The organism is Escherichia albertii NBRC 107761 = DSM 17582, assembly GCF_000759775.1.
Lineage (GTDB): Bacteria > Pseudomonadota > Gammaproteobacteria > Enterobacterales > Enterobacteriaceae > Escherichia > Escherichia albertii.
Genome location: NZ_BBMY01000002.1, coordinates 1 through 112,746, shown reverse-complemented (window position 1 = coordinate 112,746; position 112,746 = coordinate 1). Strand labels below are relative to the sequence as shown.

Here is a 112,746-nt window from a genome sequence, read left to right as displayed (position 1 = left end):
ATGCTGGCCCATCTTATCCGGCCTACGGGGTATCCGGCGGTGTTATCGTTTTGGCGCAACATCCGTCGTCCCCTGCAAACGGGGACGATTTTCCTCCATTTGTGTCAATGGCTGTGTTTCTCGTAACGCTGCATGGCAGCGTCCAACCAAATCCTGGTACTCTTTGGTATTCAACCGTTTCCAGTGCAACTCGTCATCACGAACACTGCGTACCGCGCGGGCTGGCGTGCCCATCAATAACTGGCGTTTCTCGCCACTAAAACCCGCTTTGACAAAGCTCATGGCGGCAACAATGCTTTCTTCGCCAATGACTGCGCCATCCATAATTACGCTGTTCATCCCGACCAATGCATCACGACCAATCACACAGCCATGCAGAATAGCACCATGACCGATATGGCCGTTCTCCCCCACAATGGTGTCGGTATCGCAGTAGCCGTGCATGATGCAACCATCCTGAATATTGGCCCCCGCTTGCACGATCAACCGCCCGTAATCACCGCGCAGTGAGGCGAGGGGACCGATGTAAACACCGGCTCCCACAATCACATCACCAATCAATACCGCGCTGGGATGGACAAACGCCGTAGGATGAACCACAGGAATTAATCCTTCAAAGGCGTAGTAGCTCATCTATTGTTAACGCCCTTTCCATACCGGATCGCGCTTCTCGGCAAACGCCAGCGGCCCTTCAATGGCATCTTCCGAATGCAGAACCGATGGATAGTGTTTCAGTACGCCGCTGCGAATATAACGATATGCTTCTTCCACGGGCATTTCGCTGGTGGCGCGGTAGATCTCTTTCAGCGCCGCAATCGCCAGCGGGGCGCTGTTAACCAGTTGTTGTGCCAGTTCGCGGGCGTTATCCATCAGCTCCGCCTGGCTAACCACGCGGTTGACTACCCCCCAACGCAGCGCCTCTTCTGCGCCCATTCTTCTGCCGGTCATTATCATTTCATTAACGATGGCAGGCGGTAGGATCTTCGGAAGACGCAGCACGCCGCCGCTGTCTGGAACGATGCCCAGTTTGGCTTCCGGCAGGGCGAAGCTGGCGTTATCCGCGCAGACAATAAAATCTGCGGCCAGCGCCAGTTCAAAGCCGCCGCCAAAGGCATATCCGTTCACGGCGGCGATGACCGGTTTGTCGAGATTAAAAATTTCGGTTAAACCCGCAAAACCCCCCGGACCGAAATCAGCATCCGGCGCTTCGCCTTCCGCTACTGCTTTTAAATCCCAGCCTGCGGAAAAGAATTTCTCTCCGGCACCGGTAATGATGGCGACGCGCAATTGCGGATCGTCACGGAAATTAAGAAATACTTCGCCCATTTCAAAGCTGGTTTTTGCATCAATGGCATTCGCTTTTGGACGATCAAGGGTAATTTCCAGAATTGATCCATTGCGGGTCAGATGTAATGATTCACTCATTCCTTTTCTCCATTTTGGCTTTTTCAGGGACGATAACGTCCCTGCAAAGAATGCATATTATTTTTAGAACGTGATTATTAGTTGGCAGGGTAGTTCCCTGCCGTTTCATTTATTTCAGATTCTTTCTGATTATTTTCCCCGAGCAATTACGCGGCAGATCGGTTCTGATCTCCAGATAAGACGGCACCTTAAATTTCGCCATATTTTGCTCGCAGAAACAGAAGAATTCTTCTTCATTTAATGTTTCACCCTCATTCAGCACGACAAATGCTTTGATGGCTTCATCGCGAATAGCGTCTTTAATACCTACAACCACAATGTCCTGAATTTTCGGATGCGTGGAGATAATATTTTCCAGCTCCACACAGGAGACGTTCTCTCCGCCGCGCTTAATCATATTGCAGCGGCGATCGACGAAGTAAAAAAAGCCCTCTTCGTCGCGGTATCCCGTATCGCCGGTATGCAACCAGCCATCGGCTTCCAGGACTCTGGCGGTGGCCTGCGGATTGAGAAAATATTCTTTGAAGATGGTTTTCCTTGGTTCGCCTTTTATGCAGATTTCTCCGATTTCACCTGCCGGGAGCGGGCGATTGTGATCGTCGCGGATCTCCGCTTCGTAGCAAAATCCCGCCCGACCAATCGACGGCCAGCGACGTTTATCGCCGGGGCGATCGCCGATAATGCCCACAATGGTTTCCGTCATCCCGTAAGACGTCAGCAAGCGGACGCCGAAGCGTTCACAAAAAGCGTCTTTTTCCTGCTCTGACAGGTTGAGATAAAACATCACTTCCCGCAGACAGTGTTGCCTGTCATTCGCAGAAGGTGGTTGTACCATCAGGGTACGGATCATCATCGGAATACATTCGGTAACGGTGGCACGGTACTTCTGTACCTGTCCCCAGAAGGCGCGGACGCTGTATTTCTCGACCAGCACAAAGGTGGCCCCGGCAGAAAATGCCGCCATTGCCGCAGTACACTGGCAATCGATATGAAATGCAGGCATTACCGTCAGATAGATGTCATCATCACGCAGTGCGCACTGCCAGGCGGAGTAATATCCGGCAAAGCGCAGATTGTAATGGGTAATTACCACCCCTTTCGGGCGAGAGGTTGTACCGGAGGTAAAGAGAATTTCCGCCGTATCGTCGGTCGATAGCGGCGGTGCATAGCACAAGGTGGCTGGTTGTTGATTTTTTAGTTGAGTAAACGAACTTATGCCGTCATCAGCGGGAATCTCCACATCTGTCAGACAGATATGCCGTAGCTGTGTTTCGTCTTCCTGCTGAATCTGCTGATACATAGGATAAAATTGTGCGCTGGTTACCAGCAGACACGCCTGGCTGTTTTGCAGGATCCACGCGCTCTCTTCGCGCAGCAGGCGAGCGTTAATCGGCACCATAATCGCGCCGATTTTGGCCAGTCCGAACCAGCAAAAGATAAATTCCGGGCAGTTGTCGAGATGTAGTGCAACCTTGTCGCCTTTGCGAATTCCCAGCGTATAAAACAGGTTTGCCGTGCGGTTAATTTCCTGATTTAACTCAAGATAACTATACCGGTTGACGTTCCCACTACTGGATTCACAAATTAGCGCCGTTTTATGACCGTAAACGTCCGCCAGATCGTCCCACATTTGACGTAGATGTTGTCCGCCAATGATATCCATTGCACCTCTATCCATTTTGTTCGTTTGTGATTGGTCGGGCGCGCGTCGGGCAAATCGACGCGCGCCGCGCGTTTAATCCTCAACTTTGGCCAGACCTTTGTTGACCAACTCCTGGATGTCGTTTTCGCTGTAGCCGATATTTTTCAAAATGGCGGCGGTGTCCATGCCGTGTGATGGCATACCGCGCCAGATTTGGCCTGGGTTATTTTTGAATTTCGGCATCACGTTCGGCCCTTTGCAGGTGCGTCCGTCCATCGTTTGCCACTGGGTGATCGACTCGCGAGCGATGTACTGTGGATTGCTTTCCAGCTCCGGTACGGTCAGCACTTTGGCACAGGCGATATTCAGTTCCGCAAAGCGTTCTTTCACTTCAGCGATAGTGTGCGCTGCCAGCCAGGCATCGAGTTTCTCTTCTACCAGCGGACCGTAAGGACATTCGATACGGTGGATAAGCTGGGTGCCTTCCGGGATTTCTGGCGTGCCGAGCAGGTGCGCGAGACCAATATCTTTAAAGCATTCTTCAATTTGGGTAATGCCTACCAGTTCCATCACGATGTAACCGTCGGCGCATTTGTACAGACCGCAACCGGCGTAGTAGGGATCTTTCCCTTTGGTCATGCGAGGGCACATTTCACCGCCGTTGAAGTAATCCATCATGAAGTACTGGCCCATACGCAGCATCACTTCATACATGGCGATGTCGATACTTTCTCCTTTGCCGGTTTCGCGCACTTTATGCTGTGCTGCCAGCGCCGCCGTGGTGGCGGTCAGGCCAGAAAAGTAGTCGGCGGTATAGGGGAAAGCAGGCATTGGCTGGTCAACGTCGCCGTTCTGAATCAGGTAGCCACTGAAGGCCTGGGCGATGGTGTTATAGGCAGGGAGATTGGTGTACTCCTCGGTGCCGTACTGACCGAAACCGGACAAGTGAGCGATAACCAGTTTCGGGTTGTGCTGCCACAGCACTTCATCGGTAATGCCGCGGCGGGCAAAGGCTGGGCCTTTACTGGCTTCGATGAAGATATCGGTGGTTTCCATTAATTTCAGAAACGCTTCGCGGCCTTCATCTTTGAAGATATTTAACGACAGCGCGTGCAGGTTGCGGCGAGAAAGCTGTGGGTAGTTCGGTTGAACGCGAATGGTGTCGGCCCAGGCAACGTTTTCGATCCAGATAACTTCCGCCCCCCATTCCGCGAACATTTACCCGGCGAACGGCCCGGCGATTTCGATACCGGAGAAGACAACGCGTAATCCGGCCAGCGGCCCGAATTTCGGCATCGGTAGATGATCCATTATTAGCTCCTGAAAAATGTGTGTAGCGCATGATTGCCGGATGCGGCGTAAACGCCTTATCCGGCCCTCCGTAGGCCTGATAAGCGAAGCGCATCAGGCAACGGCGCATGATTGCCGGATGCGGCATAAATGCCTTATCCGGCCTACCGTAGGCCTGATAAGCAAAGCGCATCAGGCAACGGCGCATGATTGCTGGATGCGGCATAAATGCCTTATCCGGCCTACCGTAGGCCTGATAAGACGCGTTAGCGTCGCATCAGGCAGCGCACTGAATTAGCGGTATTGCTTCAGCACCGCACGACCCAGCGTCAGGATCTGCATTTCGTCAGATCCACCGGAGACGCGGTCTACACGCAGGTCACGCCAGAAGCGGCTGATGCGGTGGTTGCCCGCAATCCCGACGCCGCCCAGCACCTGCATTGCGCTATCCACCACTTCAAATGCCGCATTGGCGCAGAAGTATTTGCACATCGCCGCATCACCAGAGGTGATGGTGCCGTTGTCCGCTTTCCACGCTGCTTCATAGAGCATGTTTTTCATGGAGTTTAATTTGATCGCCATATGGGCGAATTTTTCCTGGATTAACTGGAAGCGGCCAATCGTTTCACCAAACTGTACGCGTTGGTTGGCGTAACGCGCCGCATCTTCAAAGGCGCACATCGCTGTACCGTAGTTGGTGAGGGCCACCAGGAAACGTTCGTGATCGAACTCTTCTTTCACACGGTTAAAGCCGTTACCTTCCCGACCGAACATGTCTTTCTCGTCCAGTTCCACATCGTCAAAGGTGATTTCACAGCAGCTATCCATACGCAGGCCGAGCTTCTCAAGTTTGGTTACTTTGATGCCCGGTTTGCTCATATCAACAAACCATTCGGTGTAGACAGGTTTGTCTGGAGAAGCGCCGTCGCGCGCCATCACCACGATGTACGGGGTGTAGACGCTGCTGGTAATAAAACACTTACTACCATTAAGATAAATCTTACCATTTCTACGGGTATAAGTCGTTTTCAGGCTACCTACGTCGGAGCCAGCGCCCGGTTCGGTAATTGCTGAGTTCCACATCTGCTTACCGGTGCCGCGGAAAGCCATGATCTTGTCGATCTGCTCTTGCGTACCTTCACGCAGGAAGGTGTTAAACCCGCCCGGTAACTGATACAGCACGTAAGTTGGCGCCCCCAGACGACCCAGTTCCATCCACACGGCGGCGAGGGTAACAAACCCCGCGTCCAGACCACCGTGTTCTTCCGGGATCAGCAGGCTGTCGATACCCATATCCGCCAGGGCTTTGACAAAACGCTCCGGGTAAACGCTGTCACGGTCACACTCGGCAAAATAAGCTTCCCAGTTTTCGCTGGCCATCAGTTCGCGGATACCGGCGACAAACAGTTCCTGCTCATCATTTAAATTAAAATCCATCTTTCAACCTCTTGATATTTTGGGGGTTAATTAATCTTTCCAGTTCTGTTTCGCGTCTTTAATAAAGGAGAGCGTCACCATGATGTTGACGAAGAACAGCGGGCATCCTCCGGCGATAATGGCGGTTTGAATCGGTTTCAGGCCGCCGAGCGCCAGCAGAACAATGCCGATAATGCCAACCAGAATTGACCAACCAATGCGCACCAGCAGCGGGGGGTCTTCGCCGTCGCGCACTTCGCGGCAGGTGGACATCGCCAGGGTATAAGAGCAGGCGTTAACCAGCGTAACGGTGGCAATAAAGCAGAGAATGAAGAAGCCCCACATAGTGGCGGTGCTAAGCGGCAGTGCGGCCCAAGTTTCGATAATGGCGCGCGCCACGCCGTACTGTTCGATCAGATTTGGAATGTTGATGATGTTTTTATCTATCAACAGCAGAGTGTTACTACCGAGTACAGTCCACAGGATCCAGGTTGACGCTGTCAGTCCCAGCACCATGCCGAAGCACAGTTCACGCACGGTGCGACCACGGGAGATGCGGGCGAGGAAGATACTCATCTGGATAGCGTAAATCACCCACCATGCCCAGTAGAACACGGTCCAGCCCTGCGGGAAGCCGCCTTTAGCGATGGGATCGGTATAGAACAACATGCGCGGCAGATACATCAGCAACATCCCCACCGAGTCGGTGAAGTAGTTCATGATGAAGCTGGCGCCGCTGACGATGAACACCCAACCCAGCATCAGGAAGCTCAGGTAGCTACGTACGTCGCTGGCGATACGCACCCCTTTTTGCAGACCGCAGGCGACGCAAATGGCGTTGAGGATGATCCAGCAGGTAATGATGATGGCATCCAGTTGCAGGGTATGCGGAATGCCAAACAACCACTGCATACACTCAGTCACCAGTGGTGTGGCAAGGCCGAGACTGGTACCCATTGCGAAGATCAAGGCGACGAGATAGAAGTTGTCGACGATAGTGCCGAACAACCCTTTGGCGTGTTTTTCACCTACCAGCGGCACCAGGGTGGAACTGGGGCGAATGACTTCCATTTTGCGGACAAAGAAGAAGTAAGCGAAGGCGACAGAAAGGAAGCTGTAAGTGGCCCACGGTAGCGGCCCCCAGTGGAACAAGCTGTAAGCCAGTCCCAACTCTTTCGCGCCTGTTGAGTTCGGTTCTAAGCCAAACGGCGGGGTAGAAATGTAGTAGTAGATCTCAATTGATCCCCAGAACAGTACGGCAGCCGACGTACAGGAGGCGAACATCATAAAGATCCAACTGGCGGTGCTAAATTCCGGTGGTTCGTTACCTAAACGCTTTTTGGCATACGGGCCAAACACCAGCCAGAACCAGCCGAAAAGCATCACCACCATATACCATTCAAACGCCCATCCCCATACATTGGTGACGTAGCTGAATACGGCATTAATAACGACATTCGCCGCATCCAGATCTCTGACTGTAAGCCAACAAAGTATGCCAACGATTATTAACGGCGGAAAGAACACTTTCGGTTCTATTCCCGTTTTTCTCTTTTCATCTTTCATGAGTTAATTCCACTGTAAAAATAAATATTTATTTTTCGGTCCAGTTTGTTTTCTTTTTGTTTATTTTTGTTAACATTTAACTTGATTGTTTTTAACCTCGTGGACGCGTTAATTGCTAACCCATAATGGGTATTCAATTGGCTGTGTTCTGTGATGTGAATCACATTTTATTATTGGGTGAATGTCTGGTGTTTTTAGTGATTTATTCTTTGTAAATCAATGTGATGATGTTTGTTTTGATGAAAAGACTAACACCTGACTTTCAATATTGGTGATCCATAAAACAATATTGAAAATTTCTCTTTGCCACGGTCTGGTTTCAATATTGGTGAAGTACTTAACAATATTGAAAGTTGGATTTATCTGCGTGTGACATTTTCAATATTGGTGATTAAAGTTTTATTCCCGAATTAAAGGACGTGATATCTGTAATTAACACCACCGATATGAACGACGTTTCCTTCATGATTTCTGGAGATGCAATGAAGATTATTACTTGCTATAAGTGCGTGCCTGATGAACAGGATATTGCGGTCAATAATGCTGATGGTTCATTAGACTTCAGCAAAGCCGATGCGAAAATAAGCCAATATGATCTGAACGCTATTGAAGCGGCTTGCCAGTTAAAACAGCAGGCACCAGAGGCGCAGGTGACGGCCTTAAGTGTGGGCGGTAAAGCTCTGACCAACGCCAAAGGGCGCAAAGATGTGTTGTCGCGCGGCCCGGATGAATTGATTGTGGTGATTGATGACCAGTTCGAGCAGGCACTGCCGCAACAAACGGCGAGCGCACTGGCTGCCGCCGCCCAGAAAGCAGGCTTTGATCTGATCCTCTGCGGCGATGGTTCTTCCGACCTTTATGCTCAACAGGTTGGCCTGCTGGTCGGCGAAATCCTTAATATTCCGGCAGTTAACGGCGTCAGCAAAATCCTCTCCCTGACAGCAGATACTCTGACCGTTGAACGCGAACTGGAAGATGAAACAGAAACGTTAAGCATTCCACTGCCTGCGGTCGTTGCTGTTTCTACGGATATCAACTCCCCACAAATTCCTTCGATGAAAGCCATTCTCGGCGCGGCGAAAAAGCCAGTCCAGGTGTGGTCGGCGGCGGATATCGGCTTTAACGCGGAGGCGGCCTGGTCTGAACAACAGGTTGCTGCGCCGAAACAGCGCGAACGTCAGCGCATCGTGATTGAAGGCGACGGCGAAGAACAGATCGCCGCATTTGCTGAAAATCTTCGCAAAGTCATTTAATTACAGGGGATGCTATGAACACGTTTTCTCAAGTCTGGGTATTCAGCGATACCCCTTCTCGTCTGCCGGAACTGATGAACTGTGCGCAGGCTTTAGCGAGTCAAATCAACACATTTGTCCTCAATGATGCCGACGGTGTACTGGCAATCCAGCTCGGCGCTAATCATGTCTGGAAATTAAGTGGCAAGCCGGACGATCGGATGATCGAAGATTACGCTGGAGTGATGGTGGACACCATTCGCCAGCACGGTGCAGACGGTCTGGTGTTGCTGCCTAACACTCGTCGCGGAAAATTACTGGCGGCGAAACTGGGTTATCGCCTTAAAGCGGCGGTGTCTAACGATGCCAGCACCGTCAGTGTGCAGGACGGCAAAGCGACGGTGAAACACATGGTTTACGGTGGCTTGGCGATTGGCGAAGAACGTATTGCCACGCCATATGCGGTACTGACCATCAGCAGCGGCACGTTCGATGCGGTTCAGCCAGACGCGTCACGCACTGGCGAAACGCACACCGTGGAGTGGCAGGCCCCGGCTGTGGCGATTACCCGCACGGCAACACAGGCGCGCCAGAGCAACAGCGTCGATCTCGATAAAGCCCGTCTGGTGGTCAGTGTCGGCCGCGGCATTGGCAGTAAAGAGAACATTGCGCTGGCAGAACAACTTTGTCAGGCGATTGGTGCGGAGCTGGCCTGTTCTCGTCCGGTGGCGGAAAACGAGAAATGGATGGAGCACGAACGCTATGTCGGTATCTCCAACCTGATGCTGAAACCCGATCTGTACCTGGCGGTGGGGATCTCCGGGCAGATCCAGCACATGGTTGGCGCTAATGCATCGCAAACTATTTTTGCCATCAATAAAGATAAAAATGCGCCGATTTTCCAGTACGCGGATTACGGCATTGTTGGCGACGCCGTGAAGATCCTTCCGGCGCTGACCGCAGCGTTAGCGCGTTGATCTATTCAGGCAGGGCTGCATTTTGGCCCTGCCGCTGACAGGGAGCTCTTATGTCCGAAGATATCTTTGATGCCATCATCGTCGGGGCAGGGCTTGCCGGTTCGGTTGCCGCACTGGTGCTCGCTCGCGAAGGGGCACAAGTGTTAGTTATCGAGCGTGGCAATTCCGCAGGTGCCAAGAATGTCACCGGCGGGCGTCTCTATGCCCACAGTCTGGAACACATTATTCCTGATTTCGCCGATTCCGCCCCCGTAGAACGCCTGATCACCCATGAAAAACTCGCTTTTATGACGGAAAGGTCAGCGATGACTATGGACTACTGCAATGGCGACGAAACCTCGCCATCCCAGCGTTCTTACTCCGTTTTGCGCAGTAAATTTGATGCCTGGCTGATGGAGCAGGCCGAAGAAGCGGGCGCGCTGTTAATTACCGGTATTCGCGTCGATAACCTCGTACAGCGCGATGGCAAAGTCGTCGGCGTAGAAGCCGATGGCGATGTGATTGAAGCGAAAACTGTGATCCTGGCTGACGGGGTGAACTCCATTCTTGCCGAAAAGCTCGGGATGGCGAAACGCGTTAAACCGACGGATGTGGCGGTTGGCGTGAAGGAATTGATCGAGTTACCGAAGTCGGTTATCGAAGATCGTTTTCAGTTGCAGGGTAATCAGGGCGCGGCCTGTCTGTTTGCGGGTTCGCCCACCGATGGCCTGATGGGCGGCGGCTTCCTTTATACCAATGAAAACACCCTGTCGTTGGGGCTGGTTTGTGGTCTGCATCATCTGCATGACGCGAAAAAATCGGTGCCGCAAATGCTGGAAGATTTCAAACAGCATCCGGCAGTCGCACCGCTGATCGCAGGCGGAAAGCTGGTGGAATATTCCGCTCACGTGGTGCCGGAAGCGGGTATCAACATGCTGCCGGAGCTGGTCGGTGACGGCGTGCTGATTGCCGGTGACGCCGCCGGAATGTGTATGAACCTCGGTTTTACCATTCGCGGTATGGATCTGGCGATTGCCGCCGGGGAAGCGGCAGCGAAAACCGTGCTTTCAGCGATGAAAAACGACGATTTCAGTAAGCAGAAACTGGCGGAATATCGTCAGCATCTGGAGAGCGGCCCACTGCGCGATATGCGCATGTACCAGAAGCTACCGGCGTTTCTTGATAATCCGCGCATGTTTAGCGGCTACCCGGAACTGGCGGTAGGCGTGGCGCGTGACCTGTTCACCATTGACGGCAGCGCGCCGGAACTGATGCGTAAGAAAATCCTCCGCCACGCGAAGAAAGTAGGCTTCATCAATCTGATCAAGGATGGCATGAAAGGAGTGACTGTTTTATGACTTCTCCCGTCAATGTGGACGTCAAACTGGGCGTCAATAAATTCAATGTCGATGAAGAGCATCCGCACATCGTTGTGAAGTCTGATGCCGATAAACAGGCGCTGGAGCTGCTGGTGAAAGCGTGCCCGGCGGGTCTGTATAAAAAGCAGGATGATGGCAGCGTGTGTTTTGATTACGCCGGATGTCTGGAGTGCGGCACCTGCCGCATTCTGGGGCTGGGGTCGGCGCTGGAACAGTGGGAATACCCGCGCGGCACCTTTGGTGTGGAGTTTCGTTACGGCTGATGTTGGTTTTTATGATGCGTAACGTCAGGCCGGATAAGGCGTTTATGCCGCATCCGGCGATTGTTGTCGGATGCGATGCTAACGCACCTTATCCAGCCAGGAAGGAGGCATGCAACCGTTGCCTGAAATAACGCCGTACTGACTCTCATTGCAAAAAAAAACAGGAATAACCCATGCAACCGTCCAGAAACTTTGACGATCTTAAATTCTCCTCAATTCACCGTCGCATTTTACTGTGGGGAAGCGGTGGCCCGTTTCTGGATGGTTATGTACTGGTAATGATTGGCGTGGCGCTGGAGCAACTGACTCCGGCGCTGAAGCTGGACGCTGACTGGATTGGCTTGCTGGGCGCGGGAACGCTCGCCGGGCTATTCGTCGGCACATCGCTGTTTGGCTATATTTCCGATAAAGTCGGACGGCGCAAAATGTTTCTGATCGATATTATCGCCATCGGCGTAATATCGGTGGCGACGATGTTTGTCTCATCCCCCGTCGAACTGCTGGTGATGCGGGTCCTCATCGGCATTGTCATCGGCGCGGATTATCCCATCGCCACCTCGATGATTACCGAGTTCTCCAGCACCCGTCAGCGAGCGTTTTCCATCAGCTTTATTGCCGCCATGTGGTATGTCGGCGCGACCTGTGCCGATCTGGTTGGCTACTGGCTTTATGATATGGAAGGCGGCTGGCGCTGGATGCTGGGCAGCGCGGCGATCCCCTGTTTGTTGATTTTGATTGGTCGATTCGAGCTGCCTGAATCTCCCCGTTGGTTACTACGCAAAGGGCGAGTGAAAGAGTGTGAAGAGATGATGATCAAACTGTTTGGCGAACCGGTGGCTTTCGACGAAGAGCAACCGCAGCAAACCCGTTTTCGCGATCTGTTTAATCGCCGCCATTTTCCTTTTGTTCTGTTTGTTGCCGCCATCTGGACCTGCCAGGTGATCCCGATGTTCGCCATTTACACCTTTGGCCCACAAATCGTTGGTTTGCTGGGGTTGGGGGTCGGAAAAAATGCGGCGCTGGGGAACGTGGTGATTAGCCTGTTCTTTATGCTCGGCTGTATTCCGCCGATGTTATGGCTTAATACTGCCGGACGGCGTCCATTGTTGATTGGCAGCTTTGCCATGATGACATTGGCGCTGGCTGTTTTGGGACTGATCCCGGATATGGGGATTTGGCTGGTGGTGATGGCGTTCGCGGTGTATGCCTTTTTCTCTGGTGGGCCGGGTAATTTGCAATGGCTCTATCCTAATGAGCTCTTCCCGACGGATATCCGCGCCTCTGCTGTGGGCGTTATTATGTCCCTAAGCCGTATTGGCACCATTGTTTCGACCTGGGCGCTGCCGATCTTTATTAATAATTATGGCATCAGCAATACGATGCTGATGGGCGCGGGGATTTCGCTGTTTGGTTTACTGATTTCTGTGGCGTTTGCCCCGGAAACGCGCGGAATGTCACTGGCGCAGACCAGTAATATGACGATTCGCAGGCAGCGAGCGGGGTAACTTATTCAGATTTCTCCCTTTTTTGAATCAATATTATTGACTATAAGCCGCGTAAATATATGACTACACTTTGTGAGAAAACAAAGGTGTAATTGCGCAGGCTAACTATGATTCTAATCATTTATGCGCATCCGTATCCGCATCATTCCCATGCGAATAAACGGATGCTTGAACAGGCAAGGACGCTGGAAGGCGTTGAAATTCGCTCTCTTTATCAACTTTATCCTGACTTCAATATCGACATTGCCGCCGAACAGGAGGCGCTGTCTCGCGCCGATCTGATCGTCTGGCAGCACCCAATGCAGTGGTACAGCATTCCACCGCTCCTTAAACTTTGGATCGATAAAGTTTTCTCGCACGGCTGGGCTTATGGTCACGGCGGCACGGCGCTGCATGGCAAGCATTTGCTGTGGGCGGTGACGACCGGCGGCGGGGAAAGCCATTTTGAGATCGGTGCGCATCCGGGCTTTGATGTGCTGTCGCAGCCGCTACAGGCGACGGCAATCTACTGTGGGCTGAACTGGCTACCGCCGTTTGCCATGCACTGCACCTTTATTTGTGACGACGAAACCCTCGAAGGGCAGGCGCGTCACTATAAGCAACGTCTGCTGGAATGGCAGGAGGCACATCATGGATAGTCATACGCTGGTCCAGGCGCTGATCTATCTCGGTTCGGCGGCGCTGATTGTACCCATTGCGGTACGCCTCGGTCTGGGCTCGGTCCTTGGTTACCTGATTGCAGGCTGCATTATTGGCCCGTGGGGACTGCGGTTGGTGACCGATGCCGAATCTATCCTGCACTTTGCCGAAATTGGCGTGGTGCTGATGTTATTTATTATCGGTCTGGAGCTTGATCCACAGCGATTATGGAAACTGCGCGCGGCAGTATTCGGCGGTGGCGTATTGCAGATGGTGATCTGTAGCGGCCTGCTGGGGCTGTTCTGTATGCTCCTCGGTATGCGCTGGCAAGTCGCGGGATTAATTGGCATGACGCTGGCGCTCTCCTCAACAGCGATTGCCATGCAGGCAATGAATGAACGTAATCTGACGGTAACGCAGATGGGGCGCAGTGCCTTTGCCGTACTATTATTTCAGGATATCGCGGCGATCCCATTAGTGGCGATGATCCCGCTACTGGCAGCGAGCAGTGCCTCAACGACGATGGGCGCATTTGCTCTCTCGGCGTTAAAAGTGGCGGGCGCGCTGGCGCTGGTGGTATTGCTGGGGCGCTATGTTACGCGTCCGGCGCTGCGCTTTGTTGCCCGTTCTGGCTTGCGGGAAGTGTTCAGTGCCGTAGCTTTATTCCTCGTGTTTGGCTTTGGTTTGCTGCTCGAAGAGGTCGGCTTGTCGATGGCGATGGGCGCGTTTCTGGCAGGCGTGTTGCTGGCAAGCTCGGAATACCGTCATGCGCTGGAAAGCGATATCGAACCATTTAAAGGTTTGCTGCTGGGGCTGTTTTTCATCGGTGTTGGCATGTCGATAGACTTTGGTACGCTGCTTGAAAATCCGTTGCGTATAGTCATCCTGCTGACTGGTTTCCTCATCATCAAAATTGCCATGCTGTGGCTGATTGCCCGACCATTACAGGTGCCGAATAAACAACGTCGCTGGTTTGCGGTGTTGTTAGGGCAGGGTAGTGAGTTTGCCTTTGTGGTGTTTGGCGCAGCGCAAATGGCAAATGTACTGGAACCAGAGTGGGCGAAGTCGCTGACGTTGGCGGTGGCATTGTCGATGGCGGCAACGCCGATTCTGTTGGTGATCCTCAATCGCCTTGAACAATCTTCCACTGAAGAGGCGCGCGAAGCTGATGAGATCGACGAAGAACAACCGCGGGTAATTGTTGCCGGATTCGGTCGTTTTGGTCAGATCACCGGGCGTTTACTGCTCTCCAGCGGGGTGAGAATGGTGGTACTCGATCACGATCCTGACCATATAGAAACTTTGCGCAAATTCGGCATGAAAGTGTTTTACGGCGATGCCACGCGGATGGATTTACTGGAATCTGCCGGAGCGGCGAAAGCGGAAGTGCTGATTAACGCTATTGACGATCCACAAACCAACCTGCAACTGACGGAGATGGTGAAAGAACATTTCCCGCATTTGCAGATCATTGCTCGCGCGCGTGATGTTGATCACTACATTCGTTTGCGTCAGGCAGGTGTGGAAAAGCCGGAGCGTGAAACCTTTGAAGGGGCGCTCAAAACCGGACGCCTGGCACTGGAAAGTTTAGGTCTGGGGGCGTATGAAGCGCGGGAACGAGCCGATTTGTTCCGTCGCTTTAATATTCAGATGCTGGAAGAGATGGCGATGAGTGAGAACGATACCAAAGCCCGGGCTGCGGTTTATAAACGTACCAACGCGATGTTAAGTGAGATAATCAGCGAAGATCGCGAACATCTGTCATTAATTCAACGGCACGGCTGGCAAGGTACTGAAGAAGGGAAACATACTGGCAATATGACCGATGAGCCAGAAACCAAACCCTCGTAATCATAAAGAGTGATATCACGCACGCTTTACAACTAACTGTTTGTTTTTATGTAATTGTAATAGGGCGAGTCCAGCGGCATAGCGTGGGCTCGCCAGCAGAATATAAAATTTTCCTCAACATCATCCTCTCGCCAGTCGACGAAGGTTTACGCTTTACGTATAGTGGCGACAATTTTTTTTATCGGGAAATCTCAATGATCAGTCTGATTGCGGCGTTAGCGGTAGATCGCGTTATCGGCATGGAAAATGCTATGCCGTGGAACCTGCCTGCCGATCTCGCCTGGTTTAAACGCAACACCTTAAATAAACCTGTGATTATGGGACGCCATACCTGGGAATCCATTGGTCGCCCGCTGCCAGGGCGTAAGAATATCGTCATCAGCAGCCAGTCGGGTACGGACGATCGCGTAACGTGGGTGAAGTCGGTGGATGAAGCCATTGCGGCGTGCGGTGACGTACCAGAAATCATGGTGATTGGCGGTGGGCGCGTATACGAGCAGTTCCTGCCAAAAGCGCAAAAATTGTATCTGACGCATATTGACGCAGATGTGGAAGGCGACACTCATTTCCCGGATTACGATCCAGATGACTGGGAATCGGTATTCAGCGAATTCCACGACGCCGATGCGCAGAACTCTCACAGCTATTGCTTTGAGATTCTGGAACGGCGGTAAGTTTGTCTATTAGAATCCCGGCATCGCTGATACGTGCAGATATCCGTGTATACCAGACGTATAAATTGTACAGGAGCACGATATCATGACTGCAAAACGTACCACACAAAGTGTGGCCGTCACCGTCGACCGTGAGTTAGTCAATCGCGCTCGCGATGCTGGCTTAAATATGAGCGCTACCCTTACGGTTGCGCTCAATGCTGAACTTAAAAAACATGCAGCAACACGTTGGCGTGAAGAGAACGCAGAAGCTATCGCTACGTTAAATCAATTGGCTGATGAAACCGGTTGTTTTCTGATGAATACCGAAGCTTCTGGCGATACCATTTACGGTATACCGCAGTCGCGGCAGGAACGCCGCATTTCCCTTTGTTATCAATGTTACCAGCGACATTATTGGTGAGATTAATCGCCGTATCGTTATTCCATTAACACCTATTGAACGATTTAGCCGTAATTACCCACCAGAACGACTTAACTCAATCCTTTTACTGGTAGATGGAAGAGAATATGTGCTCATGACGCATGAGACTGCAACTGTTCCAGTTAACGCGCTGGGAACGAAATTTTGTGATGCCAGCGCGCACCGAACGTTGATTAAAGGGGGATTAGATTTTATGCTCGACGGGATTTAAGACGTGACCGCCTCTCCCTCACCCAAATCCTTATGCCGGTTCGACGGCTGGACAAAATACTGTTTATCTTCCCAGCGCAGGCAGGTTAATGTACCACCCCAGCAGCAGCCGGTATCCAGCGCGTAAATCCCTTCCGGCGTGCCTTTGCCTTCCAGTGATGCCCAGTGACCAAAGGCGATGCTGTACTCTTCACTGACGGGGCCAGGAATCGCAAACCACGGTTTCAGTGGCGCTGGCGCTTCTTCCGGCGACTCTTTGCTATACATATCCAGTTGACCGTTCGGAAAACAGAAACGCATACGAGTAAAGGCGTTGGTGATAAAACGCAGTCTTCCTAACCCACGTAATTCCGGCGACCAGTTGTTTGGCATATCGCCGTACATAGCGTCGAGGAAGAAGGGGTAGGAATCGCTCGACAGTACCGCTTCTACGTCGCGTGCGCACTCTTTGGCTGTCTGGAGATCCCACTGTGGCGTGATCCCCGCGTGGGTCATCACCAGCTTTTTCTCTTCGTCGATTTGCATCAGAGGCTGGCGGCGCAACCAGTTAAGCAGTTCGTCGGCGTCAGGCGCTTCCAACAACGGCGTAAGGTGATCTTTCGGTTTATTACGGCTGATCCCGGCAAAGACCGCCAGCAGATGCAGATCGTGATTCCCCAGCACCAGACGTACGTTATCGCCTAAAGACTTTACATAACGCAGGACATCCAGCGAACCCGGACCGCGCGCGACCAGGTCGCCCGTCAGCCAGAGGATATCTTTACCGGGAGTAAATTCCACTTTATGCAGCAATGCGATCAGTTCATCGTAACAACCGTGAACATCGCCAATAAGGTATGTCGCCATATTTATTAATGAATGAGTATTGGAACGGCGAGTCGAAATACGGGAATGTCGATGCTAAAGGGAACGCCATTCTCATCGATCATTTCGTAGTGACCCTGCATGGTGCCCAGCGGCGTTTCAATGATTGCGCCGCTGGTATATTGGTATTCTTCACCAGGGGCGATATGCGGTTGGACGCCCACCACACCCTCACCCTGGACTTCAGTTTCACGGCCATTGCCGTTAGTGATCAGCCAGTAACGTCCCAACAACTGCACTGGCGCTCGCCCCAGATTGCGTATGGTTACGGTATAAGCAAAAACGTAACGTTCATTATCAGGTGAAGATTGGGCCTCAATGTAGACGCTTTGAACCTGAATACACACTCGGGGCGAATTGATCATCGTTAACTCTCCTGCAAAGGCGCGTTCTCCGCCAGATAGTTCGCCATCTGGCAATATTGCGCGACAGAGATATTTTCCGCTCGCATCGCCGGGTCGATCCCCATTTCCGTTAGCACTTCGGCGCTAAACAGGTTGCCGAGGCTGTTCCGAATGGTTTTACGACGCTGGTTAAAGGCTTCGGTAGTGATGCGACTCAACACGCGAATATCTTTAACCGGATAAGGCATCGTCGTGTGAGGAACCAGACGTACGACGGCGGAATCCACTTTTGGTGGTGGCGTAAAGGCGGATGGTGGTACTTCCAGCACCGGGATCACGTTGCAATAATATTGCGCCATGACGCTTAATCGACCATACGCCTTGCTGTTCGGTCCTGCAACCAGACGATTCACCACCTCTTTTTGCAACATGAAATGCATGTCGGCAATGGCATCAGTATAGCTAAACAGATGGAACATCAACGGCGTGGAGATGTTATACGGCAGGTTGCCGAAAACACGCAGCGGCTGGCCCATTTTTTCTGCCAGCTCACCAAAGTTAAAGGTCATCGCATCCTGCTGATAAATTGTCAGTTTTGGGCCTAAAAATGGATGCGTTTGCAGACGTGCAGCCAGATCGCGGTCAAGTTCGATGACGGTGAGCTGATCCAGACGTTCACCGACCGGTTCGGTCAATGCCGCCAGACCGGGGCCGATTTCGACCATCGCCTGGCCTTTTTGCGGGTTAATGGCAGAAACAATGCTGTCGATCACGAACTGATCGTTGAGAAAGTTTTGCCCGAAGCGTTTACGGGCTAAATGGCCCTGGTGGACTCGATTATTCATTGGGTGTTAACAATCATTTTGATGGCGAGATTAAGCGCCGTAATAAAACTGCCGACATCGGCTTTGCCACGTCCCGCCAGTTCAAGCGCGGTGCCGTGGTCCACTGATGTGCGAATAAAGGGCAGGCCCAGCGTAATGTTCACACCGCGCCCGAAGCCCTGGTATTTTAGCACGGGAAGACCCTGATCGTGGTACATCGCCAGTACGGCGTCGGCGTTGTCGAGATATTTAGGCTGAAACAGGGTATCGGCAGGCAGCGGCCCGTTGAGTTTCATCCCCTGCGCCCGCAGCTCGTTGAGCACCGGAATAATGGTGTCTATCTCTTCCGTACCCATATGACCGCCTTCGCCCGCGTGCGGATTCAGCCCGCAGACCAGAATGCGCGGTTCAGCGATGCCAAATTTGGTCCGCAAATCGTGATGCAAAATACCGATCACTTCATGCAGTAGTGGTTGGGTGATGGCATCTGCAATTTCACGCAGCGGTAAATGCGTCGTTGCCAGCGCCACGCGAAGTTCTTCGGTCGCCAGCATCATCACCACTTTTTTCGCCTGCGAACGCTCTTCGAAAAACTCGGTATGACCGGTAAATGGAATGCCTGCGTCGTTAATGACGCCTTTATGCACGGGGCCGGTAATTAGCGCGGCAAATTCACCGCTCAGGCAGCCATCGCACGCTCGCGCCAGCGTCTCCACCACATAATGCCCATTTTCAACCGTCAGTTTCCCCGCCGTGACAGGCGCGCGTAGTGCGACAGGAAGTAGCGTTAATGTGCCCGCAGTTTGCGGTTGGGCAGGAGAATTAGGGGAATAAGGGCGGAGGGTAAGCGGCAAACCGAGCATCGCTGCCCGGTTGGTAAGGAGAGTGGCATCGGCACAAACAACCAGTTCGACCGGCCACTCACGCTGTGCGAGTTGGACAACTAAGTCCGGGCCAATCCCGGCGGGTTCGCCGGGAGTGATCACAACACGTTGGGTTTTAACCATTAGTTGCTCAAAATTTTCACATAAGCGCTGGCACGTTGTTCCTGCATCCAGCTTGCTGCTTCTTCCGAGAACTTACGGTTCATCAGCATGCGGTACGCACGATCTTTTTGCGCCGCATCGGTTTTATCAACATTACGGGTATCCAGCAGTTCGATCAGATGCCAGCCGAATGAAGAGTGAACCGGAGCGCTCATTTGGCCTTTGTTCAGGCGGGTCAGCGCGTCACGGAAGGCCGGATCGAAAATGTCTGGCGTAGCCCAGCCAAGATCGCCGCCCTGGTTAGCAGAGCCTGGATCCTGAGAGAACTCTTTCGCTGCCGCAGCAAACGTGGTTTTACCGCTCTTGATATCCGCAGCAATCTGTTCCAGTTTCACGCGAGCTTGCTCGTCAGTCATGATCGGCGACGGTTTTAGCAGAATATGTCGAGCATGAACCTCGGTCACCGAGATATTTTTGCTTTCACCGCGCAGGTCGTTAACTTTCAGAATATGGAAGCCGACGCCGGAACGGATCGGGCCAACAATATCGCCTTTTTTCGCGGTGCTTAATGCCTGGGCGAAGATCCCCGGCAGTTCCTGAATTCGGCCCCAGCCCATCTGGCCGCCATTCAGTGCCTGCTGATCGGCAGAGTGAGCGATAGCCAGTTTACCAAAATCAGCGCCATTACGCGCTTGATCGACAATGGCGCGCGCCTGGCTTTCCGCTTCGTTTACTTGATCTGAAGTCGGGTTTTCTGGCAGCGGGATCAGGATGTGGCTTAAATTCAGTTCAGTGCTGGCATCGTTTTGGTTACCGACCTGCTGCGCCAGAGCTTCGACTTCCTGCGGCAGGATGGTAATGCGACGACGCACTTCGTTGTTACGCACTTCAGAGATAATCATCTCTTTGCGGATCTGGTTACGATAGGTGTTGTAGTTCAGACCATCGTAAGCCAGACGACTGCGCATTTGATCCAGCGTCATGTTGTTCTGTTTGGCAATGTTGGCAATCGCCTGATCGAGCTGCTCATCGGAGATTTTCACTCCCATTTTCTGCCCCATCTGCAGGATGATTTGATCCATGATCAAACGCTCCATGATTTGGTGGCGCAGCGTAGCGTCATCAGGAAGCTGTTGCCTTGCCTGGGCGGCGTTCAGTTTTACCGACTGCATTAATCCATCAACGTCGCTTTCCAGCACGACGCCGTTATTGACGACGGCTGCGACTTTATCAACTACCTGGGGGGCAGCGAAACTGGTATTCGCGATCATCGCGATACCGAGAAGCAGCGTTTTCCAGTTCTTCATACTTTTTCCATTTCAATTAACCGCACTGCGGATTACGTGGTAAATCAACAAATCACAAAGAGTTTTGATACGGCAGAATGTTCGAACGCAGCATCTCTTGCGTACCCAGACCGTAGTTAGAGCTCAGGCCGCGAAGTTCGATGTTAAAGCCGATTGCGTTGTCATATATCGCATGTTGTTTATTGCTATCCCAACCGTTCAGCTTACGCTCGTAACCGACGCGAATCGCATAGCAGCAGGAGCTGTATTGCACTCCTAACATTGAGTCTGCCTGCTTGTTCGCATTGGTATCGTAGTAGTAGGCCCCGACAATTGACCAACGATCGGCAATTGGCCAACTGGCAACCGTACCTACCTGCGAAATTCCGTTTTTATACTGCTCGGCAGTGGAATAGTACTTAGGCAATGTCGCCTGAATGTATTCCGGGCTGGCGTAACGGTAGTTCAGTTGTATCAGACGGTCTTCATCCCGACGGTATTCAATGCTGGAGTTACTGGTGGCTACGTTATCCAGACGGGTATCGTACTGAATCCCGCCACGCAGTCCCCAACGTTCAGAGATACGCCAGTAAGTATCGCCTGCCCATACCAGTGAGCCCGTTTTGTCGTTATTCTCCCATGTTATGTTGTCATCGCCAGTGCGAGACTCCGTGAAATAGTAGATTTGACCAACGGAAATATTAAAACGTTCAACGGCAGCATCATCATATACGCGAGATGTGACACCGGTCGTTACTTGGTTCGCGGAAGCAATACGGTCAAGACCGCCGTAAGTCCGGTCCCGGAACAGGCCAGAGTAGTCAGATTGCAGCAGTGAAGAGTCGTAGTTATAGATTTTGCTCTGATCGCGATACGGTACATACAGATACTGTGCGCGTGGTTCCAGCGTCTGGGTATAGCCTGGCGCCAGCATTTCCATATCGCGCTCGAAGACCATTCTGCCGTCTATTTTGAACTGCGGCATCACGCGGTTAGCGGAGTCTGCCAGTTTGGTGTTTTTGGGGTTGCTGTTATACCAGTCAAGATTGGTTTGCTGATAATGCGTCGCCAGCAACTTTGCTTCAGTATTGATACTGCCCCAGTTATTAGAGAGCGGCAGATTGATGGTCGGCTCCAGGTGAACACGAGTCGCCTCTGGCATGTCATCTCTGGTGTTAACAAAGTGCACAGCCTGACCGTAAATTCGCGTATCAAAAGGACCAACATCGTTTTGATAGTAATTAACGTCTAACTGCGGTTCTGCCGAGTAGCTACTGGTGTTCTGTTCGTTGAAGACCTGGAACTGCTTGGTTGAAACGGTGGCATTGAAGTTTTGTACTGCATAGCCAACGCTGAATTTTTGCGTTGCATAACCGTCGGTACTGGAGCCGTATTTGTTATCGAAGTCATTGAAGTAGCTAGGATCGCTGACTTTGGTGTAGTCGACGTTGAAACGCCACACCTGATCCATTACCCCGGAGTGTTGCCAGTAGAACAACCAACGACGTGAGCTATCATCCTTCGGATGTTCATCTTCATAGACTTTATCTGAAGGCAGATAGTCAAGTTCCATCAAGCCAGCGCCAGCCTGAGTGAGATAACGGAACTCGTTCTCCCACATAATGTTGCCACGACGATGCATATAATGCGGCGTGATGGTGGCATCCATATTTGGCGCAATATTCCAGTAATACGGAAGATAGAACTCAAAGTAGTTGGTGGTGGTGTACTTGGCGTTCGGGATCAAGAAACCTGAGCGACGTTTATCACCCACTGGCAACTGCAAATAGGGGCTGTAAAAAATCGGCACCGGACCGACTTTAAAGCGGGCGTTCCAGATTTCCGCGACTTGTTCTTCGCGGTCATGAATAATTTCGCTACCTACCACGCTCCAGGTATCAGAACCAGGCAAACAGGAGGTAAAGCTACCATTATCCAGAATAGTGTAGCGGTTTTCGCCACGTTGTTTCATTAGGTCGGCTTTACCACGTCCCTGACGGCCCATCATCTGGTAATCACCTTTCCAGACGTTGGTGTCTTTGGTGTTCAGATTCGCCCAGCCTTTCGGTCCTTTGAGGATCACCTGGTTATCGTCGTAATGAACGTTACCGAGCGCATCAACGGTACGTACCGGTTCCGCTTGTCCGGGGGCCTCTTTTTGATGGAGCTGAACTTCATCGGCCTGCAGGCGGCTGTTACCCTGCATGATATCCACGCTGCCGGTAAACACGGCGTCATCGGGGTAATTTCCCTTTGCGTGGTCAGCATTAATCGTCACGGGTAAGTCGTTAGTATCGCCCTGTACCAGAGGACGGTCATAGCTTGGCACGCCCAACATGCACTGTGAGGCGAGATCGGCTGCCAGTCCCTGTTGACTATAAAGGGCGGTGGCAATCATGGTGGCCAGAAGAGTGGGGATACGTTTTTTCATACGTTGATTTTATTGTTCCATCATCGGTAACGTTGCGCGTGACAAACGGTCAGAGACTAACGTACTCGTCATCTCTACGCTAGTGTTAATCCTGTCCGAATAGCGTCAGTGGTGTTAGGCACGGCATTGAATGACAGGTATGATAATGCAAATTATAGGCGATGTCCCACAATTGACCGCAGCCGGAAAACGGTAAAAGCACCTTTATATTGTGGGAGATAGCCCTGATATCCGTGTGTCGATTTGGGGAATATATGCAGTATTGGGGAAAAATCATTGGCGTGGCCATGGCCTTAATAATGGGCGGCGGCTTTTGGGGCGTAGTGTTGGGTCTGTTAATTGGCCACATGTTTGATAAAGCCCGTAGCCGTAAAATGGCGTGGTTTGCCAACCAGCGCGAGCGTCAGGCGCTGTTTTTTGCCACCACTTTTGAAGTGATGGGGCATTTAACCAAATCCAAAGGTCGTGTTACCGAGGCTGATATTCATATCGCCAGCCAACTGATGGACAGAATGAATCTGCATGGCGCTTCCCGTACTGCGGCGCAAAATGCTTTCCGGGTGGGAAAATCAGATAATTACCCACTGCGTGAAAAAATGCGTCAGTTTCGTAGTGTCTGCTTTGGTCGTTTTGACTTAATTCGTATGTTTCTGGAGATCCAGATTCAGGCGGCGTTTGCCGATGGTTCGCTGCATCCTAATGAACGTGCTGTACTGTATGTCATTGCTGAAGAGTTAGGGATTTCGCGCGCTCAGTTTGACCAGTTCCTGCGTATGATGCAGGGCGGGGCGCAGTTTGGCGGCGGTTATCAGCAGCAGTCTGGCGGTGGTCACTGGCAGCAAGCGCAGCGTGGCCCGACGCTGGAAGATGCCTGTAATGTGTTGGGCGTGAAGCCGACAGATGACGCGACAACGATTAAACGTGCCTACCGTAAGCTGATGAGCGAGCACCACCCGGATAAGCTGGTAGCGAAAGGTTTGCCGCCAGAGATGATGGAGATGGCGAAGCAGAAAGCGCAGGAAATTCAGCAGGCGTATGAACTGATTAAGCAGCAGAAAGGGTTTAAATAAGTTTCAAACTGTAGGCCTGATAAGACGCACCAGGCTGGATAAGACGCGGTAGGCCGGATAAGACGCGACAGCGTCGCATCCGGCGAGCAGCATCAGACAATCGGCGACAAAATTGCCGGATGCGGCGTAAACGCCTTATCCGGCCTACCGAATCGCGCCAGCGTGACTATCAAAAATCCGCTGGCGCTTTAAACGTCATACTGTTGCCATACGCCGGATGGGTAATCGTCAACATTTCTGCATGCAACAATAATCGTGGCGCCATTGCTCTCGCTTCTGGTGATGCATAAAAACGATCGCCAAGAATCGGATGACCCAGCGCCAGCATATGTACACGCAGCTGATGCGAACGCCCGGTAATCGGCTTTAACACCACTCTTGCCGTGTTATCCGCCGCATACTCCACCACTTCATATTCCGTCTGCGCAGGTTTACCCGTTTCGTAACAGACTTTCTGTTTCGGGCGGTTGGGCCAGTCGCAAATCAGCGGTAGATCCACCAGACCTTCGGCGGGGGATGGATGCCCCCAGACGCGGGCCACATACTGCTTTTTCGGCTCGCGCTCGCGGAACTGGCGTTTTAATTCCTGCTCCGCGGCTTTGGTCAGCGCCACTACAATCACGCCGCTGGTGGCCATATCCAGACGATGCACCGATTCCGCCTGCGGATAATCACGCTGAATGCGCGTCATCACACTGTCTTTGTGCTCTTCCAGACGCCCCGGCACAGACAACAAACCACTCGGCTTGTTGACCACCATAATGTGGTCATCCTGATACAGGACAACCAGCCAGGGTTCCTGCGGCGGATTGTAGTTTTCCATCCCCATTTTCAGCTCCGTTATTGATGCGTCACAACGATCAAACGTAGGGCATCCAGACGCCAGCCCACCTGATCCAGGCTTTCCATCACCTGCTGACGGTTGCTCTCAATGGCAGTCAGTTCGTCGTCACGAATGTTCGGGTTCACTGCGCGCAGCGCTTCCAGACGCGACAGTTCGGCAGACAGTTTTTCGTCGGCTTCGTTACGTGCCGCGTCAATCAGTGCACGGGCAGACTTCTCAATCTGCGCTTCACCCAGCTGAAGGATAGCGTGAACATCCTGCTGCACGGCGTTAACCAGTTTACTGCCGGTATGACGGTTGACTGCGTTAAGCTGACGGTTGAATGTTTCAAACTCCACCTGTGCCGCCAGGTTGTTGCCGTTTTTATCCAACAGCATACGCACCGGTGTCGGCGGCAGGAAGCGGTTAAGTTGCAACTGCTTCGGCGCCTGAGCTTCAACCACGTAAATCAGTTCCAGCAACAGAGTACCTACCGGCAACGCTTTGTTTTTCAACAGCGAAATCGTGCTGCTGCCGGTATCGCCGGAAAGGATCAGGTCCAGGCCGTTGCGGATCAGTGGATGCTCCCAGGTAATAAACTGTGCATCTTCACGCGCCAGCGCCACTTCACGATCGAAGGTGATGGTGATACCATCTTCCGACAGGCCCGGGAAGTCCGGCACCAGCATATGATCGGACGGCGTCAGGACGATCAGGTTGTCGCCGCGATCGTCCTGATTGATACCGATAATATCGAACAGGTTCATGGCGAAGGCGATCAGGTTGGTATCGTCATCCTGCTCTTCAATGCTTTCTGCCAGCGCCTGGGCTTTTTCGCCGCCGTTGGAGTGGATCTCCAGCAGGCGGTCACGGCCCTGCTCCAGCTGTGCTTTCAGAGCTTCATGCTGTTCGCGGCAGTTTTTGATCAGATCGTCAAAGCCTTCGGTTTGATCCGGTGAAGCCAGATAGTTAATCAGATCGTTGTAAACGCTATCGTAAATAGTGCGTCCAGTCGGGCAGGTGTGCTCGAATGCATCCAGACCTTCGTGATACCAGCGTACCAGCACCGACTGAGCGGTTTTCTCCAGATAAGGCACATGGATCTTAATATCGTGCGCCTGGCCGATACGGTCCAGACGACCAATACGCTGCTCCAGCAGATCCGGGTTGAACGGCAGATCGAACATCACCATATGGCTGGCGAACTGGAAGTTACGCCCTTCAGAACCAATTTCCGAACACAGCAGCACCTGCGCGCCGGTATCTTCTTCGGCGAACCAGGCGGCTGCGCGGTCACGCTCGATAATCGACATACCTTCGTGGAACACCGCGGCGCGGATACCTTCACGTTCGCGCAGTACTTGCTCCAGTTGCAGCGCGGTAGCGGCTTTGGCGCAGATAACCAATACTTTCTGTGAGCGATGGCTGGTCAGGTAGCCCATCAGCCACTCAACGCGCGGGTCAAAGTTCCACCAGGTGGCGTTATCGCCTTCAAATTCCTGATAAATACGCTCCGGGTAGAGCATATCGCGGGCGCGATCTTCCGCACTTTTACGTGCGCCCATAATGCCGGACACTTTAATTGCCGTCTGATACTGCGTCGGCAGCGGCAGCTTAATAGTGTGCAGCTCGCGTTTCGGGAAGCCTTTAACGCCGTTACGCGTGTTACGGAACAGTACGCGGCTGGTGCCGTGGCGGTCCATCAGCATGGAAACCAGTTCCTGACGGGCGCTCTGGGCATCTTCGCTGTCGCTGTTTGCCGCCTGCAAAAGCGGCTCGATATCCTGCTCGCCGATCATCTCACCGAGCATGTTCAGTTCGTCATTGCTCAGTTTGTTACCTGCCAGCAGCATGGCAACGGCGTCGGCGACCGGACGATAATTCTTCTGTTCTTCAACGAATTGTGCGAAATCGTGGAAACGGTTCGGGTCCAGCAGGCGCAGGCGGGCGAAGTGGCTTTCCATCCCCAGTTGTTCCGGGGTTGCGGTCAGCAGCAGAACGCCAGGCACATGTTCTGCCAGTTGTTCAATGGTCTGATATTCACGGCTCGGCGCCTCTTCGCTCCACACCAGGTGGTGCGCTTCATCGACGACCAGCAGATCCCACTCGGCTTCACACAAGTGTTCCAGACGCTGTTTGCTACGACGGGCAAAATCCAGTGAGCAAATCACCAGCTGTTCGGTGTCGAACGGGTTGTAAGCGTCGTGCTGGGCTTCGGCATAACGCTCATCATCAAACAGCGCAAAACGCAGGTTGAAACGGCGTAGCATCTCGACCAGCCACTGATGCTGTAAAGTTTCCGGGACGATAATCAGCACACGTTCAGCCGCGCCAGAGAGCAGTTGTTGATGCAGGATCATCCCGGCTTCAATGGTTTTCCCTAAACCTACTTCGTCAGCCAGCAGGACGCGCGGTGCATGGCGGCGACCGACATCATGTGCGATGTTGAGCTGGTGTGGGATCAGGCTGGTACGCTGACCGCGCAGGCCGCTGTACGGCATACGGAACTGTTCGCTGGAATACTTACGTGCGCGATAACGCAACGCAAAGCGGTCCATACGGTCGATCTGTCCGGCAAACAGACGGTCCTGTGGTTTGCTGAACACCAATTTGCTATCAAGGAAAACTTCACGCAGGGCTACGCCGGACTCTTCAGTATCCAGGCGAGTACCGATATAGGTCAGCAGGCCATTTTCTTCTTTTACTTCTTCGACTTGCATCTGCCAGCCGTCATGGCTGGTAATGGTATCACCAGGATTGAACATCACGCGGGTCACGGGAGAATCACTGCGTGCGTACAGACGGTTTTCACCAGTAGATGGGAAAAGTAAAGTGACAGTTCGCGCATCCACCGCGACAACGGTTCCAAGTCCTAATTCGCTTTCTGTATCGCTGATCCAGCGTTGACCAAGTGTAAAAGGCATATGTGTTTGGCTCTATATCTTCAATTGCAGGCAATAACCACCCGCTACCAGACTAATGTGGTAGTGGCGTTATTCAGGTCCAGGAATGGAAAGGGCGCTATGGTACTGGATGGCAAAGCATTCGTCACGCATCAAAATGATCTCTGGCGAACTCTTTTTTTGCTCAAAATAGCCCAAGTTGCCCGGTCATAAGTGTAGCAAAATTATCCTCAATAAAAGGGAGTATTCCCTCCGCCACGGGTTGCAGTTGACGGGTCAGATAGTGTTCGTAATCCAGTGGTGAACGTTGGTAGTCAAGCGGCTCCGGGCCGTTGATGGTCCAGACGTACTTAATGGTGCCGCGGTTTTGATATTGCAAGGGGCGACCACGCTTGTGGTTTTCTTCATCGGCAAGGCGTGCGGCGCGTACATGAGGCGGCACATTACGCTGATATTCGCTCAGCGGACGGCGAAGGCGTTTGCGGTAAACCAGCTGCGTATCCAGTTCGCCGACCATCAGTTTGTCGATAGTTTCGCGTACATACTCCTGATATGGCTCGTTGCGGAAGATGCGCAGATATAGCTCCTGCTGAAATTGCTGGGCCAGCGGCGTCCAGTCGGTACGCACGGTTTCCAGCCCTTTAAACACCATCCGCTGTTTGTCACCTTCCTGAATCAGCCCGGCGTAGCGCTTTTTGCTGCCGGTATCGGCTCCGCGAATGGTTGGCATCAGAAAACGGCAGTAATGGGTTTCATACTCCAGTTCCAGTGCGCTGGTCAGCCGTTGTTTTTGCAGTGTTTCCGCCCACCAGGCGTTAACGTGTCGCACCAGTGCACGACCGATTTTCGCCGCCTCTTCTTCTGAATGTGCGCCTTTCAGCCAGACAAACGTTGAGTCGGTATCGCCATAAATCACGTCATAGCCCTGCGCTTCAATCAACGCTTTGGTTTGCCGCATGATCTGATGACCACGCATGGTGATCGACGACGCCAGGCGCGGATCGAAGAAGCGACAGGCAGTGGTGCCAAGCACGCCATAAAAGGCATTCATGATGATCTTCAGCGCCTGCGACAGCGGCTTATTACCCTGGCGTTTGGCTTCATCGCGCCCGTGCCAGATGTTAGTCACAATCTCTGGCAGGCAATGTTTCTCCCGTGAGAACCAGGCATCTAGAAAGCCTTCGGTGCTGTGTTCAGGATCGGGCTGTGCCATGCCTTCCACCAGTCCGACGGGATCAATCAGAAACGTGCGGATGATCGACGGATACAGGCTTTTGTAGTCCAGCACCAGCACAGAATCATAAAGTCCTGGTCGCGAATCCATCACGTAGCCGCCAGGGCTTGCGTGTGGCGGCACTTCGCCGAGATTAGGTGCAACATAACCAGCGCGGTGCATTCGGGGAAAATAGAGATGACCAAACGCCGCCACCGAACCCCCATGCCGATCCACTGGCAGACCGTTCACCGTCGCCCGTTCGAGTAAAAACGGCATGATTTCGGTTTTGTGGAAGATTTGTGTCACCAGTTCGCAATCTTTCAGGTTATAAGTCGCCAGCGCGGGTTTATCTTCGGCGAAACGGCGGTCAATTTCGTCCATCCGATCCCACGGGTTATCGATAGATTTGCCTTCGCCTAACAGCTCCTGGGCGACGGTTTCTAGTGAGAACGACGAGAAATTCCAGAATGCGGATTTTAGTGCCTCAATACCATCAATAATCAGCCGCCCTTTGGCCTGGGCAAAAAAGACACCGTTTTTAAAACCATGCTCGCGCCACTCCAGTTCGCTGTTATCGCGCCCCAGACTCAGTGGAATACGGTAACGCTCGGCAAGTTTTTGCAGCATTCGCAGATCAAACTGCACCACGTTCCAGCCGATGATCACATCAGGATCGTAGTTGGCAAACCAGGCGTTAAGTTTTTCCAGTAGCTGCAGGCGACTGGCGACGTATTCCAGTTCAAAATCGAGCGCGGAGGCGTCGCCATTCTCTGGCCCCAGCATATAAACGATGCGCTGCCCGCAACCTTCCAGGCCGATGCAGTACAGCTCACCGTGGCGGGTGGTTTCAATATCAATAGAAACCCACCTGAGCGGCGGACGATAGTCGGGATGCGGTTTCAGACGGGCATTAACGATAGCGCCATTGCGCATATCACCCTCGACCCACACCGGAGAGGTGATAAACCGCTCCATCAGATAGCGTTCTGGCGGGCGCACATCGGCCTCGTAAACGGTAACGCCACCTTCACGCAGGCGCTTTTCGTAATTCATCAACTGGCGATGGGCGCGACAGTAAAGGCCATACACCGGCTGGCGATGAAAATCCTTCAATGCCAATGGCGTCAGACGAAAGCCTTGTTCACCGTGCAAAATGTGCTGAGCGCGGGGAACTTGATCGGCAGGAATAAACGCCACGGATTCTTGCGGCGTAAGGGTAACCTGCAACGGCCCGTTGTCCGTCGCCAGCCAGAATGAAACTTCGGTCCCTTGCGGGGTGTCCCGCCAGTGTCGGGTTAAGATAAAACCTGCCAGTGTCACGCTGAAAATCCAATAAAAAACCAGACTCGATTATAGCCTGGTTTCAGTTGATTGGCTGTGGTTTTATACAGTTATCACTGCCCGTAATACGCCTTCGCACCATGCTTACGCAGGTAGTGCTTATCCAATAACGTTTGCTGCATATCCGGTAACTGCGGGGCTAACTGGCGGCAGAAAATCCCCATATAAGCGACTTCTTCCAGCACGATGGCGTTATGCACCGCATCTTCGGCGTTTTTACCCCATGCAAACGGGCCGTGAGAATGCACCAGTACACCAGGCATTTGCGCCGCGTCGATACCCTGTTTTTTGAAGGTTTCGACGATCACTTTGCCCGTTTCCCATTCATATTCGCCGTTGATTTCCGCATCGGTCATTTTGCGGGTGCAGGGAATGGTGCCGTAGAAATAGTCGGCGTGGGTAGTGCCGGTTGCCGGGATTGACTGACCTGATTGCGCCCAGATGGTGGCATGGCGGGAGTGGGTGTGCACAATGCCGCCAATGGCGGGGAATGCCAGGTAGAGCAGTCGGTGAGTTGGCGTGTCGGAGGAGGGTTTTTTCGTACCTTCGACGACCTCGCCAGTTTCGATGTTGACTACGACCATATCGTCGGCGGTCATGACGCTGTAATCGACGCCGGAAGGCTTGATCACAAAGACGCCGTGCTCGCGATCAACGGCACTGACGTTTCCCCAGGTCAGCGTGACCAGCTTGTGTTTTGGCAGCGCCAGGTTGGCTTCTAATACTTGACGTTTGAGATCTTCTAACATGTTGACTCCTTCGTGCCGGATGTGCTTTGCTTATCCGGCCTGCAAGCCCGGAACGTGTAGGCCTGATAAGAGGCGCCAGCGTCGCATCAGGCGCTGAATGCCGGATGCGGCTAATTAGCGACGAAATCCGTAATACACTTCGTTCCAGCGCAGCGCGTCTTTAAACGCTGGCAGGCGGGTGTCGTTATCAATCACCGTGATTTCAATGTCGTGCATCTCGGCAAACTGGCGCATATCGTTGAGGTTCAGCGCATGGCTGAAGATGGTATGGTGCGCGCCACCGGCGAGGATCCACGCTTCAGAAGCGGTTGGCAGGTCTGGCTGGGCTTTCCACAGCGCATTTGCCACCGGCAGTTTCGGTAGGGCGTGTGGCGTTTTCACTGTGTCGATGCAGTTAACCAGCAGACGGTAACGATCGCCGAGATCAATCAGGCTGGCGACAATCGCTGGACCAGTTTGAGTATTGAAGATCAGACGCGCCGGATCTTCTTTACCACCAATGCCCAGGTGTTGAACGTCGAGGATCGGTTTATCTTCTACAGCGATCGACGGGCAGACTTCCAGCATGTGGGAGCCGAGCACCAGATCATTACCTTTCTCGAAGTGGTAGGTATAGTCCTCCATAAAGGAGGTGCCGCCCTGCAGACCGGTTGACATCACTTTCATGATGCGAAGCAGGGCTGCGGTTTTCCAGTCGCCTTCGCCTGCAAAGCCGTAACCCTGCTGCATCAGACGCTGTACGGCCAGACCAGGAAGCTGTTTCAGGCCGTGCAAGTCTTCAAATGTGGTGGTGAACGCGTGGAAGCCGCCTTGTTCCAGGAAACGCTTCATCCCCAGCTCAATACGCGCCGCTTCCAGCACGTTCTGCCGCTTCTCGCCGTGGATTTGTGTCGCAGGTGTCAGGATGTAGTTGCTTTCATACTCATCGACCAGCGCGTTAACATCACCATCGCTGATGGAGTTCACCACCTGTACCAGATCGCCAACCGCCCAGGTATTGACGGAGAAACCGAACTTAATCTGCGCGGCGACTTTATCGCCGTCAGTGACTGCCACTTCACGCATGTTATCGCCAAAACGGCAGACTTTCAGATGACGTGTATCCTGTTTAGATACCGCCTGGCGCATCCAGGCGCCGATACGCTCGTGCGCCTGTTTATCCTGCCAGTGACCGGTAACGACGGCATGTTGCTGATGCATACGCGCGCCGATGAAACCGAACTCGCGGCCGCCGTGCGCAGTCTGGTTCAGGTTCATAAAGTCCATGTCGATACTGTCCCACGGCAGCGCTGCGTTGAACTGGGTGTGGAATTGCAGCAACGGTTTGTTGAGCATGGTCAGGCCGTTGATCCACATTTTGGCCGGGGAGAAGGTGTGCAGCCACACTACCAGGCCGGCGCAACGATCGTCGTAATTGGCGTCACGGCAAATAGCGGTGATTTCGTCTGGCGTGGTGCCCAACGGTTTCAGTACCAGTTTACAGGGCAGTTTGGCTTCCGTATTCAGCGCCTTAACAACGTGTTCAGCATGTTGGGTGACCTGACGCAGGGTTTCCGGGCCATACAGATGCTGGCTGCCAATTACAAACCACACTTCATAATTATCAAAAATCGTCATTGTCGTGTCCTTATAGAGTCGGAACGGCCTGGTCAGCCAGCGCCGGATCGGAAGTTGGAAAGTAGTGTTGTTCTGCGCTCATCGCCCATTGCTGATAGCGGTGATAAAGCTGTTCAAAGCGTTGAGCCTGTGTTGTGCTCGGTTGCAAAGTTTTCTCTACCGCACTGGCCATTTTTTGCTGCGCTGATGGAATGTCTGCGTGTACTCTTGCGGCGACGGCCGCGAAAATCGCTGCACCGAGCGCGCAACACTGGTCAGAAGCGACGATTTGCAGCGGACGATTAAGCACGTCGCAGCAGGCCTGCATAATGACCGGGTTTTTTCGCGCGATGCCGCCCAGCGCCATCACGTTGTTTACGGCGATCCCCTGGTTGGTGAAGCACTCCTGAATTGCGCGTGCGCCAAAAGCGGTGGCGGCAATCAAACCGCCGAACAACAGTGGTGCGTCGGTAGCGAGATTCAGATCGGTAATTACCCCTTTCAGGCGTTGGTTAGCGTTTGGCGTGCGGCGGCCATTAAACCAGTCGAGCACCACTGGCAGGTGATCAAGAGACGGATTTTTGGCCCATGCTTCGGTGAGTGCAGGTAGCAGTTGCTTCTGGCTGACTTTGATTTGCTCTTTCAGTTCAGGATGCTGGGCGGCAAGTTGTTCCAGCGGCCAGCCGAGTACGCGACCAAACCAGGCATAGATATCGCCAAATGCCGACTGACCTGCTTCCAGGCCAATAAATCCCGGCACCACGCTGCCGTCAACCTGACCGCAAATACCTTTCACTGCCCGCTCGCCAACGCTCTGTTTGTCGGCAATCAGAATGTCGCAGGTGGAAGTACCGATAACTTTTACCAGTGCGTTAGGCTGTGCGCCCGCGCCGACCGCGCCCATATGGCAGTCAAACGCGCCGCCGGAAATCACTACGCTTTCTGGCAGACCGAGGCGTAGCGCCCATTCCGGGCATAAAGTGCCAACCGGAATATCTGCGGTCCAGGTGTCAGTGAATAGCGGGGAAGGCAAATGGCGATTGAGGATCGGGTCCAGTTCATCAAAGAAACTGGCTGGCGGCAAACCGCCCCAGCTTTCGTGCCACAGCGATTTATGCCCGGCGCTGCAACGTCCGCGGCGGATATCCTGCGGGCGGTTGGTGCCGGAGAGCAGGGCGGGCATCCAGTCGCACAGCTCAATCCACGATGCGGCAGATTGTGCCACGGCGCTGTCCTGACGAGTCACATGCAGAATTTTTGCCCAGAACCATTCACTGGAATAAATACCGCCAATATAGCGGGAGTAGTCAACGTTGCCCGGCACGTGACACAGGCGGGTGATCTCTTCCGCTTCTTCGACCGCGGTGTGATCTTTCCATAATACAAACATCGCGTTTGGGTTTTCGGCGAATTCCGGGCGTAGCGCCAGCACATTGCCGTCGGCATCGATTGGCGCAGGTGTGGAGCCGGTACTGTCGACGCCAATGCCGACCACGTCCGCGCGCTGTTCGGCGCTAAGCTCTGCAAGCACGGTTTTTAGCGCCGCTTCCATTGACTCGATATAGTCGCGCGGATGATGACGGAACTGGTTATTCGGGGCATCGCAAAATTGCCCTTCCTGCCAACGGGGATACCACTCTACGCTGGTGGCGAGCTCTTCACCGGTGGCGCATTCCACCGCCAACGCTCGTACAGAATCACTGCCAAAATCGAGGCCAATTGCAATCGCCATCGTTTCACTCCATCCAAAAAAACGGGTATGGAGAAACAGTAGAGAGTTGCGATAAAAAGCGTCAGGCAGGATCCGCTAATCTTATGGATAAAAATGCTATGGCATAGCAAAGTGTGACATCGTGCAAATATTCAATGTGGACTTTTTTGTCGTAATTATAGACACTTTTGTTACGCGTTTTTGTCATACCTGATGCATATCCTGTCAACAAAGTGCTTTTGACAAGCGGGTTTGTCGGTTGGCTTTTTGAAGATGGCCTGTCAGAGACGCATAGCAGGTGATGTTTAGTGCAATATGGACAATTGGTTTCTCCTCTGATTGGCAGGAGTATGAAAAGTATGGCTGAAGCACAAAATGATCCACTGCTGCCGGGCTACTCGTTCAACGCTCATCTGGTAGCCGGTTTAACGCCAATCGAAGCGAATGGTTATCTCGATTTTTTTATCGACAGACCACTGGGAATGAAGGGATACATTCTCAACCTCACCATTCGGGGTAAGGGCGTGGTGAAAAATAATGGGAAAGAATTTGTCTGCCGACCGGGCGACATTTTGCTCTTTCCACCAGGCGAGATCCACCACTATGGGCGGCACCCGGATGCCAGTGAGTGGTATCACCAGTGGGTCTATTTTCGCCCCCGCGCCTACTGGCAGGAGTGGCTAAACTGGCCCGCTATTTTTGCTAATACCGGTTTCTTTCGCCCGGATGATGCCTGGCTGCCTCATTTCAACGATCTGTTTGGGCAAATCATCAATGCCGGGCAAGGAGAAGGTCGTTATTCAGAATTACTGGCGATAAACCTTCTTGAGCAATTATTACTGCGACGTATGGAGGCTATCAATGAGTCGTTGCACCCGCCGATGGATAATCGGGTACGCGAGGCCTGCCAGTACATCAGTGATCATCTTGCGGACAGTCATTTTGATGTGGCCAGAGTGGCGCAACATGTGTGCCTTTCACCGTCGCGTTTGTCACACCTGTTCCGCCAGCAGCTAGGGATTAGCGTTTTAAGCTGGCGCGAAGATCAGCGTATCAGTCAGGCGAAGCTGTTATTGAGCACCACCCGGATGCCTATCGCCACAGTTGGGCGTAATGTCGGTTTTGACGATCAGCTCTATTTTTCGCGAGTATTTAAAAAATGTACCGGGGCGAGCCCGAGTGAGTTTAGAGCGGGTTGTGAAGAAAAAGTGAATGATGTAGCCGTCAAGTTGTCATAATTGGTAACGAATCAGATAATTGACGGCTTGACGGAGTGGCAATGGGTTTGCAGAATCCCTGCTTCGTCCATTTTACAGGCACATTATGCAAGCATTGCTGGAACACTTTATTACTCAATCTACCGTGTATTCGCTGATGGCGGTGGTATTGGTGGCCTTTCTTGAGTCGCTGGCGTTAGTCGGCTTGATTCTGCCTGGTACGGTGCTGATGGCGGGACTGGGGGCGCTGATTGGCAGTGGAGAGTTAAGTTTCTGGCATGCCTGGCTGGCGGGGATTGCTGGTTGCCTGATGGGGGATTGGATCTCCTTCTGGCTGGGCTGGCGGTTTAAAAAGCCGCTGCATCGCTGGTCATTTCTGAAAAAGAATAAAGCGTTGCTCGACAAAACTGAGCATGCGTTGCATCAACACAGCATGTTTACCATTCTGGTCGGGCGCTTTGTCGGGCCGACGCGTCCGCTGGTACCGATGGTCGCAGGGATGCTGGATCTGCCGGTGGTGAAATTTATCACGCCAAATATTATCGGTTGCCTGCTGTGGCCGCCGTTCTACTTCCTGCCGGGGATTCTGGCGGGGGCGGCGATTGATATTCCTGGCGGAATGCAAAGTGGTGAATTTAAATGGCTGCTGCTGGCGACGGCGGTGTTTTTGTGGGTCGGTGGCTGGCTGTGCTGGCGCTTATGGCGCAGCGGCAAATCAACCGATCGTTTAAGTCATTATTTGTCGCGGGGCCGTTTGTTGTGGCTGACGCCGCTGATTTCTGCCATTGGTGTCGTGGCGCTGGTGGTGTTAATTCGCCATCCGCTGATGCCGGTATATATCGATATCTTGCGCAAAGTGGTTGGGGTTTAGAGCATCGTTTTGTAGACCTGATGCGACGCTTGCCGCGTCTTATCGGGCCTATAAAATGCATACCCGTAGGTCGGATAAGGCGTTCACGCCGCATCCGACAGTGCATATTAACCTTTAATCCCCAATAGCGCCGAAGCACTCGCCTTACCGCTCAACAACTCATCGGTCTTACCCTGCCAGGCGATGCGCCCGTCGGCGACCACCACCGAACGCGTGGCGATCCTCGCCGCATCTTCCACGCTATGTGACACCATCAATAGCGTCATTTTTTGCTGCTGGCAGCTCGTGCTCACCAGCGTCAGCATCTCCTGGCGTAGTGCCGGATCGAGCGCAGAGAACGGTTCATCAAGCAATAAAATGGGCTGTTCGCGCACCAGACAACGCGCCAGAGCCACGCGCTGTCGCTGACCACCGGAAAGCTCGCCCGGCAACCGCGCCATTAAATGATTAATTCCCATCTGACGGGCGATAGCGTGCATTTTCTCCTGCTGTGCCGCGTTCAGCTTCAATCCGGGATTAAGCCCCAGCCCGATGTTCTGCGCGACCGTCAGGTGACTGAACAGGTTGTTCTCCTGAAACAGCATCGACACCGGACGGCGTGACGGCGGCGTTGTGGTGTGATCAACGCCATCGATAGTCAGCGAACCGCTGGCTGGCGTCAGAAAACCGGCGATCAAATTCAGCAGAGTACTTTTCCCTGCGCCGCTTGGCCCGAGGATTGCCACCTGCTCGCCGCGTTCTACCGTTAAGCTAAAACGCATTGGCAAATGGTGGTAAAGCCAGGTGATATCAGTCAGTTTTAACATTTCGCACCGGTAGTTTTTCAATCACGGTAAATAGCATAAAACAGAGCAGTAGCAGAATTAACGCGGTAACTGCGCCGTCCTGGCTGCGATAAGAACCGATTTGCTGGTAGAGATAAAACGGCAGGGTGCGGAAATCATCGTTACCGAACAACGCCACCACGCCAAAATCACCAATCGACAGCACGCAGGCAAAGGCCAGCGCCTGCGCCAGTGGGCGTTTCAGGGCGCGCAGTTCCACCACTTTTAAGCGCGACCAGCCTTCAATACCCAGCGACTGGCACAGCATGCTGTAGCGGGTAGTGATATCGCGCATCGGGTTTTCCAGCACTTTCAGCGCATAAGGGATCGCCATTAACGCGTTGGTGAAAATCACAATGCCGTCAGCAGATTGTGGCAGGCCGATAGTGTTGTTGAGCAACAAAAAGAAGCCCGTTGCCAGCACAATGCCCGGCATGGCGAGGATCAACATGCCGCTCATCTCCAGCGCCTGACCCGCCAGCATTTTTTGCCGCGCCCGCAGTTCGCGGCTGCTCCATAGCAGCATCATGGTCAGCACCACGCACAATACGCCTGCTGCCAGTGCAATACGCAATGAGGTCCACAGTGCCTGCCACAACACCGGTTGCGACAGAACTTCTGGCAACTGGCGGTTTACTCCATCGACGATCACCGCCAGTAACGGTGGCAGTAATAACAGCAACGCCAGCGCAATTAATACTGTGTCGCAAATGCGGCTATGCAGACGATCGTCCGGGTCGCGCCAGCCTTGCAGCAGCGTGGTACCGGGGGCAATGGCTTTACTTAGTCGCTGACTCAACAGCACCAGTCCGAGACAGCACACCATCTGGATCAGCGCCAGCATCGCTGCGCGGGCAGGATCGTAGTCGTAACTTAGCGCCTGATAAATAGCCAACTCGATAGTGGTCGCCTGCGGACCACCGCCCAGCGACAGCACGGTAGCGAAGCTGGCGAAACAGAGCATAAAGATAAGCGCAGCAACCGGCGGGATTTGTCGCCGTAGCCACGACCATTCGATGAAGCGGAAAAAATGCCAGCCGCGCATCCCAAGCTGGGCGGCAAGCTGGCGCTGCTCGCCGGGAATGTTTTCCAGCGCCTGGAGGAATAAGCGGCTTGCCATCGGCAGATTAAAAAATACGTGTGCCAGCAAAATGCCTTGCAGGCCGTAGGGCGAAAAGGTCCACTCCAGACCAAGCGAATGCCAGAGCGAGGCCAGCCAGCCCTGGCGACCATAGACGCTAAGAATGCCGAAAACGGCGACCAGCACCGGGAGGATCAAGGTCATTGCGCACAGACGCAGCAGCGCTAGTCGCCCCGGAAAGCGCCTGCGATAGAGCGCGCGGGCGAGGAATATTGCGGGAACGACAGAGAGCAGCGCCGAGAGAAACGCCTGCCAGAAGGAGAAGCGCACCACATGCCACAGGTAGCTGTCCTGCCAGATGGCCGTCCAGTCACCCTGTGGTGCGTTCCACCACAGGGCGAGAAACGCCGCCAGTGCAACCGCCACTACCAGCGTGGCGGCGCTTAACCCTGGGATTAACCAGCCGGGAATTAATGACTGACGGCGCGTTGCCATTCGCTAATCCATGCCTGACGTTGTGCCGCCACTTCGGCTGGCGTGAACTCCAGCGTGGTGGCAGGTTTGGTCAGTTGTGCAAAACCGGCAGGCAGCGCGACGTTTGCTACCGGATACATCCAGTTGCCGGTTGGGATCGCATTCTGAAAAGCCGGAGAAACCATAAACTGGAGGAATTTTTGCGCCAGCTCCGGCTGCTTGCTGGCAGCGGTACGGGCGGCGACTTCCACTTGCAGATAGTGACCTTCGCTAAAGTTCGCGGCGGCGTAGTTATCTTTCTTCTCTTCGAGAATATGATAAGCCGGGGAGGTGGTGTAGCTCAGTACCAGATCGCTTTCGCCTTTCAAAAACAGGCCATAGGCTTCGCTCCAGCCTTTGGTGACCGTGACGGTTTTCTTCGCCAGCTTCTGCCAGGCCTGTGGGGCGTCATTGCCATAGATTTTTTGCATCCATAGCAGCAGGCCCAGACCAGGAGTACTGGTGCGCGGATCTTCATAAATCACCCGCCAGTTCTGAGCGCTCTCAACCAGTTCTTTCAGGCTTTGCGGCGGATTTTTCAGTTTGTTCTTGTCATAAACGAAGGCGAAATAGCCATAGTCAAACGGCACAAAGGTGTCATTATTCCAGCCGCCGGGAACGTTTATAGCCTCTGTTGCTACGCCGCTTTTGGCAAACAACCCGGTTTTGCTGGCGGCGTCCAACAGGTTGTTATCCAGTCCCAGCACCACATCAGCTTTGCTGTTTTTGCCTTCCATCCGCAAACGGTTCAGCAGTGAGACGCCATCTTCCAGCGCCACAAATTTCAGTTCGCAATTGCAGTCGGCTTCAAAGGCTTTTTTGACCACCGGACCTGGCCCCCAGTCGGCGGCGAAGGAGTCGTAGGTATAAACGGTCAGAACGGGTTTAGCGAAAACGGGCGCTGTGCATAGCAACAGCAGGGGAAGACATTTTTTTAACACTTTGCACCTCAAAGAAGAGTGGCAAAGGACTTGAGAAGGAGCCTCAAATCCCTTCGCCGGCGTTATCCGGATCAGGTTCGACGGGTATTTTCTCAGCTTGCGCGTTAGCGCAGGCACCCCGTTGAGAACGGCGTTAGTGTAGTGAGTTTGTTATCAAGCAGCAATCATGGATCCGGCGGAGCAAACCAGGCTGATTTAAAATCAAACCAACCAAGAGTGTTCATGCGCAGGCCGCGCATACTGCGTTGCCCCTGAATAATCAGCCAGTGATGGATAAGCGGCACTATCGCTTTGCTGGCAACCAGTTGTTGGCACCAGTTCGCCAGATTCATCTCGCCATTGCGCCAGCGGGCGGCGTCGGCTTGCCAGTCGAGCGGAATACAGCGTTGTAGCAGCGGCACTTCACACAAGTGCGCGAACAGCGAAAAATCCAGCGGCAGCGTAAAGTTGGCGCTGTTAAGCCAGATATCGCTTTCGATCTCTCCTTCGTGCCACTGATCGTAGTCGATCTCGTTGATGTTTAAGGTGACCTGATGACTCGCGAGAATCTTTTGAATGATCCTGGCAATTACCCGATGCTCAATATGATCCTGGTAAAAGGTTAGCGTGAGGTTTTCCAGCCCGGCGGGTTTTTCACAATGGGTGGGGCGGGCATGATGCCAGCGGGGGAGTAGGCCATATGCCGGGAACCACAGTTGCTGGTATTGTTCCTCGGCGAAATAGACCAGATTGGTTGGAGAAAGAACGTAACTTACCCACTCTCTGACCGCTTGATTTGCCCCGCGATGGGTGCGGCTGTCAAACAGTAAATAGTAGCAACCTTCTTCCAGTCGGCTTTCAATCTCTTTTTCTTCACCTTGCGGCCCTTGCAGCATCAGACCGCCAGCAGGCTCGTCGGCAATTTCCGGCAATACCCAGACATTAACCTCGTCAATTAGTGCCCGATAGCCAAAAAAATCATCGAATGCCTGAATTTTCAACTGATTAGTGGAGTTACGGATCACCGCATACGGCCCGGTGCCAATGGGGTGGCTGGCAAAGTTGCTGAGTGTTTCCCATTCGCGTGGCAGGATCATTGACGGAACTTGCCCCAGCAGTAACGGTAACCAGCGATCCGGCTGCGTGAGATGAATGTCCAGCGTCCAGGGTGTTGGTGAAACGATGTCTGCAATGTGGGAATAGAGTGGGAGCGTATTGAGCCTTTTTAGGGAAGCGATTACGTCGTCCATTTCCAGTTCGCGTCCGTGGTGGAAATGGATCCCGGGGCGCAAAAAGAAGCGCCAGTGAAGCGGTGAAATTTGCTGCCAGTGGTGGGCGATGTCCGCCTCCAGTTCCCCATTTTCCTCATTTACGCGCGTTAGCGAACTGAAGATTTGCCGGGCGATATGGGTTTCGGAGCGGCGCAATGCGCTGCCAGGCAGCAGATTGCGCAACGGGCGATAATAGAGGACGCGCAGGATGTGCCGGCCCCGGCGAAAGCTGCGCCCCAGATGGGAAATCAGCATTTGCCGCACGGCGGTTTTATCACCAACGAGTTGCACCAGTTGGTCGATGCGATCCTGCTCCAGTAGGTCTTCCGCCCGCTGTTGCTGGAGCGCCAGCCCGGTATAGAGGAAAGTTAAACGCGAGCGTTTACCGCGTCCAACTTCTGCTTCCCACGTCAGCCAGCCGCGTTCCTGCATCGTGTTGAGCAGGGTGCGCATATGACGACGGGAACAGTTCAATAACTCCGCCAGTTCATTGAGCGTCGTGTCCTGCGATTTACCCTCGCAGCATTGCCACAGGCGAATGAACTGTTGTTGCAGACGACCAGAAGGCATAAAAGGGGAACTCCCGCGTAAAATCCAGCAATTTTATTTTCCCTATATTAAGTCAATAATTCTGATTGATGAAGCAAGGAGGTGTCCCATGCGCCAGTTTTATCAGCACTATTTTACCGCGACTGCGAAGGTGTGCTGGTTGCGTTGGTTAAGCGCTCCACAACGCTTATCCATGCTTGAGGAACTGATGCAGTGGGAGGGGAGTGATTCTGACTACTGATTTGCGGACATCATGTGTGACTGAGTATTGGTGTTAATCGCCACGCCAGCAGTGAATACCTGCTGGCTTTTTTCTTTTTGACGATTGAGTCGGGCGGCGTACAAACTAACGCATAAACGCCGGTTGTTTCGCCTCATAAGCGGCGATCGCGTCGTCATGCTGCAAGGTCAGGCCGATGCTGTCCAGGCCGTTCATCATGCAGTGGCGGCGGAAGGCATCAATGGTAAAGCGATAGGTTTTCTCACCCGCTTTCACCTCTTGCGCCTCCAGGTCCACATCGAAATGGAGCCCCGGATTGGCTTGTACCAGCGCAAACAGTTCATCCACTTCGGCATCGCTTAATTTCACTGGCAGCAGTTGGTTGTTAAAGCTGTTGCCATAGAAGATGTCAGCGAAACTCGGCGCAATCACCACTTTAAAACCGTAATCGGTCAATGCCCACGGCGCGTGCTCACGCGAGGAACCGCAGCCGAAGTTTTCTCGTGCCAGCAAAATGGAAGCCCCCTGATATTGCGGGAAGTTCAGCACGAAGTCCGGGTTTGGCTGCTGGCCTTTTTCATCGAGAAAACGCCAGTCATTAAACAGATGCGCGCCAAAACCTGTACGGGTCACTTTCTGCAAAAACTGTTTCGGGATGATTGCATCAGTATCAACATTGGCGGCATCCAGTGGAACCACCAGGCCTGTGTGTTTGATAAATTTCTCTGCCATGGTGTGCTCCTTATTTAATATTGCGAATGTCGGCGAAATGTCCGGTCACAGCCGCGGCGGCAGCCATTGCCGGGCTGACCAGATGCGTGCGCCCGCCGCGCCCCTGGCGGCCTTCAAAGTTACGGTTGCTGGTGGAGGCACAACGTTCGCCCGGATTCAGACGGTCGTTATTCATCGCCAGACACATTGAGCAACCGGGCAAGCGCCACTCAAAACCGGCTTCAATAAAGATTTTATCCAGACCTTCCGCTTCCGCCTGGGCTTTTACCGGGCCAGAGCCGGGAACCACCAGCGCTTGTACGCCTGGCGCGACTTTCCGGCCTTTGGCGATTTCCGCTGCCGCACGTAAGTCTTCAATACGCGAGTTAGTACAGGAACCGATAAACACTTTGTCGATAGCCACTTCTGTCAGCGGAATGCCCGGTTTCAGCCCCATATAGGCCAGCGCTTTTTCTGCTGAGGCACGTTCAACCGGATCGGCAAACGAAGCCGGATCGGGAATTTTGTCGTTCACGGAAATCACCTGGCCTGGATTGGTGCCCCAGGTGACCTGCGGCGAAATCTCCTCTGCTTGCAGAGTGACAACGGTATCGAAAGTTGCGCCTTCGTCGGTTTGCAGAGTTTTCCAGTAGGCAACGGCATCGTCGAAATCCTTGCCTTTCGGCGCATGCAGACGGCCTTTGACATAGTTAAAGGTGGTTTCGTCAGGCGCAACCAGACCGGCTTTCGCGCCCATTTCGATTGCCATATTGCACAGAGTCATACGACCTTCCATGCTTAAATCACGGATTGCTTCGCCGCAAAACTCCACCACATGCCCGGTGCCGCCTGCGCTGCCAGTTTTACCGATAATTGCCAGCACAATATCTTTTGCGGTAATACCCGGCGCGGCTTTGCCCCGGACTTCAATTTTCATGGTCTTCGCGCGGCTCTGTTTCAGGGTTTGCGTTGCCAGCACGTGTTCAACCTCGGAAGTGCCGATACCAAAGGCCAGTGCGCCAAACGCGCCGTGGGTGGCGGTATGCGAGTCGCCGCAGACAATGGTCATTCCTGGTAAGGTCACGCCCTGTTCTGGCCCCATTACGTGGACGATCCCCTGATACGGGTGATTCAGGTCATACAGTTCGACGCCAAATTCTTTGCAGTTTTTGATCAGCTCCTGCATCTGAATGCGCGCCATTTCACCGCAGGCATTAATGTCTTTGGTCTGAGTAGAGACGTTGTGATCCATGGTGGCGAAGGTTTTCCCCGGCTGACGCACCGGGCGACCGTGGGCGCGCAAACCATCGAACGCCTGCGGTGAGGTCACTTCATGAACCAGGTGGCGGTCAATATATAACAGCGGGGTTTCGTTTTCGGCTTCGTACACTACGTGAGCGTCGAACAATTTTTCGTATAACGTCTTAGCCATGATTACACCCCTTCTGCCACATAGCGGGCAATGATATCGCCCATTTCATCGGTACTAACGGCGGCAGCGCCACGGGCTAAATCGCCGGTGCGAATGCCTTCTTCTAATGCGCGGTTAATGGCGCGTTCAATGGCGGAAGCCGCATCATCGGCATCCAGGCTGTAGCGCAGCAGCAACGCCAGCGACAGAATTTGCGCAATCGGGTTGGCAATGTTCTTGCCTGCGATATCCGGCGCCGAGCCGCCCGCCGGTTCATACAGCCCAAAACCTTGTTCGTTCAGGCTGGCGGAAGGCAACATGCCCATCGAGCCAGTGATCATTGCGCACTCATCAGACAGAATGTCGCCAAACAGGTTGGAGCACAGCAGAACGTCAAACTGTGATGGTTCTTTAATCAGCTGCATGGTGGCGTTGTCGATGTACATATGCGCCAGTTCGACATCCGGGTATTCGGTGGCGATCTCATTAACGATCTCCCGCCATAAGATAGAAGATTGCAGCACGTTGGCTTTGTCGATTGAGGTGACTTTGTGGCGACGCTTGCGGGCAGATTCAAACGCGATGCGGGCGATACGTTCGATCTCAAAACGGTGGTACACCTCGGTATCAAACGCTTTTTCATATTGTCCGCTGCCTTCGCGACCTTTTGGCTGACCGAAATAGATGCCGCCGGTCAGTTCGCGCACGCACAGGATGTCGAAACCGTTAGCGGCAATGTCAGCACGCAACGGACAGAACGCTTCCAGCCCCTGATACAGTTTTGCCGGACGCAGGTTGCTGAATAATTTGAAGTGCTTACGCAGAGGCAACAGCGCGCCGCGTTCTGGTTGCTGGTCTGGTGGTAAATGTTCCCACTTCGGACCGCCTACCGAGCCAAACAGCACGGCATCGGCTTGCTCACAACCTTCCACCGTCGCAGGCGGCAGTGGTTGTCCGTGGTTATCAATGGCTGCGCCGCCAACATCGTGATGGCTGGTGGTGATGCGCATTGCAAAGCGGTTGCGCACGGCGTCCAACACTTTCAGCGCCTGGTTCATTACTTCCGGGCCAATACCGTCTCCCGGCAATACGGCAATATGGTAATTCTTCGACATCACACGGTTTCCTTGTTGTGTTCGTTGTGTTGAGCTTTGCGTTGCAACTCTTTTTCGACTTCTGCGGCACGCCAGATATTGTTCAGTACGTGCACCATGGCTTTGGCGGAGGACTCGACAATATCGGTGGCCAGGCCGACGCCGTGGAAGCGGCGACCGTTGTAGTTGGCGACGATATCCACCTGGCCCAGCGCATCTTTGCCGTGACCTTTGGCGGTCAGGCTGTATTTCACCAGCTCGACGTTATAGTCGGTGATGCGGTTAATCGCCTGATAGACGGCATCCACCGGGCCGTTACCGTTGGCGGCTTCTGCTTTAACTTCTTCGCCGCATGCCAGTTTGACGGCGGCAGTGGCGATATCATTAGAACCAGACTGCACGCTGAAATAGTCCAGACGAAAATGTTCCGGTTCTTCTTGCTGCTTACCGATGAAGGCCAGCGCCTCCAGGTCGTAATCGAACACTTGGCCTTTTTTATCCGCCAGCTTCAGGAAAGCGTCGTACAGATTGTCCAGATTGTATTCATTTTCTTTATATCCCATCTCATCCATGCGATGTTTTACTGCCGCACGGCCCGAACGGGAGGTCAGATTCAGCTGGATTTGGTTCAGACCAATAGATTCTGGCGTCATGATTTCGTAGTTTTCGCGGTTTTTCAGTACGCCATCCTGGTGAATACCGGAGGAGTGGGCGAAGGCGCCGCTGCCAACAATGGCTTTGTTTGCCGGGATCGGCATATTACAAATCTGGCTAACTAACTGGCTGGTGCGCCATATCTCCTGGTGATTAATGGCGGTATGTACATTAAGGATATCCTTGCGAACTTTGATCGCCATGATCACTTCTTCCAGCGAACAGTTACCGGCACGCTCGCCGATCCCGTTCAGTGCGCCTTCTACCTGCCGCGCTCCGGCGTGTACCGCCGCCAGCGAGTTGCCTACTGCCAGACCTAAATCGTCGTGGGTATGAACGGAAATAATGGCGTTATCAATGTTGGGCACGCGTTCATACAGACCGCGGATGATTCCGGCGAACTCAAACGGCATGGTGTAGCCTACAGTGTCCGGGATGTTGATGGTGGTGGCTCCGGCGTTAATCGCCGCCTCTACTACCCGTGCCAGATCGGCAATCGGTGTACGCCCGGCATCTTCGCAAGAGAATTCAACGTCATCGGTGTAATTACGTGCGCGTTTCACCATATAAACAGCGCGTTCGATCACTTCATCCAGCGTGCTGCGCAGCTTGGTAGCGATGTGCATTGGGGAGGTAGCAATAAAGGTATGAATACGGAAGGCTTCGGCGACTTTCAGAGATTCAGCCGCGACGTCGATATCTTTTTCCACGCAGCGGGCTAACGCGCATACGCGGCTATTTTTGACCTGGCGAGCGATGGTTTGCACCGATTCGAAATCGCCCGGCGAAGAAACGGGGAAACCGACTTCCATCACGTCAACACCCATACGCTCAAGGGCCAGCGCAATTTGCAGTTTTTCTTTCACACTCAAGCTTGCCTGTAACGCCTGTTCACCGTCGCGCAATGTGGTATCGAAAATAATGACTTGCTGGCTCATGGTTTAGGTCCTTGTCTCTTATTGAGCGCCTCGCTTCGGGCATAAAAAAACCCGCGCAATGGCGCGGGTTTTTTGTTTGACTGCGTGCTGGCTTAATGCTGAATGCCGCTCACTCGTCTACCGCGCAAAGAAGATGCGTTTAGTAGTAGTAGACCGATAAAGCGAACGATGTGAGTCATTAAATCAGCTCCAGATGAATGCGATATGCTTTTAGAGTTACTGGATACCAAAATGGATGTCAACCCTGCAGAAAGAAAAACGCCATGCCAGCAAGAATTTTGTACTCAGGAAATTAGCTAATTGTGCTGTGCACACGATAGTCACCGATATTAATTTCTGTTTAACCGTATGCGTTTTTACTGTTTGACATACTTCGGGATAATTTATTGCATTTTATCAAGGGGACAAAAGAGGATAAAACGTGCTCGCTACCTTCGTTATCCTGATGATCTGTATCGAATTATATATCTCATGAATATTTTTATATTCATCTGGCGAATATTATTGATCAATTAATGTTAAAAATTAGCGCATTAAACATATAAATTATTTATTAAATACGCACATTTAATCCATTTTGCGGATTATTGAGTATTCGTGAGACTTATGATTAGATTGTTTTCGCAACAAAAGTATTATGGATTATCGTGCTGTGGTGAATGACTCTCTACACAGTGGTGGATTCTGTTTTTATCAGAACCCGTATCTTTATGTTTTCTTAATTTTACGCATTTTACTTTTTCTTATTTTATATGCATGGTAAATCATATTTTCCAGGATTATTTCTCTGCATTCCAATAAGGGAAAGGGAGTTAAGTGTGACAGTGGAGTTAAGTATGTCAGAGCTAAAAACAGAACATCCAGAGTTAGCAGAGTTAAGCAAGCCGCAGTTGCGCATGGTCGATTTAAACTTATTAACTGTTTTCGATGCTGTGATGCAGGAGCAGAACATTACCCGTGCCGCTCATGTTCTGGGAATGTCGCAGCCCGCGGTCAGTAACGCAGTTGCACGCCTGAAGGTGATGTTTAACGATGAGCTGTTCGTCCGTTATGGTCGTGGTATTCAACCGACTTCTCGTGCATTTCAACTTTTTGGTTCTGTGCGCCAGGCGCTGCAACTCGTGCAAAATGAGTTACCGGGCTCAGGATTCGAACCTGCCAGCAGTGAACGCGTATTCCATCTTTGTGTTTGCAGTCCGTTAGACAGCATTCTGACTTCGTTGATTTATAATCACATCGAACAAGTTGCGCCGAATATTCATGTTGTATTCAAGTCCTCTTTAAATCAGAACACTGAACATCAGTTACGTTATCAGGAAACAGAGTTCGTCATTAGTTATGAAGATTTTCATCGCCCTGAATTTACCAGTATTCCTTTATTTAAAGATGAAATGGTGTTAGTCGCCAGCAAGAATCATCCGAGTATTAAAGGGCCATTACTGAAACACGATGTTTATAACGAACAGCATGCGGCAGTTTCGCTGGATCGTTTCGCTTCGTTCAGTCAGCCGTGGTATGACACAGTCGATAAACAAGCCAGTATTGCTTATCAGGGAATGGCGATGATGAGCGTCCTGAGTGTGGTCTCTCAAACTCATCTCGTCGCTATTGCGCCTCGCTGGCTGGCTGAAGAGTTCGCTGAATCCTTAGAGTTACAGGTATTACCGTTGCCGTTAAAACAAAATAGCAGAACTTGTTATCTCTCCTGGCATGAAGCCGCCGGGAGCGATAAAGGTCACCAGTGGATGGAAGAGCAATTAGCTTCTATTTGCAAGCGCTAACTGAATGCAGAATAGACCAGATGTTATTATCTGGTTTGTTCTGAGTTTTTTATTAAACGCAGAATTTTATTCTGAATATGTATTCTGTTGGTTTTAAGAATAATGAAAAAAATAGAGGAATTGCTGTAAGCTGCAAGATTCAGCCGATTTATTGTTAATTTAGTCCTCCATTCTGGAGTATTTTACCGTTTCTTTTCGCCTTGCCTCCTGTTTATTCTTTTTCCTTCACGTTTGTGGCTCTACCTGCTAATTGCTTAAGCAATATCGGACGGTTAATGTGTTTTACACATTTTTTCTGTTAAACAGTGAGGCAAGCCATGGAGATGTTGTCTGGAGCCGAGATGGTCGTCCGATCGCTTATCGATCAGGGCGTTAAACAAGTATTCGGTTATCCCGGAGGCGCAGTCCTTGATATTTACGATGCATTGCATACCGTGGGGGGTATCGATCACGTATTAGTTCGCCATGAACAGGCCGCGGTGCATATGGCTGATGGCCTGGCGCGCGCGACAGGGGAAGTCGGTGTCGTGCTGGTGACGTCCGGGCCGGGAGCAACTAACGCTATTACTGGCATTGCCACTGCTTATATGGATTCCATTCCATTGGTTATCCTTTCCGGTCAGGTTGCAACCTCACTGATAGGCTATGACGCTTTTCAGGAGTGTGACATGGTGGGGATTTCCCGCCCGGTGGTTAAACACAGTTTTCTGGTGAAACAAACGGAAGACATTCCTCAGGTGTTGAAAAAAGCTTTCTGGCTGGCGGCAAGTGGTCGTCCGGGGCCGGTTGTGGTTGATTTACCTAAAGACATTCTTAATCCGGCGAACAAATTACCGTATGTCTGGCCGGAGTCGGTCTGTATGCGTTCTTATAACCCGACAATGCTGGGTCACAAAGGGCAAATTAAACGTGCGCTGCAAACTCTGGCAGCAGCGAAAAAACCGGTGGTTTACGTCGGTGGTGGTGCTGTGACTGCGGGGTGCCATGCGCAACTCAGGCAAATGATTGAGCAACTGAATCTCCCGGTCGTCTCATCATTAATGGGACTCGGCGCGTTTCCGGCAACACATCGTCAGGCGCTGGGGATGCTGGGTATGCATGGTACTTACGAAGCCAATATGACGATGCATAATGCTGATGTCATTTTTGCGGTCGGCGTACGTTTTGATGATCGTACGACTAACAATCTGGCAAAGTACTGTCCGAATGCGACGGTTTTACATATCGATATCGATCCGACTTCAATCTCAAAAACTGTTACCGCCGATATTCCGATCGTTGGCGATGCGCGGCTGGTGCTGGATCAAATGCTGGAGTTGTTACCGCAAGAAACAGCTCATCAACCATTGGATGAGATCCGTGACTGGTGGCAGCAGATTGAGCATTGGCGTGCGCGTCAGTGTCTGAAATATGACACCCGCAGTGAAAAGATTAAACCACAGGCGGTGATTGAGGCGCTCTGGAGACTGACGAAAGGCGAAGCTTATGTAACGTCTGATGTAGGCCAGCACCAGATGTTCGCTGCGCTTTATTATCCTTTTGATAGACCTCGCCGTTGGATTAACTCCGGTGGTCTCGGCACTATGGGCTTTGGTTTACCTGCGGCACTGGGCGTCAAAATGGCGCTACCGGAAGAAACGGTGGTCTGCGTTACTGGCGACGGCAGTATTCAAATGAATATTCAGGAACTGTCTACCGCTTTGCAATATGAATTGCCGGTGCTGGTAGTCAATCTCAATAACCGTTATCTGGGGATGGTGAAGCAGTGGCAGGACATGATCTATTCTGGTCGTCATTCACAATCTTATATGCAGTCATTACCGGATTTCGTCCGTCTGGCGGAAGCCTATGGTCATGTCGGTATTCAGATTTCCCATCCACAAGATCTGGAAAGCAAGCTTAGCGAGGCGCTGGAGCAAGTCCGTAATAATCGCCTGGTGTTTGTCGATGTCACCGTCGATGGCAGTGAGCACGTCTACCCGATGCAGATTCGCGGGGGCGGAATGGATGAAATGTGGTTAAGCAAAACGGAGAGAACCTGATTATGCGCCGGATATTATCAGTATTACTCGAAAATGAATCAGGCGCGTTATCCCGCGTGATTGGCCTTTTTTCCCTGCGAGGCTACAACATTGAAAGTCTGACTGTTGCGCCAACCGACGATCCGACATTATCGCGCATGACTATCCAGACCGTGGGCGATGAAAAAGTACTTGAGCAGATCGAAAAGCAATTGCATAAACTGGTCGATGTCTTGCGCGTCAGCGAACTGGGGCAGGGGGCGCACGTTGAGCGAGAAATCATGCTGGTGAAAATTCAGGCCAGTGGTTATGGACGTGACGAAGTAAAGCGCAATACGGAAATATTCCGTGGGCAAATTATTGATGTCACGCCGTCGCTTTATACCGTCCAACTGGCGGGCACCAGCGATAAACTTGATGCGTTTTTAGCATCGATTCGTGATGTGGCGAAAATAGTGGAAGTCGCTCGCTCCGGTGTCGTCGGACTTTCGCGCGGCGATAAAATAATGCGTTGAGAATGATCTCAATGCGCAATTTGCAGCCCAATATGCCACGTTGGGCTTTTTTTGCGAATTCAGTGGTAACCTGGAATAAAAGCAGTTGCCGCAGTTAATTTTCTGCGTTTAGATGTTAATGAATTTAACCCATACCAGTACAATGGTTATGGTTTTTACATTTTACGCAAGGGGCAATTGTGAAACTGGATGAAATCGCTCGGCTGGCGGGAGTGTCGCGGACCACTGCAAGCTATGTTATTAACGGCAAAGCGAAGCAATACCGTGTGAGCGACAAAACCGTTGAAAAAGTCATGGCTGTGGTGCGTGAGCACAATTACCACCCGAACGCCGTGGCGGCTGGGCTTCGTGCCGGACGCACTCGTTCTATTGGCCTTGTGATCCCCGATTTGGAGAACACAAGCTACACCCGTATTGCAAACTACCTTGAACGTCAGGCGCGGCAACGTGGTTATCAACTGCTGATTGCCTGTTCCGAAGATCAGCCAGACAACGAAATGCGTTGTATTGAGCATCTTTTACAGCGCCAGGTCGATGCCATCATTGTTTCGACTTCGCTGCCGCCAGAGCATCCTTTTTATCAACGCTGGGCCAATGATCCGTTTCCGATTGTCGCGTTAGACCGCGCCCTCGATCGTGAACACTTCACCAGTGTTGTAGGTGCTGACCAGGACGATGCTGAAATGCTGGCGGAAGAGTTACGCAAATTTCCTGCCGAGACGGTGCTTTATCTTGGCGCACTGCCGGAGCTTTCGGTCAGCTTCCTGCGTGAGCAGGGCTTCCGTACAGCCTGGAAGGATGATCCGCGCGAAGTGCATTTCCTCTATGCCAACAGCTATGAGCGGGAAACTGCCGCCCAGCTATTCGAAAAATGGCTGGAAACGCATCCGATGCCGCAGGCGCTGTTCACTACTTCGTTTGCGCTGTTGCAGGGGGTAATGGATGTTACGCTGCGCCGTGATGGCAAATTACCCTCTGATCTGGCGATAGCCACTTTTGGCGATAACGAACTGCTCGACTTCTTACAATGCCCGGTACTGGCTGTGGCTCAGCGTCACCGCGATGTGGCTGAACGCGTGCTGGAAATTGTCCTGGCGAGCCTGGACGAGCCCCGCAAGCCTAAACCCGGTTTAACGCGCATTAAGCGTAATCTCTATCGCCGTGGCATACTTAGCCGCAGTTGAGTCGAGATGAAAAATACGCGTCAGGGGAATTTTCTGCTGGCGCGTCGAGTACGTAATTGGACATCAATATCCTTAATGTAAATAAGACAATTCCTGGCTATTATCGATAAATCCTTCTAAATACCCCGCGAATTAACTTTCTTTGCAGCGTTTAACAATAATTAAGTGGCAACGATGGCTTGCTTTGGCATTATTTTGTTACATGCCAGCGAGCAATTGTCGATTTAACAAACACTTTTCTCTTCTTTTGCGCAAACTCACTGACATCAGGCGTGGCGCAGGCGCAACAGGGACTGTTATCCAGGGGAGATATGTCCTAAAATGCCGCTCGCGTCGCAAACTGACACTTTATATTTTCTGCGGAAAATATTTAGTCATTTTTAAACAATGATGGTGGTGAGGAGTTTTTTCTTACAGCTATTCATAACGTTAATTTGCTTTGCACGCTGGACGTAAAATAAACAACGCTGATATTAGCCGTAAACATTGGGTTTTTTACCTCGGTATGCCTTGTGACTGGCTTGACAAGCTTTTCCTCCGCTCCGTAAACTCCTTTTAGTGGGAAATTGTGGGGCAAAGTGGTAATAAGGGGTGAGATTGGCATGTTCCGGGGAGCAACGTTAGTCAATCTCGACAGCAAAGGGCGCTTATCAGTGCCCACCCGATACCGGGAGCAGGTGCTCGAGAACGCTACCGGTCAAATGGTTTGCACCATTGACATTCATCACCCGTGCCTGCTGCTTTACCCCCTGCCTGAATGGGAAATTATCGAGCAAAAATTATCGCGTCTGTCGAGCATGAATCCGGTTGAGCGCCGTGTACAGCGCCTCCTGTTAGGACATGCTAGCGAATGTCAGATGGACAGTGCTGGTCGCTTACTGGTCGCACCTGTCCTGCGGCAACATGCCGGGCTGACGAAAGAAGTGATGCTGGTTGGACAGTTCAATAAGTTTGAGCTGTGGGATGAAACGACCTGGCATCAACAAGTCAAGGAGGATATCGACGCAGAGCAGTTGGCTACCGACAGCTTATCGGAGCGATTGCAGGACTTGTCTCTATAAAATGATGGAAAACTATAAACATACTACGGTGCTGCTGGATGAAGCCGTTAACGGTCTGAATATTCGTCCTGACGGCATTTACATTGATGGGACTTTTGGTCGCGGTGGTCATTCACGTTTGATCCTCTCGCAGCTTAGCGAAGAGGGGCGTCTGTTGGCAATTGATCGCGACCCGCAGGCTATTGCCGTTGCGAAGACTATTGATGATCCGCGCTTCTCCATCATTCATGGACCTTTCTCTGCGCTGGGCGAATACGTCGCCGAGCGTGATCTTATCGGCAAGATAGACGGTATTCTCCTTGATCTTGGCGTTTCTTCTCCGCAACTTGATGACGCTGAGCGTGGTTTCTCCTTTATGCGTGACGGCCCACTGGACATGCGCATGGACCCGACTCGCGGTCAGTCTGCTGCTGAGTGGCTGCAAACGGCAGAGGAAGCGGACATTGCCTGGGTATTGAAAACCTATGGCGAAGAACGTTTTGCCAAACGTATAGCACGCGCCATTGTCGAGCGTAACCGCGAACAGCCGATGACCCGCACTAAAGAACTGGCGGAAGTGGTCGCAGCGGCAACGCCGGTGAAAGACAAATTCAAACATCCCGCGACCCGCACCTTCCAGGCGGTGCGCATTTGGGTGAACAGTGAACTGGAGGAGATAGAGCAGGCGCTAAAAAGCTCGCTCAGCGTGTTGGCCCCGGGAGGGCGGCTTTCTGTCATTAGTTTTCATTCGCTGGAAGATCGTATTGTGAAACGCTTCATGCGTGAAAACAGCCGTGGCCCGCAGGTTCCGGCAGGGTTACCGATGACTGAAGAGCAGCTCAAAAAATTGGGTGGTCGCCAGTTGCGAGCATTAGGCAAGTTGATGCCGGGCGAAGAAGAGGTAGCAGAGAATCCTCGTGCCCGTAGTTCAGTTCTGCGTATTGCAGAGAGGACGAACGCATGATCAGCAGAGTGACAGAAGCTCTAAGCAAAGTTAAAGGATCGATGGGAAGCCACGAGCGCCATGCCTTGCCTGGCGTTATCGGTGACGATCTTTTGCGATTTGGGAAGCTGCCACTCTGCTTGTTCATTTGCATTATTTTGACGGCGGTGACGGTGGTAACCACGGCGCATCATACCCGTTTGCTGACCGCTCAGCGTGAACAGCTCGTGCTGGAGCGAGATGCTTTAGATATTGAATGGCGTAACCTGATCCTTGAAGAGAATGCGCTAGGCGACCATAGCCGGGTAGAAAGGATCGCCACGGAGAAGCTGCAAATGCAGCATGTTGATCCGTCACAAGAAAATATCGTAGTACAAAAATAAGGATAAACGCGACGCATGAAAGCAGCGGCGAAAACGCAGAAACCAAAACGTCAGGAAGAACAGGCCAACTTTATTAGTTGGCGTTTTGCGTTGTTATGCGGTTGTATTTTGCTGGCACTGGCTTTTCTGCTCGGGCGCGTAGCATGGTTGCAGGTTATCTCCCCGGATATGCTGGTGAAAGAAGGCGACATGCGTTCTCTTCGCGTTCAGCAAGTTTCCACCTCCCGCGGCATGATTACCGACCGTTCCGGTCGCCCGTTGGCGGTGAGCGTGCCGGTAAAAGCCATTTGGGCCGACCCAAAAGAGGTGCATGACGCTGGCGGCATCAGCGTTGGTGACCGCTGGAAAGCGCTTGCCAATGCACTCAACATTCCACTGGATCAACTTTCCGCACGTATTAACGCTAACCCGAAAGGGCGGTTTATCTACCTTGCGCGTCAGGTTAACCCTGACATGGCGGACTACATCAAAAAACTGAAACTGCCGGGAATTCATCTACGCGAAGAATCTCGTCGTTACTATCCGTCCGGCGAAGTGACTGCTCACCTCATCGGCTTTACTAACGTCGATAGCCAGGGGATTGAGGGCGTTGAGAAGAGTTTTGATAAGTGGCTTACCGGGCAGCCGGGCGAACGTATTGTGCGTAAAGATCGCTATGGTCGCGTAATTGAAGATATCTCTTCTACTGACAGCCAGGCGGCGCATAACCTTACGTTAAGCATTGATGAACGTCTACAGGCGCTGGTTTATCGCGAACTGAACAATGCGGTGGCCTTTAACAAGGCGGAATCCGGTAGTGCTGTGCTGGTGGATGTCAACACCGGAGAAGTGCTGGCGATGGCTAATAGCCCGTCTTACAACCCAAACAATCTCAGCGGCACGCCAAAAGAGGCGATGCGTAACCGTACCATCACCGACGTTTTTGAACCCGGTTCTACTGTTAAACCGATGGTGGTGATGACTGCGTTGCAGCGCGGCGTGGTGCGGGAAAACTCAGTGCTGAACACAGTTCCTTATCGAATTAACGGCCACGAAATCAAAGACGTGGCGCGCTACAGTGAATTAACCCTGACCGGGGTATTACAGAAGTCGAGTAACGTCGGTGTTTCCAAACTGGCGTTAGCGATGCCGTCCTCAGCGTTAGTAGATACTTACTCACGTTTTGGACTGGGAAAAGCGACCAATTTGGGGTTGGTCGGAGAACGCAGTGGCTTATATCCTCAAAAACAACGGTGGTCTGACATAGAGAGGGCCACCTTCTCTTTCGGCTACGGGCTAATGGTAACGCCGTTACAGTTAGCGCGAGTCTACGCAACAATCGGTAGCTACGGCATCTATCGCCCGCTGTCGATTACCAAAGTTGATCCTCCGGTTCCCGGTGAACGCGTCTTCCCGGAGTCCATTGTCCGCACCGTGGTGCATATGATGGAAAGCGTGGCGCTACCGGGCGGTGGCGGCGTGAAGGCGGCAATTAAAGGCTATCGCATCGCCATTAAAACCGGTACTGCGAAGAAGGTCGGGCCGGACGGTCGCTATATCAATAAATATATTGCTTATACCGCAGGCGTTGCGCCTGCGAGTCAGCCGCGCTTCGCGCTGGTTGTTGTTATCAACGATCCGCAGGCGGGTAAATACTACGGCGGCGCCGTTTCCGCGCCGGTCTTTGGTGCCATCATGGGCGGCGTATTGCGCACCATGAACATCGAACCGGATGCGCTGACAACGGGTGATAAAAATGAATTTGTGATTAATCAAGGCGAGGGAACAGGTGGCAGATCGTAATTTGCGCGACCTTCTTGCTCCGTGGGTGCCCGGTGCACCTTCGCGAGCACTGCGAGAGATGACACTCGACAGCCGTGTGGCTGCGTCGGGCGATCTCTTTGTAGCTGTAGTAGGTCATCAGGCGGACGGGCGTCGATATATCCCGCAGGCGATAGCGCAAGGTGTGGCTGCCATTATTGCAGAGGCGAAAGATGAGGCGACCGACGGTGAAATCCGTGAAATGCACGGCGTGCCGGTCATCTATCTTAGCCAGCTTAATGAGCGTTTATCGGCACTGGCGGGCCGCTTTTACCATGAACCCTCAGATAATTTACGTCTCGTGGGCGTAACGGGCACTAACGGTAAAACCACGACGACCCAGCTTCTGGCGCAGTGGAGCCAGCTGCTTGGCGAAACCAGCGCAGTGATGGGGACTGTAGGTAACGGTCTGCTGGGTAAAGTCATTCCGACAGAAAATACAACCGGTTCGGCAGTTGACGTGCAGCATGAGCTGGCGGGACTGGTGGATCAGGGCGCAACCTTTTGCGCGATGGAAGTTTCCTCCCACGGGCTGGTACAGCACCGTGTGGCGGCATTGAAATTTGCAGCCTCCGTCTTTACCAATTTAAGCCGCGATCACCTTGATTATCATGGTGATATGGAACACTACGAAGCAGCGAAATGGCTGCTTTATTCCACACATCATTGCGGTCAGGCGATTGTTAACGCCGACGATGAAGTGGGCCGCCGCTGGCTGGCAAAACTGCCGGACGCGGTTGCGGTATCAATGGAAGATCATATTAATTCAAACTGTCATGGTCGTTGGTTGAAAGCGATCGAGGTGAACTATCACGACAGTGGAGCGACCATTCGCTTTAGCTCAAGTTGGGGCGATGGCGAAATTGAAAGCCATTTGATGGGCGCATTCAACGTCAGTAACCTGCTGCTGGCGCTGGCGACGCTGCTGGCGCTCGGTTACCCGCTGGCCGAGCTGCTGAAAACAGCAGCTCGTCTGCAACCGGTTTGCGGACGAATGGAAGTGTTCACTGCGCCAGGCAAACCGACAGTGGTGGTCGATTACGCTCACACCCCGGATGCGCTGGAAAAAGCCTTACAGGCAGCGCGCCTGCACTGTGCGGGTAAGCTGTGGTGCGTCTTCGGCTGCGGCGGCGATCGCGATAAAGGTAAGCGCCCACTAATGGGGGCGATTGCTGAAGAGTTTGCTGATGTGGCGGTAGTAACGGACGATAACCCGCGTACCGAAGAGCCGAGAGCCATCATCAACGATATTCTGGCGGGGATGTTAGATGCCGGACATGCCAAAGTAATGGAAGGTCGCGCCGAAGCTGTGACTTGCGCTGTTATGCAGGCTAAAGAAAATGATGTCGTACTGGTCGCTGGCAAAGGCCATGAAGATTACCAGATTGTCGGCAATCAGCGTCTGGACTACTCCGATCGCGTCACGGTGGCGCGGCTGCTGGGGGTAATCGCATGATTAGCGTAACCCTTAGCCAACTTACCGATATTCTCAACGGCGAGCTGAAAGGGGCTGATATCGCCCTGGATGCTGTAACCACCGACACTCGTAAACTGACGCCTGGTTGTCTGTTTGTCGCACTGAAAGGCGAACGTTTCGATGCCCATGATTTTGCCGACCAGGCGAAAGCGGGCGGTGCGGGCGCGCTGCTGGTCAGCCGCCCGCTGGATATCGACTTGCCACAGTTAATCGTCAAGGATACGCGTCTGGCGTTTGGCCAACTGGCTGCATGGGTTCGCCAGCAAGTTCCGGCACGAGTGGTTGCCCTGACAGGGTCTTCCGGCAAAACGTCCGTTAAGGAGATGACCGCGGCGATTTTAAGTCAGTGCGGCAACACGCTTTATACAGCGGGTAATCTCAACAACGACATTGGTGTGCCGATGACGCTGCTGCGTTTAACGCCGGAATACGATTACGCGGTGATTGAACTTGGCGCGAATCATCAGGGTGAAATTGCCTGGACCGTTAGTCTGACTCGCCCGGAAGCCGCGCTGGTCAACAATCTGGCAGCAGCGCATCTGGAAGGTTTCGGTTCTCTTGCGGGGGTCGCGAAAGCGAAAGGCGAAATCTTTACTGGCCTGCCGGAAAACGGCATCGCCATCATGAATGCGGATAACAACGACTGGCTGAACTGGCAGAGTGTGATTGGCTCACGCAAAGTATGGCGCTTCTCTCCGAATGCCGCCAACAGCGATTTTACCGCCACCAATATTCATGTGACTTCGCACGGTACTGAATTCACGCTGCAAACCCCAACGGGTAGCGTCGATGTTTTGCTACCGCTGCCCGGACGTCACAATATTGCGAATGCGTTGGCAGGCGCCGCGCTCGCCATGTCCGTGGGCGCAACGCGTGATGCTATCAAAGCAGGGCTGGCAAATCTGAAAGCTGTTCCAGGCCGTCTGTTCCCCATTCAACTGGCGGAAAACCAGTTGTTGCTTGATGACTCCTACAACGCCAATGTCGGTTCAATGACTGCTGCCGTACAGGTACTGGCCGAAATGCCGGGTTACCGCGTGCTGGTCGTTGGCGATATGGCAGAGTTGGGGGCTGAAAGCGAAGCCTGTCATGTACAGGTGGGTGAAGCAGCGAAAGCAGCAGGCATTGACCGCGTATTAAGCGTGGGTAAGCAAAGCCATGCTATTGGCGTTGCGAGTGGCGTTGGCGAACATTTTGCCGATAAAACTGCGTTGATTGCGCATCTTAAAACCCTGATTGCTGAGCAACAGGTGATTACGATTTTAGTTAAAGGTTCACGTAGTGCCGCCATGGAAGAGGTAGTACGCGCTTTACAGGAGAATGGAACATGTTAGTTTGGCTGGCCGAACATTTGGTCAAATATTATTCTGGCTTTAACGTCTTTTCTTATCTGACGTTTCGAGCCATCGTCAGCCTGCTGACCGCGCTGTTCATCTCGTTGTGGATGGGGCCGCGCATGATTGCTCATTTGCAAAAACTTTCCTTTGGTCAGGTTGTTCGTAACGACGGCCCGGAATCGCACTTTAGCAAGCGCGGTACGCCGACCATGGGCGGGATTATGATCCTGACGGCGATTGTCATCTCCGTATTGTTGTGGGCTTATCCCTCTAATCCGTACGTCTGGTGCGTGCTGGTGGTATTGGTGGGTTACGGCATCATTGGCTTTGTTGATGATTATCGCAAAGTGGTGCGTAAAGACACCAAAGGTTTGATCGCGCGCTGGAAATATTTCTGGATGTCGGTGATTGCGCTGGGCGTTGCTTTCGCGCTGTACCTTGCCGGAAACGATACGCCAGCAACACAGCTTGTGGTGCCGTTCTTTAAAGATGTGATGCCGCAACTGGGACTGTTCTACATCCTGTTGGCTTACTTCGTGATTGTCGGCACCGGCAACGCAGTAAACCTGACTGATGGCCTTGATGGTCTGGCGATTATGCCGACCGTATTTGTTGCTGGCGGTTTTGCTCTGGTGGCCTGGGCGACCGGCAACATGAACTTTGCCAGCTATTTGCACATACCGTATCTGCGACACGCTGGGGAACTGGTTATCGTCTGCACCGCGATTGTTGGGGCTGGGCTGGGTTTCCTGTGGTTTAACACCTACCCGGCGCAGGTCTTTATGGGCGATGTCGGTTCGCTGGCATTAGGTGGTGCTTTGGGCATTATCGCTGTATTGCTACGTCAGGAGTTTCTTCTGGTGATTATGGGCGGTGTATTTGTGGTAGAAACGCTGTCCGTCATCCTGCAGGTCGGCTCTTTCAAACTGCGCGGACAACGTATTTTCCGTATGGCGCCGATTCATCACCACTATGAACTGAAAGGTTGGCCGGAACCGCGCGTCATCGTGCGTTTCTGGATTATTTCGCTGATGCTGGTCCTGATTGGCCTGGCAACGCTGAAGGTACGTTAATCATGGCTGATTACCAGGGTAAAAATGTCGTTATTATCGGCCTGGGCCTCACCGGGCTTTCCTGCGTGGATTTTTTCCTTGCTCGTGGCGTGACGCCGCGCGTTATGGATACGCGGATGACGCCGCCAGGCCTGGATAAATTACCCGAAACGGTAGAACGCTATACTGGCGGTCTCAATGATGAATGGTTAATGGCAGCCGATCTGATTGTCGCAAGCCCTGGTATTGCGCTGGCGCATCCTTCCTTAAGCGCTGCTGCCGATGCCGGAATCGAAATCGTTGGCGATATCGAGCTGTTCTGCCGCGAAGCACAAGCGCCGATTGTGGCGATCACCGGTTCTAACGGTAAAAGCACCGTCACCACTTTAGTGGGTGAAATGGCGAAAGCGGCGGGCGTTAACGTTGGCGTGGGCGGCAACATCGGCCTGCCAGCGTTGATGTTGCTCGATGCTGAGTGTGAATTGTACGTGCTGGAACTGTCGAGCTTCCAACTGGAAACCACTTCCAGCTTGCAGGCAGTGGCGGCGACCATTTTGAACGTGACTGAAGATCATATGGATCGCTATCCGTTTGGTTTGCAGCAATACCGCACAGCAAAACTGCGTATTTACGACAATGCGAAAGTTTGCGTAGTCAATGCCGATGATGCCTTAACGATGCCAATTCGCGGCGCGGATGAACGCTGCGTTAGCTTTGGTGTCAATATGGGCGACTATCACCTGAATCATCAGCAGGGCGAAACCTGGCTACGGGTGAAAGGTGAGAAGGTGTTGAACGTGAAAGAGATGAAGCTTTCCGGGCAACATAACTATACCAATGCCTTGGCGGCGCTGGCGCTGGCTGACGCCGCAGGCTTGCCACGCGCCAGCAGCCTGAAAGCACTGACGACTTTTACCGGTCTGCCGCATCGCTTTGAAGTGGTGCTGGAGCACAACGGCGTGCGCTGGATTAACGATTCGAAAGCCACCAATGTGGGGAGTACGGAAGCGGCGCTGAACGGTTTGCAGGTAGACGGTACGCTGCATTTGTTGTTGGGAGGCGATGGTAAATCGGCAGACTTCAGCCCGCTGGCGCGCTATCTGAATGGCGATAACGTACGCCTGTATTGCTTTGGTCGTGACGGCGCGCAGTTGGCAGCGCTACGCCCGGACGTGGCAGAACAAACCGAAACCATGGAGCAGGCGATGCGTCTATTGGCGCCGCGCGTGCAGCCGGGAGATATGGTTCTGCTTTCTCCGGCCTGTGCCAGCCTCGATCAGTTCAAGAACTTTGAACAACGAGGCAATGAATTTGCCCGTCTGGCGAAGGAGTTCGGTTGATGCGTTTATCTCTCCCTCGCCTGAAAATGCCGCGCCTTCCGGGATTCAGCATTCTGGCATGGATTTTTACGGCGCTGAAAGGCTGGGTGATGGGCTCGCGGGAAAAAGATACCGACAGCCTAATCATGTACGATCGCACCTTGCTGTGGTTGACCTTTGGTCTTGCAGCGATCGGCTTTATCATGGTGACTTCGGCGTCGATGCCTATTGGGCAGCGTTTAACCAACGATCCGTTCTTCTTTGCCAAGCGTGATGGCGTCTATCTGATCATGGCGTTCATTCTGTCGATCATTACGCTGCGTTTGCCGATGGAGTTCTGGCAGCGCTACAGCGCGACCATGCTGCTGGGGTCAATCATCCTGCTGATGATTGTGCTGGTGGTGGGGAGCTCGGTTAAAGGGGCATCGCGTTGGATCGATCTCGGTCTACTGCGTATTCAGCCTGCGGAGCTGACGAAGCTGTCGCTGTTTTGCTATATCGCCAACTATCTGGTGCGCAAAGGCGATGAAGTACGTAACAACCTGCGTGGCTTCCTGAAACCGATGGGTGTGATTCTGGTGCTGGCAGTGTTGCTGCTGGCGCAGCCCGATCTTGGTACGGTGGTGGTGCTGTTTGTGACCACGTTGGCGATGTTGTTCCTGGCTGGCGCGAAATTGTGGCAGTTCATTGCCATTATCGGCATGGGGATTTCAGCGGTCGTGCTGTTGATCCTCGCCGAACCGTACCGTATCCGCCGTGTTACCGCGTTCTGGAACCCGTGGGAAGATCCCTTCGGTAGCGGCTATCAGCTAACGCAATCGTTGATGGCGTTTGGTCGCGGCGAACTGTGGGGGCAAGGTTTAGGTAACTCGGTACAAAAACTGGAGTACCTGCCGGAAGCGCACACTGACTTTATTTTCGCCATTATCGGCGAAGAACTGGGTTATGTCGGTGTGGTATTGGCGCTTTTAATGGTATTCTTCGTCGCTTTTCGCGCGATGTCGATTGGCCGCAAAGCGTTAGAAATTGACCACCGTTTTTCCGGTTTTCTCGCCTGTTCGATTGGTATCTGGTTTAGTTTCCAGGCTCTGGTTAACGTAGGCGCGGCGGCGGGGATGTTACCGACCAAAGGTCTGACATTACCGCTGATCAGCTACGGTGGTTCGAGTTTACTGATTATGTCGACAGCTATCATGATGCTGTTGCGTATTGATTATGAAACGCGTCTGGAGAAAGCGCAGGCGTTTGCACGAGGTTCACGATGAGTGGTCAAGGGAAGCGATTAATGGTGATGGCAGGCGGTACTGGTGGACATGTGTTCCCGGGACTGGCGGTTGCGCACCATTTAATGGCTCAGGGATGGCAAGTCCGCTGGCTGGGCACAGCCGATCGTATGGAAGCGGACTTAGTGCCGAAGCACGGCATCGAAATCGACTTTATTCGCATCTCTGGCCTACGCGGCAAAGGTGTTAAAGCTCTGCTCGCAGCCCCGCTGCGTATCTTTAACGCCTGGCGTCAGGCGCGGGCGATTATGAAAGCTTATAAGCCTGATGTAGTGCTCGGTATGGGCGGCTACGTTTCAGGACCCGGTGGTCTGGCTGCGTGGTCATTAGGTATCCCGGTCGTACTACATGAACAAAATGGTATTGCGGGCTTAACCAATAAATGGCTGGCAAAGATTGCTACCAAAGTGATGCAGGCGTTTCCGGGCGCCTTCCCTGATGCGGAAGTGGTCGGTAACCCGGTGCGCACTGATGTGCTGGCGCTGCCGTTGCCGCAGCAACGTATGGCTGGTCGTGAAGGTCCGATTCGTGTGCTGGTTGTGGGCGGTTCTCAGGGCGCGCGCATTCTTAACCAGACAATGCCGCAGGTCGCGGCAAAGTTGGGCGATACGGTAACTATCTGGCATCAGAGCGGTAAAGGTGCGCAACAAACTGTTGAGCAGGCTTATGCGGGGGCGGGACAACCGCAGCATAAAGTGACGGAATTTATTGATGACATGTCAGCGGCCTATGCGTGGGCGGATGTCGTCGTTTGCCGCTCCGGTGCGTTAACGGTAAGTGAAATCGCCGCGGCGGGGTTACCGGCGTTGTTTGTGCCGTTTCAGCACAAAGACAGGCAGCAGTACTGGAATGCGTTGCCGCTGGAAAAAGCCGGCGCAGCTAAGATTATCGAGCAGCCACAACTTACTGTGGATGCCGTCGCCAACACTCTGGCTGGGTGGTCGCGAGAAACCTTATTAACCATGGCAGAGCGCGCCCGTGCTGCATCTATTCCAGATGCCACCGAGCGAGTGGCAAATGAAGTGAGCCGGGCTGCCGGGCGTAATTAATTGTGGCGGTGCCTTTTGCATCGCATGAATTTGAGAAGTTAATGGCGTAAAGAATGAATACACAACAATTGGCAAAACTGCGTTCCATCGTGCCTGAAATGCGTCGCGTTCGGCACATTCACTTTGTCGGCATCGGTGGTGCCGGTATGGGCGGTATTGCCGAAGTTCTGGCCAATGAAGGGTATCAGATCAGTGGTTCCGATTTAGCGCCAAATCCGGTTACGCAACAGTTAACGAATCTGGGAGCGACGATTTATTTTAACCATCGCCCGGAAAACGTGCGTGATGCCAGCGTTGTGGTGGTTTCCAGCGCGATTTCTGCCGATAACCCGGAAATTGTTGCTGCCCATGAAGCACGTATCCCGGTGATCCGTCGTGCTGAAATGTTGGCCGAGTTGATGCGTTTTCGTCACGGTATCGCCATTGCCGGGACGCATGGTAAAACCACCACCACCGCGATGGTTTCCAGTATTTATGCGGAAGCAGGCCTCGACCCTACTTTTGTTAACGGCGGCCTGGTGAAAGCGGCGGGTGTGCACGCGCGTTTAGGTCATGGTCGTTATCTGATTGCCGAAGCCGATGAAAGCGATGCGTCGTTCCTGCATCTGCAACCAATGGTGGCTATTGTTACCAATATCGAAGCCGATCACATGGATACTTATCAGGGCGACTTCGAGAATTTAAAACAGACCTTTATTAATTTTCTGCACAACTTGCCGTTTTATGGACGTGCGGTGATGTGCGTTGATGATCCGGTGATCCGCGAGTTGTTGCCGCGCGTCGGTCGTCAGACCACCACTTATGGCTTCAGCGAAGATGCTGATGTTCGTGTGGAAGATTATCAGCAGATTGGCCCACAGGGACACTTTACGCTGTTACGTCAGGATAAAGAGCCGATGCGCGTAACCCTGAATGCGCCGGGTCGTCATAACGCTCTGAATGCTGCTGCTGCGGTTGCGGTGGCGACGGAAGAAGGGATTGACGACAATGCTATTCTGCGTGCGCTGGAGAGCTTCCAGGGAACTGGTCGTCGCTTTGATTTCCTTGGTGAATTCCCGTTGGAGCCGGTGAACGGTAAAAGCGGTACCGCAATGTTGGTTGATGACTATGGTCACCATCCCACCGAAGTAGATGCGACCATTAAAGCTGCGCGCGCTGGCTGGCCGGATAAAAATCTGGTGATGCTGTTTCAGCCGCACCGTTTTACCCGAACCCGTGACCTGTATGACGATTTCGCCAATGTGCTGACGCAGGTTGATACCCTGCTGATGCTGGAAGTTTATCCGGCAGGAGAAGCGCCGATTCCGGGAGCGGACAGCCGCTCGTTGTGTCGCACTATTCGTGGACGTGGGAAAATTGATCCCATTCTGGTGCCGGATCCGGCGCAGGTCGCCGAGATGTTAGCACCGGTTTTAACCGGCAACGATCTGATTCTTGTTCAGGGGGCGGGTAATATTGGAAAAATTGCTCGTTCTTTAGCTGAAATCAAACTGAAGCCGCAAACTCCAGAGGAAGAACAACATGACTGATAAAATCGCGGTCCTGTTGGGCGGAACCTCTGCAGAGCGGGAAGTGTCTCTGAATTCTGGCGCGGCTGTGTTAGCCGGGCTGCGTGAGGGCGGCATCGATGCATATCCTGTCGATCCGAAAGAGATTGATGTGACGCAGCTGAAGTCTATGGGCTTTCAGAAAGTATTTATCGCTTTGCATGGGCGTGGTGGTGAAGATGGCACCTTGCAGGGGATGCTCGAACTGATGGGCCTGCCCTATACCGGCAGCGGAGTGATGGCATCTGCGCTGTCAATGGATAAACTACGCAGCAAACTGCTGTGGCAAGGTGCCGGTTTACCCGTTGCCCCCTGGGTGGCGTTAACTCGCGCAGAGTTTGAAAAAGGCCTTAGTGATGAGCAGATTGCAGATATTTCTGCCTTAGGTTTGCCGCTCATCGTTAAACCGAGCCGTGAAGGTTCAAGTGTTGGAATGTCAAAAGTAGTAGCAGAAAATACTCTGCAAGATGCATTAAGATTGGCATTTCAGCATGATGAGGAAGTATTGATTGAAAAATGGCTAAGTGGGCCAGAATTCACGGTTGCGATACTCGGTGAAGAAATTTTACCGTCAATACGTATTCAACCTGCTGGAACCTTCTATGATTATGAGGCGAAGTATCTGTCTGATGAGACACAGTATTTCTGCCCGTCAGGTCTGGAAGCGTCACAAGAGGCCAATTTACAGGCATTAGTGCTGAAAGCATGGATGACTTTAGGTTGCAAAGGATGGGGACGTATTGACGTCATGCTGGATAGTGATGGACAGTTTTATCTGCTGGAGGCTAATACCTCACCGGGTATGACCAGCCACAGCCTGGTGCCGATGGCGGCCCGTCAGGCGGGGTTAAGCTTCTCGCAGTTGGTAGTACGAATTCTGGAACTGGCGGACTAATATGTCGCAGGCTGCTCTGAACACGCGAAATAGCGAAGAAGAAATCTCTTCTCGCCGCAATAATGGAACGCGTCTGGCGGGAATTCTGTTCCTGCTGACCGTTTTGACGACGGTGTTGGTGAGCGGCTGGGTCGTGTTGGGCTGGATGGAAGATGCACAACGCCTGCCGCTCTCAAAGCTGGTGTTGACCGGAGAACGCCATTACACGCGTAATGACGACATCCGGCAGTCGATCCTGGCGTTGGGTGAGCCAGGTACTTTTATGACCCAGGATGTAAACATCATCCAGACGCAAATTGAACAACGCTTGCCGTGGATTAAGCAGGTGAGCGTCAGAAAGCAGTGGCCTGATGAATTGAAGATTCATCTGGTTGAATATGTGCCGATTGCGCGTTGGAATGATCAACATATGGTCGACGCAGAAGGAAATACCTTCAGCGTGCCGCCGGATCGGACCAGCAAGCAGGTGCTTCCGATGTTGTATGGCCCGGAAGGCAGCGCCAATGAAGTGCTGCAGGGCTATCGCGAAATGGGGCAGATGCTGGCAAAGGACAGATTTACTCTGAAGGAAGCGGCGATGACCGCGCGTCGTTCCTGGCAGTTGACGCTGAATAACGGTATTAAGCTCAACCTTGGCCGGGGCGATACGATGAAACGTTTGGCTCGCTTTGTAGAACTTTATCCAGTTTTACAGCAGCAGGCGCAAACCGATGGCAAACGGATTAGCTACGTTGATTTGCGTTATGACTCTGGTGCGGCAGTAGGCTGGGCGCCTTTGCCGCCGGAGGAATCTACTCAGCAACAAAATCAGGCACAGGCAGAACAACAATGATCAAGGCGACGGACAGAAAACTGGTAGTTGGACTGGAGATTGGTACCGCGAAGGTTGCCGCTTTAGTAGGGGAAGTTCTGCCCGACGGTATGGTCAATATCATTGGCGTGGGCAGTTGCCCGTCGCGTGGTATGGATAAAGGCGGTGTCAACGACCTTGAGTCCGTAGTCAAGTGCGTACAGCGTGCGATTGACCAGGCAGAATTGATGGCGGATTGCCAGATCTCTTCGGTATATCTGGCGCTTTCTGGTAAGCACATCAGTTGCCAGAATGAAATTGGTATGGTGCCCATTTCTGAAGAAGAAGTGACGCAAGAAGATGTGGAAAACGTCGTCCATACTGCGAAATCGGTGCGTGTGCGCGATGAACATCGTGTGCTGCATGTGATCCCACAAGAGTATGCGATTGACTATCAGGAAGGGATTAAGAATCCGGTAGGGCTTTCTGGCGTGCGGATGCAGGCAAAAGTGCACCTGATCACATGTCACAATGATATGGCGAAGAACATCGTCAAAGCGGTTGAACGTTGTGGCCTGAAAGTTGACCAACTGATATTTGCCGGACTGGCATCAAGTTATTCGGTATTGACGGAAGACGAACGTGAACTGGGAGTCTGCGTCGTTGATATCGGTGGTGGTACAATGGATATCGCCGTTTATACCGGCGGAGCATTGCGCCACACTAAGGTAATTCCTTATGCTGGCAATGTTGTGACCAGTGATATCGCCTACGCCTTTGGTACGCCGCCAAGCGACGCCGAAGCGATTAAAGTTCGCCATGGCTGCGCGCTTGGCTCGATCGTCGGTAAAGATGAGAGCGTTGAAGTACCAAGTGTAGGCGGCCGCCCGCCACGTAGTCTGCAACGTCAGACTCTGGCGGAAGTGATTGAGCCGCGGTATACCGAGTTGCTCAACCTGGTCAACGAAGAAATATTGCAGCTACAGGAAAAGCTTCGCCAACAGGGGGTGAAACATCACCTGGCGGCAGGGATTGTATTAACGGGTGGTGCGGCACAGATAGAAGGTCTTGCCGCTTGTGCTCAGCGCGTGTTTCATACGCAGGTACGTATCGGCGCGCCGCTGAATATCACCGGTCTAACGGATTATGCTCAGGAGCCGTATTATTCAACGGCGGTGGGATTGCTTCACTACGGGAAAGAGTCACATCTTAGCGGTGAGGCGGAAGTAGAAAAACGTGTTACAGCATCAGTTGGCTCGTGGATTAAGCGACTCAATAGTTGGCTGCGAAAAGAGTTTTAATTTTTATGAGGTCGACGGTGATTACGGCCTCAGGCGACAGGCACAAATCGGAGAGAAACTATGTTTGAACCAATGGAACTTACCAACGACGCGGTGATTAAAGTCATCGGCGTCGGCGGCGGCGGCGGTAATGCTGTTGAACACATGGTGCGCGAGCGCATTGAGGGTGTTGAATTTTTCGCGGTAAATACCGATGCACAGGCGCTGCGTAAAACAGCGGTTGGGCAGACGATTCAGATCGGTAGTGGTATAACCAAAGGATTGGGAGCTGGCGCTAATCCAGAAGTTGGTCGTAATGCGGCTGACGAGGATCGCGATGCACTGCGTGCGGCGCTGGAAGGTGCAGACATGGTCTTTATTGCAGCGGGTATGGGCGGTGGTACTGGTACAGGTGCTGCGCCGGTCGTTGCTGAAGTGGCAAAAGATTTGGGGATCCTGACCGTTGCTGTCGTAACGAAGCCTTTCAACTTTGAAGGCAAGAAACGTATGGCATTTGCGGAGCAGGGGATCACCGAACTGTCCAAGCATGTGGACTCACTGATCACCATCCCGAACGACAAACTGCTGAAAGTTTTGGGCCGCGGCATCTCTCTGCTGGATGCGTTCGGCGCAGCGAATGATGTACTGAAAGGCGCTGTTCAGGGTATCGCCGAACTGATTACTCGTCCGGGCCTGATGAACGTCGACTTTGCTGACGTACGTACTGTAATGTCTGAAATGGGTTACGCAATGATGGGTTCTGGCGTGGCGAGCGGTGAAGACCGTGCGGAAGAAGCGGCTGAAATGGCAATTTCTTCTCCGCTGCTGGAAGATATCGACCTGTCTGGTGCACGTGGTGTGCTGGTTAACATCACGGCGGGCTTCGACCTGCGTCTGGATGAATTCGAGACTGTAGGTAACACCATTCGTGCGTTTGCTTCGGATAACGCTACTGTGGTTATTGGTACTTCTCTTGACCCGGATATGAACGATGAACTGCGTGTAACTGTGGTTGCAACGGGTATCGGCATGGACAAACGTCCTGAAATCACTCTGGTGACGAACAAACAAGTTCAGCAGCCGGTGATGGATCGCTACCAGCAACACGGTATGTCGCCGTTGACACAAGAGCAGAAACTGGTAGCTAAAGTCGTGAACGATAATACGCCGCAAGCAGCTAAAGAGCCGGATTATCTGGATATCCCGGCATTCCTGCGTAAGCAAGCTGATTAAGAATTGGCTGGAATTTGGGTTTCGAGGCTCTTTGTGCTAAACTGGCCCGCCGAATGTATAGTACACTTCGGTTGGATAGGTAATTTGGCGAGATAATACGATGATCAAACAAAGGACACTTAAACGTATCGTTCAGGCGACGGGTGTCGGTTTACACACCGGCAAGAAAGTCACCCTGACGTTACGCCCTGCGCCGGCCAACACCGGGGTCATCTATCGTCGCACCGACTTGAATCCACCGGTAGATTTCCCGGCTGATGCCAAATCTGTGCGTGATACCATGCTTTGCACGTGTCTGGTCAATGAGCATGATGTACGGATTTCAACCGTTGAGCATCTGAACGCTGCTTTGGCGGGCTTGGGCATTGATAACATTGTTATCGAAGTTAATGCGCCGGAAATCCCGATCATGGACGGCAGTGCTGCTCCGTTTGTATACCTGCTGCTTGATGCCGGTATTGACGAGCTAAACTGCGCCAAGAAATTTGTACGCATCAAAGAGACCGTTCGTGTCGAAGATGGCGATAAGTGGGCTGAATTCAGGCCGTACAATGGTTTTTCGCTGGATTTCACCATCGATTTCAATCATCCGGCTATCGACTCCAGCAACCAGCGCTATGCGATGAACTTCTCTGCTGATGCGTTTATGCGCCAGATCAGCCGTGCGCGTACGTTCGGTTTCATGCGTGATATCGAATATCTGCAGTCCCGTGGCCTGTGCTTGGGCGGCAGCTTCGATTGTGCCATCGTTGTTGACGATTATCGCGTACTGAACGAAGACGGCCTGCGTTTTGAAGACGAGTTTGTGCGTCACAAAATGCTCGATGCGATCGGTGACTTGTTTATGTGTGGTCACAACATTATTGGTGCATTTACCGCTTATAAATCTGGTCATGCACTAAATAACAAATTGTTGCAAGCTGTCCTGGCGAAACAGGAAGCTTGGGAATACGTGACCTTCCAGGACGACGCAGAACTGCCGTTGGCTTTCAAAGCGCCTTCGACTGTACTGGCATAACGACATCTATACTGTCGTATAAAATTCGACTGGCAAATCTGGCACTCTCTCCGGCCAGGTGAACCAGTCGTTTTTTTGGGTTTTTTATCACCATCGCAAAATAAACTGCACAATCGCTGTTTTCTTAAGCTGTTTTACGCACAACTTATCTTCATTCCTGCTGTGGATTTCAGGCTTTAATGATAAGATTTGTGCGCGAAAAACGTTGAATACGATCGGGATGGCAATAACGTGAGTGGAATACTGACGCGCTGGCGACAGTTTGGTAGACGCTACTTCTGGCCGCATCTCTTATTAGGGATGGTCGCGGCGAGTTTAGGTCTGCCTGTACTCAGCAACGCAGCCGAGTCAAATGCGCCAGCAAAAGCGACAACCCGTAATCACGAACCTTCCGCCAAAGTTAACTTTGGTCAGTTGGCCTTGCTGGAAGCAAATACGCGCCGCCCGAGCTCGAATTACTCCGTTGATTACTGGCATCAACATGCCATTCGTACGGTAATCCGTCATCTTTCCTTCGCAATGGCGCCACAAACGTTGCCTGTTGCCGAAGAAACTTTACCTCTTCAGGCGCAACATCTTGCGTTACTGGATACCCTCAGCGCGCTGCTGACTCAGGAAGGCTCGCCGTCCGAGAATGTCTATCGCATTGACTATGTGCATTTTAGTCCACAAGCGACATTTAGCACGCCCGTCTGGATAAGCCAGGCGCAAGGTATTCGCGCTGGTCCTCAACGCCTTAGCTAACAACAATAAACCTTTACTTCATTTTATTAACTCCGCAACGCGGGGCGTTTGAGATTTTATTATGCTAATCAAATTATTAACTAAAGTTTTCGGTAGTCGTAACGATCGTACCCTGCGCCGGATGCGCAAAGTCGTCAACATGATCAATGCCATGGAACCGGAGATGGAAAAACTCTCCGACGAAGAGCTGAAAGGGAAAACGGCAGAGTTTCGCGCACGTCTGGAAAAAGGCGAAGTGCTGGAAAATTTAATCCCGGAAGCCTTTGCAGTCGTACGTGAAGCAAGTAAGCGTGTCTTCGGTATGCGTCATTTCGACGTTCAGTTACTTGGTGGTATGGTCCTCAATGAACGTTGCATTGCGGAAATGCGTACTGGTGAAGGTAAAACGCTGACCGCAACGCTGCCTGCTTACCTGAACGCATTAAGCGGTAAGGGGGTGCACGTTGTTACCGTCAACGATTATCTGGCGCAGCGTGACGCTGAAAACAACCGTCCGTTGTTCGAATTTCTCGGTATGACTGTCGGCATCAACTTGCCCGGTATGCCTGCGCCAGCCAAACGTGAAGCCTACGCGGCTGACATCACTTACGGTACAAACAACGAGTATGGATTTGACTACCTGCGCGATAACATGGCGTTTAGCCCTGAAGAGCGTGTACAGCGTAAACTGCATTATGCGTTGGTGGACGAAGTTGACTCCATTCTGATCGATGAGGCGCGTACGCCGCTAATCATTTCCGGCCCGGCAGAAGATAGCTCGGAAATGTATAAGCGAGTAAACAAAATTATTCCGCATCTGATTCGTCAGGAAAAAGAAGACTCCGAAACCTTCCAGGGTGAAGGTCACTTCTCAGTTGACGAAAAATCTCGTCAGGTAAACCTGACCGAACGTGGTCTGGTGCTGATTGAAGAATTGCTGGTAAAAGAAGGCATTATGGATGAAGGCGAGTCCCTGTACTCTCCGGCTAATATTATGCTGATGCACCATGTAACCGCAGCGCTACGTGCCCATGCCCTGTTTACCCGCGACGTTGATTACATCGTTAAAGATGGTGAAGTTATCATCGTTGACGAACATACTGGTCGTACCATGCAGGGCCGCCGCTGGTCTGATGGTTTGCACCAGGCTGTGGAAGCGAAAGAAGGTGTACAGATCCAGAACGAAAACCAGACGCTGGCTTCGATCACCTTCCAGAACTACTTCCGCCTGTATGAAAAACTGGCTGGGATGACCGGTACTGCCGATACTGAAGCGTTTGAATTTAGCTCTATCTACAAACTGGATACTGTCGTTGTACCAACCAACCGACCGATGATTCGTAAAGATCTGCCAGACCTGGTCTACATGACCGAAGCAGAAAAAATTCAGGCGATCATTGAGGATATCAAAGAGCGTACTGCGAAAGGACAGCCGGTGCTGGTGGGGACTATCTCGATCGAGAAATCGGAGCTGGTGTCAAATGAATTGACCAAAGCGGGTATCAAACACAACGTCCTGAACGCTAAATTCCACGCCAACGAAGCGGCGATTGTTGCTCAGGCGGGGTATCCTGCTGCCGTGACTATCGCAACCAACATGGCGGGTCGTGGTACTGACATTGTGCTTGGCGGTAGCTGGCAGGCAGAAGTTGCCGCGCTGGAAAATCCGACTGCAGAGCAAATTGAAAAAATTAAAGCCGACTGGCAGGTGCGTCACGACGCGGTGCTGGCGGCAGGTGGTTTGCATATCATCGGTACAGAACGTCACGAATCCCGTCGTATCGATAACCAGTTGCGTGGTCGTTCTGGTCGCCAGGGGGATGCCGGTTCTTCCCGCTTCTACCTGTCGATGGAAGATGCGTTGATGCGTATTTTTGCTTCTGACCGCGTGTCCGGCATGATGCGTAAACTGGGGATGAAACCAGGCGAAGCCATTGAGCACCCGTGGGTGACTAAAGCGATTGCTAACGCCCAACGTAAAGTTGAAAGCCGTAACTTCGATATTCGTAAGCAATTGCTGGAATATGATGACGTGGCTAACGATCAGCGTCGCGCCATTTACTCCCAGCGTAACGAACTGCTGGATGTCAGCGATGTGAGTGAAACCATCAACAGCATTCGTGAGGATGTGTTCAAAGCGACCATTGATGCTTATATTCCGCCACAGTCTCTGGAAGAAATGTGGGACATTCCGGGGCTGCAGGAACGTCTGAAAAACGATTTTGATCTTGAATTGCCGATTGCCGAGTGGCTGGATAAAGAGCCTGAACTGCACGAAGAGACACTACGTGAGCGTATTCTGGCGCAATCCATCGAAGTGTATCAGCGTAAAGAAGAGGTGGTTGGTGCTGAGATGATGCGTCACTTCGAGAAAGGCGTGATGCTGCAGACGCTCGATTCTCTGTGGAAAGAGCACCTGGCAGCGATGGATTATCTGCGTCAGGGTATCCACCTGCGTGGTTACGCACAGAAAGATCCAAAGCAGGAGTACAAGCGTGAGTCCTTCTCCATGTTTGCAGCAATGCTGGAATCGCTAAAATATGAAGTGGTTAGTACGTTGAGCAAAGTTCAGGTACGCATGCCGGAAGAGGTTGAAGCTCTGGAAATGCAGCGCCGGGAAGAGGCCGAGCGTTTAGCGCAAATGCAGCAGCTTAGCCATCAGGATGATGACTCTGCCGCCGCCGCTGCGCTGGCTGCACAAACGGGTGAGCGTAAAGTTGGTCGTAACGACCCCTGTCCGTGTGGTTCGGGGAAAAAATACAAGCAGTGCCATGGTCGCCTGCAATAAAAACTAATCAATAAAACAAAGGCGCAGGAATCTGCGCCTTTTTTACAGGTTTAAGACAATGAAAAAGCTGCATATTGCCGTCGGTATTATTCGCAACAAGAACAATGAAATCTTTATAACCCGCCGCGCCGCAGATGCGCACATGGCGAATAAGCTGGAGTTTCCTGGCGGTAAAATTGAAGTGGGTGAAACACCAGAACAGGCGTTGGTGCGGGAGCTTCAGGAAGAGGTTGGGATTACCCCACAACATTTTTCGCTATTTGAAAAGCTGGAATATGAATTCCCGGACAGGCATATAACACTGTGGTTCTGGCTGGTCGAAAGCTGGGAAGGGAAGCCGTGGGGTAAAGAAGGGCAACCCGGTGAGTGGATGTCGCTGGTCGGCCTGAATGCCGATGATTTTCCGCCAGCCAATGAACCGGTAATTGCGAAGCTTAAGCGTATGTAGGTCGGATAAAGCGTTTATGCCGCATCCGACATTTGCACACGATGCCTGATGCGACGCTGGTGCGTCTTATCAGGCCTATATGGTTTATTAACTCATTGATATGCAAGGTCTTGTAGGTCGGATAAGGCGTTCTCGCCGCATCCGACATTTGCACACGATGCCTGATGCGGCGCTGGTGCGTCTTATCAGGCCTACATGGTTTATTAACTCGTTGATAAATTAGGTTTTGTAGGTCGGATAAGGCGTCACGCCGCATCCGACATTTGCACATGATGCCTGATGCGGCGCTGTCGCGTCTTATCAGGCCTGTATGGTTTATTAACTCATTGATATGCAAGGTCTTGTAGGTCGGATAAGGCGTCACGCCGCATCCGACATTTACACATGATGCCTGATGCGACGCTGTCGCGTCTTATCAGGCCTACATGGTTTATTAACTCGTTGATATGCAAGGTCTTGTAGGTCGGATAAGGCGTTCACGCCGCATCCAGCATTTGCACACGATGCCTGATGCGGCGCTGTCGCGTTTTATCAGGCTTGCGTGTGGCATCAGACAAAAAGTTACTGCTTTGGCTCTTCGCTCCAGTCATCGCTTTCGGAAAGATCGCCGCTGCTGGGGATTCGTTTCTCCTCTGCGGCCCACTCTCCGAGGTCTATCAACTGACAACGTTTGGAACAAAATGGCCGAAACGGGCTGACTTCACCCCACACCACTGTTTTCCCACAGGTTGGGCAATTCACCGTAATAGTTTCTGACATTTTTACTCCTTAGCAACAGGCCAGTTCAAAGTCCAGACGCTCCGGCACCTGTCCGTTCTCACTGTCCAGTGGCATAAAGCGAATGGCAAAACGACTCTTATGACCGGATATTTGCGGATAAAGTTGTGAATCGAGGGCAAGATTCAGACGCAGCAAATCGGCGTCTTCGCCATTATCCTGATAAAAGCCATTCAGGCTGGTTTGTTTACGGAACGGCGCTGACTGGCGAATTAAATCCAGCACCATCGTAAGGGCCTGCGTTAGCGGATTCAGGCTGGCAATCCAGGTTTCAACCTGAGAGTCGCGCTGTGCCTGAGATAAATGTAGCCAGATATGCAATGTGGGCAAATCAAAGCTACAACAGCCGCCAGGGATACTCAGGCGCTGACGCACAAGCGCAATCAGGCGATCTTCACGCAAAAACTGTCCGATACGCGGCGCGGAAATTAACACGCTACCCGCCGCTTTCAACTGCTGAATTAATGTTTCAATGCGGCTCTGATCCACACCAGGTACACCAATCCAGGCCTGGAGTTTACGCTGCTGGCGGTCAAGTTCTTTCAACAGCTCAGTGCGTACTTCGCCACGCTCAAGCACGTCCAGCAATTCACTAACATTACGGAAGAAATGCAGAGCGCCAGCGTGGTCAGCGATGGGTAAATTAACGGTGAGTTGTTGAATCAAAAACTCAATACGCAGCCATGTGCGCATTTTTTCATTTAGTGGATGTTCAAAAAGGACCTGGGTCTGCATTACGGTTTTTCCTGTGAGACAAACTGCGACGCGAGCTGCAAATAGTGTGCGTGCAAGCGGGCAACATCCGATGCAATGGCATCCGGTGCGCCGTTATTATCAATGACGTCATCTGCTACGGCAAGACGGGCTTCGCGCGTAGCCTGGGCAGCAAGAATTTGTTCGACATGTTCGCGAGAAACATCGTCACGTCGCATAGTGCGCTTAAGTTGCGTTTCTGGGCTGACATCCACCACCAGCACACGATTCGCTTTTTTATGCAGTGAGTTTTCTATCAACAATGGCACAACCCACAGCACATAAGGTGAGGTTGCCTGCTGGATCTGGCGTTGTGTTTCCTGCTGAATCAGTGGATGTAGCAGGGCGTTAAGCCAGTTTTTTTCTTCCGGGACGGCGAAGATCCGTTTGCGTAACGCTCGGCGTTGCAATGTTCCGTCAGCAGCAATCATGTCAGCACCAAAGTGCTCAGCGATAGCGCGTAACGCAGGGCTACCTGGTTCAACCACCTGACGCGCAATAATATCGGCATCAATGACGTTAATTCCGAGGTCAGCAAATGCATTTGCAACGGTGCTCTTGCCACTGCCAATGCCGCCCGTCAGGGCAACCGTATACCTCATAATTTATATTCCCGGGAATTCATCATGATTATCAAAATGTTAAAAATGAGCGTGCGAAAGCGAAATTGCTGAAACGTTCGCCCACTATTTACCAGGTAAATTTATGGGATTGTAGCGTAAAAAAAGACAATTTCGCAGTCTTGCGCAGTATCGATTAGTGCGTATGATAGCGTCACTGGAGTTGCGCTCTTACCCTTATAGCCATTAACCCCAGGAATCCGCACATGCGTATTGAAGAAGATCTGAAGTTAGGTTTTAAAGACGTCCTCATCCGCCCTAAACGCTCCACCCTTAAAAGCCGTTCTGATGTTGAACTGGAACGTCAATTCACCTTTAAACACTCAGGTCAAAGCTGGTCCGGTGTGCCAATCATCGCCGCGAATATGGACACTGTCGGCACTTTTTCCATGGCCTCTGCGCTGGCTTCTTTTGATATTTTGACTGCGGTGCATAAACACTATTCTGTTGAAGAGTGGCAGGCATTTATCAATAACTCTTCCGCAGATGTACTGAAACATGTGATGGTTTCTACTGGTACGTCTGATGCGGATTTCGAAAAAACGAAACAAATTCTCGACCTGAACCCGGCATTAAACTTCGTTTGTATTGATGTGGCGAATGGTTACTCTGAGCACTTTGTACAGTTCGTTGCAAAAGCGCGTGAAACCTGGCCGACCAAAACCATTTGTGCTGGTAATGTAGTAACTGGCGAAATGTGTGAAGAGTTGATTCTTTCCGGTGCCGATATCGTTAAAGTTGGCATTGGCCCTGGCTCTGTTTGTACAACTCGCGTGAAAACGGGCGTCGGTTATCCGCAGCTTTCTGCAGTGATCGAATGTGCCGATGCCGCGCACGGTCTGGGGGGGATGATCGTCAGTGATGGCGGTTGCACCATGCCGGGCGATGTGGCTAAAGCCTTTGGCGGCGGCGCCGATTTCGTGATGCTGGGCGGTATGCTGGCAGGTCACGAAGAGAGCGGTGGTCGCATTGTCGAAGAGAACGGCGAGAAATTTATGCTGTTCTACGGCATGAGCTCCGAGTCTGCGATGAAACGTCACGTTGGCGGCGTTGCGGAATATCGTGCTGCAGAAGGTAAAACCGTTAAGTTGCCGCTTCGTGGCCCGGTAGAAAACACAGCTCGCGATATTCTCGGTGGTTTGCGTTCCGCTTGTACTTACGTTGGGGCTTCACGCCTGAAAGAGCTGACCAAGCGCACCACGTTTATTCGCGTTCAGGAACAAGAAAACCGTATCTTCAATAACCTGTAATCGTACAGCGCTGGCGTGGTTCATCGTGCCAGCGTTACCCCATCCCACTCATTGCGTCGCCTAAATGGAAAATTGGTAAATACATTGCCACCACCAGCGTGCCGATAATCCCTCCAGTAATAACCAGCAGCGCTGGTTCCAGCAAGGCGGCAAGATTATCTGCCAGCGCAAACGTATTATCCCGGTGATGATGGGCGAGATTATCCAGCATGAGATCGAGTGAACCGGATGCTTCTCCCGTTCTCACCAACTGCAAACAGAGCGGGCTAAACTCATCGGCATTTTTTAGCGCCAGCCAGATGGGCTGCCCGTTGCTGATATCGAGCTGGATTTGTGTCATAAGTTGTGCCCAGTATGGGCAACGCATTGTTTCTCTGACACTTTCTACTCCCTGCAAAAAAGTAATCCCCGCGCTTTGCGTCAGCGCCAGAATCGTAAAAATCTGCGTGAGCTTTTGGCCCCGAATCAGAGCTCCCATAACTGGAATGCGTAGCAGTAACTTCTGCCGCACGATAAGCCAGGTTGAGCGACGCATTAGCAGTTTGTTCGCTACTACCAGCAAAAAACCGAACAGAATTAGTAACCAGCCCCAATGACTACTGAAGTCAGCCAGCGTTATGATTCCCTGCGTCAATGCGGGTAGTGGAGTGTTAAAGGTTTTATAGATGGCAGCAAACTCCGGCAGAACAAAATGCAGCATTGCCACAACTACCATAATTGCCATCGCTAAAATAATGACGGGATAACGCAAGGCTGATTTCACTTTATCGGTTAACTGACGCTGGGCTTTTTGCTGGCGAGCCAGTTCAAAGCAGCATTCATCCAGCTTACCTGTCAATTCGCCAGTACGGATCATCGCCTGATAAAGCGGTGGAAAAACCTCTGCCCAGGGCAATAAAGCATTGGAGAAAGCAATACCCTGTTCGAGATCGTGCGCCAGCGATTGCAACAACGCTTGCCATTGTTTGCTGGGATGTTGCTCTACCAGTAACGCCAGACTTTCTGAAAGCGTTAACCCGGCTTTGAGTAGTGTCGCCAGTTGATGAATGACTTCCGCGCTTTTGTCTCCACGCCACTGTGCAGGATTGATGGCGATTCGCTTCAGGTGCAGTGGCGTCACCCTTTGTTGCTGTAGAGCCAAAAGCAACAAGGCACGACTTTCCGCCCAGAGCGTTCCATCTTGCGCGTGGCCTTCGTGGGTAACGCCCTGCCAGTGCCAGAGTTGCTTACTCGCCATGCGGCATTCCTAATACACGAATCATTTCTTCAAAGGTGGTTAAGCCTTGCTCCACAGCAAGGCAGCCGTTTTCAAAAAGTGTGCACATTCCCATCTGCCGGGCATGTGTTTCCAGCAATTCCGCGTCAGTATTTGCGGCAATAAGCTGGCTTATTGCTGGCGTAATGGGCAGAACTTCAAATAAGGCTGTGCGGCCATAGAAACCGTGGTAGCAATGTTCACAGCCCGATGCTTGCCAGCGGGGCAGTGGAGATGACCATAAATTGCCTGGAAGATAGATTGGCGCTCCTTGCTGTTGGCGGCAATGCGGACAAAGTTTACGGAGCAGGCGTTGGGCTATCACCAGCGTGAGCGCCGATGAGAGCATCCAGCGGGCAACGCCCATTTGCTGTAAGCGCACCAGCGTTTCACAGGTGGAGTTGGTGTGCAGCGTGGACAATACCAGATGACCGGTTTGCGCGGCTTTAATTGCGATTTCCGCCGTTTCTCCATCGCGAATTTCGCCTACCATAATCACGTCGGGATCCTGGCGTAATAACGCGCGTAAAACCCCCTGAAAGGTAAGACCAGCACGCGAATGGATTTGTGTCTGGTTTAGCCCGGTGATGGGGATCTCTACCGGATCTTCCACGCTGCAAATATTAATATCGACGGTATTCAGCGTTTGCAGCGCGCTATAAAGTGTGACTGTTTTGCCGCTACCGGTTGGGCCGGTAACCAACACCAGTCCCTGTGGTTGCTGCAATGCATGGGCAAATTCCGCCAGTTGTGACGGCTGCATTCCTAACGCGTTGATATCCAGCCTCTGGTTTACCTGTTGTAACAAGCGTAATACTACCTTTTCGCCCCCCCGACATGGCAGGGTAGCTATACGAAATGAGACGGTGTTGCCTGCCAGTTCGACAGTGAATTGCCCATCTTGCGGCAGGCGATGTTCCGCAATATCCAGGCTTCCCAACACTTTTAATCTGGCGGTTAATGCGACTCCGGCATCCAGCGTAATATCAGGCAAAGGGTGCAGCACGCCGTCGATACGCAAGCGGATGCGATAGGCATTATCTGCTGGTTCGATATGAATATCAGAAGCGCGTTGTTCCAGTGCAGATTGTAATGTTTGAATCAGTAACTCAACTTTGTGCTGATGCTTCTCCGGGGCCGTGACCGATAAGACTTGTTGCGAGCGGGTGGCGTGACCTTCCATCTGCTGGCGCGTCCAGCAGGTGATGTCAATACGTTTAGTGGTCGCAAAATGCAAAGCATCCAGCAGCTCATGCGAGGGCGCATCGACCACCGCAACATGAACCACCTCTTCGCTGGCATCCAGTAAGACCCCCTGGTAACGCAGACACAGAGCGGTGAGCTGTGAAATATTCATCGCCGCTCCTTAGTTGGCGTTATCAAAGCGGAAGACGTCTGTGCAGGCTTGCTGCAACGCGCTATCGTTTTGAATATTGCAGTTGTGCGTCCAGCCGGTGACGCCGTTAGCGTTATCCCAACCGGGTGTCATGATGACGCTTAGTCCATTGAGACTCTCTTGCCCGGTCAGCGATACCACACCTTTTGCCACACTCATGGCGGAGACATAACGCGTCGTAGTGGGCGAGGGGATGCCATTGCTGCCGCCGTCACAGGTGTTCAACCCACCATGTTCCAGTGCACACAATTCTACGGCAGTACGGTAAGGTACAAAGGCTTGCAGCATGTCGGTGAGCGCAGCTTTGCGCAGATAGTTCTGATATGCGGGAATGCCGATGGCGCTTAAAATGGCAATGATGCCGATAACAACCATCAGTTCGATAAGTGTAAAGCCGCGTTGTTTGTCCATCTGTTTTTTTGCTCCTTGATTTGATTATCGCTACTCTGGCAAACGTCATTGGCACTGGCGAGAGGCAAAAAACGAAACGGGAAGGCGGCTTCAGAGGTTTTTTATTATGTTGCAGCGTAAGACAAGGAATTTGCGAGGCGCTACGAAGAAAGGAGGGAAGAATATCCGCCCGCGATGGAGCGGATAAACGTGTCAGCAGTTAGCGAAAACGCATTGAAAGGTCGAGTGCCTGTACGTGTTTAGTTAGCGCACCGACGGAGATAAAGTCCACGCCCGTTTCGGCAAACTCACGCAGAGTTTTGTCGGTGACATTGCCTGAGACTTCCAGCAGCGCTTTGCCATTGGTGCGTTTGACGGCTTCGCGCATCTGTTCTGTTTCGAAGTTATCCAGCATGATGATATCGGCACCTGCTTTCAGGGCTTCATCAAGTTCTTCCAGATTCTCTACTTCGACTTCTACTGGCGCATCCGGGTGCAACCAGGACGCTTTTTCGACTGCCTGCCGCACCGAGCCGGAAGCAATAATATGGTTTTCTTTGATCAGGAAGGCGTCGGAAAGGCCCAGGCGGTGGTTAGCGCCGCCGCCGCAAAGTACCGCGTATTTCAGGGCAGAACGCAGACCTGGCAAGGTTTTTCGCGTATCCAGCAGTTGGGTGTCGGTGCCTTCCAACAGCCCGACATAATGACGAACCTTACTGGCAACACCGGAGAGGGTTTGCACAAAATTGAGTGCAGTGCGTTCGCCCGTCAACAGCACGCGGGATGGTCCTTCCAGTTCAAATAGCAGTTGATTGACTTTAATGATATCGCCGTCATCTACATGCCAGGTAAGAGTGACGTCGTCGCCAGCCAGTTGAATAAATACCTCTTCAACCCAGCGTTTACCACAAAAGACGCCGTTTTCGCGAGTGATAACCGTGGCGTGAGAGCGAGAATTTTCCGGTAAAAGTTTTGCCGTAATATCATTGTTGGCATCGACTGTTCCGCCCAAATCCTCCCGCAGCGCCTGGGCCACCGCGCCGGGAATATCGAGATTAATGCGTTCCAGCAGCTCGTCACGTCGGGTGTCAGGGTTATAGCGGCGAGGCGGCATGTTAAAACTCCAGATAGCTAACGAATCATAAGGTAGAAACATGCTACTCTGAACCGGGTATTAGCACCACATATAAGGAGATCCTGCATGTTGTTAGAACAGGGGTGGCTGGTCGGCGCGCGCCGCGTTCCCTCACCGCATTACGATTGTCGCCCGGATAACGAAATTCCCACCTTGCTGGTGGTGCACAATATTAGCCTGCCGCCAGGTGAATTTGGCGGCCCGTGGATTGATGCATTATTCACAGGAACTATCGATCCGCAGGCTCATCCCTTCTTTGCCGGGATCGCTCATTTGCGCGTCTCTGCTCACTGTTTGATTCGCCGTGATGGTGAAATTGTTCAGTATGTTCCTTTCGATAAACGCGCCTGGCATGCGGGGGTATCTCAGTACCAGGGGCGCGAACGCTGTAATGATTTCTCTATTGGGATTGAGCTGGAAGGCACTGATACGCTGGCTTATACCGATGCGCAGTATCAGCAACTGGCAGCCGTTACGCGCGCGCTGATTAATCACTATCCGGCTATTGCCAGTAATATGACAGGGCATTGCGATATTGCGCCAGAGCGTAAAACTGATCCCGGCCCCGCATTTGATTGGGTGCGGTTTCGCGCCCTGGTCAGCAAGGAGACAACATGACGCTGTTCACAACCTTACTGGTGTTAATTTTTGAGCGTCTGTTTAAGTTAGGCGAGCACTGGCAGCTTGATCATCGTGTTGAGGCGTTTTTTCGGCGGGTAAAACATTTTTCGTTGGGGCGCACGTTGGCGATGACCATTATTGTAATGGGCGTGACTTTTATACTATTGCGCGCGTTGCAGGGGATATTGTTCAACGTTCCGACGCTGCTGGTATGGTTGTTGATCGGTTTGCTATGCATTGGCGCCGGTAAAGTTCGTCTTCATTATCATGCCTATCTGACTGCCGCTGCACGTAACGATAGCCATGCCCGTTCCACGATGGCTGGCGAGTTAACCATGATTCACGGCATCCCCGCGGGCTGCGATGAACGTGAGTACTTGCGTGAGCTGCAAAATGCGTTGTTGTGGACCAACTTTCGTTTTTACCTTGCACCGCTATTCTGGTTGATTGTGGGGGGAACCTGGGGACCGGTTACTCTGATGGGCTATGCGTTTTTACGGGCGTGGCAGTCTTGGCTGGCGCGTTACCAGACACCCCATCATCGTCTACAGTCGGGGATTGATGTGATACTGCATGTGCTGGATTGGGTACCGGTTCGTCTTGCAGGCGTGGTTTATGCACTGATTGGTCATGGTGAAAAAGCGTTACCGGCCTGGTTTGCTTCGCTGGGGGACTTTCACACTTCTCAATATCAGGTGTTAACGCGTCTGGCACAGTTCTCACTGGCGCGTGAACCGCATGTCGATAAGGTAGAGACGCCGAAGGCCGCGGTTTCAATGGCGAAGAAAACCTCGTTCGTGGTTGTGGTGGTGATTGCGCTACTGACGATTTACGGGGCGTTAGTGTAAAGATTGTTGCCCTCACCAGGAGAAGGTGAGGGCAACAGAGATCAATGCGCTTTTACAGCTTTTGCGGTTTTCTCTTTGAACAGATAGCCGATACCTAACACGACCAGCCATACTGGAATCAGGTAAACCGAAATCGCCATCCCCGGCGTCATCAGCATAATCACCAGTACCGCCGCCATAAACAGCAGGCAGATCCAGTTACCCAGCGGATAGAACAAGGCAGGGAAGCGAGTAACAACGCCTTGTTCTTGTTTGGCGCGACGGAATTTTATGTGCGCCAGGCTAATCATCGCCCAGTTAATTACCAGCGCAGAAACGACCAGCGCCATTAACAGACCGAATGCAGACTCTGGTGCGAGATAGTTGATCAGTACGCACAAGGCTGTGACCAGCGCAGATACCAGAATGGTGTTTACCGGTACGCCGCGTTTATCGACAGCGGCCAGCGCTTTTGGCGCATTCCCTTGTTGTGCCAGACCGAACAGCATACGGCTGTTGCAGTAGACGCAACTGTTGTAAACCGAAAGGGCTGCCGTCAGTACCACGATATTTAACGCATTCGCCACAAAGGTATCGCCCAGTTCATGGAAGATGAGCACAAATGGACTGGTATCGGCGGTAACGCGTGTCCACGGCATTAGCGAGAGCAGAACAGCTAACGAACCAATGTAGAAAATCAGGATGCGGTAGATAACCTGATTAGTTGCTTTCGGAATGCTTTGCTCCGGGTTATCTGCTTCTGCAGCGGTGATCCCCACCAGTTCCAGTCCACCGAACGAGAACATGATAATTGCCATCATCATTACCAGCCCGGTGAAACCATGCGGCAGGAAGCCACCCTGTTCCCACAGGTTGCGCACGGTTGCCTGCGGGCCGCCGTTACCGCTGAACAACAGCCAGCCGCCGAACAGGATCATCGCCACCACCGCGATAACTTTGATGATGGCAAACCAGAACTCCATCTCGCCAAATACTTTAACATTGGTCAGGTTGATGGCGTTGATCACCACAAAGAACACGGCGGCAGAAGCCCAGGTCGGGATTTCTGGATACCAGAACTGAATGTATTTGCCGACGGCGGTAAGCTCTGCCATGGCAACTAAAACGTACAGAACCCAGTAGTTCCAGCCAGAGGCAAAACCGGCAAAGCTGCCCCAGTATTTATAAGCAAAGTGGCTGAATGAGCCTGCGACGGGTTCTTCGACCACCATTTCACCCAACTGACGCATGATCAGAAAGGCGATAAAACCGGCAATAGCGTAACCCAGGATAATGCCTGGCCCTGCAGACTGTATTACGGAGGCGCTTCCCAGGAATAGCCCAGTCCCTATCGCGCCACCCAGCGCGATAAGCTGAATATGGCGGTTTTTAAGGCCGCGCTTTAGCTGCTCGCCGTGCTGTTGACCTTCCATCATGAAACCTCGTGCGGTGATTGTTTTTTTGATTTACGCAGTGATGCGTGTGTAAGTTTACAATTCCGTTTGTTGTATTAATTTGTTTACATTGGTGACTTTTTAATTGTTACAAAAAGACTTCCGTCAGATCAAGAATAATGGTATGCGGCTGGGAATGCACCCGCTTTATGCATCGTTGAAGATGAGTTGTCTAAAAAGAAACCGTTTGTAAAGACCCGCCTCCAATTACCCCACATAAAACAAGTGAATTTAAATTCACTTTATATGTATAAAAAACAATAAGTTGGTAAGTGAATCGGTTCAATTCTGATTTTTATAGTTTAATAATCGTTAAAAAGACGCTTGCCAACGTAAAGTTTACATTTGTTCGTGGTTGCAACTTTGAAACGTTATATGTGTCGAGTTGTTAAAATGTGCACGGTTTTATGATTTCAATCAAAACCTGTATGGACATAAGGTGAATACTTTGTTACTTTAGCGTCACAGGTATGAAATTGGTAAGACCAATTGACTTCGGCAAGTGGCTTAAGACAGGAACTCATGGCCTACAGCAAAATCCGCCAACCAAAACTCTCCGATGTGATTGAGCAGCAACTGGAGTTTTTGATCCTCGAAGGCACACTCCGCCCGGGCGAAAAACTCCCACCGGAACGCGAACTGGCGAAACAGTTCGACGTCTCCCGTCCCTCCTTGCGCGAGGCGATTCAACGTCTCGAAGCGAAGGGGTTGTTGCTTCGTCGCCAGGGTGGCGGCACCTTTGTTCAGAGCAGCCTCTGGCAAAGCTTCAGCGATCCGCTGGTGGAGCTGCTCTCCGACCATCCTGAATCTCAGTATGACTTGCTCGAAACACGACACGCCCTGGAAGGTATCGCCGCTTATTACGCCGCGCTGCGTAGTACCGATGAAGACAAGGAACGTATCCGTGAACTCCACCACGCCATAGAGCTGGCGCAGCAGTCTGGCGATCTGGACGCGGAATCAAACGCCGTACTCCAGTATCAGATTGCCGTTACCGAAGCGGCCCACAATGTGGTTTTGCTTCATCTGCTAAGGTGTATGGAGCCGATGTTGGCCCAGAATGTCCGTCAGAACTTCGAATTGCTTTATTCGCGGCGCGAGATGCTGCCGCTAGTGAGTAGCCACCGCACCCGCATATTCGAAGCGATTATGGCCGGTAAGCCGGAAGACGCGCGCGAAGCATCGCATCGCCATCTGGCCTTTATCGAAGAAATTTTGCTCGACAGAAGCCGTGAAGAGAGTCGCCGTGAGCGTTCTCTGCGTCGTCTGGAGCAACGTAAGAATTAGTGATTTTTCTGGTGAAAATTAACCAGAAGATGTTGTAAATCAAGCGCATATAAAAGCGCGGCAACTAAACGTAGAACCTGTCTTATTGAGCTTTCCGGCGAGAGTTCAATGGGACAGGTTCCAGAAAACTCAACGTTATTAGATAGATAAGGAATAACCCATGTCAGAACGTTTCCAAAATGACGTGGATCCGATCGAAACTCGCGACTGGCTCCAGGCGATCGAATCGGTCATCCGTGAAGAAGGTGTTGAGCGTGCTCAGTATCTGATCGACCAACTGCTTGCTGAAGCCCGCAAAGGCGGTGTGAAAGTGGCCGCAGGTACCGGCATCAGCAACTACATCAACACCATTCCCGTTGAAGAACAACCGGAGTATCCGGGCAATCTGGAACTGGAACGCCGTATTCGTTCAGCTATCCGCTGGAACGCCATCATGACGGTTCTGCGCGCGTCGAAAAAAGACCTTGAACTGGGTGGCCATATGGCGTCCTTCCAGTCTTCCGCGACCATTTATGATGTCTGCTTTAACCATTTCTTCCGTGCGCGCAATGAACAGGATGGCGGCGACCTGGTTTACTTCCAGGGCCACATCTCTCCGGGCATCTACGCACGCGCCTTCCTGGAAGGTCGTCTGACGCAAGAGCAGATGGATAACTTCCGTCAGGAAGTTCACGGCAATGGCCTCTCTTCCTATCCGCACCCGAAACTGATGCCGGAATTCTGGCAGTTCCCGACCGTATCTATGGGGCTGGGGCCGATTGGTGCTATCTACCAGGCTAAGTTCCTGAAATATCTGGAACACCGTGGCCTGAAAGATACCTCTAAACAGACCGTTTACGCCTTCCTCGGCGACGGCGAGATGGACGAACCGGAATCCAAAGGTGCGATCACCATCGCCACCCGTGAAAAACTGGATAACCTGGTCTTTGTTATCAACTGTAACCTGCAGCGTCTTGACGGCCCGGTCACCGGTAACGGCAAGATCATCAACGAACTGGAAGGCATCTTCGAAGGTGCTGGCTGGAACGTGATCAAAGTGATGTGGGGTAGCCGTTGGGACGAACTGCTGCGTAAAGATACCAGCGGTAAACTGATCCAGCTGATGAACGAAACCGTTGACGGCGACTACCAGACCTTCAAATCGAAAGATGGTGCGTATGTTCGTGAACACTTCTTCGGTAAATATCCTGAAACCGCAGCACTGGTTGCTGACTGGACTGACGAGCAGATCTGGGCTCTGAACCGTGGTGGTCACGATCCGAAGAAAATCTACGCTGCATTCAAGAAAGCGCAGGAAACCAAAGGCAAAGCGACAGTAATCCTTGCTCATACCATTAAAGGTTACGGCATGGGCGACGCGGCTGAAGGTAAAAACATCGCGCACCAGGTTAAGAAAATGAACATGGACGGCGTGCGTCACATCCGCGACCGTTTCAATGTGCCGGTGTCTGATGCCGATATCGAAAAACTGCCGTACATCACCTTCCCGGAAGGTTCTGAAGAGCATACCTATCTGCACGCTCAGCGTCAGAAACTGCACGGTTATCTGCCAAGCCGTCAGCCGAACTTCACCGAGAAGCTTGAGCTGCCGAGCCTGCAAGACTTCGGCGCACTGCTGGAAGAGCAGAGCAAAGAGATCTCTACCACTATCGCTTTCGTTCGTGCTCTGAACGTGATGCTGAAGAACAAGTCGATTAAAGACAGGCTGGTGCCGATCATCGCCGACGAAGCGCGTACTTTCGGTATGGAAGGTCTGTTCCGTCAGATTGGTATTTACAGCCCGAACGGTCAGCAGTACACCCCGCAGGACCGCGAGCAGGTTGCTTACTATAAAGAAGACGAGAAAGGTCAGATTCTGCAGGAAGGGATCAACGAGCTGGGCGCAGGTTGTTCCTGGCTGGCAGCGGCGACCTCTTACAGCACCAACAATCTGCCGATGATTCCGTTCTACATCTATTACTCGATGTTCGGCTTCCAGCGTATCGGCGATCTGTGCTGGGCAGCTGGCGACCAGCAAGCGCGTGGCTTCCTGATCGGCGGTACTTCCGGTCGTACCACCCTGAACGGCGAAGGTCTGCAGCACGAAGATGGTCACAGCCACATTCAGTCGCTGACTATCCCGAACTGTATCTCTTACGACCCGGCTTACGCTTACGAAGTTGCTGTCATCATGCATGACGGTCTGGAGCGTATGTACGGTGAAAAACAAGAGAACGTTTACTACTACATCACTACGCTGAACGAAAACTACCACATGCCGGCAATGCCGGAAGGTGCCGAGGAAGGTATCCGTAAAGGTATCTACAAACTCGAAACCCTCGAAGGTAGCAAAGGTAAAGTTCAGCTGCTGGGCTCCGGTTCTATCCTGCGTCATGTCCGTGAAGCAGCACAGATCCTGGCGAAAGATTACGGCGTAGGTTCTGACGTCTATAGCGTGACCTCTTTCACCGAGCTGGCGCGTGATGGTCAGGATTGTGAACGCTGGAACATGCTGCACCCGCTGGAAACTCCGCGCGTTCCGTACATTACTCAGGTGATGAACGATGCGCCGGCTGTGGCATCTACCGACTATATGAAACTGTTCGCTGAGCAGGTCCGTACTTATGTACCGGCTGACGACTACCGCGTACTGGGTACTGATGGCTTCGGTCGTTCCGACAGCCGTGAGAACCTGCGTCACCACTTCGAAGTTGATGCTTCCTACGTGGTTGTAGCGGCGCTGGGCGAACTGGCTAAACGTGGCGAAATCGATAAGAAAGTGGTTGCTGACGCAATCGCCAAATTCAACATCGATGCAGAAAAAGTTAACCCGCGTCTGGCGTAAGAGGTAAAAGAATAATGGCTATCGAAATCAAAGTACCGGACATCGGGGCTGATGAAGTTGAAATCACCGAGATCCTGGTCAAAGTGGGCGACAAAGTTGAAGCCGAACAGTCGCTGATCACCGTAGAAGGCGACAAAGCCTCTATGGAAGTTCCGTCTCCGCAGGCGGGTATCGTTAAAGAGATCAAAGTCTCTGTTGGCGATAAAACCCAGACGGGCGCCCTGATTATGATTTTCGATTCCGCCGACGGTGCAGCTGACGCTGCACCTGCTCAGGCAGAAGAGAAGAAAGAAGCTGCTCCGGCAGCAGCGCCAGTGGCTGCGGCGGCAAAAGATGTTAACGTTCCAGATATCGGCAGCGACGAAGTCGAAGTGACCGAAATCCTGGTGAAAGTGGGCGATAAAGTTGAAGCTGAACAGTCGCTGATCACTGTAGAAGGCGATAAAGCCTCTATGGAAGTTCCGGCGCCGTTTGCAGGCACTGTGAAAGAGATCAAAGTGAATGTTGGCGACAAAGTGTCTACTGGCTCGCTGATCATGGTATTCGAAGTGACGGGCGCGGCAGCACCGGCAGCGAAACAGGAAGCCGCTCCGGCAGCAGCACCTGCGGCAGCCGCGGGCGTGAAAGAAGTTAACGTTCCTGATATTGGCGGTGATGAAGTTGAAGTAACCGAAGTGATGGTGAAAGTGGGCGACAAAGTTGCCGCTGAGCAGTCACTGATCACCGTAGAAGGCGACAAAGCTTCTATGGAAGTTCCGGCTCCGTTTGCAGGCGTCGTGAAGGAACTGAAAGTCAACGTTGGCGATAAAGTGAAAACTGGCTCGCTGATTATGATCTTCGAAGTTGAAGGTGCAGCGCCTGCGGCAGCTCCGGCGAAACAGGAAGCGGCAGCGCCGGCTCCGGCAGCAAAAGTTGAAGCCCCGGCAGCAGCTCCGGCGGCGAAAGTCGAAGGCAAATCTGAATTTGCTGAAAACGACGCTTACGTTCACGCGACTCCGCTGATCCGCCGTCTGGCACGCGAGTTTGGCGTTAACCTGGCGAAAGTGAAGGGCACTGGCCGTAAAGGTCGTATCCTGCGCGAAGACGTTCAGGCCTACGTGAAAGAAGCTATCAAACGTGCAGAAGCGGCTCCGGCGGCGACTGGCGGCGGTATCCCAGGCATGTTGCCGTGGCCGAAGGTGGACTTCAGCAAGTTTGGTGAAATCGAAGAAGTGGAACTGGGCCGCATTCAGAAAATCTCTGGTGCTAACCTGAGCCGTAACTGGGTGATGATCCCGCATGTTACTCACTTCGACAAAACCGATATCACCGAGCTGGAAGCGTTCCGTAAACAGCAGAACGAAGAAGCGGCGAAACGTAAGCTGGATGTGAAGATCACCCCGGTTGTCTTCATCATGAAAGCCGTTGCTGCGGCACTGGAGCAGATGCCTCGCTTCAACAGTTCGCTGTCGGAAGACGGTCAGCGTCTGACCCTGAAGAAATATATCAACATCGGTGTGGCGGTGGATACCCCGAACGGCCTGGTTGTTCCGGTATTCAAAGACGTCAACAAGAAAGGCATCATCGAGCTGTCTCGCGAACTGATGACCATTTCTAAGAAAGCGCGTGACGGTAAGCTGACTGCGGGCGAAATGCAGGGCGGTTGCTTCACCATCTCCAGCATCGGCGGCCTGGGTACTACCCATTTCGCGCCGATTGTGAACGCGCCGGAAGTGGCTATCCTCGGCGTTTCTAAGTCCGCGATAGAGCCGGTGTGGAATGGTAAAGAGTTCGTGCCGCGTCTGATGCTGCCGATTTCTCTCTCCTTCGACCACCGCGTGATCGACGGTGCTGATGGTGCCCGTTTCATTACCATCATTAACAACACGTTGTCTGATATTCGCCGTCTGGTGATGTAAAAAAGAGCCGGCCCAACGGCCGGCTTTTTTCTGGTAATCTCATGAATGTATTGAGATTATTAGCGAATAGACAAATCGGTTGCCGTTTGTTGTTTAAAAATTGTTAACAATTTTGTAAAATACCGACGGATAGAACGACCCGGTGGTGGTTAGGGTATTACTTCACATACCCTATGGATTTCTGGGTGCAGCAAGGTAGCAAGCGCCAGAATCCCCAGGAGCTTACATAAGTAAGTGACTGGGGTGAGGGCGTGAAGCTAACGCCGCTGCGGCCTGAAAGACGACGGGTATGACCGCCGGAGATAAATATATAGAGGTCATGATGAGTACTGAAATCAAAACTCAGGTCGTGGTACTTGGGGCAGGCCCCGCAGGTTACTCTGCTGCCTTCCGTTGCGCTGATTTAGGTCTGGAAACCGTAATCGTAGAACGCTACAACACCCTCGGCGGTGTTTGCCTGAACGTCGGCTGTATCCCTTCTAAAGCACTGCTGCACGTAGCAAAAGTTATCGAAGAAGCCAAAGCGCTGGCTGAACACGGTATCGTCTTCGGCGAGCCGAAAACCGATATCGACAAGATTCGTACCTGGAAAGAGAAAGTGATCACTCAGCTGACCGGCGGTCTGGCTGGTATGGCGAAAGGCCGCAAAGTCAAAGTGGTCAACGGTCTGGGTAAATTCACCGGGGCTAACACCCTGGAAGTTGAAGGTGAGAACGGTAAAACCGTCATTAACTTCGACAACGCGATCATCGCAGCGGGTTCTCGCCCGATCCAACTGCCATTTATTCCGCACGAAGATCCGCGTATCTGGGACTCCACTGACGCGCTGGAACTGAAAGAAGTGCCAGAACGCCTGCTGGTTATGGGCGGTGGTATCATCGGTCTGGAAATGGGTACCGTATACCACGCGCTGGGTTCACAGATTGATGTGGTTGAAATGTTCGACCAGGTTATCCCGGCTGCCGATAAAGACATCGTTAAAGTCTTCACCAAGCGTATCAGCAAGAAATTCAACCTGATGCTGGAAACCAAAGTTACCGCCGTTGAAGCGAAAGAAGACGGTATCTACGTGACGATGGAAGGCAAAAAAGCCCCGGCAGAACCGCAGCGTTACGACGCCGTGCTGGTCGCGATTGGTCGTGTGCCGAACGGTAAAAACATCGATGCGGGCAAAGCTGGCGTAGAAGTGGACGATCGTGGCTTTATCCGCGTGGATAAACAATTGCGTACCAACGTACCGCACATCTTTGCTATCGGCGATATCGTCGGTCAGCCGATGCTGGCGCACAAAGGTGTTCATGAAGGTCACGTTGCCGCTGAAGTTATCGCCGGTAAGAAACATTACTTCGATCCGAAAGTTATCCCGTCTATCGCCTATACCGAACCAGAAGTTGCATGGGTGGGCCTGACTGAGAAAGAAGCGAAAGAGAAAGGCATCAGCTATGAAACCGCCACCTTCCCGTGGGCTGCTTCTGGTCGTGCTATCGCTTCCGACTGTGCAGACGGTATGACCAAGCTGATTTTCGACAAAGAATCTCACCGTGTGATTGGTGGTGCAATTGTCGGTACCAACGGCGGCGAGCTGTTGGGTGAAATCGGTCTTGCAATTGAAATGGGTTGCGACGCTGAAGACATCGCGCTGACCATCCACGCGCACCCGACTCTGCATGAGTCTGTGGGCCTGGCGGCAGAAGTGTTCGAAGGCAGCATCACCGACCTGCCAAACCCGAAAGCGAAGAAGAAATAATCGCGTTATCCGGTCTATAACGCTGCCCTAATTTATTAAATTTTCAGGGGATTGTAGACCGGATAATAAAGATATCGTCATCCGACAAAATAGTGTGGGCATTTTGTCTGCAATCTGAAGCGGCTAAAGCAGCCGCTTTTTTTATGGATGAAATTGAGCAAAGCAATAACGCATTGCTGGTCGTTGTTTCAGAGAAATAAATCGCTACATCTTGTCGATATTTGGTTGGTAATAACAAACTAAACTTATAGTGTGAAAATTATTTGAAAATATAAGCCATTCGTGAGGTGTAAGATGAAAGCGTTTCTGACTACCGTTGTATTAACCGCAGCCGTATTTTCAGGCATGGCTGTTGCTGCTGATCCGGTGATCCCATGGGCGACCAATAGCGGAGGGACGGAAAGCACCCATATCGCCGCTATGGGACAGGATTTGAATTCGCAACATCAGGCGATCACCAAAACTCAGGAAGGGGTTTGGGCCACTAACTCCGGCAGTATCAGCGCGGATGAAGCGGCGATGAGTAGTACAAGGTCTGCTGTTGCCGCGCATTAGTAATGGTCGCGCAATTGAGTCATCAATAAGACCAGCGTTGTCTGGTTTTATTGATCTCAATGTGTTTGCCTTAACTCATTATCTGCAGCAAATCCATTTGGCTGTAGGCAAGATAACCTTGCGCATCGGGCAATCAGGCATTTGTCATCAGTCTCAAGCGGCGATCCTGATCGTTTTTTTACTCCTGAACACTACCTTGCAAAATGTCTTATCGGGCGTTCCGCCACGCGTTCGCGTATTGCCGATCGTTGTTCATCATTCAACTTGCCGGTTCGACTGCTACCTTCATTGCGCAGTAAATTTTGTTCTTGTCCGTTAGTCCGATTGTGATTGTTGTTAAACAGATTCGGGTTATTTTTCTGCACATTTTGCCGGAAAGTTTGACGCTGCTCAGGCGTAGCTGATTGAATGCGCTGACGGGCGTTATCACGCTGTTGCTGATTCTGCGGATTCGTCTGCATTTTATTGCGAAACGCCTGCCGCTGTTCGGGTGTGGTGGACTGAATACGCTGACGAGCCGAATCTCTTTGTTGCTGGCTTAATGGATGTTCGTTCATTTTCTCGCGAAACGCCTGGCGTTGTTCAGGCGTGGCGGACTGGTAACGTTGACGAGCGGCGTCCTTTTGTTGCTGGGTCGGAGCCTGGTGATGGCTGAACTCGCGGAAGTCGTCATAATTGCCATAGTGTTCAGCTTCATTAAACTTCTGTGCTGCAGCCTGACGTTGAGTCTCTTGCGTGGTCGCTGGTGCGGAATGTGTTCGTTGTTGAAACTGGCTTGCTGCCGCCTGACGCTGGCTATCACGTGTCGGTGCAGGAAGCTGTGTGGCGCTCATACCGCCTTTAACATCGGTTTGATGAAAGCGCTTAGCCATATCCTGATCATGATAAGGCACACCATCGCGGTAGTTTGGATTGTGCTGCCATGCCATATTCTTGTCAGTAAGATGCTCACCAGTAATACGGTTGAAATTGTCGACGTTGATATTGATGTTGTCACCGTTGTGTTGCCAGCCATTACTGTCATGATGACCGCCGTCGTGGTGATGGTTGTCATCATCGTCATGATGATGATGGTCATGATCGTCATCATCCCAGTCGATGTTGCTGAATAACGCGTATGTCGTGGCGACGCCCATGCTGTAGCCGAATCCGCGCACGAAACTGTCGACAAACGGTTCCCCCGCAGGTGGCGGAAGGTAAACTGGCGGATAGGCGGTATTGCCCCAGCTACCGTAAACAACAGTTGGGTTGTAGTTCGGAATGTAAACGACATCTGGGTTGGCGGGTTCAATCGAAATAACGGTTTGTGCTGGCTCTGCAATGACGGGGCTGGATGTAGAAACGGTATTGGATTGTGTGATGGGGGCGGTGGCAGTTTGATTTGTCGGTACGGTTTTTTTCATTGTTGTGATGATCTTTTGCTCCACCGACGACTTCAGTGATCCAGTTTGTTGCGCCAGTTTACGCAAGCGCTGTACCGAATCCATCACCTCTTGTGGTTGTGCCAGAAAAGCATCCCCCAGATTTTGTACCCACTCAGGATTCTCGCCCATCAATGCCATTAACTGTGGAAAAGCCACCAGCGATTTGACGCTGGCGTCCCACGGTTGATCAGATACCGCCTGAATAGCGGCATCACCTTGTTTGAGCGGGTTATCGTGTGACCACTGCACGGCCTGGGCGACATTTGCCGGATAGGTCGATGCCATCAGCACTTGTGAAAGCAGGGCGTCGGGATACAGCGCGACAGGAGCAACCCATTGATCGATTTGCGCAGTGCTGAAGGCAGTTTTGACGACGGCGGGCGTTACGGGCGGCGCTGAAACTGTTGCGGGAAGCGTAACGGCAGCGACGTCAGGCGCTGCTTGTGGTGCCACTTGCGTTTCCACTGTGCGGCTTTTTACATACAACGTACCGGAAATGGCACAAAGTCCAGCACTGCAAATTAGCGCCAGCACATGGGGTTTAAACGGCAAAGTTATTTTCATAGTCCTGATCTCAAGGAAATCACAAGGGTCGACGAACTGCCACCCGCAGGTGCTGTGAATCCGAGTATAAAGAGGCGGTAGTTTAAATTTTGACTAATCTTGGGATTCATTGAGAAAGGTGATTATCATCATGCGAATTAACGAAGTTTTTACGGAGGGAAACAATCTCTGGACCATCCTTAACGATTCAGCGACTTTTTTATGTTGCTTTTTTGTAAACAGATTAACACATCGTCAAAATCCTGCTATTCTGCCCGCTGCGGTAATGGGCATTTACCCTACAAACTGCTGTCTCACAGGAGCGTGAAGAGAATCGCCTGCCGCACTATGACAATGAGAGCGAGGAGAACCGTCGTGCTAGAAGAATACCGTAAGCACGTAGCTGAGCGTGCCGCTGAGGGGATTGCGCCCAAACCCCTGGATGCAAACCAAATGGCCGCGCTTGTCGAGCTGCTGAAAAACCCGCCCGCGGGCGAAGAAGAATTCCTGTTAGATCTGTTAACCAACCGTGTTCCCCCTGGCGTCGATGAAGCTGCCTATGTCAAAGCTGGCTTCCTGGCTGCTGTCGCGAAAGGTGAAGCCAAATCCCCACTGTTGACCCCGGAAAAAGCTATTGAGTTGCTGGGTACCATGCAGGGTGGGTACAACATTCATCCGCTGATCGATGCGCTGGACGACACTGCACTGGCGCCGATCGCAGCCAAAGCCCTGTCCCATACGCTGCTGATGTTCGATAACTTCTATGACGTAGAAGAAAAGGCCAAAGCCGGCAATAAATATGCTAAGCAGGTCATGCAGTCCTGGGCTGATGCCGAATGGTTCCTGAATCGCCCGGCACTGGCTGAAAAACTGACCGTTACCGTCTTTAAAGTGACTGGCGAAACCAACACCGATGATCTCTCTCCGGCACCGGATGCGTGGTCGCGCCCGGATATCCCATTGCACGCTCTGGCGATGCTGAAAAATGCTCGCGAAGGGATCGAACCAGACCAGCCGGGTGTTGTTGGCCCGATCAAACAGATTGAAGCCCTGCAACAGAAAGGTTTCCCGCTGGCGTATGTCGGCGACGTTGTGGGTACGGGGTCTTCGCGTAAATCCGCTACTAACTCCGTACTGTGGTTTATGGGCGACGATATTCCGCATGTACCGAACAAACGCGGTGGCGGTCTGTGCCTTGGCGGCAAAATTGCGCCAATCTTCTTTAACACGATGGAAGACGCGGGTGCACTGCCCATTGAAGTGGACGTCTCTAACCTGAATATGGGGGACGTGATTGACGTTTACCCATACAAAGGTGAAGTGCGTAACCACGAAACCAACGAACTGCTGGCAACCTTCGAACTGAAGACCGACGTGCTAATTGATGAAGTGCGTGCCGGTGGTCGTATTCCGCTGATTATCGGTCGCGGCCTGACGACCAAAGCGCGTGAAGCACTTGGTCTACCGCACAGCGATGTGTTCCGTCAGGCGAAAGATGTTGCGGAAAGCAATCGTGGCTTCTCGCTGGCGCAGAAAATGGTGGGGCGTGCTTGTGGCGTGAAAGGCATTCGTCCGGGCGCTTACTGCGAACCGAAAATGACTTCTGTCGGTTCTCAGGACACCACCGGCCCAATGACCCGTGATGAACTGAAAGACCTGGCGTGCCTGGGCTTCTCGGCTGACCTGGTGATGCAGTCCTTCTGTCACACCGCGGCGTATCCGAAGCCGGTCGACGTCACCACCCACCACACGCTGCCAGATTTCATCATGAACCGTGGTGGTGTGTCTTTACGTCCTGGTGACGGCGTAATCCACTCCTGGCTGAACCGTATGCTGTTGCCGGATACCGTGGGTACTGGCGGTGACTCCCATACCCGTTTCCCGATCGGTATCTCCTTCCCGGCGGGCTCTGGTCTGGTGGCGTTTGCTGCCGCGACTGGCGTGATGCCGCTGGATATGCCGGAATCCGTTCTGGTACGCTTTAAAGGCAAAATGCAGCCGGGCATCACCCTGCGCGATCTGGTACACGCCATCCCGCTGTACGCCATCAAACAAGGCCTGCTGACCGTTGAGAAGAAAGGTAAGAAAAACATTTTCTCTGGTCGCATCCTCGAAATCGAAGGTCTGCCGGATCTGAAAGTTGAGCAGGCATTTGAGCTGACCGATGCGTCCGCCGAGCGTTCTGCCGCTGGTTGTACTATCAAGCTGAACAAAGAACCGATCATTGAATACCTGAACTCCAACATCGTCCTGCTGAAGTGGATGATCGCGGAAGGTTACGGCGATCGTCGTACTCTGGAGCGTCGTATTCAGGGCATGGAAAAATGGCTGGCGAATCCTGAGCTGCTGGAAGCCGATGCAGATGCGGAATATGCGGCGGTGATCGATATCGATCTGGCGGATATTAAAGAGCCGATCCTTTGTGCACCGAACGATCCTGACGACGCACGTCCGCTGTCTGCGGTACAGGGCGAGAAAATCGACGAAGTGTTTATCGGTTCCTGCATGACTAACATCGGTCACTTCCGTGCCGCCGGTAAACTGTTGGATGCGCACAAAGGCCAGTTACCGACCCGTTTGTGGGTGGCGCCGCCAACGCGTATGGACGCCGCGCAACTAACCGAAGAAGGCTACTACAGCGTCTTCGGTAAGAGTGGCGCACGTATCGAAATTCCAGGCTGTTCCCTGTGTATGGGTAACCAGGCGCGTGTAGCAGACGGTGCGACGGTGGTTTCCACCTCTACCCGTAACTTCCCGAACCGTCTGGGGACGGGCGCGAACGTCTTCCTGGCTTCTGCGGAACTGGCGGCTGTTGCGGCGCTGATTGGCAAACTGCCAACGCCGGAAGAGTACCAGACCTACGTGGCGCAGGTAGATAAAACCGCCGTCGATACTTATCGTTATCTGAACTTCAACCAGCTTTCTCAGTACACCGAGAAAGCGGACGGAGTGATTTTCCAGACTGCGGTTTAATAAGTAAGCGCACGCGCAGTGCATAAATGCGCCAATGCCCGGTGAATGTGATTCCCGGGCATTTTTTATCTCTAAACCACCGCCGTTACGCTGTTTTTCTCCTGTAAGGCTGCGATAATTACATCAATGGCGCAATGCGATTTCGGCGCATTGCCGGGAGCTGAGGAACACACTATGGATTACGAATTTCTGCGCGATATTACCGGAGTGGTAAAGGTGCGTATGTCCATGGGGCATGAAGTGGTTGGGCACTGGTTTAATGAAGAGGTGAAAGAAAACCTGGCTTTGCTTGATGAAGTGGAACAAGCGGCGCACGCACTGAAAGGCAGCGAACGTTCCTGGCAGCGGGCAGGGCACGAATACACCCTGTGGATGGACGGCGAAGAGGTCATGGTTCGCGCCAATCAACTGGAATTCGCTGGCGATGAGATGGAAGAAGGGATGAACTACTACGACGAAGAAAGCTTGTCGCTGTGCGGCGTTGAGGATTTTCTTCAGGTGGTGGCGGCTTACCGTAATTTCGTTCAGCAGAAGTAGATAAATTTGGCGGAGCTTCCGTGCTCCGCCAGAGCCGTTAAATGGCTGGCATATTGCGCCCGTAATAAATCTCGCGCATTTCTTTCCACAGCGCAGCGGTAATTTCTTCGCGCTCGTCGGCGGTTAAATCTTCCGGTTTGGTGTGGAACATATAATGCTTAAGATCGAATTCTTTAAGCAGCATTTTGGTATGGAAGATATTTTCCTGATAGACGTTTACATCCACCATGTCATACAGCGCCTTTATATCATCAGACATAAAGTTCTGAATTGAATTAATCTCATGGTCGATAAAGTGTTTCATGCCGTTAATATCGCGGGTAAATCCACGCACGCGATAATCAATGGTCACGATATCGGATTCAAGCTGGTGGATCAGGTAATTCAGCGCCTTCAGCGGGGAAATTACGCCGCAGGTGGAGACTTCAATATCGGCGCGGAAGGTACATAATCCGCCTTCAGGATGGCTTTCCGGGTAGGTATGTACGCAAATATGGCTTTTATCGAGATGGGCGACGACGGCTTCTGGCAATGGGCCGGGATGTTCCGTTGTGTCGATAAGTTTCGGGTCGACGGGTTCTTCGCTCACCAGAATCGTCACGCTGGCACCCTGTGGTTCGTAATCCTGGCGGGCTATGTTAAGAATATTGGCCCCGATAATGGAACACGTTTCTGACAGGATTTCGGTCAGGCGGTTGGCATTATAGAGTTCATCAATATAAGCAATATAACCGTCGCGCTCTTCTGCGGTTTTGGCGTAGCAGATATCGTAAATACAAAAACTCAGACTTTTGGTCAGATTATTAAAGCCATGCAGTTTTAGTTTTTTCAATTTCTTATCTTCTCCTTAGGACGCCTGTGAAACCAGTGCGTCTTGCAGATACTGGGGTAAGGCAAAAGCTGCCGTGTGGATTGCCGGATTGTAATAACGACATTTCAGACCAGAGGCGAGAAAACGTGCCTGAATAATTTCGGTTGAGAGATGGCGTAATGCGTCGTTATCGGTTGCCCATGCAAAGGTCATTATGCCGCCGTAATAGGTCGGGATTGCGGCCTGATAAAAGCCAACATCGTCGAAGTAATGGCTGAGTTTACGATGGCTGCCGATGGCTTCTTCCTGCTGTAAAAAGCAGACGCCGTTCTGCGCGACGAAGATACCGCCAGGATTCAGGCAGCGTTTGCAACCTTCATAAAATGCAGAAGTGAACAGACTTTCGCCGGGGCCGATGGGATCGGTACAGTCGGAGATGATCACATCAAAGGTTTGGTTGATTTGATTAACGAAGTTGACACCATCGTCGATCACCAGTTTAAAGCGCGGATCGTCGTAGCTACCGGCGTTATGGTTAGGCAGATACTGACGGCAGAACGACACGACACCCGCGTCGATTTCCACCATCGTGATTGACTCAACGTTTTTGTGTCGGGTCACTTCACGCAGCATGGCGCCGTCGCCGCCGCCGATGATTAGCACATGCTTCGCGTGGCCGTGGGCCAGTAGCGGCACGTGGGTCATCATCTCATGATAGATAAACTCGTCGCGCTCGGTGGTTTGTACTACACCATCCAGCGCCATCACGCGACCAAATGCGGCGTTTTCAAAAATGATCAGATCCTGAAGATCGGTCTTTTCATGATACAGAACGTTATCTACAGCAAAGTACTGCCCAAACTGGTCGTGTAGCGTTTCATGCCACCGTTTCTTTTCGGCCATGGGTTGATACCTCCTTTGTTAACACCCGTAAAAAAAGGGCGCAACATAATAGCTAACATTAACCGTGGATGCACGGTCAATGTTTCTACAAAAAGGTATCAGGAATTATTTTACGTAGGCAAGCAGGCTTAAGGAATCGCGGGCCAGGGCTTTACACTTTTTGGCGACAGGAATGCCGATACCGCTGAGATCGCGATAGCTATCTTCACCGAGGGCTTTCATATCGAAGTTGTCGTAGTTGCTGAGATCCCACTGGTTTTGCTGGGCAAAAAAGACCAGTGCGCGACGAATCTGCCCGTTAGGTAAGTTCTGGTAACCACAATCGTTCTTCAGAAAAACAAAAACTGCCGTTAAGTCGGCCATATCTTCGGCTTCAGATTCGCTGAGCGCGTAACTATTTGCGCATACAGCCATCAGGCTGCCGAATAACACTGTTCTGAAAAACGTCTTCATTGCTTCTACCAGGGGCTTAAAGAGAGTAAACGTTAGCACACTGCGAGCGAGGCGACGACCATTATTGTCGATTAAATTGTGTGTCTGCGGCTTGACCTTCCCGTAAGGGGAAGGACTATCCTCAACGTTTAATTTTGTTTCGCCTGCTTGAGAATAAGGAAATAACTATGCAACGTCGTGATTTCTTAAAATATTCTGTCGCTTTGGGCGTGGCTTCGGCTTTGCCGTTGTGGAGCCGCGCAGTTTTTGCCGCCGAACGCCCCACATTACCGATCCCTGATTTGCTCGCCACTGATGCCCGTAATCGCATCCAGTTGACCATTGGCGCAGGCCAGTCCACTTTCGCCGGGAAAACGGCGACGACCTGGGGGTATAACGGCAATTTGTTAGGGCCAGCAGTGAAATTACAGCGTGGCAAAGCGGTGACAGTTGATATTTATAACCAACTGGCGGAAGAGACGACGTTGCACTGGCACGGGCTGGAAATACCGGGTGAAGTCGACGGCGGCCCGCAGGGAATTATTCCGCCTGGCAGTAAACGCACGGTGACGCTGAACGTCGATCAACCTGCCGCTACCTGCTGGTTCCATCCACATCAACACGGTAAAACCGGACGTCAGGTGGCGATGGGGCTGGCTGGTCTGGTTGTCATTGAAGATGACGAGATCCTGAAATTAATGCTGCCGAAACAGTGGGGTATCGATGATGTCCCGGTGATCGTTCAGGATAAAAAATTTAGCGCCGACGGGCAGATTGATTATCAACTGGATGTGATGACCGCAGCTGTTGGCTGGTTTGGCGATACGTTGCTGACCAACGGCGTTATCTACCCACAACACGCTGCGCCGCGCGGCTGGTTGCGTCTGCGTTTGCTCAATGGCTGTAATGCTCGCTCGCTTAATTTCGCTACCAGCGACAATCGTCCACTGTATGTCATTGCCAGTGATGGTGGTTTGCTGCCTGAACCGGTGAAGGTAAGCGAGCTGCCGGTGCTGATGGGCGAGCGTTTTGAAGTGCTGGTGGAGGTTAACGACAATAAACCGTTTGATCTGGTCACACTGCCGGTCAGCCAGATGGGGATGGCGATTGCGCCGTTTGATAAGCCGCATCCGGTAATGCGTATTCAGCCGATTGCCATTAGTGCTTCTGGTTCCTTACCTGACGCATTAAGTAGTCTGCCGGCGTTACCTTCGCTGGAAGGGCTGACGGTACGTAAGCTGCAACTCTCTATGGACCCGATGCTCGATATGATGGGTATGCAGATGCTGATGGAGAAATATGGCGATCAGGCGATGACCGGGATGGATCACAGCCAGATGATGGGCCATATGGGGCACGGTAATATGAATCATATGAACCACGGCGGTAAGTTCGATTTCCATCATGCCAATAAAATCAACGGTCAGGCGTTTGATATGAACAAGCCGATGTTTGCGGCGGCGAAAGGGCAATACGAACGTTGGGTTATTTCTGGCGTGGGTGACATGATGCTGCATCCGTTCCATATCCATGGTACGCAGTTCCGTATCTTGTCGGAAAATGGCAAACCGCCAGCGACGCATCGTGCAGGCTGGAAAGATACGGTGAGGGTTGAAGGTGGCGTCAGTGAAGTATTAGTGAAATTCAACCACGATGCGCCGAAAGAACATGCTTATATGGCGCACTGCCACCTGCTGGAGCATGAAGATACCGGGATGATGTTAGGATTTACGGTATAAAAAGGCTGTATTCGAGAATATGCCCGGATATCTCCGGGCATGAGACTGATGACAAACGCAAAACTGCCTGATGCGCTACGCTTATCAGGCCTACGCACAATATATTGAATTTGCAAGTTTTGTAGGCTGGATAAGGCGTTCACGCCGCATCCGGCATGAACAAAGCGCACGTTGTCTGGCCCCCTGCGGGTAAACGAGTCTGCCACAGTTTTTCACCGTTGCTCATGTTGTAAGCGCGCAGGTAGTTATCTGCCGTAGCGGCGATAAACAGCACATTACCCGCAGTAGAGATCGGCCCGCCCAGCATCGGCATTCCCATATTGAACGGTACCGGAACGGGCATCGGGAACGACATGCTGTCCTGCGGCGTACCAATGCGTTTCTTTTCACAAATTGAACTTTATTAACGGATTCCGCTTATGAATAGTTTTGCTGGTATACTGCATGTCTTGCGCTTTGTTGCGGTGCCGAAACCCGCCCGTGCGAAGTGATTTGTTTTTAAATCATATGGTTAGAGATATGAAACATACTGTAGAAGTAATGATCCCCGAAGCGGAGATTAAAGCGCGTATCGCCGAACTGGGTCGTCAGATTACTGAGCGTTACAAAGACAGCGGCAGCGATATGGTGCTGGTTGGTCTGCTGCGTGGCTCATTTATGTTTATGGCGGACCTGTGCCGTGAAGTTCAGGTATCTCATGAAGTCGATTTTATGACCGCCTCCAGCTACGGTAGCGGCATGTCCACCACCCGTGATGTGAAAATCCTCAAAGATCTAGATGAAGATATCCGTGGCAAGGACGTGTTGATTGTTGAAGATATCATCGACTCGGGTAATACACTGTCGAAAGTGCGTGAAATCTTAAGCCTGCGCGAACCGAAATCGCTGGCGATTTGTACGCTGCTGGATAAACCGTCCCGTCGTGAAGTGAACGTCCCCGTAGAATTTATCGGTTTCTCGATCCCGGATGAATTTGTGGTGGGTTACGGTATTGATTACGCTCAGCGTTACCGTCATCTGCCGTACATCGGCAAAGTGGTGCTGCTGGACGAGTAAGTGCGGATATGCCGGATGTATCGCATCCGGCATGGCGAATTTATTTGTGATTGATGTGCTTCAGCTTGAGGTTGGAAATCCCGTGGCGGTAACGTTGCTCCAGGGTTTCGCGGTTAGTGGCGGTGACATCTAGGTCACGCAGTAAACCATCGTGAATGCCGTAGGCCCAGCCATGAATGGTCACTTTCTGCCCGCGCTTCCATGATGACTGCATAATGGTGGAGTGGCCCAGGTTATACACTTGTTCCATGACGTTCAGTTCGCACAGCGTATCCAGACGACGTTCTGGCGGCATTTCGCCGAGCAATGAGCTATGTTTGAACCAGATATCGCGGATGTGCAACAGCCAGTTGTTGATAAGCCCCAGTTCCGGGTTTTCAACAGCAGCCTGCACACCGCCGCAACCATAGTGGCCACAGATAATAATGTGTTCAACTTCGAGAACATCCACTGCATACTGAACCACGGAGAGGCAGTTGAGATCGGTGTGAATGACCAGGTTAGCAACATTACGGTGAACAAAGAGTTCGCCCGGCTCAAGACCGGTTAAACGTTCTGCAGGAACGCGACTGTCGGAACATCCAATCCATAGAAAGCGCGGTTTTTGCGCTTGTGCCAGTTTCTCAAAAAACCCGGGATCTTCTTCCACCAGCATTTTTGACCATAGTGCATTGTTGCTGATGAGTGTATCTATGTCTTTCATGGAGGTTAACGACCTGTAACCAAATAATTACGTTTGGCTAATATAGGGCAACTCCGGGACGATTTAAACCACAGATAAAGTGTAAGAACGTAAGGTAAGTAAAAATTTATGACCATTGCACTGGAACTTCAACAGCTTAAAAAAACCTATCCAGGCGGCGTTCAGGCGCTTCGTGGAATAGATTTGCAGGTCGAAGCGGGAGATTTTTATGCGCTTCTCGGGCCGAACGGGGCCGGGAAATCGACCACTATTGGTATCATCAGCTCACTGGTCAATAAAACCTCCGGGCGGGTCAGCGTATTTGGTTACGATCTCGAGAAAGATGTCGTGAACGCTAAACGTCAGTTGGGACTGGTGCCGCAGGAATTTAACTTCAACCCGTTTGAAACCGTGCAGCAAATTGTGGTGAATCAAGCGGGGTACTACGGTGTAGAGCGCAAAGAAGCGTACATTCGCAGCGAAAAATATCTTAAACAGCTCGATTTATGGGAGAAACGTAACGAACGTGCGAGGATGTTATCAGGCGGGATGAAACGCCGTTTAATGATCGCTCGTGCGTTAATGCATGAACCTAAACTTCTGATTCTCGACGAACCGACCGCCGGCGTGGATATTGAACTTCGCCGCTCAATGTGGGGATTTTTGAAGGATTTAAACGACAAAGGCACCACGATAATTCTCACCACGCACTATCTGGAAGAAGCAGAAATGCTGTGCCGCAATATCGGCATTATTCAACACGGTGAGTTGGTGGAAAATACCTCGATGAAGGCGCTGTTGGCGAAGTTGAAATCGGAAACCTTTATTCTCGATCTCGCACCGAAAAGCCCATTACCGAAGCTCGATGGCTACCAGTATCGACTGGTCGATACCGCCACGCTGGAAGTTGAAGTCCTGCGCGAGCAGGGCATCAACAGTGTGTTCACACAGTTAAGCGAGCAGGGCGTTCAGGTATTAAGTATGCGTAACAAAGCTAACCGACTGGAAGAGTTGTTTGTTTCACTGGTTAACGAAAAACAAGGAGATCGCGCATGATGCATCTTTACTGGGTGGCGCTAAAAAGCATCTGGGCGAAAGAAATTCATCGCTTTATGCGTATCTGGGTGCAGACGCTGGTGCCGCCGGTCATCACCATGACCCTTTACTTTATTATCTTCGGCAACCTGATTGGTTCGCGCATTGGCGATATGCATGGCTTTAGCTATATGCAGTTTATCGTGCCGGGGCTGATCATGATGTCGGTGATCACCAATGCCTACGCCAACGTCGCATCCTCATTTTTCGGCGCCAAGTTCCAGCGCAATATTGAAGAGCTGCTGGTGGCTCCGGTGCCAACGCACGTAATTATTGCCGGATATGTTGGCGGTGGCGTGGCGCGTGGGTTGTTCGTTGGTATTCTGGTGACGGCGATTTCGCTGTTCTTTGTGCCATTTCAGGTGCATTCGTGGGTATTCGTTGCCTTAACGCTGGTGCTTACGGCGGTGTTGTTCTCTTTGGCTGGACTGCTGAATGGTGTTTTTGCGAAGACGTTTGATGATATCAGTCTGGTTCCGACCTTTGTACTGACGCCGCTGACCTATCTTGGCGGGGTATTTTACTCTCTGACCTTATTGCCGCCGTTTTGGCAAGGGTTGTCTCGCCTGAATCCGATCGTCTATATGATTAGTGGTTTCCGTTACGGCTTTCTCGGTATAAATGATGTACCGCTGGTGACAACCTTTAGCGTGTTGGTTGTCTTTATTGTCGCATTTTACCTGATCTGCTGGTCGCTGATTCAGCGCGGACGCGGGCTGCGTAGCTGAGGCAATGTCCTCTCCTCTGGCAAGGGGAGAGGAGTTTTGACGATTATCACCCTTTAACAACAATTGTCAGGGTAGACTGATTTTAGGCTAAGGAGGAAGGCAATGTTAGGTTGGGTAATTACCTGTCATGATGACCGGGCGCAAGAGATACTGGACGCGCTGGAAAAAAATACGGAGCGCTGGTTCAGTGCTGTGCAGTCAATTTCTGGCACGGATTAAGTTCCAATATGTTAAGCCGCATGATGTGTGATGCGTTACATGAAACAGACTCGGGTGATGGCGTTATTTTTTTAACCGATATTGCCGGAGCGCCGCCGTACCGCGTCGCATCATTACTAAGCCACAAACACTCCCGCTGTGAAGTGATTTCTGGTGTTACGTTGCCGTTAATTGAACAGATGATGGCTTGTCGCGAAACAATGACCAGTGCGGAGTTTCGCCATCGCATGGTGGAACTGGGCGCACCGGAAGTGAGTAGTTTGTGGCACCAACAACAAAAAAATCCGCCGTTCGTTCTAAAGCATAATTTGTATGAGTATTAGCCCGCAATCGTGACTGCGCTTTGCTACAATAAACGCGTTGTTTCACGCCCTGGTTATTTTTCATGTATAAACAAGCTGTTATTCTCCTGTTGATGCTGTTTACGGTAAGCGTCAGTGCTGCATTACCCGCTCGTTATATGCAAACAATCGAAGATGCCGCCATCTGGGCGCAGATTGGCGACAAAACGGTGGCAGTAGGGAATATCCGGGCCGGACAAATCCTCGCTGTAGAACCAGGGGCCGCCAGTTACTACGAGTTTAATTTTGGTTTCGGCAAAGGGTTTATCGATAAAGGCCATCTTGAGCCGGTACAGGGCCGCCAAAAAGTCGAAGATGGCCTTGGTGACCTTAACAAACCGCTGAGTAATCAGAATCTCATTACCTGGAAAGACACGCCGGTCTATAACGCGCCGAGTGTGGGCAGTGCGCCATTTGGCGTACTGGCGGAAAATTTGCGTTATCCCATTCTGAATAAACTAAAAGACAGATTGAATCAGACCTGGTATCAGATCCGCATTGGCGATCGCCTGGCCTATATTAGCGCGCTGGATGCGCAGCCAGATAACGGTTTGCCGGTGCTGACTTATCACCACATTTTACGCGATGAAGAAAATACCCGTTTTCGCCACACTTCGACCACTACCTCGGTACGTGCATTTAATAATCAGATGACCTGGTTACGTGACAGGGACTACGCCACGCTGAGTATGGCGCAGCTGGAAGGCTATGTGAAAAACAGCGTTAACCTGCCTGCGCGAGCCGTGGTGATTACCTTTGATGATGGCCTTAAATCGGTGAGTCGTTATGCTTATCCAGTTTTGAAACAATATGGTATGAAAGCGACGGCGTTTATTATCACCTCGCGCATCAAACGTCATCCACAGAAATGGGACCCGAAATCGCTACAGTTTATGAGCGTTGCGGAGCTCAATGAAATTCGTGATGTATTTGATTTCCAGTCACATACTCATTTTTTGCATCGGATAGATGGTTACCGTCGGCCTATATTACTGAGCCGTAGTGAGCACAATATTCTGTTTGATTTTGAACGTTCACGTCGGGCACTGGCGCAATTTAATCCACATGTTTTGTATCTTTCTTATCCATTTGGCGGATTTAATGACAAAGCGGTGAAGGCGGCAAATGATGCCGGATTTCACCTGGCAGTGACGACCATGAAAGGCAAAGTTAAACCGGGGGATAATCCGTTGTTGTTAAAACGGCTTTATATCTTAAGAACGGATTCGCTGGAGACGATGTCGCGGCTGGTGAGTAACCAGCCGCAGGGGTGATTATCAGGCAACCTGAACCGGAATCGCTTTCGCGGTACGTTTCATTTCGTTATCACCTTCAAAGTAGGCGACTTTTGGTCGCCAGGCGCGAGCTTCTTCATCTGGCATGGTGACGAAGCTGGCGATAATGACAATATCGCCGACGCTGGCGCAGTGAGCCGCCGCGCCGTTGACAGAAATAATTCTCGAACCGCGTTCTGCTGCGATGGCATAGGTGGAGAAGCGCTTGCCGTTGGTAACATTCCAGATATCAATGGCTTCGTTTTCGAGAATACCGGCTGCGTCAAGGAAATCCTGGTCAATGGCGCAAGAACCTTCATAGTGCAGGTCCGCATGAGTCACTTTTACGCGGTGGAGTTTGCCCTGCAGCATCGTGCGAATCATAACTTCTACCTTTCTACCCTGTCGTTAACGAAGCAGACGGTGCCTGCTTTGAGGAAATTCTCACGCAGTATTGCCCGATTTTTGATGAGTGTCTACTCATCTGACGTCATTTGCATCAGCAGTTTGCGTACTGCGTCGAAACGTGCCATGTAATGTTTGTAACTAATTGAAATTTCTCTGAGCGCTGCTCGGTAAACAACAAAGCGAAGGCTGACGGCGGCGATCATTGACTGGATACTGCCTTTACGCAAGACAACACGGAAGGCAGGGAAGATGGATGCACCGAGTACCACACCGCATGATGCGGTGTTTAAACAATTTTTAATGCATGCGGAGACGGCTCGCGACTTCCTGGATATCCATTTGCCCGCGGAATTACGCGAACTGTGCGACCTCGATACGCTGCATCTTGAGTCGGGGAGTTTTATCGAAGAGAACCTAAAAGGACATAGCACGGACGTGCTCTATTCCGTGCAAATGCTGGGCAATCCCGGCTATCTGCATGTTGTGATTGAGCATCAAAGCAAGCCGGATAAGAAAATGGCTTTTCGCATGATGCGCTATTCTGTTGCTGCCATGCACCGACATCTGGAAGCGGATCACGAGAAGTTGTCGTTGGTGGTGCCGATTCTGTTTTATCAGGGCGAGGCCACGCCTTATCCACTCTCTATGTGCTGGTTTGATATGTTTTACTCGCCGGAGCTGGCGCGGCGTGTTTATAACAATCCTTTCCCGCTGGTGGATATTACCATCACGCCGGATGACGAAATCATGCAACATCGGCGGATTGCGATTCTCGAACTGTTGCAAAAACATATTCGCCAGCGCGACTTAATGTTATTGCTGGAGCAACTGGTTACACTGATTGACGAAGGGTACACTAGCGGAAGTCAGTTAGTTGCTATGCAAAACTATATGCTGCAACGCGGTCATACTGAACAAGCGGATTTGTTTTACGGTGTGGTGAGAGACAGGGAAACGGGAGGGGAGTCTATGATGACGTTGGCGCAATGGTTTGAAGAGAAAGGGATTGAAAAGGGGATTCAGCTGGGAAGACAGGAGGCAAGACAAGAGGTAAGTCAGGAATTCGCCCTGCGTTTTCTGAGTAAAGGGATGTCTCGGGAAGACGTTGCAGAGGTGACAAATTTATCTCTTGCTGAGATTGATAAGCTGATTAACTAAGTTGTCTGCGATATGAATAATCGCTTACAGATGCTATTGCCATGATGTGGGGCAAATCAAAACTGGCGCCATCAGCCGTAGCGCCAGTTATACTCGTCATACTTCAAGTTGCATGTGCTGCGTCTGCGTTCGCTCACTCCAGTCACTTACTTATGTAAGCACCTGGGGATTCACTCGCTTGCCGCCTTCCTGCAACTTGAATTATTTAGAGTATAAGTATTACGCCAGTTCGACGATTTTGTTGTCGATCAGGCGAGCATCGCCAAGCCAGGCGGCGACCAGAATCACTACCCGTTTGCTGTTTTCAGAGACTTCCAGCAGCGTGTCGGCATCGCGAATCTGGATATCATCGGCGCGGAAGCCTTTTTCATTGAGCTCTTGCCCCGCAATAGCGACGATTTCATCGAGATCTCGTTCGCCAGCCTGCAATTTGTCGGCAATCGAACTTAAAACTTTGTACAGACCCGGTGCAATTTTACGTTGTTCTGCGGTCAGATAACCATTGCGGGAACTGAGCGCCAGGCCGTCTTTTGCCCGCATAATCGGCACGCCGACAATCTCAATATCAAAGCCCATATCAGCAACCATTTTGCGGATCAGCGCCAGTTGTTGAAAATCCTTTTCTCCGAAGCAGGCGATGTCTGGCTGGACCAGGTTGAACAACTTGCTGACGATGGTTGAAACACCGCGAAAATGCCCTGGACGGCTGGCGCCTTCCAGCATGGTTGAAAGTCCAGGAACATCGACATAGGTGTGGGTTTCAGTACCATTCGGATAGATATCTTTTACGGATGGTGCGAAAACCAGATCGACTTTGCGCTTGTTCAGCTTCTCACAGTCTTCCTGCAACGTGCGTGGATAACGCGCCAGATCTTCCGGGCGATCGAACTGCATCGGGTTAACGAAAATGCTGACCACCACCACATCGGCCCGCGTTTTGGCTTCATCGACCAGTTTCATATGACCATCGTGCAGGTTGCCCATTGTCGGCACCAGCGCCACGCGCTTGCCTTCCATACGCAGGCGACGAATTTGCTGACGCAGCAGCGGCAGGGTTTCGATAATTAACACAACGTGACTCCTTAATGGAAACTGTGTTCTTCGCCCGGATAAATGCCGGACTCGACTTCAGCCATATACTGCCGCACAGCAGCGCGGATGTCGCCCGTTTCAGCGAGGAAATTTTTGGCGAATTTAGGAATGTGACCGCCGGTAATGCCGAACGCATCGTGCATCACGAGGATCTGCCCATCGGTAACGTTGCCTGCGCCAATGCCGATAACCGGAATCGCCAGCGCTTCGGTAATACGTTTTGCCAGTTCAACCGGGACACATTCCAGCACCAACAATTGCGCGCCTGCCGCTTCTAAGGCTAATGCATCGCTAAGCAGTTGATCGCCAGCCTCATCGCCGCGCCCCTGGACTTTATAACCACCGAAAATATTCACTGACTGCGGCGTTAACCCTAAGTGACCGCACACTGGTACAGCGCGTTCGGTAAGCATTTGCACAGTCTCTACCAGCCATGCGCCGCCTTCAATTTTGACCATATTCGCACCGGCACGCATTACCGTAGCAGCATTTTCAAACGCCTGTTCCGGTGTGGCGTAAGCCATAAACGGTAGGTCAGCCAGTAGCAGGCAGTTTGGGGCGCCGCGACGCACGGCGGCGGTGTGATAAGCGATATCTTCAACGGTAACGGGAAGGGTGGAATCATGTCCTTGCACGGTCATGCCCAGCGAGTCGCCGACCAGCATGACGTTAAGTCCTTCATCAGCAAAGAGTTTCGCGAAGCTGTAGTCGTAGGCTGTAATGGTAGCGAAACGTTTTTTTTCCTGCTTATATTTCTGCAATGAAGCAATAGTGGTAGGTTTCATAACGTATCCTGATGGCTAAAGTCAGATCTGATTGCATTCTAGCAGTCGAAATCAGGTGGGCAATGGTTTTTAGTGTGAAGAAAAGTTCGCACCAGAGCAGAACGCTGGTGCGTTTGAGAAGGGAGTAACGTTTATTTATTCATAGGTAAAGGAGAAGGTTGCATTACCTGAAAACGTTCCCGTACTGATGGCCGTTCCACTGCCATCTGGTACGAGTTGTGCTGTAAAGGGGAAATAAAGTAGGTTATTTGACCAGACCGGGAAGTTATAATCTATTGCAGCGACACCATCAGGTTTTAATAACACCTTACTATCATTATAAGTTGAATGGACTTTTACGGCCACACCTGAGGCGGAGCCGGAAGTTTTACCAACAAGATTAGCATCACTTGCAGCATTTGCAGCCTTTAACTTAGCCGTAATCTTGCTGGCGTAACAGTATTCAGCTCGAATGGAAAAAGGAACCACCGCTGTATTACCGCTGTTTACTTCAGAAATATAATTATTGCCTAACTTGATTTCGTTGCCGCTGACATTTCCTCCATCCTGTGCCAGGGCAATCATTGCACAGGTTGGTTCGTCAACGTAAAAATGCACGGAGTTTGCTGTAACGAAAAAATCTATCCAGGGTTGGTTGCTATTACCTATATACCAGGAGGCTATTTTCCCTGGTATTGCAAATCCTTCAGAAACTCCATTTTGAGGTTTGAATTCAGGAGTCCAGAAGAAACGGAATCGTAAATACCAGCTATTGTCACTGTATTCATAAGCCCACCTGGTGCTGGCGTTATCTGTATGGCTATCTCCGTTACTTTGTCCGGGAAGATGCAAATCAAGTTCATCCGCAGCCCCACAACTGATACATACTAATTCTACTGAGTAAACAATACCAGGAACGGTTGTTTTTAGTAATCCATAGCCATTACTTGTAGTATATGTTGATAAAAGATTGGCTTCCGGG

Annotated in this window: 97 protein-coding genes, 4 pseudogenes and 1 riboswitch; of the genes and pseudogenes, 56 read left to right on the top strand and 45 right to left on the bottom strand. The window is 52.0% G+C overall.

Annotated elements, in window-relative coordinates:
- Nucleotides 1-42: 42 nt before the first annotated feature.
- The 6 genes and pseudogenes from caiE to caiT form a co-directional block, all read right to left on the bottom strand.
- Entirely contained in the window at nucleotides 43-633 is a 591-nt protein-coding gene (gene caiE / locus EA14781_RS01220) for a carnitine operon protein CaiE (RefSeq protein ID WP_000122883.1), read from the bottom strand.
- Between the two features lie 6 nt (nucleotides 634-639).
- The gene (caiD, locus tag EA14781_RS01215; protein ID WP_000004406.1) at nucleotides 640-1,425 is read right to left on the bottom strand and encodes a crotonobetainyl-CoA hydratase; all 786 of its coding nucleotides are present in this window, start codon (nucleotides 1,423-1,425) and stop codon (nucleotides 640-642) included.
- Between the two features lie 109 nt (nucleotides 1,426-1,534).
- Entirely contained in the window at nucleotides 1,535-3,088 is a 1,554-nt protein-coding gene (gene caiC, locus EA14781_RS01210) for a crotonobetaine/carnitine-CoA ligase (RefSeq protein WP_002430312.1), read from the bottom strand.
- A gap of 72 nt (nucleotides 3,089-3,160) precedes the next feature.
- Nucleotides 3,161-4,378, bottom strand: a pseudogene (gene caiB, locus EA14781_RS01205) (L-carnitine CoA-transferase).
- A 273-nt stretch (nucleotides 4,379-4,651) separates the two neighbouring features.
- Nucleotides 4,652-5,794: a crotonobetainyl-CoA dehydrogenase gene (gene caiA, locus EA14781_RS01200; RefSeq protein ID WP_000347123.1), complete on the bottom strand. Its 1,143-nt coding sequence runs from the start codon at nucleotides 5,792-5,794 to the stop codon at nucleotides 4,652-4,654.
- Between the two features lie 30 nt (nucleotides 5,795-5,824).
- Nucleotides 5,825-7,339: an L-carnitine/gamma-butyrobetaine antiporter gene (gene caiT, locus EA14781_RS01195; RefSeq protein WP_000650971.1), complete on the bottom strand. Its 1,515-nt coding sequence runs from the start codon at nucleotides 7,337-7,339 to the stop codon at nucleotides 5,825-5,827.
- A gap of 482 nt (nucleotides 7,340-7,821) precedes the next feature.
- Here caiT and EA14781_RS01190 point away from each other — a divergent pair, with 482 nt between their 5' ends.
- The 10 genes and pseudogenes from EA14781_RS01190 (at nucleotide 7,822) to EA14781_RS01145 (ending at nucleotide 16,473) form a co-directional block, all read left to right on the top strand.
- A complete protein-coding gene (locus EA14781_RS01190) occupies nucleotides 7,822-8,592 on the top strand; it encodes an electron transfer flavoprotein FixA (RefSeq protein WP_000692228.1) in 771 nt (256 codons plus the stop codon).
- Between the two features lie 14 nt (nucleotides 8,593-8,606).
- The gene (locus EA14781_RS01185; protein WP_001091474.1) at nucleotides 8,607-9,548 is read left to right on the top strand and encodes an electron transfer flavoprotein subunit alpha/FixB family protein; all 942 of its coding nucleotides are present in this window, start codon (nucleotides 8,607-8,609) and stop codon (nucleotides 9,546-9,548) included.
- 50 nt (nucleotides 9,549-9,598) lie between these two features.
- On the top strand, nucleotides 9,599-10,885 hold the full coding sequence (locus EA14781_RS01180) for an FAD-dependent oxidoreductase (protein WP_001287699.1): 1,287 nt from the start codon (nucleotides 9,599-9,601) through the stop codon (nucleotides 10,883-10,885).
- Nucleotides 10,882-11,169 carry a ferredoxin-like protein FixX gene (fixX, locus tag EA14781_RS01175; protein WP_000203749.1) on the top strand — a complete coding sequence of 96 codons (288 nt, stop codon included), beginning with the start codon at nucleotides 10,882-10,884 and terminating at the stop codon, nucleotides 11,167-11,169. Before EA14781_RS01180 ends, fixX begins: the two co-directional genes overlap by 4 nt.
- A 173-nt stretch (nucleotides 11,170-11,342) precedes the next feature.
- On the top strand, nucleotides 11,343-12,674 hold the full coding sequence (locus EA14781_RS01170; RefSeq protein ID WP_001183189.1) for an MFS transporter: 1,332 nt from the start codon (nucleotides 11,343-11,345) through the stop codon (nucleotides 12,672-12,674).
- Nucleotides 12,675-12,781: 107 nt separating this feature from the next.
- Complete coding sequence (gene kefF, locus EA14781_RS01165) at nucleotides 12,782-13,312, top strand: glutathione-regulated potassium-efflux system oxidoreductase KefF (protein ID WP_000600725.1); 531 nt, start codon at nucleotides 12,782-12,784, stop codon at nucleotides 13,310-13,312.
- On the top strand, nucleotides 13,305-15,164 hold the full coding sequence (gene kefC, locus EA14781_RS01160; protein WP_000377200.1) for a glutathione-regulated potassium-efflux system protein KefC: 1,860 nt from the start codon (nucleotides 13,305-13,307) through the stop codon (nucleotides 15,162-15,164). The genes kefF and kefC overlap by 8 nt, the downstream gene beginning before the upstream one ends.
- A 194-nt stretch (nucleotides 15,165-15,358) precedes the next feature.
- Nucleotides 15,359-15,838 carry a type 3 dihydrofolate reductase gene (gene folA, locus EA14781_RS01155; protein WP_024164644.1) on the top strand — a complete coding sequence of 160 codons (480 nt, stop codon included), beginning with the start codon at nucleotides 15,359-15,361 and terminating at the stop codon, nucleotides 15,836-15,838.
- An 85-nt stretch (nucleotides 15,839-15,923) separates the two neighbouring features.
- Nucleotides 15,924-16,153: pseudogene (locus EA14781_RS01150) on the top strand (type II toxin-antitoxin system CcdA family antitoxin); the annotation flags it as partial.
- A 5-nt stretch (nucleotides 16,154-16,158) separates the two neighbouring features.
- Nucleotides 16,159-16,473, top strand: coding sequence for a CcdB family protein (locus EA14781_RS01145; RefSeq protein WP_024164643.1), 315 nt, complete (start codon nucleotides 16,159-16,161; stop codon nucleotides 16,471-16,473).
- Here EA14781_RS01145 and apaH read toward each other — a convergent pair.
- From apaH to lptD, 6 genes are read right to left on the bottom strand one after another with little or no spacing between them, the layout of a single operon-like run.
- Nucleotides 16,470-17,318 (bottom strand): bis(5'-nucleosyl)-tetraphosphatase (symmetrical) ApaH, encoded by an 849-nt coding sequence (gene apaH, locus EA14781_RS01140; protein ID WP_000257170.1) that lies wholly within the window; start codon nucleotides 17,316-17,318, stop codon nucleotides 16,470-16,472. The two genes, EA14781_RS01145 and apaH, sit on opposite strands and share 4 nt — an antisense overlap.
- A 5-nt stretch (nucleotides 17,319-17,323) precedes the next feature.
- On the bottom strand, nucleotides 17,324-17,701 hold the full coding sequence (apaG, locus tag EA14781_RS01135; protein WP_000610898.1) for a Co2+/Mg2+ efflux facilitator ApaG/CorD: 378 nt from the start codon (nucleotides 17,699-17,701) through the stop codon (nucleotides 17,324-17,326).
- 2 nt (nucleotides 17,702-17,703) lie between these two features.
- A complete protein-coding gene (gene rsmA / locus EA14781_RS01130; protein ID WP_001065389.1) occupies nucleotides 17,704-18,525 on the bottom strand; it encodes a 16S rRNA (adenine(1518)-N(6)/adenine(1519)-N(6))-dimethyltransferase RsmA in 822 nt (273 codons plus the stop codon).
- Nucleotides 18,522-19,511: a 4-hydroxythreonine-4-phosphate dehydrogenase PdxA gene (pdxA, locus tag EA14781_RS01125; RefSeq protein ID WP_000241276.1), complete on the bottom strand. Its 990-nt coding sequence runs from the start codon at nucleotides 19,509-19,511 to the stop codon at nucleotides 18,522-18,524. The genes rsmA and pdxA overlap by 4 nt, the downstream gene beginning before the upstream one ends.
- Nucleotides 19,511-20,797 (bottom strand): peptidylprolyl isomerase SurA, encoded by a 1,287-nt coding sequence (gene surA / locus EA14781_RS01120; protein WP_000800442.1) that lies wholly within the window; start codon nucleotides 20,795-20,797, stop codon nucleotides 19,511-19,513. The genes pdxA and surA overlap by 1 nt, the downstream gene beginning before the upstream one ends.
- A 52-nt stretch (nucleotides 20,798-20,849) precedes the next feature.
- Nucleotides 20,850-23,207: an LPS assembly protein LptD gene (gene lptD, locus EA14781_RS01115; RefSeq protein WP_000746177.1), complete on the bottom strand. Its 2,358-nt coding sequence runs from the start codon at nucleotides 23,205-23,207 to the stop codon at nucleotides 20,850-20,852.
- A gap of 254 nt (nucleotides 23,208-23,461) precedes the next feature.
- On the opposite strand from lptD, the gene djlA reads away from it, so the two are divergent.
- The gene (djlA, locus tag EA14781_RS01110; RefSeq protein ID WP_001200559.1) at nucleotides 23,462-24,277 is read left to right on the top strand and encodes a co-chaperone DjlA; all 816 of its coding nucleotides are present in this window, start codon (nucleotides 23,462-23,464) and stop codon (nucleotides 24,275-24,277) included.
- Nucleotides 24,278-24,446: 169 nt separating this feature from the next.
- Here the strand turns inward: djlA and rluA are convergent, their stop codons facing one another.
- The 6 genes from rluA to araB all read right to left on the bottom strand — a co-directional run bounded on the left by rluA (nucleotide 24,447) and on the right by araB (nucleotide 34,637).
- On the bottom strand, nucleotides 24,447-25,106 hold the full coding sequence (gene rluA / locus EA14781_RS01105) for a bifunctional tRNA pseudouridine(32) synthase/23S rRNA pseudouridine(746) synthase RluA (RefSeq protein WP_000525205.1): 660 nt from the start codon (nucleotides 25,104-25,106) through the stop codon (nucleotides 24,447-24,449).
- Nucleotides 25,107-25,117: 11 nt separating this feature from the next.
- Nucleotides 25,118-28,024, bottom strand: coding sequence for an RNA polymerase-associated protein RapA (gene rapA / locus EA14781_RS01100; RefSeq protein ID WP_001117035.1), 2,907 nt, complete (start codon nucleotides 28,022-28,024; stop codon nucleotides 25,118-25,120).
- A gap of 163 nt (nucleotides 28,025-28,187) precedes the next feature.
- Nucleotides 28,188-30,539, bottom strand: a complete 2,352-nt coding sequence (gene polB / locus EA14781_RS01095) for a DNA polymerase II (protein ID WP_000170797.1) — start codon at nucleotides 30,537-30,539, stop codon at nucleotides 28,188-28,190.
- A 74-nt stretch (nucleotides 30,540-30,613) separates the two neighbouring features.
- Nucleotides 30,614-31,309, bottom strand: coding sequence for an L-ribulose-5-phosphate 4-epimerase (gene araD / locus EA14781_RS01090; RefSeq protein ID WP_000888647.1), 696 nt, complete (start codon nucleotides 31,307-31,309; stop codon nucleotides 30,614-30,616).
- A gap of 114 nt (nucleotides 31,310-31,423) precedes the next feature.
- Nucleotides 31,424-32,926, bottom strand: a complete 1,503-nt coding sequence (araA, locus tag EA14781_RS01085; protein WP_000151714.1) for an L-arabinose isomerase — start codon at nucleotides 32,924-32,926, stop codon at nucleotides 31,424-31,426.
- A gap of 10 nt (nucleotides 32,927-32,936) precedes the next feature.
- A complete protein-coding gene (gene araB / locus EA14781_RS01080; RefSeq protein WP_000951886.1) occupies nucleotides 32,937-34,637 on the bottom strand; it encodes a ribulokinase in 1,701 nt (566 codons plus the stop codon).
- Nucleotides 34,638-34,975: 338 nt separating this feature from the next.
- Here araB and araC point away from each other — a divergent pair, with 338 nt between their 5' ends.
- The gene (gene araC, locus EA14781_RS01075) at nucleotides 34,976-35,854 is read left to right on the top strand and encodes an arabinose operon transcriptional regulator AraC (RefSeq protein WP_002430306.1); all 879 of its coding nucleotides are present in this window, start codon (nucleotides 34,976-34,978) and stop codon (nucleotides 35,852-35,854) included.
- Between the two features lie 85 nt (nucleotides 35,855-35,939).
- Nucleotides 35,940-36,704 (top strand): DedA family protein, encoded by a 765-nt coding sequence (locus tag EA14781_RS01070; RefSeq protein ID WP_001148389.1) that lies wholly within the window; start codon nucleotides 35,940-35,942, stop codon nucleotides 36,702-36,704.
- Between the two features lie 107 nt (nucleotides 36,705-36,811).
- Here the strand turns inward: EA14781_RS01070 and thiQ are convergent, their stop codons facing one another.
- The 4 genes from thiQ to sgrR all read right to left on the bottom strand — a co-directional run bounded on the left by thiQ (nucleotide 36,812) and on the right by sgrR (nucleotide 41,883).
- Nucleotides 36,812-37,510 carry a thiamine ABC transporter ATP-binding protein ThiQ gene (thiQ, locus tag EA14781_RS01065; protein WP_000916294.1) on the bottom strand — a complete coding sequence of 233 codons (699 nt, stop codon included), beginning with the start codon at nucleotides 37,508-37,510 and terminating at the stop codon, nucleotides 36,812-36,814.
- Nucleotides 37,494-39,104, bottom strand: coding sequence for a thiamine/thiamine pyrophosphate ABC transporter permease ThiP (gene thiP / locus EA14781_RS01060; RefSeq protein ID WP_000235730.1), 1,611 nt, complete (start codon nucleotides 39,102-39,104; stop codon nucleotides 37,494-37,496). The genes thiQ and thiP overlap by 17 nt, the downstream gene beginning before the upstream one ends.
- Complete coding sequence (gene thiB / locus EA14781_RS01055) at nucleotides 39,080-40,063, bottom strand: thiamine ABC transporter substrate binding subunit (RefSeq protein ID WP_000913256.1); 984 nt, start codon at nucleotides 40,061-40,063, stop codon at nucleotides 39,080-39,082. Before thiB ends, thiP begins: the two co-directional genes overlap by 25 nt.
- A 30-nt stretch (nucleotides 40,064-40,093) precedes the next feature.
- Nucleotides 40,094-40,194, bottom strand: a riboswitch (TPP riboswitch).
- 33 nt (nucleotides 40,195-40,227) lie between these two features.
- Nucleotides 40,228-41,883, bottom strand: coding sequence for a DNA-binding transcriptional regulator SgrR (sgrR, locus tag EA14781_RS01050; protein WP_001139053.1), 1,656 nt, complete (start codon nucleotides 41,881-41,883; stop codon nucleotides 40,228-40,230).
- An 88-nt stretch (nucleotides 41,884-41,971) separates the two neighbouring features.
- Here sgrR and sgrT point away from each other — a divergent pair, with 88 nt between their 5' ends.
- Nucleotides 41,972-42,103, top strand: coding sequence for a glucose uptake inhibitor SgrT (gene sgrT, locus EA14781_RS01045; protein WP_001248771.1), 132 nt, complete (start codon nucleotides 41,972-41,974; stop codon nucleotides 42,101-42,103).
- 105 nt (nucleotides 42,104-42,208) lie between these two features.
- On the opposite strand, the gene leuD is transcribed toward sgrT, so the two are convergent.
- The 5 genes from leuD to leuL form a co-directional block, all read right to left on the bottom strand.
- The gene (gene leuD, locus EA14781_RS01040; protein ID WP_000818240.1) at nucleotides 42,209-42,814 is read right to left on the bottom strand and encodes a 3-isopropylmalate dehydratase small subunit; all 606 of its coding nucleotides are present in this window, start codon (nucleotides 42,812-42,814) and stop codon (nucleotides 42,209-42,211) included.
- 10 nt (nucleotides 42,815-42,824) lie between these two features.
- Nucleotides 42,825-44,225, bottom strand: coding sequence for a 3-isopropylmalate dehydratase large subunit (gene leuC, locus EA14781_RS01035; protein WP_001140677.1), 1,401 nt, complete (start codon nucleotides 44,223-44,225; stop codon nucleotides 42,825-42,827).
- A gap of 2 nt (nucleotides 44,226-44,227) precedes the next feature.
- Nucleotides 44,228-45,319, bottom strand: a complete 1,092-nt coding sequence (gene leuB / locus EA14781_RS01030; RefSeq protein ID WP_000042343.1) for a 3-isopropylmalate dehydrogenase — start codon at nucleotides 45,317-45,319, stop codon at nucleotides 44,228-44,230.
- On the bottom strand, nucleotides 45,319-46,890 hold the full coding sequence (gene leuA, locus EA14781_RS01025; RefSeq protein ID WP_000082863.1) for a 2-isopropylmalate synthase: 1,572 nt from the start codon (nucleotides 46,888-46,890) through the stop codon (nucleotides 45,319-45,321). Before leuA ends, leuB begins: the two co-directional genes overlap by 1 nt.
- A gap of 92 nt (nucleotides 46,891-46,982) precedes the next feature.
- Nucleotides 46,983-47,069: a leu operon leader peptide gene (gene leuL, locus EA14781_RS01020; RefSeq protein WP_001300467.1), complete on the bottom strand. Its 87-nt coding sequence runs from the start codon at nucleotides 47,067-47,069 to the stop codon at nucleotides 46,983-46,985.
- Nucleotides 47,070-47,726: 657 nt separating this feature from the next.
- Here leuL and leuO point away from each other — a divergent pair.
- The 24 genes from leuO to mutT all read left to right on the top strand — a co-directional run bounded on the left by leuO (nucleotide 47,727) and on the right by mutT (nucleotide 74,796).
- Nucleotides 47,727-48,671 (top strand): transcriptional regulator LeuO, encoded by a 945-nt coding sequence (gene leuO / locus EA14781_RS01015; RefSeq protein WP_002430304.1) that lies wholly within the window; start codon nucleotides 47,727-47,729, stop codon nucleotides 48,669-48,671.
- A 317-nt stretch (nucleotides 48,672-48,988) separates the two neighbouring features.
- Complete coding sequence (gene ilvI / locus EA14781_RS01010) at nucleotides 48,989-50,713, top strand: acetolactate synthase 3 large subunit (RefSeq protein WP_000425625.1); 1,725 nt, start codon at nucleotides 48,989-48,991, stop codon at nucleotides 50,711-50,713.
- Between the two features lie 2 nt (nucleotides 50,714-50,715).
- Nucleotides 50,716-51,207 carry an acetolactate synthase small subunit gene (gene ilvN, locus EA14781_RS01005; protein WP_024164642.1) on the top strand — a complete coding sequence of 164 codons (492 nt, stop codon included), beginning with the start codon at nucleotides 50,716-50,718 and terminating at the stop codon, nucleotides 51,205-51,207.
- An 11-nt stretch (nucleotides 51,208-51,218) separates the two neighbouring features.
- Nucleotides 51,219-51,305 carry a hypothetical protein gene (locus EA14781_RS24590; protein WP_032275039.1) on the top strand — a complete coding sequence of 29 codons (87 nt, stop codon included), beginning with the start codon at nucleotides 51,219-51,221 and terminating at the stop codon, nucleotides 51,303-51,305.
- A gap of 81 nt (nucleotides 51,306-51,386) precedes the next feature.
- Nucleotides 51,387-52,391 carry a catabolite repressor/activator gene (gene cra, locus EA14781_RS00995; protein ID WP_000762403.1) on the top strand — a complete coding sequence of 335 codons (1,005 nt, stop codon included), beginning with the start codon at nucleotides 51,387-51,389 and terminating at the stop codon, nucleotides 52,389-52,391.
- A gap of 602 nt (nucleotides 52,392-52,993) precedes the next feature.
- Entirely contained in the window at nucleotides 52,994-53,452 is a 459-nt protein-coding gene (mraZ, locus tag EA14781_RS00990; RefSeq protein WP_024164641.1) for a division/cell wall cluster transcriptional repressor MraZ, read from the top strand.
- Nucleotide 53,453: 1 nt separating this feature from the next.
- Complete coding sequence (rsmH, locus tag EA14781_RS00985; RefSeq protein WP_000970496.1) at nucleotides 53,454-54,395, top strand: 16S rRNA (cytosine(1402)-N(4))-methyltransferase RsmH; 942 nt, start codon at nucleotides 53,454-53,456, stop codon at nucleotides 54,393-54,395.
- Nucleotides 54,392-54,757, top strand: a complete 366-nt coding sequence (ftsL, locus tag EA14781_RS00980) for a cell division protein FtsL (RefSeq protein ID WP_000625658.1) — start codon at nucleotides 54,392-54,394, stop codon at nucleotides 54,755-54,757. The genes rsmH and ftsL overlap by 4 nt, the downstream gene beginning before the upstream one ends.
- 15 nt (nucleotides 54,758-54,772) lie before the next feature.
- Nucleotides 54,773-56,539 carry a peptidoglycan glycosyltransferase FtsI gene (gene ftsI / locus EA14781_RS00975; RefSeq protein WP_000642226.1) on the top strand — a complete coding sequence of 589 codons (1,767 nt, stop codon included), beginning with the start codon at nucleotides 54,773-54,775 and terminating at the stop codon, nucleotides 56,537-56,539.
- Nucleotides 56,526-58,013, top strand: coding sequence for a UDP-N-acetylmuramoyl-L-alanyl-D-glutamate--2,6-diaminopimelate ligase (gene murE / locus EA14781_RS00970; RefSeq protein WP_000785159.1), 1,488 nt, complete (start codon nucleotides 56,526-56,528; stop codon nucleotides 58,011-58,013). Before ftsI ends, murE begins: the two co-directional genes overlap by 14 nt.
- Complete coding sequence (murF, locus tag EA14781_RS00965) at nucleotides 58,010-59,368, top strand: UDP-N-acetylmuramoyl-tripeptide--D-alanyl-D-alanine ligase (protein WP_000626656.1); 1,359 nt, start codon at nucleotides 58,010-58,012, stop codon at nucleotides 59,366-59,368. The genes murE and murF overlap by 4 nt, the downstream gene beginning before the upstream one ends.
- Entirely contained in the window at nucleotides 59,362-60,444 is a 1,083-nt protein-coding gene (gene mraY / locus EA14781_RS00960) for a phospho-N-acetylmuramoyl-pentapeptide-transferase (RefSeq protein ID WP_000964123.1), read from the top strand. Before murF ends, mraY begins: the two co-directional genes overlap by 7 nt.
- 2 nt (nucleotides 60,445-60,446) lie before the next feature.
- On the top strand, nucleotides 60,447-61,763 hold the full coding sequence (gene murD / locus EA14781_RS00955; RefSeq protein ID WP_000796490.1) for a UDP-N-acetylmuramoyl-L-alanine--D-glutamate ligase: 1,317 nt from the start codon (nucleotides 60,447-60,449) through the stop codon (nucleotides 61,761-61,763).
- Nucleotides 61,763-63,007: a cell division protein FtsW gene (gene ftsW, locus EA14781_RS00950; protein ID WP_002430300.1), complete on the top strand. Its 1,245-nt coding sequence runs from the start codon at nucleotides 61,763-61,765 to the stop codon at nucleotides 63,005-63,007. Before murD ends, ftsW begins: the two co-directional genes overlap by 1 nt.
- On the top strand, nucleotides 63,004-64,074 hold the full coding sequence (gene murG / locus EA14781_RS00945) for an undecaprenyldiphospho-muramoylpentapeptide beta-N-acetylglucosaminyltransferase (RefSeq protein WP_000016576.1): 1,071 nt from the start codon (nucleotides 63,004-63,006) through the stop codon (nucleotides 64,072-64,074). The genes ftsW and murG overlap by 4 nt, the downstream gene beginning before the upstream one ends.
- A 53-nt stretch (nucleotides 64,075-64,127) precedes the next feature.
- Nucleotides 64,128-65,603: a UDP-N-acetylmuramate--L-alanine ligase gene (murC, locus tag EA14781_RS00940; protein WP_001096061.1), complete on the top strand. Its 1,476-nt coding sequence runs from the start codon at nucleotides 64,128-64,130 to the stop codon at nucleotides 65,601-65,603.
- Nucleotides 65,596-66,516 carry a D-alanine--D-alanine ligase gene (gene ddlB / locus EA14781_RS00935; protein ID WP_000130031.1) on the top strand — a complete coding sequence of 307 codons (921 nt, stop codon included), beginning with the start codon at nucleotides 65,596-65,598 and terminating at the stop codon, nucleotides 66,514-66,516. The genes murC and ddlB overlap by 8 nt, the downstream gene beginning before the upstream one ends.
- 1 nt (nucleotide 66,517) lies before the next feature.
- The gene (gene ftsQ, locus EA14781_RS00930; RefSeq protein WP_000075733.1) at nucleotides 66,518-67,348 is read left to right on the top strand and encodes a cell division protein FtsQ; all 831 of its coding nucleotides are present in this window, start codon (nucleotides 66,518-66,520) and stop codon (nucleotides 67,346-67,348) included.
- On the top strand, nucleotides 67,345-68,607 hold the full coding sequence (gene ftsA, locus EA14781_RS00925; protein WP_000588477.1) for a cell division protein FtsA: 1,263 nt from the start codon (nucleotides 67,345-67,347) through the stop codon (nucleotides 68,605-68,607). The genes ftsQ and ftsA overlap by 4 nt, the downstream gene beginning before the upstream one ends.
- A gap of 60 nt (nucleotides 68,608-68,667) precedes the next feature.
- Nucleotides 68,668-69,819, top strand: a complete 1,152-nt coding sequence (ftsZ, locus tag EA14781_RS00920) for a cell division protein FtsZ (RefSeq protein WP_000462778.1) — start codon at nucleotides 68,668-68,670, stop codon at nucleotides 69,817-69,819.
- Between the two features lie 100 nt (nucleotides 69,820-69,919).
- Nucleotides 69,920-70,837, top strand: coding sequence for a UDP-3-O-acyl-N-acetylglucosamine deacetylase (lpxC, locus tag EA14781_RS00915; protein WP_000595486.1), 918 nt, complete (start codon nucleotides 69,920-69,922; stop codon nucleotides 70,835-70,837).
- A gap of 231 nt (nucleotides 70,838-71,068) precedes the next feature.
- A complete protein-coding gene (gene secM / locus EA14781_RS00910) occupies nucleotides 71,069-71,581 on the top strand; it encodes a secA translation cis-regulator SecM (RefSeq protein WP_024164640.1) in 513 nt (170 codons plus the stop codon).
- 61 nt (nucleotides 71,582-71,642) lie between these two features.
- Complete coding sequence (secA, locus tag EA14781_RS00905; protein ID WP_000905807.1) at nucleotides 71,643-74,348, top strand: preprotein translocase subunit SecA; 2,706 nt, start codon at nucleotides 71,643-71,645, stop codon at nucleotides 74,346-74,348.
- A gap of 58 nt (nucleotides 74,349-74,406) precedes the next feature.
- Nucleotides 74,407-74,796: an 8-oxo-dGTP diphosphatase MutT gene (gene mutT / locus EA14781_RS00900; RefSeq protein ID WP_000733106.1), complete on the top strand. Its 390-nt coding sequence runs from the start codon at nucleotides 74,407-74,409 to the stop codon at nucleotides 74,794-74,796.
- A 561-nt stretch (nucleotides 74,797-75,357) separates the two neighbouring features.
- Here mutT and yacG read toward each other — a convergent pair.
- From yacG to coaE, 3 genes are read right to left on the bottom strand one after another with little or no spacing between them, the layout of a single operon-like run.
- Nucleotides 75,358-75,555: a DNA gyrase inhibitor YacG gene (gene yacG / locus EA14781_RS00890; RefSeq protein WP_000005046.1), complete on the bottom strand. Its 198-nt coding sequence runs from the start codon at nucleotides 75,553-75,555 to the stop codon at nucleotides 75,358-75,360.
- 9 nt (nucleotides 75,556-75,564) lie between these two features.
- Nucleotides 75,565-76,308 (bottom strand): cell division protein ZapD, encoded by a 744-nt coding sequence (gene zapD, locus EA14781_RS00885; protein WP_001194723.1) that lies wholly within the window; start codon nucleotides 76,306-76,308, stop codon nucleotides 75,565-75,567.
- Nucleotides 76,308-76,928 (bottom strand): dephospho-CoA kinase, encoded by a 621-nt coding sequence (coaE, locus tag EA14781_RS00880; RefSeq protein WP_001270923.1) that lies wholly within the window; start codon nucleotides 76,926-76,928, stop codon nucleotides 76,308-76,310. The genes zapD and coaE overlap by 1 nt, the downstream gene beginning before the upstream one ends.
- Before the next feature lie 24 nt (nucleotides 76,929-76,952).
- Between coaE and EA14781_RS25375 the strand changes: the two genes are divergently transcribed.
- Together EA14781_RS25375 and guaC are read left to right on the top strand one after the other, a co-directional pair.
- The gene (locus EA14781_RS25375; protein ID WP_176221587.1) at nucleotides 76,953-77,000 is read left to right on the top strand and encodes a hypothetical protein; all 48 of its coding nucleotides are present in this window, start codon (nucleotides 76,953-76,955) and stop codon (nucleotides 76,998-77,000) included.
- A 152-nt stretch (nucleotides 77,001-77,152) separates the two neighbouring features.
- Entirely contained in the window at nucleotides 77,153-78,196 is a 1,044-nt protein-coding gene (guaC, locus tag EA14781_RS00875) for a GMP reductase (protein ID WP_001217345.1), read from the top strand.
- Between the two features lie 34 nt (nucleotides 78,197-78,230).
- Here guaC and hofC read toward each other — a convergent pair whose 3' ends face one another.
- The 4 genes from hofC to nadC form a co-directional block, all read right to left on the bottom strand.
- Nucleotides 78,231-79,433: a protein transport protein HofC gene (gene hofC / locus EA14781_RS00870; protein ID WP_000157217.1), complete on the bottom strand. Its 1,203-nt coding sequence runs from the start codon at nucleotides 79,431-79,433 to the stop codon at nucleotides 78,231-78,233.
- Nucleotides 79,423-80,808, bottom strand: coding sequence for a type II secretion system protein GspE (gene gspE, locus EA14781_RS00865; protein ID WP_001027408.1), 1,386 nt, complete (start codon nucleotides 80,806-80,808; stop codon nucleotides 79,423-79,425). Before gspE ends, hofC begins: the two co-directional genes overlap by 11 nt.
- 9 nt (nucleotides 80,809-80,817) lie before the next feature.
- A complete protein-coding gene (gene ppdD / locus EA14781_RS00860; protein WP_000360888.1) occupies nucleotides 80,818-81,258 on the bottom strand; it encodes a prepilin peptidase-dependent pilin in 441 nt (146 codons plus the stop codon).
- A 199-nt stretch (nucleotides 81,259-81,457) separates the two neighbouring features.
- Entirely contained in the window at nucleotides 81,458-82,351 is an 894-nt protein-coding gene (gene nadC / locus EA14781_RS00850) for a carboxylating nicotinate-nucleotide diphosphorylase (RefSeq protein ID WP_001135182.1), read from the bottom strand.
- Between the two features lie 87 nt (nucleotides 82,352-82,438).
- Here nadC and ampD point away from each other — a divergent pair, with 87 nt between their 5' ends.
- Nucleotides 82,439-82,990 carry a 1,6-anhydro-N-acetylmuramyl-L-alanine amidase AmpD gene (ampD, locus tag EA14781_RS00845; RefSeq protein ID WP_000923737.1) on the top strand — a complete coding sequence of 184 codons (552 nt, stop codon included), beginning with the start codon at nucleotides 82,439-82,441 and terminating at the stop codon, nucleotides 82,988-82,990.
- Entirely contained in the window at nucleotides 82,987-83,841 is an 855-nt protein-coding gene (gene ampE, locus EA14781_RS00840) for a beta-lactamase regulator AmpE (protein ID WP_000172027.1), read from the top strand. Before ampD ends, ampE begins: the two co-directional genes overlap by 4 nt.
- 41 nt (nucleotides 83,842-83,882) lie before the next feature.
- Here the strand turns inward: ampE and aroP are convergent, their stop codons facing one another.
- Nucleotides 83,883-85,256 carry an aromatic amino acid transporter AroP gene (gene aroP, locus EA14781_RS00835; protein ID WP_000969910.1) on the bottom strand — a complete coding sequence of 458 codons (1,374 nt, stop codon included), beginning with the start codon at nucleotides 85,254-85,256 and terminating at the stop codon, nucleotides 83,883-83,885.
- Between the two features lie 540 nt (nucleotides 85,257-85,796).
- Between aroP and pdhR the strand changes: the two genes are divergently transcribed.
- From pdhR to EA14781_RS00810, 5 genes are all read left to right on the top strand, one after another.
- Nucleotides 85,797-86,561, top strand: coding sequence for a pyruvate dehydrogenase complex transcriptional repressor PdhR (gene pdhR, locus EA14781_RS00830; protein ID WP_000331774.1), 765 nt, complete (start codon nucleotides 85,797-85,799; stop codon nucleotides 86,559-86,561).
- Between the two features lie 160 nt (nucleotides 86,562-86,721).
- Complete coding sequence (aceE, locus tag EA14781_RS00825) at nucleotides 86,722-89,385, top strand: pyruvate dehydrogenase (acetyl-transferring), homodimeric type (RefSeq protein WP_000003848.1); 2,664 nt, start codon at nucleotides 86,722-86,724, stop codon at nucleotides 89,383-89,385.
- 14 nt (nucleotides 89,386-89,399) lie between these two features.
- Entirely contained in the window at nucleotides 89,400-91,283 is a 1,884-nt protein-coding gene (gene aceF, locus EA14781_RS00820; RefSeq protein ID WP_000963552.1) for a pyruvate dehydrogenase complex dihydrolipoyllysine-residue acetyltransferase, read from the top strand.
- Between the two features lie 322 nt (nucleotides 91,284-91,605).
- The gene (gene lpdA / locus EA14781_RS00815) at nucleotides 91,606-93,030 is read left to right on the top strand and encodes a dihydrolipoyl dehydrogenase (RefSeq protein WP_024164639.1); all 1,425 of its coding nucleotides are present in this window, start codon (nucleotides 91,606-91,608) and stop codon (nucleotides 93,028-93,030) included.
- 294 nt (nucleotides 93,031-93,324) lie between these two features.
- Nucleotides 93,325-93,585, top strand: a complete 261-nt coding sequence (locus tag EA14781_RS00810; protein ID WP_000643168.1) for a hypothetical protein — start codon at nucleotides 93,325-93,327, stop codon at nucleotides 93,583-93,585.
- Nucleotides 93,586-93,776: 191 nt separating this feature from the next.
- Here EA14781_RS00810 and EA14781_RS00805 read toward each other — a convergent pair whose 3' ends face one another.
- A complete protein-coding gene (locus EA14781_RS00805; RefSeq protein WP_000705179.1) occupies nucleotides 93,777-95,573 on the bottom strand; it encodes a DUF3300 domain-containing protein in 1,797 nt (598 codons plus the stop codon).
- Between the two features lie 354 nt (nucleotides 95,574-95,927).
- Between EA14781_RS00805 and acnB the strand changes: the two genes are divergently transcribed.
- Both acnB and yacL read left to right on the top strand, forming a co-directional pair.
- Nucleotides 95,928-98,525 (top strand): bifunctional aconitate hydratase 2/2-methylisocitrate dehydratase, encoded by a 2,598-nt coding sequence (gene acnB, locus EA14781_RS00800; protein ID WP_038430069.1) that lies wholly within the window; start codon nucleotides 95,928-95,930, stop codon nucleotides 98,523-98,525.
- A gap of 174 nt (nucleotides 98,526-98,699) precedes the next feature.
- Nucleotides 98,700-99,062 carry a protein YacL gene (gene yacL / locus EA14781_RS00795; protein ID WP_000384306.1) on the top strand — a complete coding sequence of 121 codons (363 nt, stop codon included), beginning with the start codon at nucleotides 98,700-98,702 and terminating at the stop codon, nucleotides 99,060-99,062.
- A gap of 37 nt (nucleotides 99,063-99,099) precedes the next feature.
- On the opposite strand, the gene speD is transcribed toward yacL, so the two are convergent.
- The 3 genes from speD to EA14781_RS00780 all read right to left on the bottom strand — a co-directional run bounded on the left by speD (nucleotide 99,100) and on the right by EA14781_RS00780 (nucleotide 101,229).
- Nucleotides 99,100-99,894 (bottom strand): adenosylmethionine decarboxylase, encoded by a 795-nt coding sequence (speD, locus tag EA14781_RS00790; RefSeq protein WP_000734296.1) that lies wholly within the window; start codon nucleotides 99,892-99,894, stop codon nucleotides 99,100-99,102.
- A gap of 15 nt (nucleotides 99,895-99,909) precedes the next feature.
- Nucleotides 99,910-100,776 carry a polyamine aminopropyltransferase gene (gene speE / locus EA14781_RS00785; RefSeq protein ID WP_000818483.1) on the bottom strand — a complete coding sequence of 289 codons (867 nt, stop codon included), beginning with the start codon at nucleotides 100,774-100,776 and terminating at the stop codon, nucleotides 99,910-99,912.
- A 105-nt stretch (nucleotides 100,777-100,881) separates the two neighbouring features.
- Nucleotides 100,882-101,229: a YacC family pilotin-like protein gene (locus EA14781_RS00780; RefSeq protein WP_000846616.1), complete on the bottom strand. Its 348-nt coding sequence runs from the start codon at nucleotides 101,227-101,229 to the stop codon at nucleotides 100,882-100,884.
- Nucleotides 101,230-101,396: 167 nt separating this feature from the next.
- Between EA14781_RS00780 and cueO the strand changes: the two genes are divergently transcribed.
- Nucleotides 101,397-102,947: a multicopper oxidase CueO gene (gene cueO, locus EA14781_RS00775; protein ID WP_001189583.1), complete on the top strand. Its 1,551-nt coding sequence runs from the start codon at nucleotides 101,397-101,399 to the stop codon at nucleotides 102,945-102,947.
- Between the two features lie 139 nt (nucleotides 102,948-103,086).
- On the opposite strand, the pseudogene EA14781_RS00770 reads toward cueO, so the two are convergent.
- Nucleotides 103,087-103,332 (bottom strand): annotated as a pseudogene (locus EA14781_RS00770) (hypothetical protein); the annotation flags it as partial.
- 134 nt (nucleotides 103,333-103,466) lie between these two features.
- Between EA14781_RS00770 and hpt the strand changes: the two are divergent.
- A complete protein-coding gene (gene hpt, locus EA14781_RS00765; protein ID WP_000683336.1) occupies nucleotides 103,467-104,003 on the top strand; it encodes a hypoxanthine phosphoribosyltransferase in 537 nt (178 codons plus the stop codon).
- 40 nt (nucleotides 104,004-104,043) lie between these two features.
- Here the strand turns inward: hpt and can are convergent, their stop codons facing one another.
- Nucleotides 104,044-104,706 carry a carbonate dehydratase gene (gene can / locus EA14781_RS00760; RefSeq protein WP_000651597.1) on the bottom strand — a complete coding sequence of 221 codons (663 nt, stop codon included), beginning with the start codon at nucleotides 104,704-104,706 and terminating at the stop codon, nucleotides 104,044-104,046.
- A gap of 108 nt (nucleotides 104,707-104,814) precedes the next feature.
- Between can and EA14781_RS00755 the strand changes: the two genes are divergently transcribed.
- From EA14781_RS00755 to EA14781_RS00740, 4 genes and pseudogenes are all read left to right on the top strand, one after another.
- Complete coding sequence (locus tag EA14781_RS00755) at nucleotides 104,815-105,741, top strand: ABC transporter ATP-binding protein (protein WP_000150633.1); 927 nt, start codon at nucleotides 104,815-104,817, stop codon at nucleotides 105,739-105,741.
- A complete protein-coding gene (locus tag EA14781_RS00750; protein WP_000972204.1) occupies nucleotides 105,738-106,508 on the top strand; it encodes an ABC transporter permease in 771 nt (256 codons plus the stop codon). Before EA14781_RS00755 ends, EA14781_RS00750 begins: the two co-directional genes overlap by 4 nt.
- A 102-nt stretch (nucleotides 106,509-106,610) precedes the next feature.
- Nucleotides 106,611-107,050, top strand: a pseudogene (locus EA14781_RS00745) (PTS sugar transporter subunit IIA).
- Between the two features lie 62 nt (nucleotides 107,051-107,112).
- On the top strand, nucleotides 107,113-108,342 hold the full coding sequence (locus tag EA14781_RS00740; protein WP_000277950.1) for a polysaccharide deacetylase family protein: 1,230 nt from the start codon (nucleotides 107,113-107,115) through the stop codon (nucleotides 108,340-108,342).
- Nucleotides 108,343-108,345: 3 nt separating this feature from the next.
- On the opposite strand, the gene panD is transcribed toward EA14781_RS00740, so the two are convergent.
- Complete coding sequence (gene panD / locus EA14781_RS00735; RefSeq protein WP_000621509.1) at nucleotides 108,346-108,726, bottom strand: aspartate 1-decarboxylase; 381 nt, start codon at nucleotides 108,724-108,726, stop codon at nucleotides 108,346-108,348.
- A 273-nt stretch (nucleotides 108,727-108,999) separates the two neighbouring features.
- Here panD and EA14781_RS00730 point away from each other — a divergent pair, with 273 nt between their 5' ends.
- Nucleotides 109,000-109,908 (top strand): Rpn family recombination-promoting nuclease/putative transposase, encoded by a 909-nt coding sequence (locus EA14781_RS00730; RefSeq protein ID WP_000339896.1) that lies wholly within the window; start codon nucleotides 109,000-109,002, stop codon nucleotides 109,906-109,908.
- 219 nt (nucleotides 109,909-110,127) lie between these two features.
- Here the strand turns inward: EA14781_RS00730 and panC are convergent, their stop codons facing one another.
- The 3 genes from panC to EA14781_RS00715 form a co-directional block, all read right to left on the bottom strand.
- Nucleotides 110,128-110,979: a pantoate--beta-alanine ligase gene (gene panC, locus EA14781_RS00725; RefSeq protein WP_000905403.1), complete on the bottom strand. Its 852-nt coding sequence runs from the start codon at nucleotides 110,977-110,979 to the stop codon at nucleotides 110,128-110,130.
- An 11-nt stretch (nucleotides 110,980-110,990) separates the two neighbouring features.
- Nucleotides 110,991-111,785, bottom strand: coding sequence for a 3-methyl-2-oxobutanoate hydroxymethyltransferase (gene panB, locus EA14781_RS00720; RefSeq protein WP_000805478.1), 795 nt, complete (start codon nucleotides 111,783-111,785; stop codon nucleotides 110,991-110,993).
- Nucleotides 111,786-111,920: 135 nt separating this feature from the next.
- On the bottom strand, nucleotides 111,921-112,746 hold an 826-nt coding region (locus tag EA14781_RS00715; protein ID WP_042335285.1), incomplete at its 5' end, for a fimbrial protein.

What these genes read in the sequence shown, in the direction of transcription:
- caiE (WP_000122883.1), bottom strand. Translation starts at nt 633, where the DNA reads ATGAGCTACTACGCCTTTGAAGGATTAATTCCTGTGGTTCATCCTACG.
- caiD (WP_000004406.1), bottom strand. Translation starts at nt 1,425, where the DNA reads ATGAGTGAATCATTACATCTGACCCGCAATGGATCAATTCTGGAAATT.
- caiC (WP_002430312.1), bottom strand. Translation starts at nt 3,088, where the DNA reads ATGGATATCATTGGCGGACAACATCTACGTCAAATGTGGGACGATCTG.
- caiA (WP_000347123.1), bottom strand. Translation starts at nt 5,794, where the DNA reads ATGGATTTTAATTTAAATGATGAGCAGGAACTGTTTGTCGCCGGTATC.
- caiT (WP_000650971.1), bottom strand. Translation starts at nt 7,339, where the DNA reads ATGAAAGATGAAAAGAGAAAAACGGGAATAGAACCGAAAGTGTTCTTT.
- EA14781_RS01190 (WP_000692228.1), top strand. Translation starts at nt 7,822, where the DNA reads ATGAAGATTATTACTTGCTATAAGTGCGTGCCTGATGAACAGGATATT.
- EA14781_RS01185 (WP_001091474.1), top strand. Translation starts at nt 8,607, where the DNA reads ATGAACACGTTTTCTCAAGTCTGGGTATTCAGCGATACCCCTTCTCGT.
- EA14781_RS01180 (WP_001287699.1), top strand. Translation starts at nt 9,599, where the DNA reads ATGTCCGAAGATATCTTTGATGCCATCATCGTCGGGGCAGGGCTTGCC.
- fixX (WP_000203749.1), top strand. Translation starts at nt 10,882, where the DNA reads ATGACTTCTCCCGTCAATGTGGACGTCAAACTGGGCGTCAATAAATTC.
- EA14781_RS01170 (WP_001183189.1), top strand. Translation starts at nt 11,343, where the DNA reads ATGCAACCGTCCAGAAACTTTGACGATCTTAAATTCTCCTCAATTCAC.
- kefF (WP_000600725.1), top strand. Translation starts at nt 12,782, where the DNA reads ATGATTCTAATCATTTATGCGCATCCGTATCCGCATCATTCCCATGCG.
- kefC (WP_000377200.1), top strand. Translation starts at nt 13,305, where the DNA reads ATGGATAGTCATACGCTGGTCCAGGCGCTGATCTATCTCGGTTCGGCG.
- folA (WP_024164644.1), top strand. Translation starts at nt 15,359, where the DNA reads ATGATCAGTCTGATTGCGGCGTTAGCGGTAGATCGCGTTATCGGCATG.
- apaH (WP_000257170.1), bottom strand. Translation starts at nt 17,318, where the DNA reads ATGGCGACATACCTTATTGGCGATGTTCACGGTTGTTACGATGAACTG.
- apaG (WP_000610898.1), bottom strand. Translation starts at nt 17,701, where the DNA reads ATGATCAATTCGCCCCGAGTGTGTATTCAGGTTCAAAGCGTCTACATT.
- rsmA (WP_001065389.1), bottom strand. Translation starts at nt 18,525, where the DNA reads ATGAATAATCGAGTCCACCAGGGCCATTTAGCCCGTAAACGCTTCGGG.
- pdxA (WP_000241276.1), bottom strand. Translation starts at nt 19,511, where the DNA reads ATGGTTAAAACCCAACGTGTTGTGATCACTCCCGGCGAACCCGCCGGG.
- surA (WP_000800442.1), bottom strand. Translation starts at nt 20,797, where the DNA reads ATGAAGAACTGGAAAACGCTGCTTCTCGGTATCGCGATGATCGCGAAT.
- lptD (WP_000746177.1), bottom strand. Translation starts at nt 23,207, where the DNA reads ATGAAAAAACGTATCCCCACTCTTCTGGCCACCATGATTGCCACCGCC.
- djlA (WP_001200559.1), top strand. Translation starts at nt 23,462, where the DNA reads ATGCAGTATTGGGGAAAAATCATTGGCGTGGCCATGGCCTTAATAATG.
- rluA (WP_000525205.1), bottom strand. Translation starts at nt 25,106, where the DNA reads ATGGGGATGGAAAACTACAATCCGCCGCAGGAACCCTGGCTGGTTGTC.
- rapA (WP_001117035.1), bottom strand. Translation starts at nt 28,024, where the DNA reads ATGCCTTTTACACTTGGTCAACGCTGGATCAGCGATACAGAAAGCGAA.
- araD (WP_000888647.1), bottom strand. Translation starts at nt 31,309, where the DNA reads ATGTTAGAAGATCTCAAACGTCAAGTATTAGAAGCCAACCTGGCGCTG.
- araA (WP_000151714.1), bottom strand. Translation starts at nt 32,926, where the DNA reads ATGACGATTTTTGATAATTATGAAGTGTGGTTTGTAATTGGCAGCCAG.
- araB (WP_000951886.1), bottom strand. Translation starts at nt 34,637, where the DNA reads ATGGCGATTGCAATTGGCCTCGATTTTGGCAGTGATTCTGTACGAGCG.
- araC (WP_002430306.1), top strand. Translation starts at nt 34,976, where the DNA reads ATGGCTGAAGCACAAAATGATCCACTGCTGCCGGGCTACTCGTTCAAC.
- EA14781_RS01070 (WP_001148389.1), top strand. Translation starts at nt 35,940, where the DNA reads ATGCAAGCATTGCTGGAACACTTTATTACTCAATCTACCGTGTATTCG.
- thiQ (WP_000916294.1), bottom strand. Translation starts at nt 37,510, where the DNA reads ATGTTAAAACTGACTGATATCACCTGGCTTTACCACCATTTGCCAATG.
- thiP (WP_000235730.1), bottom strand. Translation starts at nt 39,104, where the DNA reads ATGGCAACGCGCCGTCAGTCATTAATTCCCGGCTGGTTAATCCCAGGG.
- sgrR (WP_001139053.1), bottom strand. Translation starts at nt 41,883, where the DNA reads ATGCCTTCTGGTCGTCTGCAACAACAGTTCATTCGCCTGTGGCAATGC.
- sgrT (WP_001248771.1), top strand. Translation starts at nt 41,972, where the DNA reads ATGCGCCAGTTTTATCAGCACTATTTTACCGCGACTGCGAAGGTGTGC.
- leuD (WP_000818240.1), bottom strand. Translation starts at nt 42,814, where the DNA reads ATGGCAGAGAAATTTATCAAACACACAGGCCTGGTGGTTCCACTGGAT.
- leuC (WP_001140677.1), bottom strand. Translation starts at nt 44,225, where the DNA reads ATGGCTAAGACGTTATACGAAAAATTGTTCGACGCTCACGTAGTGTAC.
- leuB (WP_000042343.1), bottom strand. Translation starts at nt 45,319, where the DNA reads ATGTCGAAGAATTACCATATTGCCGTATTGCCGGGAGACGGTATTGGC.
- leuA (WP_000082863.1), bottom strand. Translation starts at nt 46,890, where the DNA reads ATGAGCCAGCAAGTCATTATTTTCGATACCACATTGCGCGACGGTGAA.
- leuL (WP_001300467.1), bottom strand. Translation starts at nt 47,069, where the DNA reads ATGACTCACATCGTTCGCTTTATCGGTCTACTACTACTAAACGCATCT.
- leuO (WP_002430304.1), top strand. Translation starts at nt 47,727, where the DNA reads ATGTCAGAGCTAAAAACAGAACATCCAGAGTTAGCAGAGTTAAGCAAG.
- ilvI (WP_000425625.1), top strand. Translation starts at nt 48,989, where the DNA reads ATGGAGATGTTGTCTGGAGCCGAGATGGTCGTCCGATCGCTTATCGAT.
- ilvN (WP_024164642.1), top strand. Translation starts at nt 50,716, where the DNA reads ATGCGCCGGATATTATCAGTATTACTCGAAAATGAATCAGGCGCGTTA.
- EA14781_RS24590 (WP_032275039.1), top strand. Translation starts at nt 51,219, where the DNA reads ATGCGCAATTTGCAGCCCAATATGCCACGTTGGGCTTTTTTTGCGAAT.
- mraZ (WP_024164641.1), top strand. Translation starts at nt 52,994, where the DNA reads ATGTTCCGGGGAGCAACGTTAGTCAATCTCGACAGCAAAGGGCGCTTA.
- rsmH (WP_000970496.1), top strand. Translation starts at nt 53,454, where the DNA reads ATGATGGAAAACTATAAACATACTACGGTGCTGCTGGATGAAGCCGTT.
- ftsL (WP_000625658.1), top strand. Translation starts at nt 54,392, where the DNA reads ATGATCAGCAGAGTGACAGAAGCTCTAAGCAAAGTTAAAGGATCGATG.
- ftsI (WP_000642226.1), top strand. Translation starts at nt 54,773, where the DNA reads ATGAAAGCAGCGGCGAAAACGCAGAAACCAAAACGTCAGGAAGAACAG.
- murF (WP_000626656.1), top strand. Translation starts at nt 58,010, where the DNA reads ATGATTAGCGTAACCCTTAGCCAACTTACCGATATTCTCAACGGCGAG.
- mraY (WP_000964123.1), top strand. Translation starts at nt 59,362, where the DNA reads ATGTTAGTTTGGCTGGCCGAACATTTGGTCAAATATTATTCTGGCTTT.
- murD (WP_000796490.1), top strand. Translation starts at nt 60,447, where the DNA reads ATGGCTGATTACCAGGGTAAAAATGTCGTTATTATCGGCCTGGGCCTC.
- ftsW (WP_002430300.1), top strand. Translation starts at nt 61,763, where the DNA reads ATGCGTTTATCTCTCCCTCGCCTGAAAATGCCGCGCCTTCCGGGATTC.
- murG (WP_000016576.1), top strand. Translation starts at nt 63,004, where the DNA reads ATGAGTGGTCAAGGGAAGCGATTAATGGTGATGGCAGGCGGTACTGGT.
- murC (WP_001096061.1), top strand. Translation starts at nt 64,128, where the DNA reads ATGAATACACAACAATTGGCAAAACTGCGTTCCATCGTGCCTGAAATG.
- ddlB (WP_000130031.1), top strand. Translation starts at nt 65,596, where the DNA reads ATGACTGATAAAATCGCGGTCCTGTTGGGCGGAACCTCTGCAGAGCGG.
- ftsQ (WP_000075733.1), top strand. Translation starts at nt 66,518, where the DNA reads ATGTCGCAGGCTGCTCTGAACACGCGAAATAGCGAAGAAGAAATCTCT.
- ftsA (WP_000588477.1), top strand. Translation starts at nt 67,345, where the DNA reads ATGATCAAGGCGACGGACAGAAAACTGGTAGTTGGACTGGAGATTGGT.
- ftsZ (WP_000462778.1), top strand. Translation starts at nt 68,668, where the DNA reads ATGTTTGAACCAATGGAACTTACCAACGACGCGGTGATTAAAGTCATC.
- lpxC (WP_000595486.1), top strand. Translation starts at nt 69,920, where the DNA reads ATGATCAAACAAAGGACACTTAAACGTATCGTTCAGGCGACGGGTGTC.
- secA (WP_000905807.1), top strand. Translation starts at nt 71,643, where the DNA reads ATGCTAATCAAATTATTAACTAAAGTTTTCGGTAGTCGTAACGATCGT.
- mutT (WP_000733106.1), top strand. Translation starts at nt 74,407, where the DNA reads ATGAAAAAGCTGCATATTGCCGTCGGTATTATTCGCAACAAGAACAAT.
- yacG (WP_000005046.1), bottom strand. Translation starts at nt 75,555, where the DNA reads ATGTCAGAAACTATTACGGTGAATTGCCCAACCTGTGGGAAAACAGTG.
- zapD (WP_001194723.1), bottom strand. Translation starts at nt 76,308, where the DNA reads ATGCAGACCCAGGTCCTTTTTGAACATCCACTAAATGAAAAAATGCGC.
- coaE (WP_001270923.1), bottom strand. Translation starts at nt 76,928, where the DNA reads ATGAGGTATACGGTTGCCCTGACGGGCGGCATTGGCAGTGGCAAGAGC.
- guaC (WP_001217345.1), top strand. Translation starts at nt 77,153, where the DNA reads ATGCGTATTGAAGAAGATCTGAAGTTAGGTTTTAAAGACGTCCTCATC.
- hofC (WP_000157217.1), bottom strand. Translation starts at nt 79,433, where the DNA reads ATGGCGAGTAAGCAACTCTGGCACTGGCAGGGCGTTACCCACGAAGGC.
- gspE (WP_001027408.1), bottom strand. Translation starts at nt 80,808, where the DNA reads ATGAATATTTCACAGCTCACCGCTCTGTGTCTGCGTTACCAGGGGGTC.
- ppdD (WP_000360888.1), bottom strand. Translation starts at nt 81,258, where the DNA reads ATGGACAAACAACGCGGCTTTACACTTATCGAACTGATGGTTGTTATC.
- nadC (WP_001135182.1), bottom strand. Translation starts at nt 82,351, where the DNA reads ATGCCGCCTCGCCGCTATAACCCTGACACCCGACGTGACGAGCTGCTG.
- ampD (WP_000923737.1), top strand. Translation starts at nt 82,439, where the DNA reads ATGTTGTTAGAACAGGGGTGGCTGGTCGGCGCGCGCCGCGTTCCCTCA.
- ampE (WP_000172027.1), top strand. Translation starts at nt 82,987, where the DNA reads ATGACGCTGTTCACAACCTTACTGGTGTTAATTTTTGAGCGTCTGTTT.
- aroP (WP_000969910.1), bottom strand. Translation starts at nt 85,256, where the DNA reads ATGATGGAAGGTCAACAGCACGGCGAGCAGCTAAAGCGCGGCCTTAAA.
- pdhR (WP_000331774.1), top strand. Translation starts at nt 85,797, where the DNA reads ATGGCCTACAGCAAAATCCGCCAACCAAAACTCTCCGATGTGATTGAG.
- aceE (WP_000003848.1), top strand. Translation starts at nt 86,722, where the DNA reads ATGTCAGAACGTTTCCAAAATGACGTGGATCCGATCGAAACTCGCGAC.
- aceF (WP_000963552.1), top strand. Translation starts at nt 89,400, where the DNA reads ATGGCTATCGAAATCAAAGTACCGGACATCGGGGCTGATGAAGTTGAA.
- lpdA (WP_024164639.1), top strand. Translation starts at nt 91,606, where the DNA reads ATGAGTACTGAAATCAAAACTCAGGTCGTGGTACTTGGGGCAGGCCCC.
- EA14781_RS00810 (WP_000643168.1), top strand. Translation starts at nt 93,325, where the DNA reads ATGAAAGCGTTTCTGACTACCGTTGTATTAACCGCAGCCGTATTTTCA.
- EA14781_RS00805 (WP_000705179.1), bottom strand. Translation starts at nt 95,573, where the DNA reads ATGAAAATAACTTTGCCGTTTAAACCCCATGTGCTGGCGCTAATTTGC.
- yacL (WP_000384306.1), top strand. Translation starts at nt 98,700, where the DNA reads ATGGATTACGAATTTCTGCGCGATATTACCGGAGTGGTAAAGGTGCGT.
- speE (WP_000818483.1), bottom strand. Translation starts at nt 100,776, where the DNA reads ATGGCCGAAAAGAAACGGTGGCATGAAACGCTACACGACCAGTTTGGG.
- EA14781_RS00780 (WP_000846616.1), bottom strand. Translation starts at nt 101,229, where the DNA reads ATGAAGACGTTTTTCAGAACAGTGTTATTCGGCAGCCTGATGGCTGTA.
- cueO (WP_001189583.1), top strand. Translation starts at nt 101,397, where the DNA reads ATGCAACGTCGTGATTTCTTAAAATATTCTGTCGCTTTGGGCGTGGCT.
- hpt (WP_000683336.1), top strand. Translation starts at nt 103,467, where the DNA reads ATGAAACATACTGTAGAAGTAATGATCCCCGAAGCGGAGATTAAAGCG.
- can (WP_000651597.1), bottom strand. Translation starts at nt 104,706, where the DNA reads ATGAAAGACATAGATACACTCATCAGCAACAATGCACTATGGTCAAAA.
- EA14781_RS00755 (WP_000150633.1), top strand. Translation starts at nt 104,815, where the DNA reads ATGACCATTGCACTGGAACTTCAACAGCTTAAAAAAACCTATCCAGGC.
- EA14781_RS00750 (WP_000972204.1), top strand. Translation starts at nt 105,738, where the DNA reads ATGATGCATCTTTACTGGGTGGCGCTAAAAAGCATCTGGGCGAAAGAA.
- EA14781_RS00740 (WP_000277950.1), top strand. Translation starts at nt 107,113, where the DNA reads ATGTATAAACAAGCTGTTATTCTCCTGTTGATGCTGTTTACGGTAAGC.
- panD (WP_000621509.1), bottom strand. Translation starts at nt 108,726, where the DNA reads ATGATTCGCACGATGCTGCAGGGCAAACTCCACCGCGTAAAAGTGACT.
- EA14781_RS00730 (WP_000339896.1), top strand. Translation starts at nt 109,000, where the DNA reads ATGGATGCACCGAGTACCACACCGCATGATGCGGTGTTTAAACAATTT.
- panB (WP_000805478.1), bottom strand. Translation starts at nt 111,785, where the DNA reads ATGAAACCTACCACTATTGCTTCATTGCAGAAATATAAGCAGGAAAAA.